At 71.5% G+C, this 115,343-nt stretch carries 74 protein-coding genes (2 of these 74 only partly in view); 28 read left to right on the top strand and 46 right to left on the bottom strand.

Translation table 11 applies throughout. The annotated features are described in order from the left end of the window. Positions 1-2,528 carry the 5' end (the start) of a VWD domain-containing protein gene (locus tag AB0B64_RS14255; RefSeq protein ID WP_357942122.1) on the bottom strand. Its footprint begins 2,866 nt before the window's first position, so only the first 2,528 of its 5,394 coding nucleotides appear in the window; the start codon lies at positions 2,526-2,528; its stop codon lies off the left edge, out of view. A 317-nt stretch (positions 2,529-2,845) separates the two neighbouring features. On the opposite strand from AB0B64_RS14255, the gene AB0B64_RS14250 reads away from it, so the two are divergent. Next, positions 2,846-3,748 (top strand): hypothetical protein, encoded by a 903-nt coding sequence (locus tag AB0B64_RS14250; RefSeq protein ID WP_357942120.1) that lies wholly within the window; start codon positions 2,846-2,848, stop codon positions 3,746-3,748. A gap of 11 nt (positions 3,749-3,759) precedes the next feature. Here AB0B64_RS14250 and AB0B64_RS14245 read toward each other — a convergent pair whose 3' ends face one another. The 3 genes from AB0B64_RS14245 to AB0B64_RS14235 form a co-directional block, all read right to left on the bottom strand. Then, positions 3,760-5,184 (bottom strand): lanthionine synthetase LanC family protein, encoded by a 1,425-nt coding sequence (locus AB0B64_RS14245; RefSeq protein WP_358177403.1) that lies wholly within the window; start codon positions 5,182-5,184, stop codon positions 3,760-3,762. A gap of 63 nt (positions 5,185-5,247) precedes the next feature. After that, the gene (locus tag AB0B64_RS14240) at positions 5,248-5,727 is read right to left on the bottom strand and encodes a DUF1707 domain-containing protein (RefSeq protein WP_357942116.1); all 480 of its coding nucleotides are present in this window, start codon (positions 5,725-5,727) and stop codon (positions 5,248-5,250) included. Beyond that, entirely contained in the window at positions 5,724-6,440 is a 717-nt protein-coding gene (locus AB0B64_RS14235; protein ID WP_357942114.1) for a phosphotransferase, read from the bottom strand. The genes AB0B64_RS14240 and AB0B64_RS14235 overlap by 4 nt, the downstream gene beginning before the upstream one ends. A 294-nt stretch (positions 6,441-6,734) precedes the next feature. Here AB0B64_RS14235 and AB0B64_RS14230 point away from each other — a divergent pair, with 294 nt between their 5' ends. From AB0B64_RS14230 to AB0B64_RS14210, 5 genes are all read left to right on the top strand, one after another. Further along, positions 6,735-7,571: an ABC transporter ATP-binding protein gene (locus tag AB0B64_RS14230; RefSeq protein WP_357942113.1), complete on the top strand. Its 837-nt coding sequence runs from the start codon at positions 6,735-6,737 to the stop codon at positions 7,569-7,571. Continuing rightward, on the top strand, positions 7,561-8,382 hold the full coding sequence (locus AB0B64_RS14225) for an ABC transporter permease (protein WP_357942111.1): 822 nt from the start codon (positions 7,561-7,563) through the stop codon (positions 8,380-8,382). The genes AB0B64_RS14230 and AB0B64_RS14225 overlap by 11 nt, the downstream gene beginning before the upstream one ends. A gap of 84 nt (positions 8,383-8,466) precedes the next feature. Continuing rightward, complete coding sequence (locus AB0B64_RS14220; RefSeq protein ID WP_357942109.1) at positions 8,467-13,179, top strand: SDR family NAD(P)-dependent oxidoreductase; 4,713 nt, start codon at positions 8,467-8,469, stop codon at positions 13,177-13,179. Next, complete coding sequence (locus tag AB0B64_RS14215) at positions 13,176-17,009, top strand: SDR family NAD(P)-dependent oxidoreductase (protein ID WP_358177400.1); 3,834 nt, start codon at positions 13,176-13,178, stop codon at positions 17,007-17,009. The genes AB0B64_RS14220 and AB0B64_RS14215 overlap by 4 nt, the downstream gene beginning before the upstream one ends. Beyond that, a complete protein-coding gene (locus AB0B64_RS14210) occupies positions 17,006-18,166 on the top strand; it encodes an acyl-CoA dehydrogenase family protein (RefSeq protein ID WP_357942105.1) in 1,161 nt (386 codons plus the stop codon). Before AB0B64_RS14215 ends, AB0B64_RS14210 begins: the two co-directional genes overlap by 4 nt. On the opposite strand, the gene AB0B64_RS14205 is transcribed toward AB0B64_RS14210, so the two are convergent. From AB0B64_RS14205 to AB0B64_RS14155, 11 genes are read right to left on the bottom strand one after another with little or no spacing between them, the layout of a single operon-like run. Beyond that, positions 18,161-18,817 (bottom strand): 4'-phosphopantetheinyl transferase superfamily protein, encoded by a 657-nt coding sequence (locus tag AB0B64_RS14205; RefSeq protein WP_358177397.1) that lies wholly within the window; start codon positions 18,815-18,817, stop codon positions 18,161-18,163. The two genes, AB0B64_RS14210 and AB0B64_RS14205, sit on opposite strands and share 6 nt — an antisense overlap. Next, positions 18,814-19,599 carry a thioesterase domain-containing protein gene (locus AB0B64_RS14200; protein ID WP_358177395.1) on the bottom strand — a complete coding sequence of 262 codons (786 nt, stop codon included), beginning with the start codon at positions 19,597-19,599 and terminating at the stop codon, positions 18,814-18,816. Before AB0B64_RS14200 ends, AB0B64_RS14205 begins: the two co-directional genes overlap by 4 nt. Beyond that, the gene (locus AB0B64_RS14195; RefSeq protein ID WP_358177392.1) at positions 19,596-20,663 is read right to left on the bottom strand and encodes an HAD-IIIC family phosphatase; all 1,068 of its coding nucleotides are present in this window, start codon (positions 20,661-20,663) and stop codon (positions 19,596-19,598) included. Before AB0B64_RS14195 ends, AB0B64_RS14200 begins: the two co-directional genes overlap by 4 nt. Further along, positions 20,660-21,817: an acyl-CoA dehydrogenase family protein gene (locus tag AB0B64_RS14190; protein WP_357942097.1), complete on the bottom strand. Its 1,158-nt coding sequence runs from the start codon at positions 21,815-21,817 to the stop codon at positions 20,660-20,662. The genes AB0B64_RS14195 and AB0B64_RS14190 overlap by 4 nt, the downstream gene beginning before the upstream one ends. Further along, positions 21,814-22,065 carry an acyl carrier protein gene (locus AB0B64_RS14185; protein ID WP_357942095.1) on the bottom strand — a complete coding sequence of 84 codons (252 nt, stop codon included), beginning with the start codon at positions 22,063-22,065 and terminating at the stop codon, positions 21,814-21,816. The genes AB0B64_RS14190 and AB0B64_RS14185 overlap by 4 nt, the downstream gene beginning before the upstream one ends. 26 nt (positions 22,066-22,091) lie before the next feature. Continuing rightward, entirely contained in the window at positions 22,092-22,937 is an 846-nt protein-coding gene (locus AB0B64_RS14180) for a 3-hydroxyacyl-CoA dehydrogenase NAD-binding domain-containing protein (protein WP_357942093.1), read from the bottom strand. A gap of 28 nt (positions 22,938-22,965) precedes the next feature. Continuing rightward, positions 22,966-32,523, bottom strand: coding sequence for an SDR family NAD(P)-dependent oxidoreductase (locus AB0B64_RS14175; protein ID WP_358177389.1), 9,558 nt, complete (start codon positions 32,521-32,523; stop codon positions 22,966-22,968). A 41-nt stretch (positions 32,524-32,564) separates the two neighbouring features. After that, positions 32,565-37,628 (bottom strand): beta-ketoacyl synthase N-terminal-like domain-containing protein, encoded by a 5,064-nt coding sequence (locus tag AB0B64_RS14170; protein ID WP_357942089.1) that lies wholly within the window; start codon positions 37,626-37,628, stop codon positions 32,565-32,567. 32 nt (positions 37,629-37,660) lie between these two features. Next, positions 37,661-43,162 carry an SDR family NAD(P)-dependent oxidoreductase gene (locus AB0B64_RS14165; RefSeq protein ID WP_358177386.1) on the bottom strand — a complete coding sequence of 1,834 codons (5,502 nt, stop codon included), beginning with the start codon at positions 43,160-43,162 and terminating at the stop codon, positions 37,661-37,663. A gap of 27 nt (positions 43,163-43,189) precedes the next feature. Next, on the bottom strand, positions 43,190-48,715 hold the full coding sequence (locus AB0B64_RS14160) for a type I polyketide synthase (protein WP_358177383.1): 5,526 nt from the start codon (positions 48,713-48,715) through the stop codon (positions 43,190-43,192). Beyond that, entirely contained in the window at positions 48,705-57,446 is an 8,742-nt protein-coding gene (locus AB0B64_RS14155) for an SDR family NAD(P)-dependent oxidoreductase (RefSeq protein WP_358177381.1), read from the bottom strand. Before AB0B64_RS14155 ends, AB0B64_RS14160 begins: the two co-directional genes overlap by 11 nt. A gap of 379 nt (positions 57,447-57,825) precedes the next feature. Here AB0B64_RS14155 and AB0B64_RS14150 point away from each other — a divergent pair, with 379 nt between their 5' ends. Next, a complete protein-coding gene (locus tag AB0B64_RS14150; protein WP_358177378.1) occupies positions 57,826-59,199 on the top strand; it encodes a condensation domain-containing protein in 1,374 nt (457 codons plus the stop codon). Between the two features lie 117 nt (positions 59,200-59,316). On the opposite strand, the gene AB0B64_RS14145 is transcribed toward AB0B64_RS14150, so the two are convergent. The 3 genes from AB0B64_RS14145 to AB0B64_RS14135 are packed head-to-tail and all read right to left on the bottom strand — an operon-like array spanning position 59,317 to position 62,339. Continuing rightward, positions 59,317-60,540, bottom strand: coding sequence for a pyridoxal-dependent decarboxylase, exosortase A system-associated (locus AB0B64_RS14145; RefSeq protein ID WP_358177375.1), 1,224 nt, complete (start codon positions 60,538-60,540; stop codon positions 59,317-59,319). Then, complete coding sequence (locus AB0B64_RS14140) at positions 60,537-62,090, bottom strand: acyl-CoA ligase (AMP-forming), exosortase A system-associated (protein ID WP_358177372.1); 1,554 nt, start codon at positions 62,088-62,090, stop codon at positions 60,537-60,539. The genes AB0B64_RS14145 and AB0B64_RS14140 overlap by 4 nt, the downstream gene beginning before the upstream one ends. 9 nt (positions 62,091-62,099) lie before the next feature. Continuing rightward, positions 62,100-62,339 carry a phosphopantetheine-binding protein gene (locus AB0B64_RS14135; protein ID WP_357647193.1) on the bottom strand — a complete coding sequence of 80 codons (240 nt, stop codon included), beginning with the start codon at positions 62,337-62,339 and terminating at the stop codon, positions 62,100-62,102. A 273-nt stretch (positions 62,340-62,612) separates the two neighbouring features. Between AB0B64_RS14135 and AB0B64_RS14130 the strand changes: the two genes are divergently transcribed. The 3 genes from AB0B64_RS14130 to AB0B64_RS14120 are packed head-to-tail and all read left to right on the top strand — an operon-like array spanning position 62,613 to position 66,419. Further along, the gene (locus AB0B64_RS14130; protein ID WP_358177369.1) at positions 62,613-64,319 is read left to right on the top strand and encodes a condensation domain-containing protein; all 1,707 of its coding nucleotides are present in this window, start codon (positions 62,613-62,615) and stop codon (positions 64,317-64,319) included. Positions 64,320-64,340: 21 nt separating this feature from the next. Beyond that, positions 64,341-65,225: a hypothetical protein gene (locus AB0B64_RS14125; RefSeq protein WP_358177366.1), complete on the top strand. Its 885-nt coding sequence runs from the start codon at positions 64,341-64,343 to the stop codon at positions 65,223-65,225. 39 nt (positions 65,226-65,264) lie between these two features. After that, positions 65,265-66,419 carry a cysteine desulfurase family protein gene (locus AB0B64_RS14120; RefSeq protein WP_358177363.1) on the top strand — a complete coding sequence of 385 codons (1,155 nt, stop codon included), beginning with the start codon at positions 65,265-65,267 and terminating at the stop codon, positions 66,417-66,419. Positions 66,420-66,472: 53 nt separating this feature from the next. Here AB0B64_RS14120 and AB0B64_RS14115 read toward each other — a convergent pair whose 3' ends face one another. The 19 genes from AB0B64_RS14115 to AB0B64_RS14025 all read right to left on the bottom strand — a co-directional run bounded on the left by AB0B64_RS14115 (position 66,473) and on the right by AB0B64_RS14025 (position 83,528). Continuing rightward, complete coding sequence (locus AB0B64_RS14115; protein ID WP_358177361.1) at positions 66,473-67,471, bottom strand: hypothetical protein; 999 nt, start codon at positions 67,469-67,471, stop codon at positions 66,473-66,475. A gap of 26 nt (positions 67,472-67,497) precedes the next feature. Continuing rightward, positions 67,498-68,676: an ABC transporter permease gene (locus AB0B64_RS14110; RefSeq protein ID WP_358177358.1), complete on the bottom strand. Its 1,179-nt coding sequence runs from the start codon at positions 68,674-68,676 to the stop codon at positions 67,498-67,500. After that, on the bottom strand, positions 68,673-69,851 hold the full coding sequence (locus AB0B64_RS14105; RefSeq protein WP_358177356.1) for an ABC transporter permease: 1,179 nt from the start codon (positions 69,849-69,851) through the stop codon (positions 68,673-68,675). Before AB0B64_RS14105 ends, AB0B64_RS14110 begins: the two co-directional genes overlap by 4 nt. A 2-nt stretch (positions 69,852-69,853) precedes the next feature. Continuing rightward, positions 69,854-70,792 (bottom strand): ABC transporter ATP-binding protein, encoded by a 939-nt coding sequence (locus tag AB0B64_RS14100; RefSeq protein WP_357942061.1) that lies wholly within the window; start codon positions 70,790-70,792, stop codon positions 69,854-69,856. Next, the gene (locus AB0B64_RS14095) at positions 70,789-71,784 is read right to left on the bottom strand and encodes a right-handed parallel beta-helix repeat-containing protein (protein ID WP_358177353.1); all 996 of its coding nucleotides are present in this window, start codon (positions 71,782-71,784) and stop codon (positions 70,789-70,791) included. The genes AB0B64_RS14100 and AB0B64_RS14095 overlap by 4 nt, the downstream gene beginning before the upstream one ends. Next, the gene (locus tag AB0B64_RS14090) at positions 71,772-72,386 is read right to left on the bottom strand and encodes a hypothetical protein (RefSeq protein ID WP_358177350.1); all 615 of its coding nucleotides are present in this window, start codon (positions 72,384-72,386) and stop codon (positions 71,772-71,774) included. Before AB0B64_RS14090 ends, AB0B64_RS14095 begins: the two co-directional genes overlap by 13 nt. Beyond that, a complete protein-coding gene (locus AB0B64_RS14085; RefSeq protein WP_357942055.1) occupies positions 72,383-73,171 on the bottom strand; it encodes an alpha/beta hydrolase in 789 nt (262 codons plus the stop codon). The genes AB0B64_RS14090 and AB0B64_RS14085 overlap by 4 nt, the downstream gene beginning before the upstream one ends. A gap of 11 nt (positions 73,172-73,182) precedes the next feature. After that, on the bottom strand, positions 73,183-74,043 hold the full coding sequence (locus AB0B64_RS14080) for an ester cyclase (RefSeq protein ID WP_358177347.1): 861 nt from the start codon (positions 74,041-74,043) through the stop codon (positions 73,183-73,185). Position 74,044: 1 nt separating this feature from the next. Continuing rightward, a complete protein-coding gene (locus AB0B64_RS14075) occupies positions 74,045-74,470 on the bottom strand; it encodes a phosphopantetheinyl transferase (protein ID WP_358177345.1) in 426 nt (141 codons plus the stop codon). Further along, complete coding sequence (locus AB0B64_RS14070) at positions 74,467-75,372, bottom strand: ACP S-malonyltransferase (RefSeq protein WP_358177342.1); 906 nt, start codon at positions 75,370-75,372, stop codon at positions 74,467-74,469. Before AB0B64_RS14070 ends, AB0B64_RS14075 begins: the two co-directional genes overlap by 4 nt. 52 nt (positions 75,373-75,424) lie before the next feature. Further along, positions 75,425-76,291, bottom strand: a complete 867-nt coding sequence (locus AB0B64_RS14065; RefSeq protein ID WP_357942047.1) for an alpha/beta fold hydrolase — start codon at positions 76,289-76,291, stop codon at positions 75,425-75,427. Beyond that, positions 76,288-77,529 (bottom strand): FAD-dependent oxidoreductase, encoded by a 1,242-nt coding sequence (locus AB0B64_RS14060; RefSeq protein WP_357942045.1) that lies wholly within the window; start codon positions 77,527-77,529, stop codon positions 76,288-76,290. The genes AB0B64_RS14065 and AB0B64_RS14060 overlap by 4 nt, the downstream gene beginning before the upstream one ends. Beyond that, entirely contained in the window at positions 77,526-78,290 is a 765-nt protein-coding gene (locus AB0B64_RS14055) for a nitroreductase family protein (protein ID WP_358177336.1), read from the bottom strand. The genes AB0B64_RS14060 and AB0B64_RS14055 overlap by 4 nt, the downstream gene beginning before the upstream one ends. Beyond that, positions 78,287-80,533 (bottom strand): beta-ketoacyl-[acyl-carrier-protein] synthase family protein, encoded by a 2,247-nt coding sequence (locus tag AB0B64_RS14050; RefSeq protein WP_358177333.1) that lies wholly within the window; start codon positions 80,531-80,533, stop codon positions 78,287-78,289. The genes AB0B64_RS14055 and AB0B64_RS14050 overlap by 4 nt, the downstream gene beginning before the upstream one ends. Positions 80,534-80,558: 25 nt before the next feature. Further along, complete coding sequence (locus tag AB0B64_RS14045) at positions 80,559-81,623, bottom strand: glycine cleavage T C-terminal barrel domain-containing protein (protein ID WP_357942039.1); 1,065 nt, start codon at positions 81,621-81,623, stop codon at positions 80,559-80,561. Between the two features lie 3 nt (positions 81,624-81,626). Further along, entirely contained in the window at positions 81,627-82,112 is a 486-nt protein-coding gene (gene fabZ, locus AB0B64_RS14040; RefSeq protein WP_357942037.1) for a 3-hydroxyacyl-ACP dehydratase FabZ, read from the bottom strand. Next, the gene (locus tag AB0B64_RS14035) at positions 82,109-82,399 is read right to left on the bottom strand and encodes a phosphopantetheine-binding protein (RefSeq protein ID WP_225290089.1); all 291 of its coding nucleotides are present in this window, start codon (positions 82,397-82,399) and stop codon (positions 82,109-82,111) included. Before AB0B64_RS14035 ends, fabZ begins: the two co-directional genes overlap by 4 nt. Positions 82,400-82,556: 157 nt before the next feature. Then, positions 82,557-83,336, bottom strand: coding sequence for a 3-oxoacyl-ACP reductase family protein (locus tag AB0B64_RS14030; protein WP_357942035.1), 780 nt, complete (start codon positions 83,334-83,336; stop codon positions 82,557-82,559). A gap of 57 nt (positions 83,337-83,393) precedes the next feature. Beyond that, entirely contained in the window at positions 83,394-83,528 is a 135-nt protein-coding gene (locus AB0B64_RS14025) for a hypothetical protein (RefSeq protein ID WP_358178036.1), read from the bottom strand. Between AB0B64_RS14025 and AB0B64_RS14020 the strand changes: the two genes are divergently transcribed. Next, positions 83,475-85,085, top strand: a complete 1,611-nt coding sequence (locus AB0B64_RS14020; protein ID WP_358178021.1) for an FAD-dependent monooxygenase — start codon at positions 83,475-83,477, stop codon at positions 85,083-85,085. The two genes, AB0B64_RS14025 and AB0B64_RS14020, sit on opposite strands and share 54 nt — an antisense overlap. On the opposite strand, the gene AB0B64_RS14015 is transcribed toward AB0B64_RS14020, so the two are convergent. From AB0B64_RS14015 to AB0B64_RS14005, 3 genes are all read right to left on the bottom strand, one after another. Further along, entirely contained in the window at positions 85,001-86,512 is a 1,512-nt protein-coding gene (locus AB0B64_RS14015) for a BTAD domain-containing putative transcriptional regulator (protein WP_358177330.1), read from the bottom strand. The genes AB0B64_RS14020 and AB0B64_RS14015 overlap by 85 nt on opposite strands. Before the next feature lie 389 nt (positions 86,513-86,901). Continuing rightward, complete coding sequence (locus tag AB0B64_RS14010; RefSeq protein ID WP_357942028.1) at positions 86,902-87,588, bottom strand: 4'-phosphopantetheinyl transferase superfamily protein; 687 nt, start codon at positions 87,586-87,588, stop codon at positions 86,902-86,904. Positions 87,589-87,590: 2 nt separating this feature from the next. Beyond that, complete coding sequence (locus AB0B64_RS14005) at positions 87,591-88,439, bottom strand: metallophosphoesterase (RefSeq protein ID WP_357942026.1); 849 nt, start codon at positions 88,437-88,439, stop codon at positions 87,591-87,593. 335 nt (positions 88,440-88,774) lie between these two features. On the opposite strand from AB0B64_RS14005, the gene AB0B64_RS14000 reads away from it, so the two are divergent. After that, positions 88,775-89,740, top strand: coding sequence for an aldo/keto reductase (locus AB0B64_RS14000; RefSeq protein WP_358177327.1), 966 nt, complete (start codon positions 88,775-88,777; stop codon positions 89,738-89,740). A gap of 72 nt (positions 89,741-89,812) precedes the next feature. On the opposite strand, the gene AB0B64_RS13995 is transcribed toward AB0B64_RS14000, so the two are convergent. The 3 genes from AB0B64_RS13995 to AB0B64_RS13985 all read right to left on the bottom strand — a co-directional run bounded on the left by AB0B64_RS13995 (position 89,813) and on the right by AB0B64_RS13985 (position 92,564). Continuing rightward, entirely contained in the window at positions 89,813-90,481 is a 669-nt protein-coding gene (locus AB0B64_RS13995; RefSeq protein ID WP_357942022.1) for a response regulator transcription factor, read from the bottom strand. Beyond that, on the bottom strand, positions 90,462-91,184 hold the full coding sequence (locus tag AB0B64_RS13990; RefSeq protein WP_357942021.1) for a sensor histidine kinase: 723 nt from the start codon (positions 91,182-91,184) through the stop codon (positions 90,462-90,464). The genes AB0B64_RS13995 and AB0B64_RS13990 overlap by 20 nt, the downstream gene beginning before the upstream one ends. Before the next feature lie 450 nt (positions 91,185-91,634). Next, on the bottom strand, positions 91,635-92,564 hold the full coding sequence (locus tag AB0B64_RS13985; RefSeq protein WP_358177324.1) for a UbiA family prenyltransferase: 930 nt from the start codon (positions 92,562-92,564) through the stop codon (positions 91,635-91,637). A gap of 227 nt (positions 92,565-92,791) precedes the next feature. Here AB0B64_RS13985 and AB0B64_RS13980 point away from each other — a divergent pair, with 227 nt between their 5' ends. Genes AB0B64_RS13980 through AB0B64_RS13970 form a run of 3 tightly spaced genes read left to right on the top strand, consistent with a single transcriptional unit; the run spans position 92,792 to position 98,289 of the window. Beyond that, a complete protein-coding gene (locus AB0B64_RS13980; protein ID WP_358177321.1) occupies positions 92,792-93,562 on the top strand; it encodes an AfsR/SARP family transcriptional regulator in 771 nt (256 codons plus the stop codon). 2 nt (positions 93,563-93,564) lie between these two features. Beyond that, on the top strand, positions 93,565-95,388 hold the full coding sequence (locus AB0B64_RS13975) for a 2-isopropylmalate synthase (protein ID WP_358177318.1): 1,824 nt from the start codon (positions 93,565-93,567) through the stop codon (positions 95,386-95,388). A gap of 48 nt (positions 95,389-95,436) precedes the next feature. After that, entirely contained in the window at positions 95,437-98,289 is a 2,853-nt protein-coding gene (locus tag AB0B64_RS13970; protein WP_358177315.1) for an AAA family ATPase, read from the top strand. 111 nt (positions 98,290-98,400) lie between these two features. Here the strand turns inward: AB0B64_RS13970 and AB0B64_RS13965 are convergent, their stop codons facing one another. Continuing rightward, positions 98,401-99,822, bottom strand: coding sequence for a carboxyl transferase domain-containing protein (locus AB0B64_RS13965; RefSeq protein WP_358177312.1), 1,422 nt, complete (start codon positions 99,820-99,822; stop codon positions 98,401-98,403). Positions 99,823-100,054: 232 nt separating this feature from the next. Between AB0B64_RS13965 and AB0B64_RS13960 the strand changes: the two genes are divergently transcribed. From AB0B64_RS13960 to AB0B64_RS13930, 7 genes are all read left to right on the top strand, one after another. Then, positions 100,055-103,279 (top strand): GH92 family glycosyl hydrolase, encoded by a 3,225-nt coding sequence (locus AB0B64_RS13960; protein WP_358177309.1) that lies wholly within the window; start codon positions 100,055-100,057, stop codon positions 103,277-103,279. Between the two features lie 122 nt (positions 103,280-103,401). Continuing rightward, positions 103,402-104,259 carry an iron uptake transporter permease EfeU gene (gene efeU, locus AB0B64_RS13955; protein ID WP_358177306.1) on the top strand — a complete coding sequence of 286 codons (858 nt, stop codon included), beginning with the start codon at positions 103,402-103,404 and terminating at the stop codon, positions 104,257-104,259. Then, a complete protein-coding gene (gene efeO, locus AB0B64_RS13950; protein WP_358177303.1) occupies positions 104,252-105,391 on the top strand; it encodes an iron uptake system protein EfeO in 1,140 nt (379 codons plus the stop codon). Before efeU ends, efeO begins: the two co-directional genes overlap by 8 nt. A 13-nt stretch (positions 105,392-105,404) precedes the next feature. Continuing rightward, positions 105,405-106,658 (top strand): iron uptake transporter deferrochelatase/peroxidase subunit, encoded by a 1,254-nt coding sequence (efeB, locus tag AB0B64_RS13945; RefSeq protein ID WP_358177300.1) that lies wholly within the window; start codon positions 105,405-105,407, stop codon positions 106,656-106,658. Between the two features lie 117 nt (positions 106,659-106,775). Further along, entirely contained in the window at positions 106,776-107,339 is a 564-nt protein-coding gene (locus tag AB0B64_RS13940; RefSeq protein ID WP_357942005.1) for a LemA family protein, read from the top strand. Continuing rightward, positions 107,339-108,766: a hypothetical protein gene (locus AB0B64_RS13935; RefSeq protein ID WP_358177297.1), complete on the top strand. Its 1,428-nt coding sequence runs from the start codon at positions 107,339-107,341 to the stop codon at positions 108,764-108,766. The genes AB0B64_RS13940 and AB0B64_RS13935 overlap by 1 nt, the downstream gene beginning before the upstream one ends. Positions 108,767-108,928: 162 nt before the next feature. After that, complete coding sequence (locus AB0B64_RS13930; RefSeq protein WP_357942001.1) at positions 108,929-109,486, top strand: hypothetical protein; 558 nt, start codon at positions 108,929-108,931, stop codon at positions 109,484-109,486. A 129-nt stretch (positions 109,487-109,615) separates the two neighbouring features. Here the strand turns inward: AB0B64_RS13930 and AB0B64_RS13925 are convergent, their stop codons facing one another. Next, the gene (locus tag AB0B64_RS13925) at positions 109,616-110,122 is read right to left on the bottom strand and encodes a helix-turn-helix domain-containing protein (RefSeq protein ID WP_357941999.1); all 507 of its coding nucleotides are present in this window, start codon (positions 110,120-110,122) and stop codon (positions 109,616-109,618) included. 102 nt (positions 110,123-110,224) lie between these two features. Here AB0B64_RS13925 and AB0B64_RS13920 point away from each other — a divergent pair, with 102 nt between their 5' ends. Next, positions 110,225-111,010, top strand: coding sequence for an SDR family oxidoreductase (locus AB0B64_RS13920; protein WP_357941997.1), 786 nt, complete (start codon positions 110,225-110,227; stop codon positions 111,008-111,010). Between the two features lie 25 nt (positions 111,011-111,035). Continuing rightward, a complete protein-coding gene (locus AB0B64_RS13915) occupies positions 111,036-111,395 on the top strand; it encodes a nuclear transport factor 2 family protein (protein WP_357941994.1) in 360 nt (119 codons plus the stop codon). A 115-nt stretch (positions 111,396-111,510) separates the two neighbouring features. Here AB0B64_RS13915 and AB0B64_RS13910 read toward each other — a convergent pair whose 3' ends face one another. Further along, positions 111,511-112,059 carry a CGNR zinc finger domain-containing protein gene (locus tag AB0B64_RS13910; RefSeq protein ID WP_358177294.1) on the bottom strand — a complete coding sequence of 183 codons (549 nt, stop codon included), beginning with the start codon at positions 112,057-112,059 and terminating at the stop codon, positions 111,511-111,513. 29 nt (positions 112,060-112,088) lie between these two features. Here AB0B64_RS13910 and AB0B64_RS13905 point away from each other — a divergent pair, with 29 nt between their 5' ends. The 4 genes from AB0B64_RS13905 to AB0B64_RS13890 form a co-directional block, all read left to right on the top strand. Continuing rightward, complete coding sequence (locus tag AB0B64_RS13905; protein ID WP_357941990.1) at positions 112,089-112,988, top strand: arginase family protein; 900 nt, start codon at positions 112,089-112,091, stop codon at positions 112,986-112,988. Positions 112,989-113,137: 149 nt separating this feature from the next. After that, on the top strand, positions 113,138-113,881 hold the full coding sequence (locus AB0B64_RS13900) for a sugar phosphate isomerase/epimerase (RefSeq protein ID WP_357941988.1): 744 nt from the start codon (positions 113,138-113,140) through the stop codon (positions 113,879-113,881). Continuing rightward, positions 113,878-114,981, top strand: coding sequence for a Gfo/Idh/MocA family oxidoreductase (locus AB0B64_RS13895; RefSeq protein WP_358177291.1), 1,104 nt, complete (start codon positions 113,878-113,880; stop codon positions 114,979-114,981). Before AB0B64_RS13900 ends, AB0B64_RS13895 begins: the two co-directional genes overlap by 4 nt. Positions 114,982-115,168: 187 nt before the next feature. Beyond that, positions 115,169-115,343: the beginning of an ABC transporter substrate-binding protein gene (locus AB0B64_RS13890; RefSeq protein ID WP_358177288.1), read on the top strand. Its footprint extends 836 nt past the window's final position; only the first 175 of its 1,011 coding nucleotides appear in the window; the start codon lies at positions 115,169-115,171; its stop codon lies off the right edge, out of view.

Genomic DNA, 115,343 nt, shown 5'->3' with positions numbered 1-115,343 from the left:
ATCGCCGCGGTCTTGACGACATCGGGCGCGATCGTGCTCACGCTGAGCTTGTAGGCGCCGAACTCGTCCTCGTGCGGTGAAACGCGTAGCCGGTACGCGCCCGCCGCGAGGCTGTCGAGGCGCTTGTCACCGCACAGAGAGTTGGCGGCAACGCTCGCGCCCGCGGCGTTGAACAGCTCCCAGTTGAGCCAGAGCCCCGGGCACTCCTGCGCGTCAACGAAGATCGAACCCTGCTGGCCCAGCGTGAACTGGTACTCGTCGCGCGCGACCTCGCTCTCCAGGTTGCCCGCTCCCGCGGCCGGGACGCCGTCCGAGGCCGCGAACGGCAGCGACACCGTGAACGTCTGTGGCGGCGTGACGTCCAGATCGAGGTTGACGTTGTCGATGCCGAACGCCTGGTTCGAGATGCCCGCCACCCCGGTGGCCGTGGTCTTGAACTCGATCTGGCTCTTGTTGTGGGTGACCGGCATCGTGATCCGGTACTTGGCCCACGGCAGGCCGGTCGCCAGTTTCCCGGTCGCGACGGGCGTCAGCGTACTCGGCGTGATCGTGTACGGGGTGCCGCGGTCGGTCTCGACCTGGACCGTCTCGGTGTCGGTGTCGGACGCCCAGTCGCCGACGGCCAGCAGGTCGAAGCTCAGCGTCCCGCTCTTGTGAGACGGTAGCGACTGCGCGTAGAACCGGTACGAGTCCGTCCCGCTGAACGGCCCGGCGAACGTGCTCACCGTCGGATCGGTCGACACCCGCGACGGCCGCACGTTCGAGCTGAGCGCCCCCTGGAAGTCGATCGCCAGGTCCCCGTTCTCGTTGGCTACCTGCGCCGTCGGGTCGAGGATGGCCTTCGTCTGCTCGGCGGCGGCCTTCGCGAACGAAGTGTCCGCCGTGAGCGCGATGTCCAGGATGCAGTCGTTGAACTGGAGGCCCGCCGGGACGCCGTTCGCCTCGCACTGAGTGGTCGCCAACTGGACCTGCTCGGGCGTCAGGTCGGCGACCGAGACGATCTTGGATGGGAACTGCTTGTTCGTGAAGGTCGCGGTGCTCTGGCCCGGACCGTAGGTGAACAGCGACTCGTTGTCGTCGATCCGCCAAGAGTCGGCGAAGCTGCTGTGCAGCACGGTCGGCGAGGCGTTGGCGGGCAGCTGGGTGCCGTCCCGCAGACGCAGGTCGTTCTTCGGGTCGCCGTCGGCGTTGCCGAGCAGGCCCACGAGGTCGCTGTCGGGGGTCGGCGGCACGTAGAGGCTGGCGGCGCCTCTCCTCCAGGACAGAGCAGGACCGGCCACGCCGTCGAACATGACGGCCCACTTGTCGTCCTTGCGCAGGATGAACGCGTTCTTGCCCAGGTGGAGGAGCTTGCCGGTGTCGAGCGTGCGCTTCTGGTTGTCGATGTACAGGTCGTCCTCGTGGAACTCGACCAGGTGGTCGCCGGCCTCCATCGCGGCGTCGAACATCACCGAAACGTCCCTGCCACCGCTGGCGGGGCTGAGCCGGCCCTGGATCTCCAGGTTCCACTTGTCCGACTGGGCGAGGATGAACTCGCCGACGGACTGCAGGTCGTAGCCCAGTCTGTCCGGGGTGGTGAAGTGCGGTTCGCCCTTCACCAGACTGCCGTGGTGGCTGAAATACCACCACAGGATGAGGCCGACCAGCCCCACAATGCCGAACGCCAGCGCCGCCTCGGCCGTGATGAAGCCGGCGTCGATCAGGAACGCCCTGCCCGCCTGGCTTGCGAGGAACAGCTCGATCTCAGCGGTCAGCTCGGCCGCGGCGAGTTCGACGCTGCCATAGGCGCCGATGTCCTGGGCGAGCGTGGTCGGACCGACGGTCCGGATGCCCCTGATCAGCGGCAGAAGGTAGTCCGGGGGGTCCCACTTGAAGTCGTCGTCGTCCTCGTCCACGTTGGGGATCTTGGCGGGCGGGCTGTTGGGATCCGCCGGGTCCTTCTGCCTCTCGCACTTGCGCTCCTTCTTCACCTCCCGGATGTCCAGGAGGCCGGAGGCCGGCGAGGTGGCCCGGTAGGTGGACAGCTGGTATCCCTTGTCGCCGCCACTGAGCGGGCACGTCTTTCCCTTGCCGTAGACCTGGAACCAGTCCTCGTACCCGCCCCAGCGGTCGAGGACCGACCCGGCGCGGACGCCGTTGACGCCGTTGGCGGCGATCGCCGCGACGTACCGGCCGACCTGGCGTCCCCAGCCCTCATAGTCCGGGTTGCCCTTGACCTTGGCCTCGACCACCTCGGCGAAACTGGTGCCGATCCGGTCGTAGTAGACGATGTCGGGCCGATCGCGGCCGTTGTTGAGGTACGTCTCCCACTGGACGTTCGGGTTGATGACCGCGCCGGGCTGTGCGGGCGGCCGGACGCCGAGGTGGTCGTTCACGTACTTGATGGCGCGCGCCTGCCCGATGGCCTCGATGCCGCCGCCGCTGCTGCACTCGTTGGGCTGCTGGTAGATGTAGGTGCCGAGCGCGGGACGGGCGGTCAAGCAGCTGCTGTTGATGCGGCGGCGGGTGGCGTACATGGCGTTGAACACGCAGCGTTTGTCACCTCTGCCGGCGTTCGACCAGTCGTCGCTGTTCGGGGGGCAGGGGGCGGCGGCTGCGTTCACCGCCGCTGCCGCTGCCGCCATTCTGGCGGTTAATGTCTCGTGGACGGGTCCTAATAAGGACGCCACGAGCACGCCCACCATGATTACGCAGAGACGCCGCATGCACTCACCTCGGATAAATGGGGCATAAATATCGCAGCGGGGAACGTACACCATGAAGATCGGCTTGCGGCAGATCTGGAATCACCACGTTCCGTGATCATTGACTAGGCTGCGGTTCGGATCCGCTCTTGGGAGGTACCGTGGTCGTCCACCGGTCGTGGGAGATCGCATTCGACGCGCCGGCTTCACGGCCGGTGCGGGCGGCTCGGATGGTCGTCGCGGCTCATGGCCTCGATCGGGACGCCGTGCTCGTGCTGGACGCCGACAGCGACGAGTTCGTGACCGTCCCGGGGCTCCCGGGCCACCTCTCCCGCAATACGGTGTCGCTGTCGTCCGACGGGACCCGGCTGGTGTTCCTGTCGCGGCAGGACGACGGCGCCGAACCCACGCGGGTGGTGCTGCACGCGCTCGCCACCGGAGCGCGGCAGGAGTTCGTCTCGGACGGTTTCGTGCGGGCGGCGCTCTCACCGGACGGCAGCCGGATCGCCGTCCTGGCCGACCTGTCGAACGGACCCGGAATCCCCGGCGTGGGCGACGAGATCGTCGGCATCGTGCTGATCGAGACCGCCACCGGCGCCCGGCAACCGCTCTGGTCGGCCGAGGGCTACTGGCAGGAAGACGCCATCAGCTGGTCCCCGGACGGGCGACTCCTCGCCGCCACCTATCTGACACTGGACGACGTCATCACCACCGTCGTCCTCGACCTTTCCGGCAAGGTGATCGGCGTCCACGAGGACCGGGTCGCCCTACCCGGGGCGCACTCCGTCTGGACATCCGACCGCGAACTCATCGTCTACCCGGAGCCCGACGACGAGAGCCCCCTCATCGCGATCGACGTCCCGACCGGAACCGAGCGCCGCTTCACCAGGCGGAACTTCAGCGGCTACCTCGCCATCACCGGTGGCCGGGTCGTGCGTCCGGGATCTTCGCCCGAGCGGTTCGTCACGACCGACCTGAACGACAGCGACGAGCGTCCCTTCCTGACCTTCCGCCCCGCCGTGTCGATCGAGGCCATCGACATCGTCCCATCCGCCGTCAGATGACCCTGGCGCCGTCAGCTGCCTTGATTCTTGCCCAGACGGTGCGCGGGCACGGGGATCGAGGGGAACGGGTTGTCCGGCAGCAGGATCACCCGGCGGGCCTGGTCGCCCTGGAGGGCGGCGTCCAGGTGCAGGAGCGCGGCGCCGATGCCCGCCGCGCCGACCATGTAGCCCGTGTCCGCCGACACCTCGCCGGGGCGCAGCCGCCGATACGCCTGGTACCAGCGCAGTCCCCGCCCGTCGTGGTCGACCGCGCGGCCGATCAGGTGCTCGGCGAGCACGCTCGCGAAGTCCAGGTACGACTTGCGCCCCGTCGCCGCCCACAGCCCCACGAACAGCTCCAGTAGTCCGGCCGTCCCGCAGCACTGGCAGGAGACGTTCCAGAAGCCCGGGGTACGGCGGTGCGGGACGCCGCTCTCGACGATGCCGTGGGCCAGCCGCTCGCACCAGGCCAGGTCGTCGGCCTCGCCCGTGACCCGGTACAGCTCGTAGAACAGCCGCGCCACCCCGGCCGAACCCGAGCAGAAGCCCAGATAGTGCAGCCCGCGGCCCTGTGGGACGTGGTGCGGCACGGCGGCGCACCTCCCGGCCACGACGCTGACCATCTGGACGAAGCCGGCGCCTCTGCGGGCCGCGTTGAGGAAGAGCGGGTCGCCGGTGACGCCGTACAGGCGGGCGAGCAGGAACGCCGTGCCCGCCGTACCGGACAGGAAGCCCGGGGTGACGGCGTCCACCGGCAGATCGGCCCGGCCACCGGCCGCGTCACCGGGCTTCCCCGGCAGGTCGGAGCAGTCGCCGGGCCAGGCCTGCGCGTCAGGCAGGCCGGTGGAGTCACCGAATCGGTGGCCGGGGACGGCCAGGCGGGCGATGCGGGCGCCCGCCTCGACGGCCAGGTCCTGGTAGGCGGGCATGCCGAGCATCGAGGACGCGTGCAGCAGGCCGAGCACCACGCCACCGTCACCACTCTGCGCGGGATCGCGCGACCAGCCGGGGCCGCCGTCGAGCGGGCGGGCGGAGCGGACGATCCGGTCGGCGGCGGCCACGGCGGCCGCCTCGAACTCCCCGTCCCCGAGCACCCAACCGGCCTCGGCGAGCGCGACCACCGTGCCGGACAGACCGTGATAGAGCGACAGGCTGGTCTGGTTCGCCCAGGTCGCGGAGAGGTAGCGGGCGCCCGCACGGGCCTCTTCGAGGTACGCCTCGTGGCCCGTCGCGGCGGCCAGCTCCAAGAAGAACAGCATGATGCCCGCCGCCCCCGCGTAGAGCGAGGCCGGTTCGGCGGCGAGGGCCGACCTGCCCCGGGGGTCGGGGTTGGCCCGCCAGTGCCGGCCGCGCTCGTCGTCAACGGCCGCCGAGCGAATCCAGCGGCCGGCCATGATGGCGGCGTTCAGCGGTGTCTCAGCACGCTCGCTCGATGAGCGCGTCCGATCCAAGCTCATGCCGACCATTATCCCACACATTTGGTAGGAAATTAAGGGTTGCCGACACCGCTTTCCGGGCAGTCAGCCGCCGTCGAGGGGTGAGGGCGTCGCGGCGGCTTCCATAGGGGCACGGCCACGGCGCATCATGGTGGTCGCGGCCGACAACCCGAACAGCGCGGCGCCCGGCGGACCGATGATCCACATGGGCCAGAAGTACACCAGGGACGCGTCGGACACGCTGAGCATGACCCAGACCACGACGTTGATCGACACCTTCACGGCCCAGATCGCCCAGAGGATCCTGAGCCATCTCGGCAGCGTCGCCAGTAGTCCGGCCGGGACCGCCGCCCCCCGCGGCGCGGGCTGCGGTTTCGCCTTCGCGCGGGGCAGGTCGCCCAGGAGATCCGCCAGTTCGCCGTACGTCACCGCCTGGAAGGCCCGGCCCAGCCGGTCGTCGTACTCCTGCATGCTCAGGCGGCCCTCGGCCAGCGCGGAGCTGAGCCGCTCGGCGACCACCTCGCGATCGCCGTCCGACGCCCGGATCTTTCGCCGCTCGTTCATCGGTTCTCCTTGAGCGTGGAGTCTTTCGGCGTGAGCCGTGGGGAGGATGTCGCGGTCTCGCGGGCGAGCAGGCGGTCGATGGCGGCCCGCTCGGCGTCGTGGGTGTTGTCGTCGTCGCGGCGGCGCTCGGCCATCGCGGTCAGGTACGGCAGCACGGCCGGCCGGTCGACGGCGTCCGCGAACGCCTTCGCCATGAGAAGGCGCCCGGCTCGCCGGACCGGCCCGGACACGGGGGCGGCGGCGATGATGAGCCAGGTGCACGCCACGTCGGCGGCCGGCGCGCCACGGCCGGCGTTCGCCCAGTCGATGACCCGGGGGCCGTCGCCGGTGACGAGCACGTTGCCGGGGTGCAGGTCCAGGTGGAGCAGGTTGTTGCCGGGCGCCCCCTCGGCGGCTGGCAGCCAGCCGGGCGCGCGTACGGTGGCCAGCCGCTGGAGCAGTTCCACCAGGAGGCGCCCGTACGCGGGCGCCCGCCACGGCCGCCGGGTGGCGTCGCGCGACACGCTGACGCCCACGACCCGCTCCATGAGGATGTCGGCCCCGTCGGCGTCGAAGACCTCGGGCGCCGGAAAGCCCTGCCTGCGGGCGTGCCGCATGACCGACGCCTCGCGTTCGAGGCTGCGGCCGTCGCGGGCCCGCCGGATCACCTTGCCGGTCCCGGCCTCGTACACGTCGCAGTCCTGCCCTGCCGCGAGCAACGTTCCCACACGCATGGTGGTCAGATTATGCGGTAAAGGTGAGTCATTCTAGTTGTGCGATAACTGGCGCACTGGCAGCAAATTACCGTCATTTGATGACAGTGGACCTGTAGTGCGGATTTACCAGTTGTGGCGACAAAATCCCGCAGAAGGTCAGTGGCCTACTGTTTCCGGAACTTCTTGCCATCGGCCACCCAGGTCAGCTACCGCTATCGTAGCCACCAACACCAGTTAATCGTATTCAACCGATTAATTTCCGACAAAGAGCAGACGTCGCATTCGGTGTGAATACCTGGAGGAGGTGACACATTGCTGGAGGCAATCGATCTTGTCAAGTGTTATGGCCCGGTCAGAGCCCTCGACGAGTTCAGCCTGAGCGTGGCCGCGGGCGAGATCGTCGGGCTCGTGGGGCACAACGGCGCGGGCAAGACGACCTTCGTGGAGATCGTGTCGTACCTGACCCGACCGGACGGCGGCCACGTCACCATCGACGGTAAGCCACCGTCCGCCGTCAAAGGCCAGGTCGGAGTCGCACCGCAGCACATCGCGCTCTACCCGTCCGTCAGCGTCAGGGAGCACCTGGAGCTGTTCGGCAAGCTGGCCGGGCTGCGTGGCCAGGCGCTCACCACCGCCATCGACGACATCGTGGTCGCCCTGCGGCTGACCGACTTCATCGACCGGCACGCGGCGGTCCTGTCCGGCGGCCAGCAGCGCAGGACCCAGGCGGCCACCGCGCTCATCCACCGGCCGGCGCTGCTGCTGCTCGACGAGCCCACGGCCGGCGCCGACCTGGAGACCAGGCAGGCGATGCTCGACGTGGTCAAGCAGCGCGCGGGCGAGGGCGCCGCCGTCGTCTACACCACCCACTACCTGCCCGAGCTCACCGAGCTCCAGGCCACGATCGCGGTCGTCAGGGACGGCCGGGTCATCGCCAGGGGCACCCACGAGGAGCTGGTCGACGGCCTGCCCGGCGAGGTGCAGCTCACCTTCGACAACGAAGAGGAGATCACGGTCTCGACGACCCACCCGGCCAACACCCTGATCGACCTGCTCAGCCGTGCCGACCGCCCGATCAGCACCGTCGACGTGCGCAACCCCTCCCTCGACGACCTCTACCGATCCCTGGCGGTCAGCAATGCTCCTTGACACCCCCCACACCCAACAGCGGATCGAACCCCCGCCGCCCGCGGGCCTGGTCGAGAACCTGCGCGGCGCCGCGTACCGCATCGGCGCGCTGGCCAAGCACAACACGCTCATCCGGCTGCGCGACCCGGGCCAGATGATCAGCTACGTCGCCATGCCGATGGTGCTCATGCTGGTGCTCAAGCCGCTGTACGTCCGGGCCGTCGAAGGCGGCGCCACGCAGGTGGCGACCGGGCTGATGGTGATGTTCTCGGTGTTCGCGATCTCCATCGCGGGCAACGCGATCCTCGTCGAGCGCACCTGGCGTACCTGGGACCGCCTGCGCGCCAGCCGCGCCCCGGCGACCGAGCTGCTGCTCGGCAAGACCATCCCGATCTTCGTGGTGATGGTCGTGCAGCAGTCGATCCTGCTGGTGTACGGCTGCCTCGTCATCGGGCTGCCGATCCCGAGGGCCCCGCAGTACGTGGTCTTCGCGATCGCGATCTGGGCCTTCGCGCTGCTGTCGATCGGCGCGGCACTCGCCACGATCGTCCGCAGCCACGGGGAGCTCAGCGTGATCTCCGACGTCGGCGCCCTGACGCTCAGCTCGCTGGGCGGCGCCCTGGTGCCCTTGAGCATCATGCCCGAGTGGGCCCAGGTAGCCGCGCACATCTCGCCCGGCTACTGGGCCCTGACGATGATGCAGGCCGCGGTCCGCGGAGACGCGGCGGGCACTCTGGCACCGGCCGGGGTGCTGCTGGCGATCGGCCTCGTCGCCGGCACGTTCGCCGTCCGCAGGCTCACGCGCGGATGGGGGCGCGGACACCTGCTCTGAAGTGCCGACCCGCGGTCAGGGGGCCGCGGGTCGCTCGCCTTTCTATCGGTAATTCAGTGACATGTACGGAATTGAGGCATGTTGATGGATCAGCAGCATTCACCCGGCGACTCGAAACACTCGGCGGACGAGTCGAATATCGCGATCATCGGCATGGCCGGCCGATTCCCCGGGGCGGACAACGTCGAGACGTTCTGGCGCAACATCAGCACCGGCGTGGAATCGTTCACCCGATTCTCCGACGAGGAGCTGATCGACGCGGGGGTCAGTCCGGCGACCTTCCAGCAGCCGAACTATGTCAGGAGCCGGCCGATCCTCGAGGACATCCGGGGATTCGACGCCGGATTCTTTGGTTACAACCCGCGTGAGGCGACCTTGGCCGATCCGCAGCAGCGGATCTTCCTGGAGGTCGCTTGGGAGGTCCTCGAAGCCGCCGGTTACGGCTCGCCCGACGCGCGGGGCAGCGTGGGCGTGTTCGCGGGCACCAACATCAGCGGTTACCTGCTCACCCGGCTGAGGGCGTTCGAGATGGGCATCGACCCGTCCGCCCTGATGATCGGCAACGACAAGGACGCGCTCACCACGAACGTCTCCTTCCGCCTGAACCTCTCGGGCCCGAGCGTGGCCGTGCAGACGTTCTGCTCGACCTCCCTCGTCGCCGTGCACCTGGCGAGCGACGCGCTGCGCCGGGGCGACTGCGAGATCGCGCTGGCCGGCGGCGTGTCCGTACGCATCCCCGACCGGGTCGGGTACCTGTGGGAGGAGGGCGGCCAGGAGTCGCCCGACGGCCACGTGCGCACGTTCGACGCCGAGGGCAAGGGCAGCATGTTCGGCGACGGGGCCGCCGTGGTCGCGCTCAAGCGCCTCGACCGCGCGATCGCCGACCGCGACACCGTGCTCGCCGTCATCCGCGCCTCCGCGATCAACAACGACGGCGCGCTCAAGTTCAGCTACCTCGCGCCCAGCATCGACGGGCAGCGCAGGTGCGTCAGCAAGGCGATCGAGCGGGCCGGGGTCGACCCGTCCGAGATCTCGTACGTCGAGGCGCACGGCACCGCGACCGAGGTGGGCGACCCGATGGAGGTCGCCGCCCTGACCAGCGCCTTCGGCCCCACCAAGGACAAGCAGTACTGCCTGCTCGGCTCGATCAAGCCGAACGTCGGCCACCTCGACCGGGCCTCGGGCGTCACCGGGCTCATCAAGGTCGTCCAGTCCCTGCGCAACGAACTCATCCCGGGCACCCTGCACTACACCTCCCCGAACCGGGAGATCGACTTCGACAGCAGCCCCTTCCGCGTCACCTCCGAGGTCACGCCGTGGCCGCGTGACGACGACCGGCCCCGGATCGCGGGCATCAGCTCGCTCGGCATGGGCGGCACGAACGCGCACGCCATCGTCACCGAGGCCCCGCGGCCCGAGCGCCGCCCCGAGCGGTCCCGCCGCTGGCAAGTGCTGCCGCTGTCGGCCCGCTCCGAGTCGGCCGCCGAGAACGCCTGCGTCAGGCTCGCCGACCGGCTGGAGATCGACTCCGACCTCGAACTGGGCGACGTCGCCTACACGCTGCAGGTCGGCCGCAAGGTCTTCAACCACCGCAGGGTCGTCGTGGCCGACTCGACCGGCAAGGCCGCTACCCTGCTGGCCGACCCGGCCGGGCGGCTGGGCCGTAACGACGCGACCGTGGGCCGCCGGGTCGGCTTCCTGATCGCCGGAGTCGGCGAGCAGTACCCCGGCATGGTGGCCGCGCTCTACGCCGACGAGCCCGCCTTCCGCGACGACGTCGACGAGTGCCTGACCGTCCTCGGCCTCACCGAGGCCGCGCAGCTGTCCGACGTCTTCGTGGCCGCCGAGCGCCAGGACACGGGCGGCGACCTGGCCCGGCTCCTGGGCCGGACCGGCGAGGCGGCGACTCCCTCCACGGTTGAGGCGCACCTGATCCAGCCCGCCGTCTTCGTGGCGGAGTACGCGCTGGCCCGCCAGCTCATCCGCTGGGGCATCGCCCCCGAGGTCATGGTCGGCTACAGCCTCGGCGAGTACGTGGCCGCCTGCCTGTCCGGCGTGCTCTCGCTCCCCGACGCGCTGCGGCTGGTCGCCTACCGGGCCAAGCTGATCACCTCGCAGCCCGAGGGCGCCATGCTCGCGGTGGCCACCGACGAGCGGCGGCTGCGCGCGGTGCTCGGCGACCTGCTGACCCGCGACCTGGACGTGGCGGTCCGCACCGGCTCGCAGCTGGTCCTGGCCGGGCCCGTCGCGGCGGTCGAGGCGGCCGGCGCGCTGCTGCTGGAGGCGAAGATCGGCTGCCGCCGCCTGGACACCACGCACGCCTTCCACTCCCGGATGCTGGAGCCGGTGGCCGCCGAGCTGACCGCCTGGATCAGCGACAACGTCACCCTGCATCCCCCGGTGATCCCGTACGTCAGCAACGTCACCGGCCGCCTGGCCACCGCGGACGTCGTCACCGACCCCGGCTACTGGTCGCGGCACATGTGCGAGACCGTGGAGTTCGGCGCCGGGCTCGCGCACGTGCTCGGCTCCGGCGACCTCGCCCTGGTGGAGATCGGCCCCGGCCAGTCGCTCGGCGCGCTCACCCGCGGCCACCCGGAGTGCGACCGCGCCCAGTGGCCGCTGATCGTCACCACACTGCCCGCCGCGAACGACCGCGTCGACACCCACGCCGCCACCGCCACGGCCATCGGCAAGCTCTGGCTGGCCGGCGTCTCCGTCGACTGGGCGGCGCTGCACGCCGGCTGGGCGCCCGGCCGGATCCCGCTGCCGACGTACCCCTTCGAGCACCAGGACTACTGGCTGGAGATCGACCAGACCGCGGCGAGCACCGGCGCGCCCGCGATCGACGACAGCGACCCCACCAGCATCCTGAACGCCCTCCCCCGGCTGCCCGACGAGCGCTGGATCAACGTGCCGACCTGGCGGCAGACCGCGCCGCGCCCGGCACGCGAGGAGGAGGCGGCCCGCTGGCTGGTCTACACCGACGCGGGCCGGGCCGACACGCTGGCCAACGCGCTGCGCGCGCACCTGGAGGCGGCGGGGCACGAGGTGGTGCTGGTCCGTCCCGGTGAGCGGTTCGCCGCCGGGCCCGACGGCCTGGTTGTCCGGCCCGGCTCACCGGAGGACGCCGTCAGCGCGCTGCGGACCCTGGCCGAGCGGGACTTCGAGCCCGAGCGTGTGGTGCACCTGTGGACCGCCGAGGAGAACCCCGACTCGACCGACGAGTGCCTGCGGCGCGGCCTGCACACCCTGGTCGCGCTCGCGCGGGCCGCGGGCGACATGGGCATCACGCGGTGGTCGCTCGACATCGTCACCATCGGCGGCCAGCGGGTGCTCCCCGGCGACCGGGTCATCCCGGAACGCGGCACCCTGCTCGGCCCGACCCGCCTGATCCCGGTCGAGTACCCGCGCGTGCGCACCCGCCTGATCGACATCGACACGGCGTCGTCGCCGCGCGACCTCCTGACCGAGCTGCGCGCCGAACCCGCCGACCAGGTCGTGGGGCTGCGCAGTGGCCGGCGCTGGGTTCCGGAGTACGAGGTGCTCGACGCGTCGTGCATCGACCAGGACGCCCCCAAGGCCCAGGTACGCCGGGGCGGCACGTACCTCGTGACCGGCGGCCTCGGCGGCATCGGCCTGGCCATGGCCGAACGGCTCGCCGAGCACTACCAGGCCCGCCTCGTCCTGATGGGCCGCACCCCCGTGCCGCCCAAGGACCAGTGGGGCCCCATCCTGGCCTCGGAGCGCACCGCCGACGAGGTGCGCCGGCGGATCGAGGGGCTGCGGCGGCTGGAGGCCGCGGGTATCGAGGTCGTCACGGTCGCCGGCGACGTCTCCCAGCCCGCCGACGTGCGCCGGGCGGTCGGCGCGGCGATCGAGACGTTCGGCGAGCTGAACGGCGTGCTGCACTGCGCCGGGGTGCCGGCCGTCGGCCTGATGCAGTTCAAGACGGTCGCCGACATCCAGCGGACGCTGGCGCCGAAGGTGGCGGGCACGCTGGCCATCGGTGAGGCGCTGAAGGACATACCGGTTGATTTCGTCGCGCTGTTCTCCTCCACCACGTCGGCGACCGGCGGCGGCGCCGGCCAGGTCGACTACTGCGCGGCCAACGCCTTCCTCGACGCGTACGCGCTGAGCGACCCGCTGCCCGGCGTGACCGTGACGGCGATCGACTGGTGCGAGTGGACCTGGAACGGCTGGACCGACGGCCTGGAGAACTACGACGAGGGCTCCAAGCACTACTTCACCTGGTACCGGGAGAACTTCGGCATCACCTTCGACCAGGGCTACGAGACGCTGCTGCGGGTGCTGGCCAGCGGCGAGGCCCACGTCATCACCTCGACGCAGGACTTCGCCCCGCTGGTCGCGATGAGCCGCCGCTCGTCGATCGAGAGCCACCAGGCCACGGTGAAGAAGATCCGCGACGCCTTCGGCCGCCACCCGCGGCCCGAGCTGTCGACCGCCTACGTAGAGCCGCAGTCACCGGCCGAGGAGGCCATCACCGCGGTCTGGGCCGAGGCGCTCGGCCTGGAGCAGGTCGGCATCCACGACAACTTCTTCGAGCTCGGCGGCAACTCGCTGCTCGGCATGGAGATCATCGCCGAGGTCCGCAAGGCCCTCGAACTGTCCTACCTGCCGCCGCACATCCTCTACCAGTCGCCCACGGTCGCCTCGCTCGCCGAAGCCGCGACCTCGGGAGGCGAGCAGGACCAGCAGACCCTCGGGGCCCTTGACCAGCGGCGGTCCCGCATCGAACAGCGACGCAACATGCTCCGCGGGAAGGCGGCATCATGACGGACACTGAGACGGACTACGACTCGGCGGTCGCCCTGATCGGGATGTCCGGTCGCTTTCCGGGGGCGAGCAGCGTCGGCGAGCTGTGGCGCAACGTGCTCGCCGGGATCAAGGGGCTGCGCGAGATCACCGACGAGGAGCTGGCCGAGTCCGGCGTCGAGCCGGGCAAGGTGGCCGACCCGCGCTACGTCCGCGTCGGCGGCCCGATCGACGGCCTCGACCAGTTCGACGCCACGGTCTTCGGGATCAACCCCCGCGAGGCCGAGACGATGGATCCCCAGCACAAGCTGTTCCTCGAATGCTCGTGGGAGGCGCTGGAGAGCGCCGGCTACTGCCCGACCGACACGCCGGGGCAGGTCGCCGTCTTCGCCGGCTGCGGCTTCCCCGACTACATCGTCCAGAACATCCAGCACCTCGCCGGCCAGCCGGGCGGCGCACTGCTCATGGCCACCGGCAACGAGCGCGACTCGCTGGCCTCGACCGTCTCCTACAAGCTCGGGCTGCGCGGCCCGGCCGTCACCGTGCAGACCTTCTGCTCCACCTCGCTGGTGTCGGTGCACCTGGCCTGCCAGAGCCTGCTGACGTACGAGTGCGACATCGCGCTGGCCGGCGGCGCGTTCACGCCGCTCCCCCAGCCCGCCGGTTACCTGTACGAGCAGGGCGGGATCATGTCGCCCGACGGCCGGGTGCGCAGCTTCGACGCCGAGGCGGGCGGCACGGTCATGGGCAGCGGCGTCGGCACGGTCGCGCTCAAGCGCATGTCCGACGCGCTCAAGGACGGCGACGTCATCCACGCGGTCATCCTCGGCTCCGCGGCCAACAACGACGGCCGGACCCGCGCCGGATACACCGCGCCCGGCGTCGACGGGCAGGCAGAGGTCATCGAGTCCGCGCTGGGCGTGGCCGGGGTCAAGCCCGACACCGTCGGCTACGTCGAGTGCCACGCGACCGGCACCATGCTGGGCGACTCGATCGAGCTGGCCGCGATGAACCGGGTGTTCGCCCAGCCCCGCGAGACGCCGTGCGTGCTGGGCTCGCTCAAGCCCAGCATCGGTCACCTCGACCGCGCCTCCGGTGTCACCGGGCTGATGCGCGCCGCGCTCACCCTCAAGCACGAACTGCTGCCGGGCACCCCGCACTACGAGACGCCCAACCCGGCGCTGGCGACGGCGCGGGACCGGTTCACGGTGCTCACCGAGCACCGGGCCTGGCCCGCCGGTCCGCATCCGCGGCGGGCCGGGGTCAGCTCGTTCGGGCTCGGCGGCACCAACGCGCACGTGGTGCTGGAGCAGGCGCCGGTACGTCCGGCGCGGGCGGCCCGGCCAGGACCGCACCTGCTGACGTTCTCGGCCGCCGACGGGCAGGCGCTGTCCGACCTCACCGGGCTGCTGCGGGAGCACCTCTCCGGTGACCTGGCCGACGACCTGGCGGACGTGGCGTACACGCTCCAGGTGTCGCGCGGCGGCTTCGCGACGCGGCGGGCGGTCGTGGTCCGGGACCGGGAGGACGCGGTCGCGGCGCTGGGCGACCCGGCGCGCTGGATCGACGCCAAGACGCAGCGCCGCAACCCCAAGGTCCGGCTGGTCACGCCGGGCGGCGACGTACCGGCCGCCTGGTGGGCGGACCTGCGCGCGACGGCCGACCGGCTGACCCGCCCCGGCACCGCCGGCGCTGCCGCCTCCATCGGCGCCACCGCCTCCCCCGAGGACGCGGTCGCGGCGCTCGCCGAGGCGCTCACCGCGCTCAGCGTTCGCCTGCTCCACGACGGGACGGACACGTCCGGCGTCGAGGAGATCGCCGTGGCCCCCGCCGGCGGCGAGAGCGCCGCCGAGTGGCTCCTGGCCACTCTGGGCAAGCTGTGGCAGGCCGGTAGCGCCATCGACTGGGCGGTCCTGCACCAGGGCGCGGGCCTGCGGGTCGAGCTGCCCACCTACCCCTGGCAGAAGCGCCGGTTCTGGGTCAAGGCCAACCCGAGCATGCTGGCCGCGCCGCCGAGCACCGGCAAGACGTTCGACCGCTCGAAGTGGACGCATCTGCCGACGTGGCGGCAGCGGCCCCTTACCCTCAACGGCCTGGACGAGCAGCTCCGCCTGGCCGGTCCCTGGCTGGTCTTCACCGACGATGCCCGGGGCGAGGCCCTGGTCGAGCGGCTGACCGAGGCGGGCGCCGAGGTGACCGCGGTGCGCCGGGGCGACCGGTTCGACGAAGACGACGCCGGACATTTCACGATCCGCCCCGACAAGGCGGACGACATGGCCGAAGTGCTCTACTCGCTCGTGGTCAATCCGCGCTCGATCATTCACGCCTTCAGCCTGTCCGCCGCCGAGGCGGGACCGGACCCGGTCGCCCACTTCGACGCCGAGCAGAGCCGCGGCTTCTACTCCGCCCTCGCGCTGGCCCGCGAGCTCGTCGACAACACCGGCTCCGCGCCGCGCGCCGAGCTGGTCCTGCTGACGTCGGGAGCGGTGGGTGTGGTCGGCTCGGACCTGCGCCACCCCGAGCACGCGACGCTCGCGGCGCTGGCGCCGAGCCTGCAGCAGGAGAACCCACGCCTGCGCTGCCGCCACATCGACGTCGGGTCCGACATCGATCCTGAGCAACTGGCCACACAGATCCTGGCCGCCTCCGTAGCTCCGCACGAAGGGCCGGTCGCGGTGCGCTCGGGCGAGACGTGGCTGCGGCAGTACGAGCAGTACCCCATCGACGAGCCCGGCCCGGAGGAGCGGCCGTTCCGCGACGGCGACACCGTGCTGATCACCGGCGGTCTCGGCGACGTCGGCCTCGTGCTCTCCCGCCACCTGGCCGGCCGGTACGGCTGCCGCCTGGTGCTCACCGCCCGCGCCCCGCTGCCGCCCCGCGAGGAGTGGGACGCCTTCCTGGCCGCGGTGCCGCAGGGCGGGGAGCGTACGGCCCGGCACATCCGCAACATCCGCGACCTGGAGGAGCGCGGCGCGACCGTGCTCGCCCTGTCGGCCGACGTGGCCGACGAGGCCGGGATGCGGGCGGTCGTCGAGGCGGCGGTCGAGCGCTTCGGCGGCATCGACGTGGCCGTGCACGGCGCGGGCGTCCAGGACGGCGGCTACTTCAACTTCGCCCACCTCATGGACCGCGACCAGTGCGACGCCCACCTGGCCGCCAAGGTCAAGGGCTTCCACGTGCTGGAGGCCGTACTGGGAGAGCAGGCCCGCGACCGGCGCGTCACGCTGTCGTCGATCGCGGCGGTGCTCGGCGGGATGACGCTGGCGCCGTACGCGTCGGCGAACGCGGCGCTGGACGCCTACATCCGCGTGGCCCGGCTGCGCGGCGGCCGATGGGTCACCGTCGACTGGGACACCTGGAACATCGACCCCGACCGGCTCGAAGGCCACAGCGGCGCGGTGATCGACTACGCGATGACGCCCGCGGAGGGCGTGGACGTGTTCGAGCGGGCGCTGTCGGCCGCCGACCGCGTCGGGCACCTGGTCATCTCGACCGGCTCGCTGGAGGCGCGCATCGCGCAGTGGGTCACCGGTGACATCCATGACGCCGGCGACGACGATCTCGACGACGACCGCGAGCGCCACCCGCGCCCGGACCTGAGCACCCCGTACGTCGAGCCGAACGAGGGCACCGAGACCACGCTGTCCGGCATCTGGTCGAGGGTGCTGGGCATCGACCCGATCGGCGCCACGGACAACTTCTTCGAGCTCGGCGGCCACTCACTGCTCGCGATCGAGCTGACCACCCGGATCCGCAAGGCCCTGAACGCCTCGGTGCCGGTCACCGGGCTGCTGGAGTGCCCGACGATCCGCCAGCTGGCCGCCCTGCTGGACTCAAGGGAGGACGCGTGAAGCAGCCAGAGTATCTGCGCAAGATCCAGAGCTTCGCCCGGCGCGAGCTGCTCGACAAGGACGCCTACCTGGACTCGCTGGCCGAGGCGCCGATGCCGCTCTACAAGCGCTTCGCCGACACCGGCCTGGCGAACTGGTGGCTGCCCAAGGAGGCGGGCGGGCTCGGGCTGGGCCTGGAGGAGAGCGTCCGCATCGTCTCCGAGCTGGCCTATGCCGACGCGGGCGTGGCGTTCACGCTGTTCATCCCGGTGCTCACGACGAGCATGGTCCAGTGGTACGGCTCCGCCGAGCTCCGGGAGCGCCACCTGGGCCGTATGGCGGCGGAGAACGGGTTCTGCGCCACCCTCGGCAGCGAGCACGCGGCGGGCAGCGAGCTGGCCCGGATCTCCACCACGGCGACCCGCGACGGCGACGAGATCGTGCTCAACGGCCAGAAGGCGTTCTCCACCAACACCGACTTCGCGCAGTTCATCGTGGTGATCGCGCGGGCCCAGGACGACCCGGCGGGCTACCTCGCGGTCCTGGTGCCGCGCGACACGCCCGGCATCCGCGTGGACAAGCGGTGGGACGTCATCGGGCTGCGCTCGTCGGCGACTTACCAGGTCTCGCTCACCGACTGCCGGGTGCCCGCGGCGAACGTGCTGCGCGGCAACGGCCTGCGGCTGCTGGAGGTCGGCCTGAACGCCAGCCGCATCCTCATCGCCACGACCGCGCTCGGCATCGCCCGCCGGGTGCGCGACGTGTGCATGGAGTACGGCAAGTCCAAGTCGGTGAAGGGCTCGCCGCTGGCCAACAACGCGGTCTTCGCCAGCCGGCTGGGCCAGTTCGAGATGCAGATCGACGTGATGGTGAACCAGTGCCTGGCGGCGGCGCGCGCGTACGACGCGGTCGCGGCCCGGCCGGACGCCGGCGAGGAGTTCCTGCGGGTCGGGACGCTCAAGTCGGCGCTCACGGCGAAGATGTTCTGCGGGCAGACGGGGTGGCAGATCGCGTCCACGGCCTCGGAGATGTTCGGCGGGCTCGGTTACACGCACGACTCGGTCATCGGCAAGCTGCTGCGGGACGTGCGCTATGTGTCGATCGTCGAGGGTGGTGACGACGTACTGCGTGACCTGGTGTTCAGCCGGTACGTGGTGCCGGTGTCGAAGCGCTCATGAGGCGGCCGTGGCGGTGACGACCGCCGCGGCGTAGCCCGGCGCGACGCCGAGCCAGCGGACAGGCAGGGCGGCGCCGGGCGGCGAGGGAAGGGAGAGCACGGCCCCATGGGTCGTGCTCTCCTCGCGTACCAGGACATTGCGGAGTCCGGCCAGGCCCACGCCGACGGCTTTGACGTACGCCTCCTTGGCCGTCCAGAGCCGGAAATATCCGGCACGGAGGCCGGAAGGCCCGGCCTCGCGCAGCCGGTCGACCTCCTCCGGCTGGTACATGCTGCCGGCCATCGCCAGGCAGTCGAGGTCGTCGCGGATCCGCTCGACGTCGACGCCGACCCTGGAGCCCGGCGGCGCCACCGCCACCAGCGCCCACTCCTCGGAGTGGGACAGGTTGAAGTCGGGCGCTCCCCGGCCGCGGAGCAGAGCTACGTACGGCCGACCACTCTCCTCCGCGCCGAAGGCCAGACGCGCGGCGCGCACGCCGCAGACCTCGCCGAGTATGGCGCGGAGCGCGGCGTGCGCGACCATGAACCGGTGCCGCTCCCGGGCCGAGCCGAGCCGTCGGGCCCGCTCGCGCTCGGCGTCGGAGAGCGACCGCCACCCGCCCGGCGCCAGCGGCCGGTCGAGGTGGATCTTCCACACTCTGGGCTGCGTCATACCCACGCGCGCAGCGCCTCCGAGACGTGCTTGTACGTCAGCTTCGCCTGCTCGAAGACGGCGAAGTGCCCGCCGACGTACGTGTGCAGGTCGAACCGCCCGGTCGTCTGCTCCCGCCACGCGGCCACCAGCTCCCGGCCGGCCCGCGGGTCGTCGGTGCTCGGCAGCGCGGTGATCGGGACGTCCAGCGGGGGCTCGGGGTAATACGTGTAGGTCTCCTTGACGCTGAAGTCGGCCTGCATGGCGGGCAGGATCATCTCCAGCACGGACGGGTCGTTCAGCAGCCAGTCGGGGGTTCCGCCGAGCTTGCGCAGCAGCTCCACCAGCTCGGAGCTGCTCATGCCGCGCACCGGCGGCCCGTCGTCGAACGACCGGTGCGGGGCGACGCAGCCGGAGACGAACAGGTGCACCGGCGCGGGGCCGCCTCGGCGGCGGATCTCCCTCAGCAGTTCAAAGGAGACCAGCGCGCCCAGGCTGTGCCCATAGACGGCGTACCGGCGACCTCCGCTCACCTCGGCCAGGATGACGTCGGCCAGGTCGGCCACCAACGGCGCCATCCGTTCGTATGGAGGTTCGCGCAGCCGGTTCTCCCGGCCGGCCGGCTGGACCGGCAGCACCGCCACACCCGGCAACCGGTGCTGCCACGCCCGGTAGGCGGAGGCCCCGCCCCCGGCGTGCGGCAGGCAGAACAGCGCGAGCGCGTCGGCCGCCGCGCCGGTCTGGGCCCGGAACGGCAGCCACCGCTGGATCGCGTCTTCGCTGGTCACATCATTGACGGTCATCGTGCCTCATCCACGATCTCTAGCTTCACGTACGGCGGAGGCGGCTGCACGTTCGTCAGATCGGCCTCCAGCACCACGTGGGCGCCGTTCCGCTCCACCTCCCTGAAACCCGCGAACGCGTAGGTGACCTGCATCATCCGGTTTCGTCCCGTCTCCACGAAGTCGGCCCGCACCGAGACGCCGGCCTCCTTCGCCAGCCGCATGACGTGGTTGAGCATGACCATTCCGACCCCGCGCGACATCACCCGGCACGACATCAGCATCATGCAGAGCCGCCAGACCGACTCCTCCTTCTCCACCAGCGCGAGCCCGATCTTGCCGTAGCTGCCGAACCGGTCGGTCAGCGAGGCCACCAGCAGCAGGTGGTCCGGCGACTCGCGCAGCTCGTCGAGCTCCTCGTAGGAGTAGGTACGCCCGGTCGAGTTGAGCTGGTTGGTGCGTACCGTCAGCTCCTCGGCCCGCTGAAGGTCCTCCCGGCGGGCCGGCGCGATGGTGAACGCCATCTTCAGCCCGGCCAGGAACTCCTCGTTGGTGCCGACGAACTCGCTCTCCAGCTCGTCCCTGGCGATCTGCCCCTGGTACATGCCGCGCCGCTGCGCCGACTCGTCGGTGACGAAGCGAGGGGTGAACTCCGGTCGTACCAGCGCCTCGTCCACGTCGGCGACGTCGACGCAGGTCACCTCCGGCACCTCGTGCGCCACCTCGGCGCGCTCGAACTCCTGGTCGTCGACGAACGCGAACGCGTCGAGCCCGAGGTTGAGCGCCTTGGAGATCTGGCGGATGGAGTCGGACTTGGCGTTCCAGTTGATCCGCGGGTAGAGGAACAGGTCGTCGAGGCCGAGCTCGCGCAGCTTGCCGAACGCCGCCTCGTGGTCGTTCTTGCTGGCCACCGAGTGCAGCACGCCCATGCGGTCCAGCCGCCTGATGTGCTCGACGACCGCCGGGCGTACCTTGACGTTCTCGTCCTCCAGCAGCACGCCGTCCCACAGCGTGTTGTCGAGGTCCCACACGACGCACTTGATGCGGCCCTGCTTGGGCTTCTCGTGGAGTACGGCCACACTCATGACGTCACCTCCCGGTCCGCCTGGCCGGCGATCGTGATCCGCTGGATCTCGTTGCTGCCCTCGATGATCTCCATGACCTTGGCGTCCCGGTAGAAGCGGGCCACGGGGTAGTCGGGGCTGCAGCCGTTGGCGCCGTGGATCTGGACCGCCTCCGACGCGTGCCTGGCGGCCGCGGTGGACGCGAAGTACTTCGCCACCCAGGTCGCCATGATCGTGGACGCCTCGCCGGCGTCCTTGAGCCGCCCCGCCTCGGCCAGCAGCAGCCGGGCTGCCCGCGCGTCGGTGACCATGTCGGACAGCTTGGCCTGGATCAGCGGCAGGTCCCGCAGCACCGAGCCGCCGACCTCGCGAGCCGAGGTGTACGTCGCCGACGCCTCCAGGCACGCCTGGATGATGCCGACCGACCCGGCCGCCACGCTGTAGCGACCGAGGTCGAGCGTGCCGGTGAGCACCATGCCCGCGGTGAACCCGCTGGGCCCGAGCAGCGCGTCGGCCTCGAGGTGTACGTCGTCGAACGTCACCTCCGCGAGCATCGACGCGCGGGTGCCCAGCATGTCGTCGATCGGGCGCACCTCGACCCCGGGGCTCTCCCTGGGCACCAGGAACGCGCCGATGCTCGACGCGGTGCGGGCGAACACCAGGTACAGGTCCGCCCGCTGGCCACCGGTGATCCACTTCTTGCCGCCGTTGAGCACCCAGCCCGTACCGGACTGGACGGCGGTCGTGGTGATGCCCGAGGTGTCGCTGCCCGCGCCGGGCTCCGACAGGCAGAACGCGCCCAGGACCGTACCCTTGGCCAGGGCCGGAGCCCACTTCTGCCGCTGCGCCGCGCTGCCCCACCGCTGCACCGCCCACGACACCATGGTGTGGACCGTGAGCAGGCTGCGGACCGACGAGCAGCCGCGGCCCACCTCCTCGTGGACCTCCCCGAGGGTGACCAGGTCCATTCCGGCGCCGCCCACCTCCTCGGGCAGGAAGGGGGCCCACAGACCCGCCTCGGCCATCCGGTCCAGCAGTTCCTCGGGGATATAGCCGGCCTGGTCGTACGCCTCGGCGTACGGAACGATGAAGGTGTCCACGAACGCGCGGGCGCTGGCCCGGTCGGTGACCGGGAGCGTCTTTTGCGCGACCGGCGCCTGGGTGACGATCGTCACGCGGCCAGCTCCTCCGACAGGCGGCCCACCAGCTCGGCCATCGAGCCGGCGGTCCGGAAGTTGTCGATGCGCAGCTCCTCGTTCGGGATGGTGACCTCGAAGGTCTTCTCCACGAACATCACCAGCTCCATCGCGAACAGCGAGTTGACGAAGCCCAGGGAGAAGATGTCCTGGTCCCCGGTGATCTCGGCCTGCGGGTAGCGGCTGCGGACGAAGGCGAGGATCTGCGCCTCAGCGGTGTTCGACATGGCTGAGCTCCTTTTCGGTGTTTTGGTTAGTTGGCGTAGGTGAAGAAGCCGCGGCCGGACTTGCGTCCGTGCAGGCCGGCGTCGGTCATCTGCTTGAGCAGCGGGCACGGCCGGTACTTGCTGTCGGCGTAGTGCTCGTACAGCACCTCGACGCTGTAGAGGATGGTGTCGACGCCGATCAGGTCGGCGGTCTCCAGCGGCCCCATGGGGTGGCCGAAGCAGCTGCGGAACACCTCGTCGACAGACTCGGCCGTGGCCACGCCCTCGTGGACGAGGTAGGCGGCCTCGTTGACGGTGAGCATGAGCACCCGGTTGGAGATGAAGCCGCACGAGTCCTTGACGTCGACGGCCCGCTTGCCCATCGCGGCCAGCAGGTTCCTGGTCCGCTCGATGGTGTCGGGAGTGGTGTGGAAGCCAGGGATCAGCTCGACGGCCGGCTTGGCGGGCACCGGGTTCATGAAATGTACGCCGATGACCTTGTCCGGACGGCCCGTCACGGCGCCGACCTTGGTGATCGGAATGGCCGAGGTGTTGACGACGAACACGGTGTCGGGTCCGCAGGCCGCGTCGAGCGCCTCGTAGACCTCCCGCTTGACGTCCCAGTTCTCGGTCACGTTCTCGATGACGATCTCCGCCTTGGCCAGGGCGTCGGCGCCGACGGCCGTGGTGATCCTGGCGAGGATCGCGTCCGCGTCCAGGGCCGGGCCGCCCATCAGGCGGCTCATCCGGCTGTTGCGCTCGATGTTGGCGAGCGCCTGCTTGAGGATCTGCTCGTCCTTGTCGACCAGGACCACGTCGTGGCCGGTCTGGGCCAGGTTCTGGGCCACTCCTACGCCCATCACACCGGCGCCCACTACGCCGATCACTGTCATGACTCTGCTCCATTCACTGGGTTGTGTCTCACCGGCCGCGTCTGCGGGCGGCGGAGGCTTCGAGTCCCGATCGGCGCAGCTGGGCACGTACGTGGCTGCCGCCGTCGGCGCCGGTCCCGAGCACGTGGCCCGCGCCCGAGGACATGGCCTCGATGGTCTGGCCGAGTGCCGACACGGTCGGCGCCTCGTAGAGGATGTGCGGCGGCAACTCGTCCAGCTCGAACGCCCGGCGCATCGCGGCCACGATGCTGACGCCGAGCAGCGAGTTGCCGCCGAGCTCGAAGAAGTTGTCCAGGACGCCGACCCGGTCGAGCTTGAGCGAGTCGCACCAGATGCCGGCGATCTGCTCCTCGGCCGACCCCGACGGCTCCTGGTAGGGGGTGACCAGCTCGGGACGGGGGTGCCGCTCACCGCTCACGCCACCCACGGCGGGCGAGGTGACCGCCTCCAGGTTGAAGCGCGAACTGCCGAGCACCACCGTCGGGAAGTCCTGCGTGGACACCACGACCCGGGGCTCACCGCTGGCCAGGGCGCGCAGCAGCGCCCGCCAGCCGTCCTCGAAGTCGATGCCGACACGGGCCCGGTTGTCGCGGAAGAACTGCTGCAACGCGCCGTCGTACCCGGCCAGGCCCTCCTCCCACGCGTTCCAGGTCCACTCGCCCCAGTCGATGGCCAGGACCCGCCTGCCGGTGTCGGCGAGCTGATGGGCGTACCCGTCGAGGAAGGCGTTGGCGGCGCAGTAGTCCACCTGCCCCGGCCCGCCGCCGGTCGCCGAGGTGATGGAGGCGAACAGCACCAGGAAGTCCAGCTCGACCTCATCGGGCCGACCGATGCGCAGCGCCTCGGCGATGGCCAGGGTGCCGCCGATCTTCGGGGCGAGTACTTGGTCCAGCTCGTCGGACCGCTTGAACTGCATCAACCCCATGCCGGGGACGCCCGCTGCGTGGAGGACACCGTGGAGGGCACCGAACCGCTCGACCGCCGTGTCCACGGCCCGGCGAACGTCCTCGGGCTTGCTGACGTCGCCGGTGACGATCTCGACCCGGCCGCCGAGCTTCTCGATCTCGAGAACCTGGGCGATCCGCCGCCGGGTCGCCTCCTCGGCCGTCCCCACACCGTTGGGCCCGGCGCTCGCCAGGATGCGGGACCACTCCGCTCGGGGTGGCAGGCCGCGGCGGGCGAGCAGGACGAGGTTGGCGTGGCAGTCGCGGGCCAGTCGTTCGGCCAGGCCGAGGGCGATGCCGCCGAGCCCGCCCGTGATCAGGTAGACACCGCCTTCGCGGAGCGTCTCCAGGTCCGGATCGGCCGCCATGGTCTCGTAACCAGGCACCCAGCGTCGACCGTTGCGCAGCGCCACGATCCGGTCGGCCTGCGGCCTCCGCAACTCGGCCGCCAACCCACCGACCACCGAACCGCCCCTGCCGCTGGTTGCCAGGTCGATGAGGCGGGTGGCGACCTTCGGGTACTCCAGAGGGATCACCAGGCAAGGACCGATCAGCGTCGCGCCGTCCGGGTTGGACACGTCGTCGCCCAGCACCTGCTGCGTGCCGGTGACGGCGACGTCCAGGGACCAGTCGTCGGTGCCGGACTCCGCCGCCGCCCTGGCCAGTGCGACGAGCGTGTGCAGGCCGTACCGGATGGTGGTGTCGCCGGTGGCGGCGTCCAGCGTCCAGAGGTGGACCACCCGCTCCAGGGGCCGACCGGCGGCGCGCAGATCGCGCAGCAGCGAGAGCGTGTCGCCCACGCTGCCCGGCCGCACCGTGTAGCCGTCGGGGGTGGCGGTGTACGCGTCGCCGGGGCGTACCAGCGTGACCGTGGCGCCCGCCGTCCGCCGCAGCTCGGCGGCGACCTGGTCGGCGAGCCCGTCGCGGGTGTAGACCAGCCACGAGCCCGGCTGCTCACCCGGCGCTGGCGCGGCGGTCTGCCGCCACACGGGCAGGTACATCCACTGGTCTTCCGGCAGCCTGGGCAGGTTCGTGATCGCCTCGAACAGGTTGTCCGGGTCGAGCGCCGGCAACGCGCCGACCGGCTGCCGCCGCGCACCGGTCGCGGGCGGGTCGATCCAGTAGCGCTGACGCTGGAAGGGGTACGTCGGCAACGGAATCCGCCCCGGCAACCCGGCGCTGGACACATCAGCCGCCCCGGCGGCGAGCCCGGCATCGGACCCTGTGGTGTGCCCGGTGTTCTGGTGTCTGCCGTGGTGGGCGGCCCAGTCGAGGTCGGCGCCGAGCAGCCACAGCCGGGCCAGGCAGCCCGCGAGCACCTCGTCGTCCGGGCGGCTGTCGCTGCCGCCGGGCAGCGCGTTGAGGATGAGCGGCCACCGCTGCGGCGGGCATCCGGCGGCGCGCACCAGGGCGCCGAGCGACTGCCCCGGGCCGATCTCGACCACGGCCAGCTCCGGGTCGGCGAGCAGCGCGTCGACCCCGTCCGCGAACCGTACGGTCCCGCACATGTGCCGGGCCCAGTAGCCCGGCTCGCACACCAGGTCCGCGTCGGCGATCCCGCCGGTCACGTTCGAGATGTACGGCAGGGCGGGCGGGCTGAGCTGGACGTTCGCCTCGACCCAGGCGGTCAGCTCGTCACTCAGCCGGGCCAGCATCCTGGAGTGGAAGGCGTGGGTGGTCTGCAGCGGCCGGCACGGGATCTCGGCCCGCCGCAGGTCGGCGAGGAGCCCGTCCATCGCCTCGACCGGACCGGCGACGACCGTCACCTGCGGGCCGTTGACGGCGGCCAGGTCCAGCCCCCGCTCATCCAGCCTGAACCGGCGGCGCAGCTCGCTCGCGGGCAGCGACACGGCGGCCATCGAGCCGGGCGGCACACCGTCGATCAGCTTCGCCCGGTACGCCACCAGCGCGATGGCGTCCGGCAGCGACAGGACTCCGGCCAGGCAGGCGGCGACGTACTCGCCGAGGCTGTAGCCCAGCATGATCCGTGGCTGTACGCCCCAGGTCATCAGCGTGCGGGCCAGGGCGTACTCGACGGCGAACAGGGCCGGCTGGACGACCTCCGTACGCTCCAACACGCCGACCCGCTCGTCCCCACCCGAGCCAACGGAACCGCCCGAGCCCGTGCGGCCCAGCAGGGCGGCGAGGTCCGGTGCGCTGCCGCGGCCGCCCGCGAGCAGGTCCGCGAGGTCCACCTCGCCCAGCGGCCCGCGCAGGAGCTCCAGGCATTCGTCGAGCGCCGCGCGGAACTCCGGCTCGCGCCGGTACAGCTCGGTGACCAGCCCGGGATACTGCTCCCCCGCCCCCGCGAACAGGAACGCCACCGGACGCCCCTGAACCGTGTCGACCCGGCTCAGCACGCCAGGGTTCGCCGACCGCACACCGAGGTTCGGCGATCCCCCACTCAACACGCCGGGCGTCGGCGACTCCCCGCCCAGCACGGCGGCGGCCGACTCAACGCTGTCGACGACGGCGACGCGCCGATGCTCGAACGTCTTGCGCCCCACCTGGAGGGTGAACGCCACATCCGCCAACCGGATATCGGGCGACGCGGCCAGGTGCCGCCCGAGGCGCTCGCCCGCCTGGTCGGCCGCGGTGGCGTTGCGCGCGGACACGGGCAGCACCTGGTATCTGCGGGAGGACTCGGGCGAAACGGGCGGCGCCGGGGGCCGGACAGGCGCCTCTTCGACGACCATGTGCACGTTGGTGCCGCCCATGCCGAGCGAGTTGATGCCCGCGATGCGCGGCCGCCCGTCGCGGGTCCGCCACGGGGAGAGCTCGGCGTTGACGTAGAAGGGGCTGTTCTCGAAGTCGATCTCCGGGTTGGGGCTGGTGTAGTGCAGGCTGGCCGGGATCACCTGTTCGCGCAGCGCGAGCGAGGTCTTGATCAGGCCGCTCGCGCCCGCGGCGCGGTCCAGGTGCCCGATGTTGGTCTTCACCGAGCCGATCGGGCAGTACTGCGTCTGCTCGGTGTCGCCGAACGCCCGCGTCAGCGCCGCCAGCTCGATCGGGTCGCCGAGCTCGGTGGCGGTGCCGTGCGCCTCGATGTAGCTGATGTCCTCGCCGGTCACCCCGGCGTCGGCCATCGCGTCGGCGATCACCCTGGCCTGGCCGACCACGCTCGGCGCGGTGAAGCCGACCTTGAGCGCGCCGTCGTTGTTCATCGCCGAACCGCGGATCACGGCCCAGATGTGGTCGCCGTCGCGTACCGCGTCCGACAGCCGCTTGAGCAGCACCACCGCGGCCCCGTCACCGAACATGCTGCCCCGCGCCCGCGCGTCGAACGTCCGCACGTGACCGTCGGGCGACTCCTGCCCGCCTGGCCCGAACTTGTGCCCGACCCGGTCGGGCACCCGGATCGACACGCCGCCAGCCAGCGCCAGCTCGCACTCGCCGTTGCGCAGGCTCTGCACCGCCAGGTGCGCCGCGACCAGCGAGGTGGAGCAGAACGTCTGCACCGCGACACTCGGCCCGTACAGGTCGAACAGGTAGGAGACCGTCGTGGTGAGCGCGTCCTTGTCGTTGCCCATGATGATCTCGTAGTGGCTGACCTCCTCCTCGTCGTTGAGGAGGTGCTCGCCCATGCGGAGCAGGTACGTGCTGATGTTGCTGCCGCCGAACACGCCGACCCGGCCCCTGCTCTCCGGCACCGCGTACCCGGCCTGCTCCAGCGCCTCCCAGCACACCTCGATGAACGCCCGCTGCTGCGGATCGGTGATCGCGGCCATCCGGGGGCTCAGGCCGAAGAACGCGGCGTCGAAGCCGCTGACGTCGTCGAGCACGGGGCGGGCGGGGACGTACGAGGGGTCGTGGATGAGGTCGGGGGCCACTCCGGCGGCCAGGAGCTCTTCCTCGGAGAAGAAGCTGATGGATTCGACGCCTTCGCGGAGGTTGTTCCAGAACGCACCCACGTCGGTGGCGCCCGGGAAGTGGCCGGCCATGCCGACGATGGCGATCCGCCGGTCGTCGTCCATGTCGCTGCCGGAGCCGGAGCCGATGCCGGAGCGGTCGACAGGTCCGGAGGCGCCTTCCACGGCCTTCCGGGCGACCCGCTTGGCCACCGTCGCGGTGCGGGCACTCGTCTTCCCGGTACGGCCGGCGCCGGCGCCCTTCTCGTCGAGGATTCCGGCGAGCGTGTGCACCGTCGGCGCCTCGAACAGCATCACCGTCGGCACCGCGATCCCGAACCGCTTCTTCACCAGGGCCAGCATCTGCAGCGCGACGAGCGAGTTGCCGCCGAGGTCGAAGAAGTTGTCCCTGGTCCCGACCGGCTCGATGCCGAGCACGTCCGACCACAGCTCGGCCAGCGCCCGCTCGGTCGCGGTCAATGGCGGGCTGTACGGCTGGGGCAGCTCGGGACGAGGAAACCTCGTGCCGTCCGCCCCTGGCTCCGGCCCGCTCACCGCCCGGGGCAGCCGGTCGTCGAGACCGCCAGCAGCCACCACAAGGCTCGGCCGGTCGTCGGCCACCAGCCGGTCGAACGCCGCCAGCCCCTCCTCGGTGCTCATGGCGTGCGCGGCCATGGCGGCGCCGATGCCGCCTTCCATGCCTTCGAGCGTCCGCGACCACGTGTCCCAGCTCGCGGCCACCCACCTGGTGGGCGAGGCGGCGGTGTCGTGGGCGACCGCCGTCAGCGCGGCGTTCGCCGCCGCGTAGCTACCGAACGTGATGCCGCCCAGCAGCGACGACGTCGAGGAGAACAGCAGGCAGAAACCGGGCGCTCGCTCGGCGGGGAGCTCGGCGAGCACCTCACGCAGGACCAGCGCGCCTGTCACCTTCGCACCGAAGTGTCTGGCGACGGCTTCCTGGTCGAGGTCGCGCATCGACAGGAACGTGTCCCGGCCGGTCTCGGCCGCGGCATGAATCACCCCGTCGAGCCGCCCGCCCTCCCGCAGCACCTCGGCCAGTAGGGCGCGCATCGCGTCGGTGTCTGTCACGTCAGCCTGCGGTGTCAGTACTTCGGCCCCGAGCGCCCGCAACCGCTGGACGCCCTCGTGGCGCGGGTCACCGGCCGTGGCGGGCACGCCGCCCCGGCTGGTGAGGATCAGCCGGGCGGCTCCGGCGCGCACCAGGTGCTCGGCCACCAGCAGCCCGACGTCCCCGAGACCACCGGTCATCAGGTACGTCCCACCGGGCCGCACCCCCAGACCGGTCTGTGCCTCGCCCCGGTCGGCGGGGACGTAGTCGCGGGTGTGGCGGCGTCCGTCGCGGTAGGCCACCAGAGCGTCGGTCGCCGGATCGCGGAGCTCGGCCACCAGGTCCCGGGCCGTCGCGGCGACGTCGGCTCCCACCTCGACGTCCACGCAGCGGCAGTCGAGGTTGAGGTACTCCTGGTTGGCGACCAGCGGCAGCGTGGCGGCGGCGGCGTGGCCGGGGTCCGGCACCTCGCCCGCGACGACCGCCTGGCCGCCTCGGGTCGCCACGATGATCCTGGTGCTGTCACCGCCCTCGCTGCCCCAGGCGTCCAGCATCCGGGAGAGCGGCAGCACCACCTGGCGCCCGTCGCCACCGGAGCCGGCGTGGTCGAGCAGCCGCAGGTCGAGCAGGACCGTCGGGGTCTCGCTCGCCAGGCTCCTGGCCAGGGTGGCGTGGTCGGCCGCCGACTCGGGGTCGATCGTGTAGCCGCCGGTCATCTCGGCGAACGCGCCGTCCGGCCGTACCAGCACGATCTCGGCGCCGTCGGAGCCCAGCGACTCGACGACCGCGTCGGCGACCCCGCCGGAGTCGGCGAGCACCACCCAGCGCCCGGCCGCACTCGAGGCGATGGGAGCAGCCGGTACGTCGGCCGCGATCCAGCGCGGGACCATGAGCTGGACGTGCGGAGCCGCCTCCTCAGGAGGGGGAGCCAGAGCGGCGGCGACCGGGGCGGGCCTGGCCTGGTGGCGGGGCGGGTCGATCCAGTAGCGCTCCCGCTGGAACGGGTAGCTGGGCAGCCCCACCTTGCGTACCGGACGATCCTGCCGGTATCCGGCCCAGTCGACCGGCACGCCCGCCAGCCACAACCGCCCCAGGCCCTCTGCCAGCACGGTGCCGGCCGGGCGGGGGTCGGCGGCGGCGGGGAGCGTGGAGACCACCAGCGGCCAGCGGTCCCGGGGGCAGTCGCGGTGACCACGGGCCATCGCCCCGAGCGACTGTCCGGGGCCGATCTCCAGCAGCGCGAGTTCCCCCTGTTCGAGCAGCGTGCCGAGCACGGCGTCGAACAGCACGGGCCCGCACATGTGCCGCGCCCAGTAGCCGGGGTCGGTCGCCTCGGAGGCGGTGATGAGGGCGCCGGTGACGTTCGAGACGTACGGGATGCGCGGCTCTTCGAGCGTGATGTGGGTGGCGATCCAGCGGGTCAGCTCGTCGCGTACCGGCTCCATCATGCGCGAGTGGAACGCGTGGCTGGTGGCCAGCGGCCGGCACGGCACCGACTCGCCCGCCAGGAACTCCCTGGCCGCCTCCATCGCGGCGGGCGGACCGGCGAGCACGGTGAGTTCAGGGCCGTTGACCGCGGCCACGTCCACGTCGGCGATGCCCGCCCGCTCCAGCCGGGTCCGCAGGTCGTCGGCGGCCAGCGGCACGGCGCTCATCGCGCCGGCCGGGAGCGCGTCGATCAGCCGCGCGCGGTAGGCGACCAGCGCCAGCGCCGAGTCCAGGGTGAGGACGCCCGCCAGGCAGGCGGCCACGTACTCGCCGAGGCTGTAGCCGGCCAGCAGTGCCGGTTCGATGCCCCAGGAGCGTACGAGCTGGGCCAGGGCGTATTCGACCGCGAACAGGGCGGGCTGCAACACCGCCGTGGGCATGGTGTCGACCGGCGCCGCCTCCCGCCCGAGCAGCCGGTCGAGCCCGGCGGCCTGGCCGGGCTGCCTGGGGAGCAGCAGCTCGGCGAGCGGGTCGACCCCACCGAGGTGGTCGCGGAGCGTGGCCCGGCACTCGTCGAGCGTCTGCCGGAAGACCGGCTCGGTCTCGTATAGCTCGGCGGCCAGGCCCGGGTACTGCTCGCCGGTGCCCGCGATGAGGAACGCGACGGGCCGGTCCGCGCGGCTGTCCGCGCGGGCCAGCGCCCCGGCGTCGCGCAGCCCGGCGACGGCCTCGTCCACGGTGGCGGCGACCAGCATCCGGCGATGCCCGAAGACCTGCCGCCCGGACTGCAGCGTGTGGGCGACGTCGGGCAGGTGAGGGGTGTCGGAGGCTCCCGCGAGATGGCCGGTCGTCGCGTCGGCCGCGGCGGACGTGAGGTGGTCGGCGAGGCGTTCGGTCATGGCGTCGGCCGCGGCGGCGGACCGCGCGGACCACACCAGCAGTTCCGGACGCGACGCCGCGGCCGAAACCGGAACGGAGGGCACCGGAACAGCGGGCGCCTCTTCCAGCACCACGTGCGCGTTGGTCCCGCCGATGCCGAACGCGCTCACCCCCGCCCGCCGGGTCCGGCCGGGCCTGCGCGGCCAGGCGATGAGCCTGGTGACCACCTCCAGCTCGGCCTCACCGGCGCTGAGCTGCGGGTTGGGCTCGGTGAGGTTGCGAGTGGGCGGGATCTCGTCGTGGCGCAGGGCGAGGGCGGTCTTGATGAGGCTGGTGACGCCGGCCGCCCGGTCGAGGTGGCCGAGGTTCGTCTTGACGGAGCCGATCAGGCACGACTCGTCGTGGAACACCTGCTGCAGCGCCGCCAGCTCGGCCGCGTCACCGAGCGCGGTGCCGGTGCCGTGCGCCTCGACGTAGTCGATGTCGGCGGGCATCAGCCCGGCACTGGCGAGCGCCTCGGCCATGACGGCGGCCTGGCCCTGTACGCCGGGAGCGGTGAAGCCCACCTTCCTACCAGCGTCGTTGTTGACGGCCCAGCCCCGGATGACGGCGTAGATCTGGTCACCGGCGGCCAGCGCGTCCTCCAGCCGGCGCAGCGCCACCACGCCGACGCCGCTGCCGAGCGGGCTGCCCAGGCCGCCCGCGTCGAAGGCCCGGCACTCGCCGTCGGGCGGCGCGATGCCGCCCTGCTGGTACAGGTAGCCGACCCGGTGCGGAACGTTGACCGCGACGCCGCCCGCCAGCGCCAGGTCGCACTCGAACCCGGCCAGGCTGGAGGCCGCCGCGCAGACCGCGACGAGCGACGTGGAGCAATAGCTCTGCACCGCGTAGCTCGGGCCCGACAGACCCAGGGTGTGGGCCACGCGCAGGGTCAGCGAGTCCTTGTCGTTGGCCAGGCCGAGGGCCAGCTCGCCCATGGTGGCGGCGATGTCGTTCGGCATGAGGTTGTGCTGCAGGTACGAGCTCCAGCCGGACCCGCCGAAGACGCCGATCGCGCCGTCGAAGCGGGTGGGGTCGCACCCGGCGTCCTCCAGTGCCTCCCAGCTGTGCTCCAGGAACAACCGGTGCTGCGGGTCGAGGATCTGCGCCTCCTTCGGGCTGAACCCGAAGAAGCCCGCGTCGAACAGCTCGACGCCGTCGATCACCGCCCCGGCCTTCACGTACCCGGGATCGGCCAACAGGTCCTCGGGCACTCCGGCGGCCCGCAACTCGTCATCGGTGAACCGGGTGATGCCGGAACGGCCATCACGGATGTTCGCCCACAATCCGGCCACATCGGCGGCGCCGGGGAACCGCCCCGACATCCCGACTATCGCAATGTCATTGCCGGAGACCTCGCCGGCCAGCTCATCAGTCACGTCAACGGTCCTTATCTCGGGACTCAAGCTCAAGTCGGGCTTCATTTCCGTCCGCCCCCGGAACGGGCCCGGCGCCGTCGCTGCCCCCGAGCCGAGCTGGTGGTGAGTGCCTGCCGTGCGGAGCCGTCGTCCGACCGCTCCAGCGCGGTCGCGAACTCCGCGACCGTCGGGTGCTCGAACAGCACCGCGGGCGCGATGGCCACGCCGAGCTCCTTCTCGATGGCGAGCACCATGGCCATGCCGACCAGGGAGTTGCCTCCGAGGTCGAAGAACGGGTCGTACACGCCGACCTGCTCGATGCCCAGATAGGCGCCCCACAGGTCGGCGATCTTGGTCTCGGTCTCGGTCCTGGGCGCCACGTACTCGGTCCGCAGCAGCGGCCGCGGGAACCGCTCCCCACGAGGCGCCGACGCCGCGCCGACCAGGGCGTCGAGGTCGATCATGGACGACCAGTCGCGCAGGACGTCCCGCAACGGCTGGCGCGCGGCCAGGACGCTGTCGTGGCCGCCGGTCACGATCCGGTCGAGGAACGCGCAGCCCGCCTCCTCGGCGAACCCGTACCTCTCCCGGTAGGCGGTCACCCGCTGGGCGAGGCTGGAGGCGCCCTTGAGGGAGTCGGCCTGCCAGTCGTCGTGCTGCCACGGGCCCCAGGCGACCGACACCACCCTGGTGGACGGCGCGGTGGCGGCCAGCGCCTCGCCGTACGCGTCGAGCACGGTGTTGGCGGCGCAGTAGTCGCCCTCGCCGATGCCGCCGAACGCGGTCACGGCGGAGGAGTACAGGACCAGCAGCTCGGGCCGCTCCTCGGCAGGGGTGTCCGGGCCGACCAGCTCGGCGAGGGGTCCCATCGCCAGGACCTTGGGCGCGAGCACCGCCCCCGCCTCGGCCACGGTCCGCCGCTGCACCATCCCACCCGCCGGTACGCCGGCCGCGTGGACCACACCGGTGAGCGTGCCGAAGTGCTCCCGGCACTGGCGTAGCGCCCGCCGCAGCTCGTCGGGGACACCGGCGTCGGCGGTCAGCAACAACACCTCGGCTCCGGCTGCCTCCAGCTCGGCAACGTCTGCCAGACTCCGCGCCACCTTCCCGCCCGGCTCGGGCACGTCCGGCGCACCGGCTCCCGCCCCAGCCTCAGGCGGGCCGCCGTGTGGTGCGGCGTCCGGGCTGCCGTGCGGAGCGGCTTGGGAGCCGCCGTGCGGGGTGGCGTTCAGGGGGGTACGGCCTACGAGGGCGAGCCGCCGTACTCCGGCTCGCACCAGGTGCTTGGCCAGCCCCATGCCGAGTCCCCGGGCACCACCGGTGATCAGGTAGACGCCGTCGGCCCGCCACGGGCTCCCGATCGGCTCACCCTGGTCCGGGACCTCGCCCCAGCTCTTCACCCAGCGACGGCCGCGCCGCCAGCCGGTCAGCCGGTCGTGCGCCTCGTCGGGCTCCCTGAGCAGCTCGTGGACGAGCTGCCCGGCCGCCTGCGCGTCGTCCTCCGGGTCGAGGTCGACACCGCTCCAGGTCAGTCCGGTGTACTCGTGGTGCGCCGCCCGCCCGAGCCCGTGTGCCACGGCCCGGTACGGCGCGAGGGCGTCGCCGCCCAGGATCTCGGCGGCCCCTTGGGTCACCGTCAGCAGTCGTACCCCCTGGCGCGCGGGCAGCTCACCCAGCGCCTGTACGGCCAGCAGCAGGCTGTCGAACCCGTACCCGATGGCCGCCCGCAGCTCCGCGTCGCTGGCGTACACCGGGGTGGTGGCCGTGGCGAGCCGGCTCCACAGATGGACCACATGCACCGGCCCCGGCTCGGTGACGGCGGCGAACACCTGGGCGTAGTGCTCGGGCACAGCGGGATCGATGACGATACGGCGACCGTCCTGCCGCAGCCCGGTCCCGGCGACGACCTCGATCACCTGGGTCCCTGCTGCTGCGACCGACTCGGCGAGCGCGGCACCGACCCCCGCTGAGTCGGCGAACACCACCAACGGCCCACTGAGCCGTACAGCAGGTGCGACGCCCCCAGGACGGCCGTCGCCAGAGGCGAGGTGCACCGGGCCAGGGCGGGAGGCGAGGTGCGTCGGGGTGGGGCGGGTGGTGTCCTGCTGCCAGATCGGGGCGAAGGCGAAGTCGGCCGGTTTGGCGGGCCGGTCGGTTCGGGGGACGTCCCGGCCCTGGTCCGGCCAGAAGCGGGTGCGCTGGAACGGGTAGGCGGGCAGGTCGACGAGGCGGGCGCCGGTGGGGCGGGTGGGCTCCCAGTTCAGCGTGACGCCCAGCTCCCACAGCCGCCCGCACGCCTCCAGCAGCTCGGACCGCGCGTCCCGCCGTTCCCCGGCCGTCCACAGCGGCGGCAGGGTGCCGAGTACGGTGGCCGGCCGGTCGGACAGGTTCTGCCGGACCAGCCCACCGAGGGTCTGACCGGGGCCGAGCTCGACGAATACGTCCACTCCCTGCGAGACGCAGTGCCGTACGGCGTCGGCGAACCGGACCGGGCTGACCAGCTGATCGGCCCAGTACTGGGAGCTGGTGGCCTGCTCGGCCGTCAGCGCGACGCCGGTGAGGTTGGACACGATGGTGGTGGCCGGTGCCTGGCGCGGCACGGAGTCGAGCAGCGCGGCCAGCTTCTCGCGGGCGGGCTGGAGCAGCGACGAGTGGAACGCGTGCGCGGACCGCAGCGGCCGACAGGCGATGCCCTCGGCGGTGAGGCGCCGGGTCAGGGCCTCGATGTCCTCGGGGCGCCCGCTGAGCACGGTCATCGAAGGCCCGTTGAGCGCCGCGACGTCCACCTCGGCCTCGGCGCCGACAAGCAGTTCCCGCACGCGGTCCTCGCCTGCGGCGACGGCGACCATGCGGCCCGGCGGGGCGGCGGCGATCAGGCGGGCTCGTTCGGCCACCACGTACAGGGCGTCCTCGAGGGTGAACACGCCGCCGAGGCAGGCCGCCACGTACTCGCCGAGGCTGTAGCCGATGAGCAGGTCCGGGGTGACGCCCCAGTGGGACAGGAGCCGGGCGAGCGCGTACTCGACGGTGAAGAGGAACGGGTGCGCGATCTCGGCGTGGCTGAGCGGGTCGTCGGCCCGGTCCTGCCCAGAACCGTCACGACCCAGCAGCGCCACGAGGTCCCCGTCCGAGGGCCGCGCCCGGTCCAGGCCCGCAGGCCGAGCCGGGTCCCCGCCCGATGGCCGTGACGGGTCCACTCCCGAGGGCCGTGCCTGGTCGGCGGCGGGCTTCGCATCGTCGCTCCGGTCGTCGGCGGGGCCGAACAGGGGGCGCAGGTCCACGCCGCACCGGTCGGCGGCCAGCTCGACGCAGCGGTCTACCGCCTCGGCGTAGACGGGCTCGGTGCGGTACAGCTCCCTGCCGAGGCCGACGTACTGGTCGCCGACGCCGGGCAGCAGGAACGCGACCCGGGGACGGCCCTTCACCCGGTGCACCCCGCCCTCGGTGGCGACGCGGCCCAGCAGGCGTACGGCGTCCGGGAGGTCGGCGCAGACCAGGGCGCGCCGGTGATCATGCTCGGCGCGACCGGCCTGCAGCGTGCGAGCCACGGCGGCCAGGGCCGCTGCCGACCGGGCCGTGTCCGGCCGGGCCGCCAACGCCGCGGACAGGCGCCCGGCGTGCTCTCGCAGGGCGGCGTCACTGGCCGCCGACACGGGCAGCACCAGTGCCCGAGCAACGCCGTGCCCGGCGACGGTGGCTTCCGGCAGGTGGTTGGACGACCTCTGGGAATCGCCGGGCTCGGGGGCGGATTCCAGGATGACGTGGGCGTTCGTGCCCGACCAGCCGAACGAGCTCACCCCCGCCAGCCGCGGCCCCGGCCCCGTGAACGCCTGTGGTGTCCCGGCCATCGGCACTACCGTCCCGTCCTCCGGGATCGCCGCCGCCGGTTGCGACAGGTGCAGGTTCGGTGGGATCAGTTCGTTCTCCAGCACCAGGACCGTCTTGATCAGTCCGGCCACCCCGGCCGCCGCCTGGGTGTGGCCGATGTTGGTCTTCACCGCGCCGACCCGCAGCGGTCGAGTGCCGGGGCGCCGGCCGAAGACGTCGTGCAGGGCCGACAGCTCGATGGCGTCCCCCAGGTGGGTGCCCGAGCCGTGCGCCTCCACGTACGAGATGTCCTCGGGGGTGACCCGCGCGGCGTCCAGGGCGCGGCCGATCACGTCGGCCTGGGCGCTCCGGCTCGGGGCGGTGAGACCGTTGCTGCGGCCATCCTGGTTGACGGCCGAGCCGCGGATCACCGCGCGGATGCGCCGGCCGTTCTGGATCGCCTTGGACAGCGGCTCCAGCACCACGACGCCCCCGCCCTCGCCCATGACGTAGCCGTCGGCGCTCGCGTCGAACGTCTTGCACTTCCCGTCCGCGCACAGCATCGACGCCGCGCACGCCTGGATGAAGGTGCTCGGGTGGAACGTCATAGACGCCCCGGCAGCGATCGCGAGGTCGCATTCGCCGCGCCGCAGCGCCTCCGCCGCGAGGTGGACCGCGATCAGCGAGGACGAGCACGCCGTGTCGATGGCCATGGTGGGGCCGCACAGGTTGAGCAGGTACGCGATGCGCCCGGCCGCGACGCTCATGGACGAGCCCTGGCCCAGGTACGGGTCCGCGAGCGCCTCCGCGCCGTGCCGTTCGAGCTGGAGCCTGCCGTACTGGAGGCTGTCCATGTAGCCGACCATCACGCCGGTACGGCTGCCCGACAGGCGCGACGGCGGCGCGCCCGCGTCCTCCAGGCCCTCCCAGGCCAGTTCGAGCAGGAGGCGCTGCGTCGGGTCCATCCGCAGGGCCTCGCGCGGCGAAAGACCGAAGAACTCGGCGTCCCAGCCGGCGATGTCCGGCAGGAAGGAGCCGTATCTGGTGTACATGCCGCCGGGGGTACGCGGGTCGGGGTCGTAGTAGTCGTCGATGTCCCACCGGGAGGACGGCACCTCGGTGACCGCGCTGCCGCCGTCGCACAGCAGGTTCCAGAAACCTTCGACCGTGTCGCCGCCGCCGGGGTAGCGGCACGCCATCCCGACGATCGCGATGGGCTCGTGCTGACGATCTTCGGCCTCGGCGAGGCGGCGGCGCGTCTGGGTCAGTTCGACGGTCACGCGCTTGAGATAGTCGCGAAGTTTGTCCTCGGTCGCCATCGGACGAGCCTTTCCGGTAACGAGAGTCATGGTCAGAAGTCGTTGTCGATGAGCGCGAAGATCTCTTCATCGGTCGCGGAGTCGATCTTCTCCGCCGCGCCGTTCATGCCGTCGGGATCGGCTCCGAGCCTGGCCAGGGCACTCTGCAGAATCGGGATGAGCTTGCCGCGGATGCGCTCGGCGTCGCCGTTGGCGCGGGCGAGTATCGAGTCGACGCGTTCCAGCGCGCCGCGCAGCGTGTCCTCCGCCGAGGGGGCGGCCGGGGCGAGCTTCCTGAACAGGTAGTCGGCCAGCGTCGTGACGGTCGGGTGGTCGAAGACCAGGGTCGCGGGCAGCCGCAGCCCCGTATCGGAGTTGAGCCGGTTGCGCAGCTCGACGGCGGTCAGCGAGTCGAAGCCGAGCGTGTTGAACGCGCTGCCGACGTCGACCGCGTCCACGCTGTCGTGCGCGAGTACGGCGGCGACGTGCGCGCGGATGACGTCGGTGATCAGCCGGCGGGCGTCGGTCTCGGACAGGCTGGGCAGCCGGGCCGCCAGCCCGGGATTGCCCGCGTGCTGCCCGGATCCGGTACGGCGCGGCGCGCGAACCAGTCCCCGCAGCAGGGGCGGCAGGTCACCCGCCGCGGCCCTGGCCCGCAGCCCGGGAGCGTCCCAGCCGGAGGCGACGACAAGGGCCTCCTCACCGCCGAGCGCCGCGTCGAACAGCTCCAGCCCCTCCGCCACGCTCAGCGGCGCGACGCCCGCGCGGGCCAGGCGGGCGGTGTCGGCCGCCGTCAGCGCACCGGTCATGTCCGAGCCGGTGTCCCACAGCCCCCAAGCCACCGACACCGCGGGCAGTCCGAGCCCGCGCCGGTGCGCGGCCAGCACGTCGAGGAACGCGTTCGCGGCGGCGTAGTTGCCCTGCCCGGCATTGCCCAGCACGCCCGCCAGCGACGAGAACACCACGAACGAGGTCAGCGGCAGGCCACGAGTCAGCTCGTGCAGGTGCCACGCCGCGTCCGCCTTCGGCGCGAACACCACCTCCAGCTTCCGCTCCGACAGCCCCTCCAGGGTGGCGTCGTCCAGGACTCCGGCGGTGTGCACCACGCTGGTGAGTGGCCGGTCCTCGGGGATCGAGGCCAGCAGTACGGCCAGAGCGTCGCGGTCGGACACGTCGCAGGCGGTCACCGTGACCCGCGCCCCGAGGTCCTCCAGGCTCGACGCCAGCTCGCCTGCCCCCGGCGCCTCGGGGCCGCGCCGCGAGACCAGCAGCAGGTCCCGGACCCCGTGCCGCTCCACTAGCCGCCGCGCGACAAGCGCGCCCAACCCACCGATCCCGCCGGTCACCAGCACTGTGCCCTGGGGAGAGGCCGTGGTCGCGCCTTGAGGAGAGGTCACGCCCGCGCCGTGGGTCGTGTCCGCGCCATGGGTCGTGTGCGCGCCGGTCGTGTCCGTGCCATGGGTCGTGTCCGTGCCATGGGCGGACGATGCGGCCGGGCGGCGGGTCAGGCGGGGCGCCAGTGGCACTCCGTCGCGTATCGCCAGCTGCGGCTCACCGGCGTCGATCGCCGCCGCCACCAGGTCCCAGTCCGTGGCACCCTCTTCCACGTCCACCAGCGCGAACCGCCCCGGCTGCTCGGCCTGCGCCGACCGGACGAGACCCCAGACGACCCCGGCGGCCACGGCCGCGGCGTCGACACGATCCGTGGCCAGGACACCCTGGGTGACGAACACCAGCCGGGCCCGCGCGTCGGCCGGCCAGCTCCGCAGCAGATCCAGCACCCGGCCGAACAACTCCCGCGCCCCGGCGGTCACGCTCGGGGCGGCAACCGAGCAGCGCACCGCGACGAAGTCCGCCTCCAACGCCGCACCCTCGTCGTCCAGCCAGGCCCAGCGCGAGCCACCGTCCTTCGATGAAGGGCCGCCGAGTTCCGCGGGCACCTTCACCCAGTCGAGCCCCTGCGGGACCGCGCCCATCGAGGCCGACGGCTCGACCGGTACCGCCCTGGCCCGCAGCGACTCGATCGACAGCACCGCCCGGCCGGAGACGTCGGCCGCCTCCACCACGGCGTCATCGCCCGCCCACGCCAGCCGTACCCGCAGCACCGAGGCCCCCGGCACACCCAGCCGCACTCCCCGGAACACGAACGGCAGCCGCAGCTCCCCGGAGCCGGAACCGGAGCCCGCGAGCAGCAACGGGTGGAACGCCGCGTCGAGCACCGCCGGGTGCATCCCGTACCCGTCGAGCTCCACCCCGTCGGGCGCCACGACCTCCGCGAACAGCTCCTCGCCGCGCCGCCACACCGCCCGCACGCCCTGGAACGCCGGACCGTACTCGTAACCGGAGTCCGCCAGCCGCTCGTACCCGCCGTCGACGTTCACCGGCGACCCGCCCGCGGGCGGCCAGGCCGTGGCCCAGCCGCACTCTCCAGCGGAAACGCACGTTTCGAGGAGCGTGCCCGACGCATGACGTACCCACTCGGAGTCCGGCAAGGCGGAGAAGACGGTCAGCGCACGCCGCCCGGCGGAGTCGGACGGACTCACCGTGATCTGCAGCCCGACCTCACCCGTCGCGGGCAGGACCAGCGGCGCCTCCAGCGTGAGCTCCTCCAGCAGGTCGCAGCCCGCGACCGCGGCACCCTCCAGCGCCAACTCGACGAACGCGGCCCCGGGCAGCAGCACGCTCCCGGAGACCGAGTGGTCGGCGAGCCACGGCAGTACAGCCGCCGACAGCCGGCCGGTGAGCAGGAACCCGTCGTCGGCCACCGGGACGACGGCGGTCAGCAGCGGATGCCGCGAGCCGCCGATCCCCGCGCCGCCCGCGTGCTGCGCGCGCCGCTCGGCGGTCTTGAGCCAGTACGTACGCCGGTCGAAGGCATAGGTCGGCACGTCCACCTGCCGGTACGGCACATCGGCCAGCACCGCCCGCCACTCGACCTCGGCCCCGAGCACCCATGCCTGCGCCAGCGCGGCCAGGAAGCGGCGCCAGTCACCGGCACCACGACGCAGCGACCCGCAGACCCCGGCGGTCATGCCCACTTCATGGCAGATGTCCTCGATGTCGCCGCCCAGCACGGGATGCGGACTGACCTCGACGAACAGCGGCGTACCGAACGACGCGAACGCCCCGATGGACTCGCGGAAGAGGACGGGGTTGCGCAGATTGTCGTACCAGTAGGAGGCGTCCAGCCCGGTCGGCTCGACGAAGGTGCCGGCCATGGACGAGCAGAAGGCCACGTCCGTCGCCTGCGGCGCGATCCCGGCCAGCGTGGCGAGCAAATCCTCACGCAGCACTTCCACGTGCGGGGTGTGCGAGGCGTAGTCGACGGCGATCCTGCGTACCCGGACCGTCTCACCCCACGCCGCCGCGAACTCGTCGAGCGCGTCCACGTCTCCCGCCACGACCGTGCCCGCGGGCCCGCTGTGCACGGCTGTCCACAGGCGGTCCGCCCACGGCTCCAGCCGTACCTCTTCGGCGGGCAGCGCCACCGCGAGCATCCCGCCCGTGGCGGCCAGCCCGCGCACCACGGCCTGGCTGCGCAGCGCCACGATCCTGGCCGCGTCGTCGAGCGTCAGCGCCCCGGCGACACAGGCCGCCGCGATCTCCCCCTGCGAGTGCCCCACCACCGCCGCCGGATCCACACCCAGCGACCGCCACACCTCCGCCAACGACACCATCACCGCGAACAACGCCGGCTGAATGACCTCAGAGCCCACCAACTCACCCGCACGCAGAGCCGCCACCACAGACCAGCCCGTGTACGGGGCGAGCGCGGCATCGCACCGGCTCATCCACTCCCGGAACACCTCACTGGACTCCAGGAGATCAACCGCCATGCCCGTCCACTGCGAACCCTGACCCGGGAACACGAACACCGGCCGCACATCAGCCAGCGCCGCACCACTGCTCACCGCCGCATGCGACTCACCCGCCGCCAACGCCGCCAAGCCCGCCACCAGCTCATCCCGGTCCGCGGCCACAACGACCGCGCGGTGCGCGAACCGCGCCCGCCGAGCGAGTACGGCTCCCGCGACGGCCAGATCCTCATCTGCCGCGGTGGCCGCGTACGTCCGCAAACGGCCCGCCTGCGCATGTAGCGACATTTCCGTCTTGGCGGACAACACCCACACCAGCGGGCCATCCACCGTCACGGGTTCGGGCACCACCTCCGGCGCCTGCTCCAAGATCACATGAGCGTTGGTCCCGCTGATGCCGAACCCCGAGACCGCGGCCCGCATCGGCCGGTCCGAGACCGGCCAGGCCACAGCCTCCGTCAGCAGTTCCACGGCCCCGGCCGACCAGTCCGCGTGTGGCGTCGGCTCGTCCACGTGCAGGGTGGCCGGCAGGGTCCGGTGTTCCAGCGCCTTCACCATCTTGATCACCCCGGCGACGCCGGCGGCTGCCTGGGTGTGGCCGATGTTCGACTTCACCGAGCCGAGCCGCAGCGGGCGGTCCGCCGGCCGGTCCTGCCCGTAGGCGGCGATGATCGACTCGGCCTCGATCGGGTCGCCGAGCCGGGTGCCGGTGCCGTGGGCCTCCACGGCGTCCACGTCGCGGGGTTCGAGCCGGGCGTCGGCCAGCGCCTGCCGGTACACCTCCCGCTGCGCCGGACCGCTCGGCGCCGTCAGGCCGTTGCTGGCGCCGTCCTGGTTGACGGCCGAGCCGCGGATCACCGCGAGGATCCGGCGGCCGTCGCGCTGCGCGTCCGACAGCCGTTCCAGCAGGATCACACCCGCGCCCTCGGCCCAGGCGGCGCCGTCGGCGGCGGCCGAGAACGCCTTGCACCGGCCGTCGGGCGACAGGGCCTGCTGCCGCGAGAACTCCACGAACGGGTCCGGCGCCGCCATCACCGTCACGCCACCGGCCAGCGCCAGGGCGCATTCGCCGCGCCTCAGGGCCTGAACCGCCAGGTGTACGGTGACCAGCGACGACGAGCACGCGGTGTCCAGGGTGACGGCCGGGCCCTCCAGCCCGAAGGTGTACGCCACCCGGCCCGACAGGACGCTCGGCGTGCTGGAGGTGAGCAGCGTACCCTCGACGGACTCGGGGATGGCCCCGAGGTAGCGGTCGGCGTAGTACTCGTACATGGTCCCCGCGTAGACCCCGGTCCTGCTGCCGCGCAGTGCGTCCGGGTCGAGGCCGGCCCGCTCGAACGCCTCCCAGCTCACCTCCAGGAACAGCCGGTGCTGCGGGTCGGTGGCCAGCGCGCCGCGCGGGCTCATCCCGAAGAAGGGCGCGTCGAAGTCGCCGGCGTCGTACAAGAAGCCGCCGTGCCGCGTGTACGACTTGCCGAACGCGTCGGGGGCCGGGTCGTACAGACCGTCGAGGTCCCAGCCACGGTCGGCGGGGAACTCGCCGATCGCGTCCACGCCCGAGGACACCACCTCCCACAGATCCTCGGGTCCGGCCACGCCGCCGGGGTAACGGCAGGCCATCCCGATGATCGCGATGGGCTCGTGGCGACGGTCTTCGATCTCGGCGAGGCGGCGGCGTGTCTGGGTCAGTTCGACGGTCACGCGCTTGAGGTAGTCGCGAAGCTTGTCCTCGGTCGACATCTGTCGCCTTTCGCAGGTACCGGTGATCTAGAGTGCGTTGTCGATCAGTGCGAAGATCTCTTCATCGGAGGCGGAGTCGATCTTCTCCACCACGCCGTCCCCGCCGTTCGGACCGGCGCCGAGCCTGGTCAGGGCGCTCTGCAGGATGGTGACGAGCTTGCCGCGGATGGCCTCGGCGTCGCCGTTGGCGCTCGTGAGCATGGTCTCGACCCGTTCGAGCGCGCCGCGCAGCGTGTCCTCGGGTGACGGCGCGGCGGGGGCGAGCGTCTTGTAGAGGTGTTCGGCCAGCGAGGTGACCGTGGGGTGGTCGAAGACCAGGGTCGCGGGCAGCCGCAGCCCGGTGTCGGCGTTGAGCCGGTTGCGCAGCTCGACGGCGGTCAGCGAGTCGAAGCCCAGCTCGTTGAAGGCCCGGTCCACGTCGACGGCGTCCGCGCTGCCGTGCGCCAGGACGGCGGCCACGTGCCCGCGTACCAGGTCGGCGACCTGCCGCCGGGCGTTGGCCTCGGTCAGACCGGCCAGCCGCTCCGTCAGCGCGCCCGCTCCGCCCGTCCCGCCCGGCGCCGCGCCGGCCGTCCTGCGTGGCGCGCGGACCAGGCCGCGCAGCATCGACGGCAGGTCACCCGCCTCGGCCCTGGCCCTGAGCCCGGCCGCCTCCCACCTGGTCGCGACGACCAGCGGCTCGGGCGCTTCGAGCGCGCCGTCGAACAGCTCCAAGCCCTGCTCGACGCTCAGCGGCGCGATGCCGGAGCGGGCCAGCCTGGCCGTGTCGGCCGCCGAGAGCGTGCCCCCCATGCCCGAGCCGGTGTCCCATAGGCCCCAGGCCACGGACACGGCGGGCAGTCCGAGGCCGCGCCGGTGCGCCGCCAGGGCGTCCAGGAACACGTTCGCCGACGCGTAGTTGGCCTGCCCGGCGTTGCCCAGCACGCCCGCCAGCGACGAGAACAGCACGAACGAGGTCAGCGGGACGTCCCTGGTCAGCTCGTGCAGGTGCCACGCCGCGTCCGCCTTGGGGGCGAACACCGTCTCCAACTTCCGCTCCGACAGCCCCTCGACCGTCGCGTCGTCCAGCACGCCCGCGGTGTGTACGACGCCGGTCAGCGGGCGGTCCTCGGGGATCGAGGCCAGCAGTACGGCCAGAGCGTCGCGATCGGACACGTCGCACGCGGCCACCGCGACCCGCGCCCCGAGGCCCGTCAGGGTCGACACCAACTCGCCTGCCCCTGGCGCCTCGGGTCCGCGCCGCGAGACCAGCAGCAGGTCCGTCACGCTGTGCCGCTCCACCAACCGCCGCGCGACCAGCGCACCGAGACCGCCCGTCCCCCCGGTGACCAGCACAGTGCCCTGGGAAAGGCCCATGTCCGGGGCGGCGGAGCCGATCTCCCTGCGCGCCAGGCGCGGGACGAGCAGCTTCCCCTCGCGTACGGCCAGCTGCGACTCACCCGCCGCGACGGCGGCGGCCACCAGCTTCCAGGCGGAGAAGCCCGCCTCCACGTCCGCCAGCACGAACCGGTCCGGATGCTCGGCCTGCGCCGACCGCACCAGCCCCCACGCCGCCGCGGCCACCACACTCCCGGCCCCGCCACCGGCGGGGTCGAAGACTCCATGGGTCGCGAACACCAGCCTGCTGCCGGCGAACCGCTCCTCGGTCACCCACTGCCGCACCAGCCCGAGCACCCGCCCGGTCAGCTCGCGCACCGCGACAGGCACCGGCGCTCCCGGAGCCGCCGCGAGGGAAACGACCACGACGTCCGGCACCGGCTCCCCGGCACCGGCCCCGTCCTGCCCGGCACCGAACGCGCCGAGATCCGGGTACGCGTCCAGCCCCGGCGCCGGTTCCCCGGCCGAGACCCACCGGGCGCCGTCGTTGACCGGCTCGACCGTGACCTCGGTCCAGTCGACGCCGTGCGGCACGGGGTCCGTGCGGCCGCCGGTCGTACCGGACAGCGCCGCCGCCGGGACCGTACGTACCCGCAGCGACTCCATCGAGAAGACCGGCCGGCCAGCGGCGTCGGCGGCCTCGATGGCGGGGCCGGACCGCGACAGGCGGAGCCGGAGCGCCCTGGCTCCGGCGGCCGGCAGCCGCACGCCGCGGAACTCGAACGGCAGCCGCAGCTCGTCACTCGGATCGGCGATCAGCATCGGGTGGAACATCGCGTCGAAGAGCGCGGGGTGCAGGCCGAACCCGGCCACGTCCACGTCATCGGCCAGCGCGACCTCGGCGAACAGCTCCTTGCCCTGGCGCCACACCGCCCGCACACCTTGGAAGGCGGGCCCGTAGTCGTAGCCCGCGTCGGCCAGCCGCTCATAGGCGCCCTCGACCGCGACCGGCGAGGCGCCCGCGGGCGGCCAGGCCGTCGCCCAGGCGAGCACGCTCGCGCCGGGGGCCGTGTCCGCGCCGATCATGCCCGAGGCGTGGCAGGTCCACGCGGCCTCCGGCTCTCCGGCCGGCCGCGAGTAGATCCGCACAGACCGGGATCCTCCACCCTGGAGGCCACCCTGCACATCGCCGCTCTCGGGCCGCCCCACGACGACCTGTACCGCCACGCCACCCCGCTCGGGCAGCACCAGCGGCGCCTCGAACATCAGCTCCTCGACCAGATCGAAGCCGAGCTGACCACCCGCCTCCAACACCAGGTCCACGAGCGCGGCACCAGGCAGCACGGCCGCCCCCAGCATCACGTGATCGGCCAGCCAGGGCGCGTCGGCCAGCGACAGCCGCCCAGTCAGCACCATCGCCCCGTCGTCGGCCACGTCGACCGCCGCCCCCAGCAGCGGGTGACCGACCTGGCGCAGCCCGGCCGACGACACGTCGGCGGCGCGCGCGGGCGGGGCGAGCCAGTACCGCTCCCGGTCGAACGCGTACGTCGGCAGGTCCACCCGCGCCCCGCCGCCGAACAGCGCGGACCAGCCGACCGCCACCCCCGCCACACACGCCCGAGCCAGGCAGCCGATCAGCGCCTCAGGCTCGGCGAGCCGCTTGCCGTGCAGGGCGAGGATCGGAGTGTCCGCCTCAGTGACGCATTCATGCGCCATGGCCGAGAGCACCGCGGCGGGGCCGACCTCCAGGTACGTGTCCACGCCGTCCGCTTCGAGCCGGCCGATCGTGGCGTGGAACATGACGGCCCGCCGGATCTGCTCCACCCAGTAGCCGGGCTCGGCCCAGGAGCCGTCGGGGAGGTTGGGGGCGTACGGGATGCGCGGCTCGTGGAACTCCACGCCCGCCAGCTCGGTGGCGAAGTCCGCCAGCATGGGCTCCATCAGCGGCGAGTGGAAGGCGTGGCTGACCGCCAGCCGCCTGGTCCGCCGGCCGAGCTCGCGCCAGTGTTCGGCGACCGCCAGGCACGGCTCCTCCGCGCCGGACACGACGACGCCGGCCGGTCCGTTGACGGCGGCGACGGACACCAGGTGTTCCTGTCCGGCCAGGGTCGGCGCCACCTCCTCGGCGGTCGCCTCGATCGCGACCATCGCGCCCGGCGTGTCCAGCTCCTGCATCAGGCGGGCGCGCGCGGTGATGAGCCGGGCGGCGTCGGCCAGCGACCAGACCCCGGCGACGTACGCGGCCGCGTATTCGCCCACCGAGTGCCCGGCGACGTGGTCGGGCGTCACGCCGAGCGCCGCGAGCAGCCGGAAGGCGGCCACCTCGAAGGCGAACAGCGCCGGCTGGGTGTAGCGGGTCTCGTTCAGCAGGTCGGCCTCGGGGGTGCCGGGCTCGGCCCACACGATCTCGCGCAGCGGCCGGTCGAGGTGTTCGTCGAGCTCCGCCCACACCTCGGCGAGCGCTTCGGCGAAGACCGGCGACGCGGCGGCCAGCTCGCGGCCCATGCCGATCCGCTGCCCGCCCTGGCCGGTGAACAGGTAGGCGAGCTTGGGCTTCTCCTGAGCGGCGCCCGCGACCACCTCGGCCACCGGGTGGCCGGCCAGGAAGTCGCCGAGCCGGGCGGCCAGGGCGTCCCGGTCCGCGCCGACCACGACGACGCGGTGCTCGAACAGCGACCTACCGGTGACCAGCGACCGAGCCACGTCCACTGCCTCGGGGGCGTCGGCTGAGGTTACAAGCTCGTGCAGGCGGGCGGCCTGCGCGCGCAGCGACCGGCCGCCGCGGGCGCTGATCACCCAGGCGAGCGGGCCGTTGACGACGGGCGGCTCCTGGTCCGTACGCGGGCTCTCCTCGGCCTCCTCGATGACGAGGTGCGCGTTCGTACCGCTGATGCCGAAGGACGAGACGCCGAACCGGCGCGGTTGCTCGCCGCGTACCCACTCCCTGGCCTCGGTCAGCAGCTCGACGCCGCCGGCCGACCAGTCGACGTGCGGGGTCGGCTCGTCCACGTGCAGGGTGGGCGGCAGCACGCCGTGCCGCATCGCCATCACCATCTTGATCACCCCGGCGACGCCGGCGGCGGCCTGGGTGTGGCCGATGTTCGACTTGACCGAGCCGAGCCAGAGGGGGCGGTCGGCCGCGCGGTTGCGGCCGTACGTGGACAGCAGCGCCTGGGCCTCGATGGGGTCGCCGAGCCGGGTGCCGGTGCCGTGCGCCTCGACGGCGTCGACGTCCCGCGTGTCGAGCCGGGCGTCGGCCAGTGCCTGCTGGACGACGCGTTCCTGGGAGGGGCCGTTCGGGGCGGTGAGGCCGTTGCTGGCGCCGTCCTGGTTGACGGCCGAGCCGCGGATCAGCGCGAGGATCCGGCGGCCGTTGCGCCGCGCGTCCGACAGCCGCTCCAGCACCAGTACGCCGGCGCCCTCCGACCATGCGGCGCCATCCGCCGAGGAGGAGAACGACTTGCACCGGCCGTCCGGCGACAGCGCGCGCTGCCGCGAGAACTCGATGAACGGGTCCGCCGTGGCCATCACGGTCACGCCGCCCGCCAGGGCCAGCGCGCACTCGCCGCGCCGCAGCGCCTGGACCGCCAGGTGCATCGCGACCAGCGACGACGAGCAGGCCGTGTCGACCGAGATCGCCGGCCCCTCCAGGCCGAAGGTGTACGAGACCCGGCCGGACAGCACGCTGGAGGCGCTGGAGACCATCAGGACGCCCTCGACCGACTCCGGCACGGCACCGCCGGTGTAGCGCAGGGAGTAGTCGTTGTACATGTTGCCCGCGTACACGCCGGTCTGGCTGCCGCGCAGCGTGGCCGGGTCGATCCCCGCCCGCTCGAACGCCTCCCAGCAGGTCTGCAGGAACAACCGATGCTGGGGGTCGGTGGCCAGCGCGCCGCGCGGGCTCATCCCGAAGAAGGGCGCGTCGAAGTCGCCGGCGTCGGGCAGGAAGCCGCCTTGCCGGGTGTACGACTTGCCGAGGGCCTCCGGGTCGGGGTCATAGAGGTTCTCGTCCCAGCCCCGGTCGGTGGGGAGGTCGCCTATCGCGTCCACACCGGAGGCCACCAGCTCCCACAGGTCCTCGGGCCCCGCAACCCCGCCGGGGAACCGGCATCCCATCCCGACGATCGCTATGGGCTCGTGGCGACGGTCTTCCACCCCGGTGAGGCGCTGCCGAGTCTCCGTGAGCTCGACGGTCACCCTCTTCAGGTAATTGCGCAGCTGTTCCTCAGTCGCCATGGTCGGGCCTTTCCAGAGAGGACCTCAGAGGAGACGTCATTGTTTGGTCGTCGATCAACGCGAAGATCTCCTCGTCCGAGGCGGAATCGATCTTCTCCGCGGCACCGTTGGACCCGGCGCCGAACCTGGTCATCAGCCCGGCACCGAACCTGGTGACGGCGCTCTGCGCGATGGCGACGAGCTTGCCGCGAATGGCCTCGGCGTCGCCGTGCGCGCTGGTCAGCATCGACTCGACCCGCTCGACCGCACCGCGCAGCGTGTCCTCGGGCGACGGCGCGGCGGGGGCGAGGGTACGGAAGAGGTACTCGGCCAGCGCCGTGACCGTGGGGTGGTCGAAGACCAGGGTCGCGGGCAGCCGGAGCCCGGTGTCGCTGTTCAGCCGGTTGCGCAGCTCCACCGCGGTCAGCGAGTCGAAGCCGAGCTCGTTGAAGGCCCGGTCCATGTCCACGTTGCCGGCGCTGCCATGCGCGAGGACGGCCGCGACGTGCGAGCGGACCATGTCCGCCAGGTGGACGCGGGCCTCGGCCTCCGCCATCTTCGCCAGGCGCTCGGCCATGCCGGCCGCTCCGGCCCGCGTGGGGGCACTTGTGGCGTTCGCGGCGGTGGCCGCCCGGCGGGGCGTACGGACCAGGCCGCGCAGTACGGGCGGCAGCTCGCCCGCCTCGGCCCTGGCGCGCAGCCCGGCGGTGTCCCACCTGGCGGCGACGACCAGCTCGGCCGGGGCGGTGATCGCGCTGTCGAAGAGCTCCAGCCCCTGCTCGGCGGTCAGCGGCGCGATGCCCGACCGGGCCAGCCTGGCCGTGTCGGCCGCCGACAGCGCTCCGGTCATACCGCTGTCCGCGGTCTCCCACAGGCCCCAGGCCACCGACACGGAGGGCAGGCCGAGGCCGCGCCGGTGTGCCGCGAGTACGTCGAGGAACACGTTGGCGGCGGCGTAGTTGGCCTGCCCGGAGTTGCCGATCACGCCCGCCACGGAGGAGAACGTCACCAGCGGGACCTCCGGGGCCAGCTCGTGCAGGTACCAGGCGGCGTCGGACTTCGGGGCGAACACCGAGTCGAGCCGCTGCGCCGACAGCCCTTCCACCGTGGCGTCGTCAAGTACGCCCGCCGCGTGCACCACGGCCACCAGCGGCCGCTCCGCCGGGACGCCGGACAGGAGCCCGGCGAGCGAGTCGCGGTCCGACACGTCGCACGCCGCCACGGTCACCCGCGCGCCGAGCGCCTCCAGCCGGGCCACCAGGTCGCCACCCGCCTTGGGGCCGCGGCGGGAGGCCAGCAGGAGGTCCTTTGCGCCGTGCCGCTCCACCAGGCGGTGCGCCACCAGGGCGCCGAGACTGCCGGTGCCACCCGTCACCAGTACGGTGCCCGTACCGGCGTCGAACAGCTCGGGGGCGTCGGCCGTACGACGGATCAGGCGCGGGACGAGGACCTTTCCATCCCGTGCGACCAGCTGTGTCTCGCCCGCCGCGACCGCCGCCGCCACCAGTCCCCAGTCGACGGTGGCCGCGTCGACGTCCACCAGCACGAACCGCCCGGGATGCTCGGCCTGCGCCGACCGCACCAGCCCCCACACCGGCCCGGCCACCACGCCCGCCACGTCCGCTCCCCCGGGCCGGAACACACCCTTGGTCACGAACACCATCCGGCACCCGGCGAACCGCTCGTCCCCCACCCAGCCCTGCACCAGGTCGAGCGCCTGGTAGATGCCGTCGCGCACGCCGTAGGGCACGTCGTCGGCGTCGGCCTCGGGCAGGTACGGCACCAGGACGGTGCTCGGCATCTCCCCGACGGTCATCTCGGTCAGGGACGCGAGGTCGTAGTAACGCGGGGCGTCCACCGCCGCGCCGATCTCGTCGGCGAACTCGTCGTAGCCCACCACGGCCCAGCGCTGCTCGGCCGGGTCCATCGCGGACACCGCCAGGTCGATCCAGTCGAGCGTGTACGAGGCGGCGTCGGACGGGCCGCGCGTGACGGCCCCGTGCCTCGGCACCGGGCGCAGGGTCAGCGCGTCCACCCCGGCGATGCGGTCGCCCGCACTGTCATGGATGTCGAGCGAGACCCGGTCGCCGTCCCCGGCCGCGATCCGTACCCGCAACACCTCGGCGCCGAGCGCGGACACCCGCACCCCGCTCCACGCGAACGGCAGCAGCAGCGCCCCGCTGTCCTCGGCCGACTCAAGCACCAGCAGGTGCAGCGCCGCGTCCAGCAGGGCTGGGTGGAGCGTGAACAGGCCCGCGTCCGTGCGGATCGGCTCCGGCAGCGCCACCTCGACGTACGCGTCGCCGTCCACGCGCCAGGCCGCGCGCAGCCCTTGGAAGGCGGGACCGTACTCGTAGCCGCGCTCCGCGAGCCGCTCGTAAGCGTCGTCCAGGTCGATCTCGACACCGTCCACGGGCGGCCAGACGGCAAGCCACTCACCGGCGCCAACCGCGCCTGCGGTCAGGGTGCCGCTGGCGTGGCGGGTCCATCGGGCCTCGTCGTCGTCCGCCGTCCTGCCGTAGACGGTGAGGTCGCGGCGGCCCTCGGCGTCGGCGCCGCCGACCGCGAGCTGTACCTGGACCGCGCCCGTCTCGGGCAGCGGCAGCGGCGCCTCCAGCGTCAGGTCCTCGATCTCGTCGCACCCGGCCGTCGCGGCGGCCTCCAGGGCCAGTTCGACGAACGCGGTGCCAGGCAGCAGTACGCCGCCGTCCACGGCGTGGTCGGCCAGCCATGGCAGCGCGCCGCGCGACAGCCGCCCGGTGAGCAGGAACCCGTCGTCGCCCGCCACGGGCACGACCGCGTCGAGCATCGGGTGCCGCGGCCCACCGGCCCGTGGGCTCTCGTTGATCCAGTACCTGGTGTGCTCGAAGGGATAGGTCGGCAGATCCACGTGATGGTGTGGGGCCGGATCGACGGCCGCCCAGTCCACGTCGGCGCCCGCCACGTACGCCTGGGCCGCCGCCAGCAGCAGGCGCCGCCGGCCGCCGTCGTCGCGGCGGAGCGTCCCGGTGGCGCCGCCGGGGGCGCCCGTGGCCGCCAGGGTGTCCTGGATGTGGCCGGTCAGCACCGGATGCGGGCTGGCCTCGATGAACAGCGGGGCGCCGTCTCCGGCGAACGCCTTGATCGCCTGCTCGAAACGTACGGGATTGCGAAGACTGCGGAACCAGTAGTCGGCGTCCAGCCCGGTCGGCTCGACGAAGTCGGCGGCCATGGACGAGCAGAAGGCCACGTCGGTCGGCCGCGGCGCGACCTCGGCCAGGCTGGCGAGCAGTTCGTCGCGGAGCACCTCGACGTGCGGGGTGTGCGAGGCGTAGTCGATGCCGATCTTCCGAACGCGGACCGTCTCGCCGCACGCCGCCGCGAACTCGTCGAGCGCGGCCAGTTCCCCGGCGACCACCGTGCTGGCCGGCCCGCTCCGCACGGCCACCCACAGGCGGTCCGCCCACGGCTCCAACCGGACCTCATCGGCGGGCAGCGCGACGGCGAGCATCCCGCCGGTGCCGCCCAGCTTGACGAGCGCCTGGCTGCGGAGCACGACCACCTTCGCCGCGTCGTCGAGCGTCAGCGCCCCGGCGACACAGGCCGCCGCGATCTCACCCTGCGAGTGGCCCACCACCGCCGCCGGGTCCACGCCCAGCGACCGCCACACCTCCGCCAGCGACACCATCACCGCGAACAGCACCGGCTGGATGACCTCCGAGCCCACCAGCTCGCCCGCGCGCAGGGCCGCCACGACGGACCAGCCGGTGTACGGGGCGAGCGCGGCGTCGCAGCGGGTCATCCACTCGCTGAACACCTCACTGGAGTCCAGCAGGTCTACCGCCATGCCTGTCCACTGCGAGCCCTGGCCGGGGAAGACGAACACCGGCCGAATGTCCGGCAGCGCCGTGCCGCTGGTCACCGCCGCGTGCGACTCGCCCGCGGCCAACGCCGCCAGGGCCGCCGCCAGCTCGTCCCGGTCCCCGGCCACCACCACCGCACGGTGCGCGAACCGGGCCCGGCGGGCCAGCAGGTGTCCGGCGGCGGGCAGGTCGTCTTGGGGGGCGTCGGTGGCGTAGTCGCGCAGGCGCGCGGCATGCGCTTCGAGCGCGGCGGCCGATTTCGCGGACAACGCCCAAACCAGCGGCGCCGCGGCCGTCTCGGCGTCCGCGCGCGCCGTCTCAGGGGCCGCGTACGCCGACTCGGGTGCCGCACGCCCGGTCTCGGGGACCGCGTACGCCGACTCGGGGACCGCACGCCCCGTCTCCGGGACCGCGTACCCCGTCTTGGGGGCCTGCTCCAGGATCAGGTGAGCGTTCGTGCCGCTGATTCCGAAGCTGGAGACCGCGGCCCGGGTCGGCCGGTCGTCGGGCAGTTCGACGGGCTCGGTGAGGAGTCGTACCGCGCCGCCGCTCCAGTCCACGTGCGGCGTGGGCTCGTCGGCGTGCAGTGTGCGCGGCAGCGTCCCGTGCCGCATCGCCATCACCATCTTGATGACGCCGCCGACTCCGGCCGCGGCCTGTGTGTGGCCGATGTTCGATTTGAGGGAGCCGAGCCAGACGGGCCGTCCGGGGTCGCGGTCCGCGCCGTACGCGGCGATGATCGACTCGGCCTCGATCGGGTCGCCGAGCCGGGTACCGGTGCCGTGCGCTTCCACCGCGTCCACCTCGGCGGCGGCGAGCCCGGCGTCGGCCAGTGCCTGCCGGATCACCTCCTGCTGGGCCTGGCCGTTCGGTGCGGTGAGGCCGTTGCTGGCGCCGTCCTGGTTCACCGCGCCGCCCCGGATCACGGCGAGCACCGGATGCCCCTGGCGGCGCGCGTCGGACAGGCGCTCCAGCAGCAGCATCCCGGCGCCCTCGCCCCAGCCCGTACCGTCCGCGCCCGCCGCGAACGCCTTGCACCGGCCGTCGGGAGCCAGCCCCGACTGGCGGCTGAACTCGACGAAGATCCCCGGGCTGGACATCACGGTCGCGCCGCCGGCCAGGGCCAGCGAACACTCACCGCGCCGCAGCGCCTGCATAGCCAGGAAGATCGCCACCAGCGACGAGGAGCAGGCCGTGTCGGCGGTGATGGCGGGCCCGCGCAGGCCCAGCGCGTACGCGATCCGCCCGGACGCGACGCTGAGCGCGGTGCCTGTCAGCAGGTGCCCGTCGACCGTCCCCGTGGCCTGGTGCAGGCGGGGACCGTAGTCGGAGGCCATGGCGCCCACGAACACACCGGTGGCCGACCCGCGCAGCCCCGCCGGGTCGAGCCCGGCCCGCTCGACGGCCTCCCAGCTGACCTCCATCAGCAGCCGCTGCTGGGGATCCATGGCGGTGGCCTCACGCGGGCTGATGCCGAAGAACGCGGCGTCGAACCGGTCGGCGTCGTGCAGGAAACCGCCGTACCTGGTGTCGCTGGTGCCCGACCGGTCGGACCCGGCCGCGAACAGCGCGTCCAGATCCCAGCCTCGGTTGACGGGGAACTCGGTGATCGCGTCGGTGCCGGTGTTGACCAGCCGCCACAGCTCCTCGGGCGAGTCGGCTCCACCGGGGTACCGGCATCCCATGGCCACGATGGCGATCGCGTCGGGATCGGCGGCGAGGTCACCGTTGAGGCCGCCGACGAGACCGCCACCGGGGTCCCCGACGAGATCGTCTGCGGGCGCGTCGTCGAGGGGCATGGGCGTGGCGGAGTCGCTCTGGTGGGCGGCGGCCGACGCTGCGGATCCGGCGTCGTCGAGGAGCGTCCGCAGATGGGCGATCAGCAGATCGGGGGTCGGGTGGTCGAACAGCAGGCTGGTCGGCAGCCGGAGCCCGGTCGCGCTCCGCAGCCGGTGCCTGAGGTCCTCCGCCGTGGCCGATTCGAGCCCGAGGTCCTTGAACGTCCTGCCCGGCTCCACACCGGCCGCGTCCTCGTACCCGAGCAACCCGGCCAGGACGGTCAGCACCAGCTCACGCACCTCACGCGGCGAAAGCCCGCCACCCACCGAACCGGGGCCATGGCCGCTGGCGCCGCCACCTGCGGGGCCTGTTTTTGTCGTCGAGCGCCGGGTGTCCCCCGGGAGCGTCTGTGCCGTGGGGCGCCGGGCGTCGGCGGGCAGCGACGGCCAGTGGCGTTCGCGCTGGAACGCGTACGTCGGCAGCTCCACCAGCTCTGCCCCCGCCACCGGATCGGGTCCGGTCCAGTCGACCTCGGCCCCTCGCGTGTACGCCTCGGCGAGGGAGCGCCGGAACCGCGTCAGCCCGCCCTCACCCCGCCGCAGCGTCCCGATGACCGCGGCCTCACGGTCCGCTTCCTCGGCCGTCTCCTCGATCCCGGCCCCCAGCACCGGATGCGGGCTGCACTCCACGAACAGGCCGCCCTGGTGGTCGAGCGCCCGCCGGGTCGCCTGCGCGAACCTGACCGGCTGCCGGAGACTGCGGTACCAGTAGTCGGCGTCGAGTTCGGCCGTGTCGATCGGCTCGCCGGTGAGCGTCGAGATGAACAGCGTCCCCGCACTTACAGGCCGTACGGGTGCCAGCGCCGCCAGCACCTCGTCACGGATCTCCTCGACCTCGGCCGAGTGCGAGGCGTAGTCGACCGGGATGATCCTGGTGCGGTACCCGTCGTCGGTGAGCCGCCGCCCCAGGTCGTCGAGCGCCTCAAGCCGCCCGGAGACGACCACGGACCTCGGCCCGTTGTAGGCGGCAATGGACACGTGCCCCGCCAGCGAGCGGATCGCAGACTCGACCACGTCCAAGGGGGCGGCGATCGACATCATCCCGCCGCGCCCGGCGATCCCGGCGATGGCGCGGCTGCGCAGGGCCACGACCCTGGCCGCGTCGGGCATGGACAGCGCGCCGACGACGGTGGCGGCCGCGATCTCGCCCTGCGAGTGGCCGATCACCATCTCGGGTTCGACGCCGTACGAGCGCCACAGGCCGGCGAGCGACACCATGACGGCCCACAGCGCGGGCTGCACCACGTCGACCCGGTCGAGACCGGGCGCGCCCGGCGCCCCACGCAGCACGTCGAGCAGCGCGTAGTCGACGAACGGTTCGAGCGCTCCCGCGCACGCCTCGGCATGCGCCGCGAACACCGGCGAACCGGCGAGCAGATCACGAGCCATCTCCGGCCACTGCGACCCCTGCCCCGGAAAAACGAACACCCGGCGCCCACCAGACACGGACCCGGTGACCACCGACCCCGTGACCACGGACTCGTCCAGTCGCCCGGCCGCCAGCGCCGCCAACCCCGCCTGCCGGTCGGCGCCCAGAAGCACCGCCCGGTGCTCGAACACGGCCCGGCTCCGCAACAACGCCAGCGCCACGGCACCGCCCTCGACACCGGTATGGGGCCCGACGTGTGAGCCAGCAGGCGAGCCGACCGGCGGGCCGACGTGGGCGAGCAGCCGCTCGGCCTGGGCGCTGAGGGCTCGGGCTGAGCGTGCCGACAGCACCCAAGGCGTGTCCTCGCTCGCCGACCGAACCCCGTACTCGCTCCGCGGCGCCTCCCCGAGCACCAGGTGGCAGTTCGTGCCGCCCATGCCGAACGAGCTGACGCCCGCGACGAGCGGCCGGTCGGCGCGCGGCCACGGGCGGGTGTCGCGTACGACCTCCAGCCTCAGCTCGTCCAGCGGGATGTCCGGGTTGGCCGTCTCGAAGTTCAGGCTGGGCGGCAGTTCGCGCTGCTCCAGGCTCAGTACGACCTTGACCAGGCCCGCGATCCCGGCGGCGCCTTCGAGGTGTCCGATGTTGGTCTTCACCGATCCGACCAGCAGCGGCGACTCGCCATCCGCATGGTCGGGGCCGTAGGCGGCGCCGAGGGCGGCGGCCTCGATCGGGTCGCCGACCTTCGTGCCGGTGCCGTGCAGCTCGACGTACTGGACGTCGCCCGGCTCCACGCCGGCGCGCTCGCAGGCCAGCCGGATGACCTCCTCCTGCGCCCGCCGGCTCGGCACCGTGAGTCCGTCGCCGCCGCCGTCGTTGTTGACGGCGCCGCCGAGGATCACGCACCGGATGGGGTCGCCGTCGGCGAGCGCCGCGGACAGCGGCTTGAGTACGACGAGCGCCCCGCCCTCTCCGCGCACGTAGCCGTTGGCCCGGCCGTCGAAGACGTAGCAGCGGCCGTCCGGGGACAGCGCGCCGAAGTTGCCGATGGCGGCGGTGGTCTCGGCCAGCAGGTTGAGGTTCACGCCGCCCGCGAGTGCCAGCCCGGTCTCGCCGCGCCGCAGGCTCTCGCAGGCCATCTGTACGGCCAGCAGCGACGAGGACTGCCCGGCGTCGAGCGTCAGGCTGGGCCCCCGCAGGCCGAGGAAGTAGGAGACGCGGTTGGCGATGATCGCCCGGTTCGCCCCGGTGTAGGCGTGTCGCCCGAGGCCATCGGCCCCCACCCGGTCCTGCAGCGCCGCGTAGTCGTTGGAGATCGCCCCCAGGAAGACCCCGGCGCCGCTCCCGCTCAGCCGGGAAGGCAGCACGCGCGCGCTCTCCAGCGCCTCCCAGGCCAGCTCCAGCACGAGCCGCTGCTGGGGGTCCATGGCGGCGGCCTCGTTCGGCGAGATCCCGAAGAAGGCGGCGTCGAAGCGGTCCACGTCCGACAGGAAGCCACCACGCCGGTACACGGCGTCCGACCCGTCCGGCCACCGGCCCTCGGGCACGGCCGTCACAGCGTCCACGCCATCGCGCAGCAATTGCCAGAACCGTCCGGGATCGGCGGCCTGAGGAAGCCGGCAGGAAACACCGACCACGGCGACGGGCTCCACGGCGGACGAAACGCGACCGGTCCGCGACCGGCCGGTTTCCCCGGCCGTCATGCCGTTTGGCTGAATCGACTCACCAACCATCAATGCGCCACCTCAAGCTTCGGGCATCACCAACAAGACAGTGCCGGTTTCCATAAAGACGATCGCTTTGAATAGTTGCTGTGACCCTAATCGCCGCGCCCTTTCCGGACCACGGCCGCGGGCTGGCACATTGTTTCCGGCAGAAGCTGTCAGCGCGGGCGCGTTGACATAGGTGTAGGCGGTTCGCATCCTGTGTGGGACAGGTAGCGACATTGGCCTGAGAGTTCTGCCGAGCCGAAATAGATAAAGCCTTTTACCGGGCGCTCGGTGCGATCCGCAGTACGTGCGCGGTGGAGAGCCGTCGGCGGGGCCACTGTCAGCGGTCCGCAACAGCTCACGAGGAGACCACATGCCCGTCGACGCCCCCCTGAGCAACGGCCAGCTATGGAGCTGGCGAGAAGTGGAGCGTTACCCCGAGGACTGGATGCGGGACGCCAACCTGCCCACGACCTGGGACCTGCGCGGCCTTCCCTTGGACCGGGTCACGACGGCGTTGCGGCGGCTCGTCGACCGGCACGAATGCCTGCGCACCACCTACCACGTACGAGACGGACAACCCGTGCAGCGCGTCCACCGGACGGTGACGCCGCCGGTCGAGCATGTGGACCGCGCGGTCACCGACCGCGGCGACCCGGAGCGTACGAAGGAGCAGCTGGCCACGATTCCGTTCCCGATGACCGACGCGCTGCCCTGGCGCGGCGTGCTCGTCACGACCGACGGGGCCCCGGTCTTCCTGGCGCTGTCGTTCTCCCACCTGATCGTGGACGTGTGGTCGATCCATCATCTGCAGGACCAGTTCCGCGCCCTGGTGGTCGATCCGGATGCCGACGCGCAGATGGGTCCCACCCTGCGCGAGCTGGCCCAGCAGCAACGCGACGAGTCGTGGCGCGGCCAGCAGGAGAGCTCAGAACGCTACTGGCGGCGCGTGCTCACCGACGGCCTGATGGACGAGCTGCCCACGCTCCCCGCCCGCGCCGAGCGGAACCGGATCGAGGCCACGCTGCACTCACGCCGCCTGGGCGGGCTCGCCGCCGAGGCCGCCAAGCGCCATGGCGTGACACCGCCCGCGGTGTTGATGGCGTTCATCGCCGCCGGCCTGGCCCGGCACACCGACACCGACCGGGTCACGATGAGCCTGATGGCCTCCAACCGGTTCGCCGAGGAGCACCAGCACGTCATCGGCACCATGAACCAGCTCATCCCGGTCAGCGCCACCGTCGATCCGGGCGCCACGCTGGCCGAGCACGTCAAGCGCTGGCACTGGGCGAGCGCGCGCACGTACCGCTACTCCTGCTACGACTTCGACCGCGTCGCCGCGCTGGCCGCCGACGCGGCCACGCACAGCGGGCAGGAGCCGGGGCACGACTGCTGGTTCAACCACCTGTTCCGCAGCTGGTTCAACTACATGCAGATCGACCGCGCCCCACTGAACCCCGCCGACCCGACCCCCGCCGAGCTGGTCTGGACGCCGCTGGCTCAGCAGTACGGCCAGGCGTTCCGGGTGCGGGTGGCGGTCCAGGGCGGTCTCACCAGCGTCATGCTGCTCGCGGATCCGACGATCATCCCGCCCGAGGCCGCGACCGACATCCTGCGGGCGATGGCGCTCGGCGTACAGCTCGCGGCGACCGACCCGGACACGTGCCTGAAGGACCTGTGGAGCGCCAGGAGCGAGGGCCTGCCGCCGTCGCTGTTCCCCTCCGAGGTACCGGCGCCGCCGCACTAGACGTCCGTGGGCCGGCGCGACAGCCCCCGCCGCGCCGGCCCACGGATCCCGCTCACAGCGACAAAGCACCCGCCAAAGGGCCCGCAGTGACACTGCGGGCCTGCTTTCATTCCGGGCTCAGACCAGCACCTCGACGGGCTCCGGGTGGCTCAGGAACGCGGTGGGGCTCGCTGTCAGCCCGTACGCACCGGCCTGGAACAGCACGATCAGATCCCCCACCCCCACCTTGGGCAGCGAGACGTCGTCCCCCAGCAGGTCGAGCGGCGTGCACAGGCAGCCGACCACGGTCACGGGCTCCTCGGGCGGGTCGTCCATCCGGTTCCCCACCGCGATCGGGTAGTTGCGCCTGATCACCTGACCGAAGTTGCCCGAGGCCGCGAGCTGGTGGTGCAGGCCGCCGTCCACGACGACGAACACCTTGCCGCGCGACTCCTTGCGATCCACCACGCGCGTGACGTACACGCCCGCCTCGCCGACCAGATAGCGCCCCAGCTCGACGACGAGCCGCGCCTCCGGCAGCCGGGGCCGGACCAGCCCGTCGACCAGCCGCGCCAGGTTGTCGCCGATCGGGCCGAGGTCGAGCGGCCGGTCGCGCAGCGCGTACGGGATGCCGAAGCCGCCGCCGATGTTGACGTAGCGCACGGGCCCGGGCGCCGCGTCCGCGAAGCCGAGAATCAGCTCGACGGTACGGCGCTGCGCCTCGCAGATGTTGTCGACCCGCAGGTTCTGCGACCCGGCGAACACGTGGAAGCCCTGGAAGTCGAGGTCATCGCCGGTCAGCCCGGCCAGGACGGCGGGGATCCGCTCCGCGTCGATGCCGAACTGCTGCGGCCCGCCGCCCAGCCGCAGGCCGGAGCCGCGGATCGCGAAGTCGGGATTGACACGCAGCGCGACCCGCGCGGGAACGCCCACGGCGGCACTCGCCGACCGGACCCGTTCCACCTCCAGCTCGGACTCCAGCTCGACGGTGACGCCGGCGGCGACCGCCTGCGTCAGCTCGGCCATGGACTTGCCGGGCCCGGCGAAACTGATCCGCGAGGCGGGCGCCGGGGTGTCGAGGGCGTGCCGCATCTCCTGCGCGGAGGCCACGTCGAAGCCGTCGACCAGGCCGCTCATGTGCTGGAGCAGGGCCGGCATCGGATTGGCCTTCACCGCGTAGCTGAGCTCGACGTCCTCGGGCAGGGCCGCGCGTACCGACGCCACCCGCCGGTTGACCAGCTCCCGGTCATAGGCGAAGAACGGCGTGCTCCCCACGCGGGCGGCCAGCCGCTCCACAGGGATACCGCCCACGGTGAGCTGGCTGTCGTACCTGCCGTACCAGCCGCTCGGGATGGCGGTCACCAGGTCACCGACCTGCGCAGCTCCGTACGGTCGAACTTGCCGTTGCCCGATCTCGGCAGCCGGTCGCGCGCCACCACCCGGCGCGGGACCATGTAGCGCGGCAGGTCGCGTTCGAGCGCCTTGACCAGCGTCTCTGTGTCGCACGACGCGCCGCCCGGCCCGCTGACGACGAGCACCACCTGCTGGCCGAGCGTGTCGTCGGCGACGCCGAACGCCACCGCCTCGCCCACCAGCCCGGTGGCGTAGGCCGCCTCCTCGATCTCGCTGGGGCTGACCCGGTATCCGGAAGTCTTGATCATCTCGTCGGTACGTCCCACGAAGTAGATGAATCCCTCGTCGTCGCGGTAGGCGACGTCGCCTGACCAGACCGCGAGCTCGCTCCCCCATGGGCTGCCGCCCGGCGGGTAGGGGCGGAACCGTTCGGCGGTGCGTTCGGGGTCGTTCCAGTAGCCGAGCGCCACGAGCGCGCCACGGTGCACGATCTCCCCCTTCTCGCCGGGCTCGCAGACGCCGCCGTCCGGGCGTACGACGAGGATCTCCGCGTTGGGAATCGCCTTCCCGATCGAGTCGGGCCGGCGGTCGACCTGCTCGGGGTCGAGGTAGGTGGAGCGGAAGGCCTCCGTCAGCCCGTACATGAGGTACGGCCTGGCCTGCGGGAACGTCGCCCGCAGCGAGTCCAGCGCGGGCTTGGGCAGGCGCCCGCCGGTGTTGGCGAAGTAGCGCAGGCGACGGGTGGCCGCCTCCGGCCAGGTCTGCGCGGCGAGCTGCAGCCACAGCGGCGGTACGCAGGTCAGCCCGGTGACACCGTGCCGCGCGCACAGGCGGACGACCGCGCCGGGCACCAGGTAGTTCACCAGGACGACGTGCGCGCCCGCGATGAAGGAGGTGGTGAGCTGGCTGAAGCCGGTGTCGAAGCTCAGGGGGAGCACGCCGAGCACCACGTCGTCGCGGGTGTGGCCGAGGTAGTGGGCGACGCTGCGGGCGCCGGCGAGCAGGTTGCGGTGCGACAGGACGACGCCCTTGGGGTTGCCGGTGCTGCCCGAGGTGTAGAGGATCGCCGCCACGTCGGCGTCGATCGCCCCCTCAGAAGCCGATACCTCGTCGTCGGAGGCGCACAGCTGGGACCAGGTCGTGATCGGCAACGGCTCTGGGACGCGCGGCCGGTCGCCGACGAGGATCAGGTCACGCAGCGACTCCACCTCCTGGAGCCGGGCGCCGACCAGGCGGTGCCGCTCGACCGAGGTGACCACCGCGACCGCCCCGCAGTCGGCGGCCACGTAGCCCACCTGCTGCGGCTTGAACAGCGGATTGACCGGGACGAACACCCCGCCGGCCGCGGACACGGCGAACATGGCGACGACGGTCTCGATCCGCTTCTCCAGGTAGACGACGACCCGCTCACCCCGGCGCAGCCCGAGGCGGCGCAGCCCGCTCGCGGCGCGGCCGACGCGGTGGGCCAGCTCGCCGTAACTGAGCGTTTCGTCCTGGTACGTCACGGCGGGGCGGTCAGGGTCGCCGCACCGCACCACGTCGTCGACTCGCGTCAGCATCGGCGATCCTCACACTCGTAACGGCGCTCGCTCGTCACCGACGGTTCCTTGGGGGTGAATGAGCGCGGACAGGGCCTGCCACAGCGAGCCGACGGTGTCGAACGTCTCCTCGTTGAGGAGGTCGTCGGGCAGCTCGATGTCGTAGCGGTCCTCGATGTCGGCCAGCAACCGCACGACGCCCATCGAGTCGAGCCCGAGGCCCGCCAGCTCGTCGGAGGCGGAGAAGTCGCCCGCGTCCGCGTACGGCAAATGCGAGCGCAGAATATTCTGAAACTCGGGTGGTATTTCCAACATAGTCACCGCGCCACCTCAGGCCGAAAGCCGAGCCGCTCCATGCTGTTCGCTCCGAGCTTGGCCGAATGCGCGACGACGCGTCAAGACCGCCATTCTGGAAAAGCCGCCGCAGCCATTGGCAGGTAATCGCCTTCCGGAGCCGGTCATCGGCGCCCGGTTGTCGCACCCCTGACCGGCGCAGATTATGAAACACATTAACCGGCGACCGGCGCACATGGGGAGGCTGAGTTGTCCGCCGCGAAGAACGCGAATCTGTGCTGGGGCCAGCGTTACATGTGGCTGAAATACCACCGGCTGCCGCCGGGCGAACGGCATGACACGCACATCGTGCTGCGGCTCGCCATCCCGCACGACGTCACGGTGGCGAACTGCCGCGCGGCGATCAACTATCTGACGCGCCGCCACGAGTCGCTGCGGACCACGTACCACCTCGACCCCGGGCCGGAGCCGCGCCGGCAGGTGCACCCGCCGGCCGCGCTGCCGATCCTCCTGGCGACCACCGAACGCGACGGCACCCCCGCTCCCGCCGAGATCGTCGAACGGCTCGGCACCACCGACTTCCGCCTCGACACCGACTGGCCGATCCGCGCCTGCGTCATCACCACGGGCGGCGTCCCCAAGCAGATCGTCCTGGTGCTCAACCATCTGGCCGTGGACGCGTGGACGGTCCGGGAGATCAAGCGCGAGCTCACCGTCCAATGCGCCGGCTTCAGCTCCCGGCGACCGGCCGCACTGGAACCCGTCCGCAACCAGCCGTCGGACCTGGCCCGGCACGAGTCGTCGGCCGAGGCCACCGCGGTGGCGGCCCGCTCCCTGGCGTACTGGGGCGAGGAGATAGCCCGCCTCCCGGCCGACCCGTTCGCCGCCCGACGCACCCCCGACGGCGACCCGACGCTCCCCGACCGCGAGCCGGTCGCGCTCGACGGCAGACCGCTGACGCCTGATCGTGAGCCGGTGGCGCGGAGTGCGACCCTGACGTCTCCTTCGCTGCTCGACGCCGTGCGGCGGATCGCCGCCGCGGACCAGGTGTGGCCGTCGCTGGTCCACGTGACCGCGTACACCGCCATGATGGCCGCCTACACCGGCCTCGGGACGGTCGCGCACCTGTCGTTCTCCGGCAACCGCGAGCCCGGCCCGTACGCGGGCGTGATGACGTGCATGTTCGCGCCGATGCTGGTGACCGTCGACTGCCACGACGACCCGACGTTCGCGGAGCTGCTGCGCCGGGTGGCCGAGCGTTTCGAGCTCGCCCGGACGCACTCGTCCGTGCCCTACGACCAGGTCGTGGAGCTGGTGTCGCGCGAGGGATCGCGGCGTGGCCGGCCGGTACGCCTCGGGTCGGAGGTCAACTTCATCAAGCAGCGCTCCAGCGAGGCCCGGGCCCGGCGCACCACGTTCGCCTGGAAGACGGTGCCGACGGCTTGGGCGTACGAGGAGATGGACACGTACTTCAGGATCGACGAGTGGCGTGACGCGGTCGTCGTCGGCTTCCACGCCCGGTCCTCGGTCATGGGAGCCGGTGACATGGAGCGCTTCCTGCGCGGCTACGAGACCGTCCTGCTCGCCGGTGCCGACATCCGGATCAGCGACGTCACGCGCCTCGCCGCCTTCAGCGCACCGGCGACCCGCAGCACACCCGCCCCCGACACAACACCCGAGAGCGCCCCCGAGGCCGAGCAGGCGCTCGCCGAGGTCGTCCGGCAGGTGAACGGGCTCGGCGAGGTGGACCTGTCCGACAGCTACACGCTCGCCGGCGGCCGGGCCCTGCGGATCCCCCGGGTCCTGGCCCTGCTGGCGGCCCACGGATGGGCGGGCGCCTCCGTCCACCACCTGACCGGCCCCCAGCCGCTGCGGGCACTGGCCCGCAAGCTGACCCCTGAGATCACTTCGGAAGTCGTCATCGAGTCTCCGAGGCACGTACTCACCCAGCCCTGACCCACCCTGGAGTGGTCCACCATGACAGACGCGCTCGCCGCCCGAGTATCCAAGAGCCACCAGCTCGTCGGCTCCGAAGAGGAGCTGCGCCGGCTGATAGACCGTGAGCTGACCGCCTCCGGCATAGAGAACCTGGTCGTCATGGGCGGCCATTTCATGCTTTTCGAGGACGAGGGGAAGCTCGTCCCCGGCGTCATCGGGGCGCAAGAGTCCGAGGTGATGCGGCGTCGGATAGCCGGCCGGGTGGGGATCTTCCCGGAGTACAGCTGGCAGTTGTCGGCCGACCTCCTCAAGTCGTACGCGCGGACCCGCACCGACGTGCGGCTGCTCCTGCTGGTCAACGACTGGCAGTACGTCCCCACGTCGGGCCGCCCGGCGAGCGAGCTGCGGGCGGAGTTCTTCGAGCGCTTCACCGGGCTGCCAGCGGAGTACGAGCGGATCCTGGGCGAGGCCGGATTCGGGACTGACCGCGTGCTGCCGAGCCGCAAGCACCCGCTGGCCTTCCCCGAGACCTGGCTCAAGTACCGCTTCCAGAAGGCCGCCGACCGGTTCGTCAAGCAGGGGCGGCTGGAGAAGCGGTTCCTCGACTCGGGTACGAAGGACACCGAGGTGGCCTTCCTCGACGACGAGGGCAACTACCGCACGCTGATCAGCTGCGGCATCACCGGATGCGCCGGCGAGATCACCGAGATGATCTCCGAGGTGCACAACGCCGGCTACCGGGCGATCGTCATCTTCGCGCCTGGCGAGTGTCTCGCACCCGTCCAGACGGGCGTCGACATCGCCCTGGAGCTCTACCGCCTGTCGGACATGCTGGTGATCATCGCCGACCCCGGCGGGAGCGGGGAGATGTCCACGGACGAGATCTACTCGAAGCTCGTGACGGTCAGCACGTTCAGGAGCTGACGCGGCGCGAGACGGACCACCGAAAGTGACGGGCCGCCCATGAAGATCATTTATCTGGACAACTGCGCCACCACCCGCGTGGACGACGAAGTGGTCGACGCGATGCTGCCGTACCTGAGAGAGGACTTCGGCAACCCGTCCTCGCCGCACGTCCTCGGCAAGCGGGCCCGCCGCGCGGTGGACCTCGCCGCCGTGTCCGTGGCCGAGCTCCTGGGCGCCGATCCGCGCGGCATCGTCTTCACCTCCGGCGCGACCGAGAGCAACAACATCGCGCTGCTGGGCATGTTCGCCCATGAGGAGCGCGCGCCCGTCAACGCGCTGTTCTGCCCGACCGATCACAAGTCCGCGCTGGCCATCGGCCGGGCGCTGGCCGGGCGGGGCATCGAGACCCGCACGATGGCGGTACGCCAGGACGGGCTGATCGACCTGACCCGGCTGGCCGACCAGCTCGACGTCCACTCCCGCGTCGCCACGGCCGCCCTGGTCAACAGCGAGATCGGCACCATACAGCCGATGTCGGAGCTGGCCGCGTTCTGCCACGAGGTCGGCTGCCTGCTGCACGTGGACGCCGCCCAGGCGGCCGGCCGGATCCCGATCGACGTGGTCGAGGCCGGCGTGGACACGCTGTCCATCTCCGGGCACAAGGTGCGCGGCCCGAAGGGCATCGGCGCCCTGTACGTGCGGCCCGGCGTACGCCTGCGGCCGATCACGTACGGCGGCGGCCAGTACGAGCTGCGCAGCGGGACCATCCCGACGCACCTCGTGGTCGGGCTGGGCAAGGCGTGCGAGCTGGCGCTGCGGCGGCTCGACGACGACTGGATGCGGGCCGTACGGCTGCGCGAGGCGGCCCTCGAACTGATCACCACCCGGCTCCCGGGAGTACGGATCAACGGCGATCCGCTCAACGGAGTGCCTCATGTGCTCAACCTGGTGCTGCCCGGGGTCCGGGGGGAGAGCCTGGTCTCCAGCCTGCGTACCGTGGCCGTGTCCACCGGGTCCGCGTGCAACTCCGACTCCCAGGAGCCGTCACACGTCCTGACGGCGATCGGGGTGAGCGCCGAGGACGCGAACAGCTCCATCCGGATGTGCCTCGACCCGCGCATGGCGTTCGACGAGCTGGTGCGGGGTGTGGAGCTGGTCTGCGAGCGGGCCCTGGACCTGGCCGAGGTGTCGGTCGCGATGCAGGCCACATGACGTACGGCAGCGGGCCCGCCGGGGGCGGGCCCGCACAGACGACCGAACACTTGTCATGCCCCGTTGGGCAGGAACTTCCTGGCCGCCTGCACCCCGGCCTGGAATCGGCTGGTCGCGTCGAGGTCGCGCATCAGGGTGGCGATGTGCCGGCGGCAGCTGCGTACCGACATGCCCAGCTTGCGTGCCACGACCTCGTCGGTGTAGCCCTTGGCCATCAGCGCCGCGATGGCCTGCTGCAGGTCGTCGGCCACGTCGGCGTACCCGGCCTCGACGCCCTCCAGCGGCGTGGCCGTCTCCCACAGGTGGTTGAACAGGTCCAGCAGGAACTGCGCGACCCCATGGTTGTGCACCCGCGCCACGTTGGTCTCCCCGTCCGACAGCCCGAACAGCACCACCAGCGACCGGTCGAACACCACGGCCGAGCGCGGGATGTGGCTGACGGTGCACACCGCGGCCCCCGCGTCGATCAGCTTCTTCATCCGCATCCGGGTGGCGAGATCGGCCCGGTTGCGGTGCTGGCAGATGATGCGCACGGTGATCCCCCGCCCGAGCAGCGGTGAGTACGCCTGCGACAGCTCGTCCGCGTCCGTCAAGCTCGACTGGAGCACCAGCACCTCGTCCCGGCACGAGTCGCCGGCCGTCTTGAGGAAGCCCCGGACCTCCATCGACCCCACCAGATACTCGATCGCGCTGGGCGCCGAGGTCCCGCCGGTGTAGTCCTGCCGGAACACGTTGATCCGCTCGCGGATCTGGTCGATCAGCTCCCGGCGCTGGTAGATCTCCCGTTCGACGGAAGACACCAGCGAAGCCGCGGCCACCTCGGGATCCACGGGGACGAACCGGCGGCCCGCCCTGTCCTCCATCATGAGCAGCCGGTTCTCCACCAGATGGGCCACCGCCTCGTGCATCTCATGCAGGCCAATGCCGAGATCGACGGCGGCAACCTCAAGCGCCTCGATCGCGCCCTTGCGGGCCGCGTAACGATAAACGTCGGTGGCGTGGTCGCCGCCCACTGGGGCCATTCCCGGAAAGAACGGAATAGTCGTCATCATGGTCTCCCATCAACTCAACGGAACTCTCAGGTGAAGGTTCGGGTGCGGCGGTTGAACAGGAACAGCGACAGGCCGAGCAGCGCCGCCGCCATCCCGGAGAGCACGGCCACCTCGGGGAGCACCGTGCCGATGCCCGTGCCCGGCTTGGTCAGCGCCAGCAGCGCGTCCATGCCCCAGGCGTGCGGGAACAGATAGCCGAGCGAGTTGAGGAAGTCGCCCGCCGACTCCCTGGGCCACAGGCAGCCGCCCAGCATGCCGAGCACGATGCCCAGCGGCGGGCCGATGGCGGGCGCCTGCGAGGGCGAGCGTACGAGGCTGCCGACCAGGATCGCGGCACCGGTGGCCACCAGCGAGAACGAGCCGACCACCGCGGCGACGCCCAGCGGGTCGCCCCACGACACGCCGAACACCAGCGAGCTGACCACCATGATCAACAGCGACTGCGCGACGGCCACGACGAACCTGCTCAGCGCCTCCCCCGCGAGCACCGACCGGCGCCTTACAGGGGCGGTGAGCGCGCGCTGGATCATCCCGAGCCGCCTGCTCTCGGCGAGCGCGGCGGCCACGGCCATGGAGTTGATGAAGGTGAACAGCAGCAGGTTGGCCGGGGCCGTGTAGGCGAAACCCCTGGGTGTGGCGCCGGGCGTACCGGAGCCGACGACCGCGACGCGGCCCGAGTCGGCCTGTGCCTCGCGCACGCGCGCGGCGGCCTGCGCGGGCGTGGCGCCCGCGGCCTCGACGGCCCTGGTGGCCTCGAGTACGGCGGCCACCCGGCCGACCGCGACGTCCACGGCGCTGCGGGCCGCCATGCCGCTGCCGTTCATCTGGGTCATGACGAGTTCGAGCTTGGTCGAGCCGGCCGGGATCACCAGCCCGGCGGCGAGGGACCCTTCGCGTACGCCCGACTGGAGGTCCTGCTTGGTCGCCACGGTCGTGATGGCGAGGTCGGGGTGCGCGCGCAGCTCCTTGAGCACGGCGGCCGAGAGGGGGTCGGAGCCATCGGCCACGACGCCGACGGGCAGCTTGGCCGCCCCCACGGCGCCCCCGCCGAGCGCCATGCCGACGAACACGATGTTGACGAACGGCATGATCACCATGAAGAACAGGCCGACCTTGTCGCGGGAGAGCCGGCGCAGGTTCGCCGCCACCAGCGCGAGGATGGGACGTGGCCTGATCCGAATCCGCACGGCCTCTTGTGGCCTCATCCGAGCAGCCCCTTCCTGAAGCCGGCCGCGGCCAGGCCGCCCGCCACCAGCGCGATCGCGCACAGCACGCCGATCGGGACGATCACCGTGGTCAGTCCCCCGCCGGAGCCCGCGAGCCGGATCAGCCCGGTCGACGTCCAGCCGTTCGGGGTGAGCAGCGCCACCTTCTGCAGAAAGCCGGGCAGGTTGTACAGCGGCACCAGGCTGCCGCCGAAGAACGCCATCACGAACGAGACGACCATGGTCACCCCGTCGGCCTGGGCGTCGGTCTTGGCCCGGCTGGCCACCAGCATGGTGATCGCGGCGGCGGCGAGCACATGCGCGACCAGCAGCGCGAAGACCGCCACCGGGTCACCCCAGCTGGTGCCGAAGATGAGCGAGGAGGACGCCCAGGTGGCGACGACGCTGACCACACCCAGCCCGAACCCCACCATGGCCTTGCCGGCGATCGGCGTCCACTGCGGGATCGGCCCGGCCCGCATCCGGTCGAGCGTGCCCTGCCGCCGCTCGGTGAGCAGGCTCCTGAACGAGGCGCCCACCACGAAGAAGGCGAACAGGGCGGCCATGCCGGAGCCGTAGTACACCGACAGGTCGATCTTGCCGCCCTCCATGGGGTCGTCGGCCAGGCTCAGCCCGGGCCCGGCGGCGCCGTTACGCTCCACCAGCTCCTTCACCCGGTCACCGGGCACGCCGTACGCCAGCGAGGCGCGGACCGCGAGCGTGCGGGCGTCCACCACCGAGGAGATGCGGTCGACGATGGCGTTCGCCACCACGCCGGCCAGCGGCGACTCGGCGGAGGTGAGCACCGCGACCTGACCGCCCGAGCCCGCGCCGACGCTCTTCGTGAACCCCTGCGGGAACACGATGGCCGACCCGATGTCACCGGCGTCGAGCGAGCGCTGCGCCTCCTGCCTGCTGGGCAGGTCGCGCAGCGTCAGCGTGCCCTTGAGCTGCTCGTTGGACATGACCTCCCGCCGCACACTGGCGGAGAACTCGCCGCGGTCGAGGTCGACGAAGCCGATCGTGGCCCGTAGCGGCGGGTCGTCCCCGCCCAGGGCGAGGCCGAACAGGGTGGCCAGCGCGATGGGCACGATCAGCGCGACCACCAGGGCCGTTCCATCGCGTAGGCGGGTACGGAGTTCCAGCGCGGCGACGGACAGAAGGGGTCTCAGCATGATCAGTCCCGCAGCTTGCTGCCGGTGAGGTGGAGGAAAGTGGCCTCCAGGTCGGGTTCGATGACCTCGACGGCGGTCACGGTGGCGCGGCCGTCCACGGCGGTGATGATCGCGGGCAGCACGTAGCGGCCGCCTTCCGCGAGCAGCCGCACCGAGCCGGTGCCGGTCCTGACCGCCTCGACGACGCCTTCCAGCGCCTGGAGCTTGTCGAACGCGCCGTCCACGTCGCCGTCCAGGATCAGCTCGATCTTGTCGGCGCTGCCGACCATGGCGACGAGCTCGTGGCGGGTGCCCTCGGCGACGATCCGGCCGTGGTCGATGATCCCGACCCGGTCGCAGACCCGCTCGACCTCCTCCATGTAGTGCGAGGTGTAGAGCAGGGCCATGCCGTCGGCGACCAGCCGTTCCACGCCGTCGAGGATGGCCTTGCGGCTCTGCGGGTCGACGCCGACGGTCGGCTCGTCGAGGATGAGCACCTCGGGCCGGTGCAGCAGGGCCGCGCCGATGTTGATCCGCCGCTTCATGCCGCCCGAGTACGTGCCGAGCTTGCCGTCGGCCCGATCGGAAAGCCCGACCAGGTCGAGCACTTCGCTGATGCGCGCCGCCAGCTCCCGTCGCGGCAGGCCGAACAGCCGGCCGAAGAAGCGCAGGTTCTCCCGCCCGGTCAGCTCCGGGTAGAGCGCGATCTCCTGCGGCACGTAGCCGATCTTCGCCTTGGCCGCCAGCGGCTCGGCGGCGAGGTCCGTGCCGCACACCGTCACGTTCCCGGTGCCGGGCTTGAGCAGGCCGACGAGCATGGAGATCGTGGTCGTCTTGCCCGCGCCGTTCGGCCCGAGCAACCCATACGCCTCGCCGGGGGCGATGGCGAACCCCACGTCCTGTACGGCGAGCACGTCGCCGAACCGCTTGCTCAGGCCGGTACACGCCAGGGTGGCGGTCATCGGCCCCACCCGTCCGGCTCGCCCTTGTCGCTGGTGTTGCCCGCGCAGACCTGGCGTTCCAGGTCGACGCCGAGCTGGTGGTCGAGCGGGCTGTTGCCGGTCACCCGGTTCCACAGGATGTGGTTGTCCACGGCGTCGTCGCCTCCCCAGTCCTTGGACGAGCCCATGACGAACGCGGCGCCCATGACCGACTCGCCGCTGGGATGGTTGTCGTGGATCCGGTTGTCCACGACGCTGACCCGGTGCGTCCCGATCAGCGCCAGGCCCACGCCGGAGATCGGCGGGCCCGCGGCCCCCAGCGCGTCGGGGGCGTCGCCGCCCGCGGCCAGGCCGTTGCCGTACAGGTCGTTGCCCGAGACGAGGCAGTCGCGCACGCCGCCGTCGGGCTCGCCCTCGTAGGTCTGGTTGAGCATCAGTAGCCCGGCGGCGTTGCCGTGGCAGGAGTTGCGCAGCACCCGGACGCGGGAGGAGTTGTCGACGAAGATCCCGAAGGCGTTGGCGAAGCTCTCGTTGTCCGCCACCAGGCCATCGGCCTCGGGGCAGAAGCTGAGCGCGATGCCGCCGTACTGGCTGCCTGACGTGGTGCAGCCGGTCACCTCGCATCGGCTCGACTCGCGCACGTAGACGCCCCAGACGGCGTTGCCGGCCGTCTCGACGTTCCGTACGGTCAGGCCGGTCACGGTGTGGGCGTAGATCCCCGCGCCGGTCGAGCCGCGCACGCTCAGCCCGGCTATCGTGACGTCGCGGACGCCGTGCAGGCTGATGCCGCTGACGACGTCCGCCGCCGCGTCGTGCAGCTTCGGGATCCCCGCCGGGACGGCGTCTCCCGGGACCAGCACCGTACGGCCCGCCCCGGCGCCGGTCAGCGTCACGCCGTCGTGCCTGATCCAGACGTTCTCCGCGTACGTGCCCGCCGCCAGCTCGATCGTCGCGCCGGCGCCCGCCTCGTCCAGCGCCCGCTGGATCGATTCACCGGGCTTCACCTGGGACATCCTGGGTCTCCCTCCCTGTCGCCGAAACCGCAGTAGACGTCGCCGTCACCGTCGGCGTATCCGTCGCCGATGCTGTCGGCATACACGTCGCCATCACCGTCGCCGGGACCGTCGGCGTACACGATCGCCAGGGAGACGAGCAGCCCCGCGCCCATCCCCCACCGGGCCGCCCCGGCCACCCGGCTCCGGCGCGGCGCCAGCCGTACCAGGGCCGCCTGCTGGCTCGCACCCCGGACGGCGAAGGACGAGCCGCCCGTCAGCGCGAGCCCGGTCGAGGCGGTCAGCTCCGCGGCCGCCTCGTCGAGCAGCCGCCGCGCCCAGGCGGCGGGCCGCCCGGCGCGGGCCTCGAAGTCGTGCCAGGTGAAGCCGGGCGGACGCCCGCCCACCGCCTTGATGAAGCTCTCCTTGACGGAGAAGGCCACCTCCTCAGCGCCCAGCTCACGCTCGGCGGGCGTGGTGAGGTGCTCGGTGAACACGGCACCACCGCGCCCGGCTGCCCTGGCGAGCCGATCCGCGTCCACAATGTCCACCCCGACCAGCACGGGAGGGAACATGGGAGGGGTGGCCGGCCGCATGAGCTGTTGCCCGGCTGACAGCGTCATGCCGCGACCTTCGCGCAGCGGGCCACGAATGGTTCGAGCACCGCGTTGTACTCGTCCGGCCGCTCGATCATCGGAATGTGCCCGCTCTCCTCGACCACCACCACGTCGTTCTCCGGATAGTCGGCCAGCAGCTCCAGCCAAGGGCCGACCGGCGTCATCCGGTCGTGCCGGCCCCAGACGTACAGGGACGGGCAGCGGACCTTGTCCAGCGCCGGCTTCACCTGGTAGCGGCGGGTGGCCTTGAGGCTGCGGGCCATGCTGACCATGGACTCCGGCTGCCGGAGCATGGTGCCGACCTCGTCCATCTGCGCCCGCGTGAAGTAGGGCTCCGTACCGTGGAAGAGCGCGGACACCATGCGGACGCCGAAGTCGTCGCCGAACGGCTGCACGCTGGCCCGCCGGTCGAAGCTCAGCCCGACGTCGGGGTCGGGGGTCAGTCCGGGGGCGCCGCTCACCACGATGCCCTTGATCCGCTCGGGGCGGCGGCCGGCCAGGTCGATGGCGACCAGGCCGCCGAGCGAGTTGGCGCAGAGGACCAGGTCCTCGACGCCGGCCTCGTCGCAGGCGGCCAGCAGCGCGTCGCCGAGCCGCTCGATCGAGCCGGCCACCCGGCGGTCGAGCGCGCAGATCGCCTCGTGCGTACGCAGCACCGGCACGCCGGCCTCCGCCAGGTAGCGGTAGGGGTGCTCCCAGATCCAGCCGCCGGCGAACAGCGCGGACATGAAGACCACGGCGGGCCCGCCCTCGCGGTCGCCGAGCCGGTGCTCGGTGGTGAAGTCGGACATGAAGGCTCCAGTCACAGTAGGGAGGCGTCGCCCGGGATCCACCCGCAGCCGCAGGCGGCGTCCGGTCCGACCCGGATGACGGTGTCGCAGTCGGGGCAGCGGGCGTACTCGCGGATGTCGGAGGGGATCCAGACGCTGGTGAGCACCCGGGTGCACAGGCCGCCCTTGAAGAAGCGGCGCATGCTCCGCTGGTGCGGCCGGGCGTGCACCGCGCGGACGGACTCGGGCCGGTCGAAGGCGGTCACGGTGAACTTGCGGTCGCCGACGTCGAACGTCGCCAGGCCGAGGAAGCCCTTGGAGGCCCGCAGCGACTTGACGACCTCCACGCTGAGCAGGTCCACGTCCGCCGCCTCCGCGTCGTCGCGGACCTCCAGCCAGGTCAGGGTCAGTACGCCCGGCGGCTCGGTACGCCCGCTGGGGACGCGCGCGCTGACGCCGAACTGCCTGACCCCGCCCGTCTCCGCGTCGGCCGCCGGCACGAACCGGGCCGAGTAGCCGAGCGCCTCCGCGACCGCCAGCCGGTCGAAGCGGCGCCGCACGCGCGGACCGTCCGGGCCGAGGGTCACCAGGTCGCTCCCCTGGACGCCGACGCTCCCGCCGACCGCCGGCATGCCCAGGTAGGGGGCCCGATGGTCGGCCTGGAGCGTCCACCAGAGCGTGACGGCCTCGCCGTCGCCGACGACCTCGTCCACCAGGAATCTCGGCCGCTGGAAGCGGGCCAGCGTGTCGGCGGCGTGGGCGGCCAGCGCGGCCCCGCTCAACTCACCGCCGGAATCGGGGTCACTGTAGGAGGCGGCGGTGGCGGCCACGGCCTCGGGGTCACCGGCCTGCCACGCCTCAAGGTGCCGCTCGGCGGCCTTCCTGGCGTCCATGTCATGCCTCGTCTTCGTCTTCGGGCAGGCGCGCGGAGGCGACGGCCACCGCGAGCACCTTGCCGTCGGTGTGGCTGAGCGAGAGCCGGATCTGCTGGCCGGACCCCGCCGCCGCGCGCAGCGCCCCGGCGAGCCGGACGGCCGGCGGGTGCCCGGTGTGGCAGACGGCGGTCTTCGCGCAGTTGGCGGTGGGCCTGGGCAGCACCTCCGCCTGGCCGAGGTGCTCGGCCGTGGCGGAGACGCCGAGGAGGCGGAGCACCGCGTACTTGCCCGCCAGACGCCCGGCCCAGTGCTGGAGCGTGCGGCCGTACCCGGACCTGAGGCGCTCGGCCGCCGTGTACACCTCTTCGAGGCGCATGTCGCCGACCAGCTCCTGAGGCCGGGAGAGCCCGGCGAAGCCGACCATCGCGCTGCCCCACCGGTTCATGCCGCGATCTCCCTGGACAATCGCCGGAGGGTGGCGGGCTCGGCCAGGCTCAGGCAGCGCGCGCCCGCCCGGCGCGACAGGCCCGCGAGTACCTTGCTGTCGCCCACCTCGACGCCAGGGGCGAATTCCTCCACCGCGTTCACCGTGTCCGTCCACCGGACCCGGCCGGTGAGCTGGGCGATCAGCGCGTCCCTGAGCGTGGCGAGGTCGGTGGTGGGCTCGCCGGTCACGTTCGGGACCACGGGTACGAGGGGCTCGCTCATCGGCGCGGCCCGCACCGCCTCGGCCCAGGCGGGAACGGCCGCCGCCATCAGCGGTGAGTGGAAGGCGTTGCCCACCCGCAGCGGCACGATCTTGCTGGCCCGGGTGGCGAGCTTGCCCAGCCGGTCCAGGGCCGGCAGCGCGCCGGAGACCACCACATGGCCGGGCGCGTTCTCCAGGCCCACGACCAGCGGCTCGTCCGCGGAGCCCGCCTCGGCGGCCAGCGCCTCGACCTCCTCGACCGGCAGCCCCATCACCGCGTGCATCCCGCCCGTGTCGCTGACCTCGGCCATCAGCCGGGATCTGAGCTCGACCAGCCGTACAGTGTCGGCGAGCGTGAGCACGCCCGCCGCGTGCAGCGCGCTCAGCTCGCCGACGCTGTGCCCGGCGACCACGAGCGGCTCGAATCCCTCCTCCAGCAGCACGGTCAGCGCCGCCAGGTTGCACGCGGTCACCGCGACCTGCGCGTGCTCGGTCGCCACCAGCCGCTCCAGCGGCCCGCGAGCGCACAGCGGGGTGATGGGCTGTGCGAGCAGCGCGTCAACCTCGTCGAGCCGCGCTCGCGCCACGGGTCTGCGACGCAGCCACGCACCCATACCGACACGGACCGTGCCTTGTCCTGGGAAGAGAAATCCAAGCATTGCGCAGCACTCCTTTCGCCCAAACTCCCTCTCGCCCAAACTCTCCTTTCGCCTACAGCCGCCTGCGCGGTCGCCTCTCCTCGTGCGCGGCCTGCTCGGTGCCGAGGAAGCCGAGGAGCAGCTTGTTCACCTCATCGGGGGCGTCTAGCGGGAGCCAGTGGCCCGCGTCCTCGACGCGCTCGTAGCGCCAGGGCCCCTTCACGTACTTGCCGGAGGCCGACATGCCCTCCTCCAGCAGCGCCTTGTCCCCCGCTCCCCAGATGCCGAGCGTGGGCGCCAGCACGGGCGGGAAGGGGCGGGCCGGCCGCAGCTCGGCCTCGGGCGAGCGGTTGGCGCGGTACCAGTTCAGGCCCGCCGTCAGGGCGCCGGGCCGGGCCAGGTCGCGCAGGTAACGGTCGTAGTCGCCGTCGCGGCCCATGATCTCCTTGAACAGCCGCCAACCGTTGCGCCGCAGCAGCTCCTCGCTCACGCCGGGGAACTGGTAGAAGAGCATGTACCAGGAGGCCGCCCGCTGCTCCAGCGAAGGAGTGGCGAAGACGCCCGGGTGCCCGACCGACAACACCGCGAGGTGGTCGAGCCTGCGGGGCATCAGGAAGGCGTACATCCAGGCGATGGCCGCGCCCCAGTCGTGGCCGACGATGTGCGGCCGGCGGATGCCGAGCTTCATGGTCAGGGCGACGACGTCGTTGACGATCGTCTGCATCCCGTACGCCTCGATCTCCTGCGGCTTGCCGGAGTCGCCGAACCCGCGCAGGTCCGGCGCGATCACCCGGAAGCCGCCCTCGACCAGGGCCGGGATCTGGTGCCGCCACAGGTAGGAGGAGTCGGGGAAGCCGTGCAGCAGGATGACGGGATCGCCTTCGCCCTCGTCCACGTAGGCGAGTTCGACGTCGTTGACCTGGACTCTCTTCTTGTTCATGCCGTCTCCCTGAACAACCGCTCGGCGAAGAACTCGCTGAAACCGAACTCCGGCACGTCCTCGGGGGCGACCATGTTGAGCAGCCCGGTCACCTGCGCGGCGAAGTTCTTGGCCATGAGCTTGCGGACCCGGCGCCGCCGCTCGGTGGCCGCGGGCCCGAACTCCACGTGCAGCCTGCTGATGATCGACGCGCCGAAGTCGAGGCGCTCCAGGCGGAAGTCCCGCTCCTCCAGGTACGGCGCGAACGCCGCGGGCGACCAGTCGTCGCCGCCGAGCAGGATGTCGCAGACGGTACGGGAGTCGCGCAGGGCGCAGGAGAGCCCGGTGCCGAGCACGGTGTCGGCGTTGCCGGCCTCGTCGCCGATCAGCACCACGCCCTCGGTCAGCGGCGGCCCCTCGGGAACGCTGGACACCGACGGCCACACCGACAGCGGGCCCGCCGGGACCGCCTCGGTCACCGCCTTGCCCCTGTCGGGCAGGCAGTCGAGCTCGAAGGCGGCCAGGAAACGCTCGACGCCGCCGGGGCCGCGGTAGCGGAGCTTGTTGACCGTGGGGAAGTTCAGGTAGAGGCGGGCCCGGCCGTAGCCCTGGGGGAAGACCATGAACATGACGTCGCCCTCGGTGCCCATGGCCTGGACGTCGGCGGGCCAGCCGTCCATGCCCTCGACCATCATGCCGCCGCCCCAGTGGTGCATGGAGTTGCGCATCCGGACGCCGATCTGACGGCCGACGGTGTTGCCCCGGCCCGTGGCGCCGAGCACCATCCTGGCCCGGATCTCCTGCGGGCCCTCTTCGGTCTGGTAGGTCACCACCGGCTCGCGACCCGGCGTGACGGTGACCCTGGCCGCGTCCAGCACCAGCCGGGCGCCGCTGTCCACGGCCTGCGCCGCCATCAGCTCGCACACCTGGTGGTGCGGGAACGACATCGGCCCGCCGATGCCGGGGATGAAGCGGGTCATGTCCACCGCTTCGACCTCGTCCTCGGTGACGGCCTCGTCCCAGGTCATCCACTCCCGGATCTCCCAGCCGCCGCCCGCCCCGAAGCAGTCGTAGACGCCCAGCCGCTGCGCCTCCCTGATCCCCCAGGGGGCCAGCCACTCGCCGCGGACCAGGTCCCGGTACTCCTCCTGCTTCTCCAGCAGCACGACGGACAGCCCGCCGGCGGCCAGCTTGCAGGCCGCCGAGGCGCCCGCGATGCCGCCTCCGGCAATGACGACGTCGGCGTAGTCGACGGTCATGCCTCCCACCTCTCCCAGTACGTACGTTCGTGGGCCCCGTACCGATCCGCCGGCCGGAACTCGGTGCCGAGCGTGTAGGCGACCGGGATCAGGCACACCTGGGTGACCCCGGTCGGGATGCCGAGCAGCTCGCCCACCTGACGCTCGTGGGGGACGTGCATGCAGGTGATCGTGCTGCCGAGCCCCCGGCTGCGCAGTGCCAGCTGGAACGACCAGATCGCCGGGAAGATGGAGCCGTAGAAGATGCTCGCCCGCATCGGGCCGTGCTGGACCAGGTGTCCCGGGTCCTCGGGGACCTTGTCGGCCATCCGCCGGTCCCAGGCCGTGTTGATGGCCTCGATGTCCGGCGGGCGGCCCAGGACACAGGGCATGACCAGGACGGGCACCCGCCCGATGGTCTCGACCAGCGCCTCGGCCGAGTCGTAGTTCTTGCGGGCCTGCCGGTTGTTGCGGCGTCTGCCCGCGTTCGTCCACATGTCGTTGCGGTGGAACGTCCAGGACGTCGAGATCATCTCGGCGATCCGCTCCTTGACCGCCGGATCGGTGATGACCAGCCAGCGCCAGTTCTGGTGGTTGTTGGCTGTCGGGGCCTGGACGGCGACCTCTAGAGCCTCCTGTACGACCTCGCGGGGCACGGGCCGGTCCAGGTCGAGCCGCCGCCGCACCGACCGGGTGGTGGTCAGCAGCCGGTCCGTCTCGGCCACGTCGAAGGGCGGTGCCTGCGCGGGGCCGAGGACCTCCGACTTCAGGATCACAGTCATGGCGCCCCCAGCAGTACGGCCCCGCGCACCGAGCCGGGCGCGGCGGTCAGCACCAGCGCCTGGCCGATCGGGTCGGGCAGGTCCGGCTTGGTCACGTACGAAGTCGGCTCGCCCGCATGCGGCTCGACGAGCCCGGTGAGGGCGGGCGCGATCCCGTCGCGAATCGCCAGGGCGGCCATGGCGATGTTCATGGCGCCGGTCGCGGCCTGGCAGTCGCCGGTGAGTCCCGCCGACGTGGTGAGCACGGCGTCGGGCAGAGCCGTCAGCACGGCGGCCGACTCCTCGGCGTCGCCAGGGACCCCGGTGCCCGCGCCGACCACCAGCTCGGGCCGGGCTTCGGGCAGCCGGGCGAGCACCCGCGCCACCAGATCCCCACCGCTCGCGTGGCCGGTTCCCATGACCCGTGCGTACGGCCGACCGCCGCGTCTCGTGCAGTGCTCGGCCGACTCCACCAGGAAGGCCACCGCCGCCGACCCGGGAACCGTGCCGGAGTGCCGCCGGTCGTACGGCGACACCACAGCGTCCCCGACGGTCGTGGTGACCGTCTCGTCGGCCGCGACCACCAGCACCACGTCCGCCTTGCCCGCCCTGATCATCTCCAGCGCGCAGTCGAGGGCGATCGAGGCCGAGGCGCCGCCGTTGCAGATCGTGGTGGTGGGCCCGCGCAGGCCGAGCGTCTGGCAGACCGCGCCGCCGGTGGCGTTCAGCACGACGTTGGAGAAGCTCAGCACGGCCGGCTTGTTCGGGTTGGCGGCGATGCTCTCGTCGAACCCGCCGGTGCTCTCCGCCGACCCGGCGCCCGTGGCGAACACCAGCCCGACGTCGTCGAGCTCCTTCCTGGGCAGCTGCAGCCCGGCGTCCTCCCAGGCCAGCCGGGAGGCGGCGATAGCCATCCTGGACAGGTGGTTCATGTGCCGCCACAGCGAGCGCGGCGCGAACGTCCGCCCGTCGAGCGACGGCGCCTGCCCGGCCGCCTGGCGCCCGGTGACGATCGCCTCGGCCACCTCGCCGATGCCGGTGCCCAGCCCGGTGACGGGTCCAAGCCCGGTGATCACGGCCGCCGCCTCCGGCAGCTCGTCGTACTCCCGCGCGGCCCGTGGCGTCGTCAGCACGAGCGAGACGTTGTTGCCGCCGAACGCGTAGTTGTTCGACACCACGGTGTCGATCGGCAGCTCCCGTGCCACGTTGGGCACGAAGTCCAGGTCGCCCGGTACGGCGTCGGCGTCGAAGCCGATGGTGGGCGGCGCGGTGCCGTGCCGCAGGGCCAGCACGCTCGCGACGGCCTCCACCGCGCCCGCGGCGCCCAGTGTGTGGCCGACGAACGACTTGATGCTGCTGGTGGGCACCCGTCCGGCCCGCTCGCCGAACACCACCCGCATGACCTTGGCCTCCATGGCGTCGTTGGCCGGGGTGCCGGTGCCGTGGCCGCTCACGTAGCCCACGTCGTCCGTGGTCAGGCCCGCGTCCGCGAGCGCCCGCCGTACCGCGCTCGCCCCTCCCCGCCCGGTGGGGTCGGGCGCGGTGGCGTGGTAGGCGTCGGCCGACAGGCCGTAGCCAGCGACCTCCGCCAGCGGCGTGGCGCCTCTCGCGAGCGCCCGGTCCAGCGGCTCCAGCAGCAGGAACGCCGCTCCCTCGCCTAGGTTGAGCCCGTCGGAGTGGCTGTACGGGCGGCACGGCCCGGTGCTGAGCGCTTTGAGCCCGGCGAAGCCCGCGTACGTGCCGAACAGCAACGGGTCCACTCCTCCGGCCAGGACGACGTCGGCCTCGCCGGTGAGGATCTTGTCCTTGGCGAGCCCGACGGCGTTGCCGCCCGCCGCGCAGGCGGTGGACACCAGGATGCGCGGGCCGCGCATGCCGAGCCGGTCCGCGACCACGTCCTCGGTGCGGTGCATGGGCTGGTAGCGGCCCACGGCGTCGGGGGTCGCCTGGCACTTGCCGAGGATGATGCCGAACCGGTCGGGGTCCGCACCGGTCAGGCCCGCCTGCTCGATCGCCTGGCGGGCGGCGATCAGCGCGAGCCGGGCGGTACGGTCCAGGCCGGCGTCGGACTCCGGTAGCCCCCCGTCGATCCACTCGTCGGGTACCTGGCCCGCGTGCCGCGCCTCGAACACCGCGAAGTTCTCGTCCATGACCGGCGTGAGACCGCCCGTGCCCGACACGAGCCGCTGCCAGAACTCCGCGGGATCGCGGCCGATCGCACAGATGATGCCCAGGCCGGTGACGACGACAGGCCGCAGCGCCATGCTTGTCTCCTTCTCAGAAGGCCGATCAGATGATCGGGATGCTCCAGCTCTTGGGCACGATGTACGGGCTGGTCAGCGTGGTCACCTCAACGCCGTCCACGGTGAAGTCCAGACCGGCGGCGGCCAGCTCGGCGTCGACCCTGGCCAGCCCGAGCGTGGCGCCCAGACCGGCGCTGTGCACCGCGTGCACCACCTCGCCGATGTCCTGGCCGCCCGCCAGCACCCTGGCGCCCGCCTCGGGGATGGCGTCGCCGCCGGTGAAGCCGACCGTGCGGCGGCCCTGGCCCGACTCGAACGCCGCCAGCACCGCCTCCCTGCCGACGAACTCGTCCTTGGTGACGTCGACCAGCCAGTTGGCGCCGATCTCGATCACGCTCGCACCCGCCGTCGCCTCGTGGCGCGGGATCGGCTGGCGTACCTCCAGCATGGCCAGCTCCAGGGCCTCCTGGCCGGCCGCTCCCGCGTGCTCAAGCGCCTGGCACCACAGCTCGGCCGCGGACTCGATGGGCACGATCATCTGGTAGCCGTACTCGCCGGTAAAGCCGGTCCGGGCGAAGATGATCTCGGTACCGTTCCACTCGGTCTCCACCACCGACTCGAACGGCAGCGAGGCCAGCTCGCCGTCGATCAGCCGCCCGACCACGCCCCAGGCGTACGGCCCCTCCAGGGCCAGGACCGTGAGGTCGGCCGACCGGTCGGTGATCACCACGCCCTCGTCGTTGTGCTCCTCCAGGTGCTCCAGCAGGCGCGTACCGGCGCCGCAGGAGCTCTCCAGCAGGATCCCGTTCTCCCGGCCGAAGGCCAGCACCTGGTCGACGACCTGCCCGGACTCGTCCAGGACCAGGCTCATCATGCAGCGCTCCGAGGTGAGGTACTCCACGTCGCGGGCGAGCAGCCGCTGCGCGAAGTCCACGGCCGCGGGCCCGGTGATCTCGATGAGGCGGTTCCCGCCCAGGTCGAGGACGGCGGCGCGCTCCCTGAGCACCCGGTACTCGTCGGCCGACTCGGAGAAGCGCAGCGGGACCGAGCTGTCACCCACCTCGCCGTAGACGGTGCCCTCCGGATGCAGGTTCGCGAGGACGGTAGCCATGCTTCACACCTTTCGTACGGAACGTTGACCCGCCGGATCGGCGATCGTGAGGTTTCCTTCGGCGGCGACCTGGCCGTCCACCCGCGCCGACACCCGGTACTCGGCGAACCCGGCGCCGCCCCCGGTCCGCTCGGCCGACAGGGTCAGCTGGTCGCCGGGGACGACGGGACGGCGGAACCGCATCGACCTGACCCCGGCCAGGTAGCTGATCTCGCTCGCGCCCGCCAGGGCGAAGACCACCCCGGCGAGCTGGGCCAGCGCTTCGATGATCACGATGCCGGGCAGCACGGCCGCGGTCGGGAAGTGGCCCTGGAACCAGAGTTCGGTCCCGGCGACGTTCTTGGTCGCGGTGCCCTTGACGCCCGGCTCCACCCTGCTGACCCGGTCGAGCAGCAGCATCGGCCAGCGGTGCGGGAGCACCTGCCTGATCTGGTCATGGTTCAGCCCGGTCGCCGTGGCCGAGGCGAGCTGGGTGGCGCCGATCGTCATGGCGTCGCCCGCAGAGCGGGATTGACCTCGTCCGCCAGCCGCGACACCGAGCCGAAGACGGCCATCTCGCTGTCGTACAGCGCCACGCCGAACTCGGCCTCGATGGCGACGTACAACTCCAGGACGTCGAGGCTGTCGAGTTCGAGGCCGCGTCCGAAGAGCGGCTGGTCGTCGGTGATCCAGTCCGGCTCGATCTCCAGGTCGAGCCGGGACACGATCATCTTCTTGATCTGGGTGCACGTCTGCCGGCGCTCGGCGGCCTTCGCGCGGAGCTGGTCGAGGGTCATCCATCCTCCATGTGCCTCGTGACAGGGGCTTGCGGTCGGGGACTGGTTCACGGTTCGTGCCGGGATCGGCTCACAGCGGGTGGGCTCAGCAAGCGGGGACTCAGCGAGTGGGGCTCAGCGGGTGGTTTCGCGGCGGGTGGACTCGCGACGCGCCGGGTCAGCCGAGGCCGCCGCCGTGGGCGACCACCACCGCGCCGGACATGTACGACGCCTTGTCGGAAGCGAGGAAGCTTACGATCGTCGCGATCTCCTCCGGCCGGCCCATGCGGCCCAGCCGGATGCGCGTCTCGTAGTCCTTCCTGATCTTGGCGGGCACCTTCCGTGTCATGTCGGTGGTCACGAACCCGGGCGCCACCACGTTGGCCCGGATCCCGTGCGGGGCCGCCTCGTTCGACAGCGCCTGGGTGAAGGCGATGATCGCGCCCTTGGAGGCCACGTAGTTCGTCTGACCGGGGAAGCCGCCGTCCAGCCCGCTGGTCGAGGACACGGTCACGATCGCGCCCCGCCGCTGGTGCTGCATGATGCGCAGCGCCTCCCGGCAGGTCAGGAAGGTGCCGGTGACGTTGGTGTCGATGGGCCCGCGGAACTGCTCCAGGCTCATGGCGACGAGATAGCGGTCCAGCGTGATGCCGGCGCTGGTCACCAGCACGTCCAGGCGGCCGTGTTCGGCTCGTACGCCCTGGAACATCCGCCGTACCTCGGCCTCGTCCGTGACGTCGGCGCGCACGGCCGTCGCGCTGCCGCCCTCTTTCCCGATCAGGGCGACGACCTCCTCGGCGTCCGCCTCCGAACGGGCGTAGTTGACCACGACGTGGGCACCCTCCCGGGCTAGGTCGAGCGCGACCGCCCGGCCGATGCCGCGCGACCCGCCCGTAACCAGGGCCACGGAGCCTTCGGCAAAGAGCATCATCGTCTCCAGGGGTTTGACAATGCGCATACCAAACAATTGGTACCTGCACCGATAAAGCTACTAAAGGCGGATATCACGCCTGTATCATCCGGTTATCCGCGCATTGACGGCGATAAGCAGATATACGACGCTAACAACATGCACGAGGTCGATGTTGAGGTTCTTATCGTCGGTGGCGGGCCCGTCGGCCTGGCGGCATCCATCGAGCTCTCCCGGCACGGAATATCCTCCCTTCTCGTGGAGAGGCATCCGGGGACCGCGATTTTCCCGAAAGCGCGCCTCATTTCCACCAGAACCATGGAAATCTTCCGGTCCTGGGGAATCGCCGAGGAGGTGGAGGGCGCGGGAATGCCCCGCGAGGACGTGCTGGCGGTCGGCGTCGGCACCTCGCTGGCGTCCGACGACTTCGTCCGGGCCGCGGCGGCGATCGACCGCGACGCGCCGCAGAGCCCCACGTACACCTACCTCTGCTCGCAGGACATCCTCGAAGTGATCCTCCGCAGGGTCGCCGAGTCCCACCCACGGTCCGACGTCCGCTTCGCGACCGCCATGACGGACCTCCGCGTCACCGCCGACGGCGTGGAGGCGACCATCGAGCCCACGGCCGCGTCGGATAGCGGGCCTGTGCTCGTGCGGGCGCGTTATCTCGTGGCGGCCGACGGGAGTCGCAGCGGGATCCGAGAACGGCTCGGGATCGAGGTCGTGGGGCCGCCGCCGCTGGGGCACATGGTCAGTGTCATGTTCGACGCCGACCTCGGCGAGCTGCCCGCCGACCGCCGGGTGGCGCTGTCGTTCCTGCGCAGCGACCCGCCGTGCGCGGTGGAGGCGGTCGACAACAAGCGGCGCTGGATGATCCAGACCGGCTACGACCCGAGCACCGGCGGCAGCGCGGCCGACTTCACCGAGGAGGCGTGCGTGGCGGCGGTACGCTCGGCCGTCGGCCTGCCCGACCTGCCCGTCACCATCGTCGGGGTCATGCCGTGGCTGCAGCAGGCGGTGGTGGCGACCGGGTTCGGCGGCGGGCCGGTCTTCCTGGCCGGCGACGCCGCGCACGCGACCACTCCGCAGGGCGGGTTCGGGATGAACTGCGGCATCCAGGACGCGCACAATCTCGCCTGGAAGCTGGCCGCCGTCCTTAACGGGTCGGCCGGTGCGGAGCTGCTGGCCACGTACGACGCCGAGCGCCGCCCCATAGCCGCCAGGACGGTGGACGAGAGCCTGACCAACGCCCTGATCACGCTGCGCATGATGCAGGGACAGCTGTCGATGGGCCAGGCGATCGAGCAGCAGGCCGAGCGCCGCAGCTCCGAGGGCCTGATCCTGGGCTTCCGCTACGAGTCGGCCGCCGTGGTGCCCGACGGCACACCGGACCCGGCACCGGCGGATCCCTACCGGACCTACGTCCCGACCGCCCGCCCCGGCCACCGCGCCCCCCACGTCTGGCTGACCTCCCGGGAGGGCAGGGTGTCGACGCTCGATCTGCTGGGCCCGGCCTTCACGCTCATGACCCCGACCGGCAGCGGGTGGGTCCAGCCCGCCAAGGAGGCGGCGCACCGGCTCGGCGTCACGCTGTCCGTCGTCGAGATCTCCCGCGCGGGCGAGAGCGAGCCCGACGCGCCGCTCACCTCCCCGACCTGGGCGGAGGAGTACGGCGTCGGCGACACCGGGGCCGTGCTGGTCCGCCCTGACGGTCATGTCGGCTGGCGTTCGCCCGGCGGCGCGGCGTCGCAGGACGCGCTGGCCGGCGCGTTGGGCGCCATCCTGGCCAGGTCGTGATGGTGGCGGGCCCGCGAACGCATCTGCGCGGCCCCGAGGCGTACGGACAAGGGGTTGCCTGACGACGTGGCGACCAGGTCAGTGACGGCCTGGGCCACGGTCGGCGTGTAGGGCGCGCCGACGAGCATGTCGGCGAGCTCCCGCGCCGCCTCGGCCGGGAGCGGGCGGACGAACTCGCGGTGCGCGCCCTGCCTGGCCACAAGCTCGTCGAGCGGGTCGGCGCTGGTGACGATGACCCGGCAGTTCGCGCCGCCGGGGAGCAGCGGCAGCACCTGAGCGCTGTCCTTGACATCGTCGAGCACCACGAGCAGCCGCCTGCGCGCCGTACAGCTGCGGTAGAGCGCCAGCTTCTCGGCGGGGTCGAGGGGGATGTCCTGGGCGGGCACGCCGAGCGCCCGCAGGAACCGGTCGACCACCGCGCCGGCGGACACGCCGCGCATGTCGGCGTACAGCTGTCCGTCCGGGAACCAGTCGATCCTGGCGTGCGCCCAGCGCAGCGCCAGCGCCGACTTGCCCACCCCGCGCGGCCCGCTCAGGACCATCGTCCCCGGCACCGCCACCTCGGGCTCGGGCCGCAGCGCCGCGTCCAGCGCGGCGAGCTCACCCGTGCGGCCGACGTACGGCAGCACCTGCGGGGGCAGCTGCGACGGTACGACCGGCCCCGCGCCGGACGGGCGGTGGGCGGCGGGCCGCATGAGCCCGGACTCGTCGCGGAGGACCTGGTCGTGCAGCCGCCGCAGCGCCGGGCCCGGTTCGAGGCCGATCTGCTCCAGCAGGTAGCGGCGCGTCTCCTGGTAGGTGCGCAGCGCCTCGGCCCGCCGGCCGGCCCGGTACTGCGCGAGCATGAGCTGGGCCCGGACCCGCTCCCGGAACGGGCATTCCGCCACGAGGGCCAGCAGTTCGGGGATCACCCGGTGGTGGTGCCCCAGGTCGATCTCCAGCTCAAGGCACGCCTCCAGCGCCTCAAGGCGGGACTCCTCCATCCGCGCGACGTCGTACCGCAGGCCGCGAATGTCCTCGAACGGGTTGCCCCGCCACAGCGCGAGCGCCTCGCGCAGCAGCAGGACGGCATCCTCGCGGGCCCCGCCCGCCGCCTGGCCGCGCGCCCGCGCCACCAGCGCCCCGAACCGCAGCCAGTCGATGTCCTCGGCCGAGACCCGCAGCAGGTAGCCGGGGCTGGAGGTCTCGATCGCCGCGGCCCCGAGGGTCCTGCGCAGCCGCGACACGCAGATGGCGATCTGCCGCCCCGCGCTCTGCGGCGCCGAGCCGGCCCAGACGGTCTCGATCAGCCGGTCGACGCTGACGACCCGGTTGGCGTTCAGGACCAGGCTGGCCAGGATCGCCAGCTCCCTGTTCGCGCAGATCTGTAGCTCTTCGCCGTCGTCGACCACCCGGAGCGGGCCGAGGACGTGAAATTCGAGTGCCATCAGCGTTCCGTCCCGGCCAGATAAAGATAATGTCGCGCCATGTGGGAATCTCTCCCGCCGATAACTCGGGATACGCACTACTCACAAAGCTAGTAACGGCTCCCGGGCCGAGTCACCCCTAAGCGGCCCCTGACGGAAGGCCGAACCCACTCGATAGGGGTGTCGCCGAATCCGCACCCTATGGCCGTCTCCAGGGGTCACCTAGGGGTCGGAAACCTATTCCGGCAGTCCTAGGATTCAACTCAGACGGATTGACCGGCACTTTGTCCGCTCGGGAGGCGATGCACAGTTCTCCGCCGTTGCACCCCCGGAACGCGAGAGGCCATCACACCATTCGGTGTGATGGCCTTCCGCATTGTGCTCGGCGCAAGAAGCTCACCGGGGGAAGTTCACCGGGCCGGGCCGCTGCTCTGGACGGCCGGCTGCGGGGCCAGGACGGCGATGGCGGTCACGATCAGGCCGTTGCCGGTCATCCACCGGCCGGTGAAACCGCCCAGCCGTTGCCCCTGCCAGCGGGGCCCGAGAACCAGGAGGCGCGCGGTGAACGTCCGCCGCACCGGGTCCACCGTGATCGCCGCGTCCTGGAAGTCGAGCCACCGCTTCGCCAGCGGGAACCACGCCTTGTACACCGACTCCTTGGCGCAGAACAGCAGCCGGTCCCAGCAGACGGCCGGATGCTCGGCGGCCAGAGCGCGGAGCATCTCGCGCTCCTGCGGCAGCGAGATGGCTTCCACCACGCCTGCGGCCAGCGGCTTGTCGGGCTCGGCGTCGATGCCGATCGTCCCCGCCGCCTGGGCGAGCGCGGCGGCCCGGTAGCCGGCGCAGTGGGTGATGCTCCCGATGACGCCCAGCGGCCACAGCGGCTCGCCGCGCAGCCCCGACAGCACGGGCACCGGCGCCACGCCGAGCCGTTCCATCGCCTTGCGCGCGCACAGCCGCGCCGTCGTGAACTCCTTGCGCCGCTTGTCCACGGCCCGCTGGATCAGCCGTTCCTCCTCCGGGAAGAGCATCGTCCCGGGCGGGTCGTCGAAGGTGTCGTACGCCTTGACCGTCGCGGGCAGGATGTGCTCGATCATCTTCACTCCGGAGCTGGAAGTACGGTCCTGAGCGGGCCGCCGGTGCGCCCGCGCGGAACCCACTCGCGCGGATAGCCCAGAGAGACCTCTTCGAAGCGCACCCCGTCGTGGAACGTCGTGCGAGGGATGTGCAGGTGCCCATAGACGACCGCGACCGCGTCATAGTGCAGGGGCCAGGTGGCGGTCCGCTCGGTCCCGCACCACAGGGCGAACTCCGGGTGCCGCAGGATCCGGGTCGGCTCGCGGACGAGCGGATAGTGGTTGACCAGGACGGTGGGCAGGCGCGGATCCCGCTCGCCGAGGCGGCGCCGGGTCTCCGCGAGCCGCGCCCGGCACCAGGCGTCGCGGGTCGGGTAGGGGTCCGGATGCAGCAGATACTCGTCGGTGCAGACGACGCCCGCCTCGTGCGCGCGTTCCAGTGCCAGGCGCTTGCCCGCGCCGTTCGCGCCGAAGGTGTAGTCGTAGAGCAGGAACAGCGGGGCGACGGTCACCGGACCGCCGAGTCCCGTCCAGACCGGATAGGGATCCTCCGGCGTCAGCACGCCGAGGCCCCGGCACATCTCCACCAGGGCGAGGTAGCGGTGCTCGCCCCGTAACTGGATCGGATCGTCGCGCGGTGTCCACAGCTCGTGGTTTCCGGGCGTCCAGACGACCGTGGAGAAACGGCTCTTGAGAAGGGTCAGCGCCCATTCGATGTCGGCGAACCGCTCGGCGACATCTCCGGCGATCAGCAGCCAGTCGTCGGCCGAATACGGAAAGACGTTCTGGACGACGGTCCTGTTCTCGGAGAAGGCCACATGGAGGTCGCTGACCGCCAGCAACCTCCCGCCACCCGACCCTCCAACGACCACCAGCACAGCTTATACAGCAGCATATCTCTGCGAAAGCCGACATAACTACTTTATGGGGCGCCATCCCCGGAAGTAGGGGGGACGCCTAGGGGTTGTCGCAGGTCAGGGAGTTCCCTCAAGGAGTTCCCAGGTCAGCGGGTACGGGCAGAACTCGTGTCATCCAGGGGGCCCCGCAAAACGTATATATAAGAGGATAAATACCTAGCTTCCACCTCAGCGCAAAGCCGATCCGTAACGCTGGATCCGACTTTGACCGGTCTTTGACCGCGCTTTGAGTGATGCTAGGTATCAATAGAAATGCAGCAGTCTGCGATTGGCACACTAAGGCGGCCCAATTGCGTTACACGAGGCTGGGACGAGATGGACCGGACATCTCGAACATCGGACTCGGCTCGCTGGCGCTCAGCGGCGCCTATGGCCCCATCGACCGCGATGAGGCGCTCGGGCTTATTCGCCGGGCCTTGGACGGCGGCGTGACGCTCCTGGACACCGCCGACTTCTACGCCGCCGGAGAGGTGGAGCGCCTCGTGGGCCGCGCCATCGCCGGGCGGCGCGACGAGGTGGTGGTCTCGACGCGCGGCGGCGTGCGCCGCGGCGCCCCCGGCGAGCCGATCGAGTTCGACGCGAACCCCGACCATCTGGCGCGGGCCTGCGAGGCGTCGCTGCAACGCCTCGGCGTCGACTGCGTCGACCTGTACTACCTGCACTGCCAGGACGACCGCGCTCCGGTGGAGGAGGCCGTGTCCCGGCTGTCGGAGCTCGTGCGGTCGGGCAAGATCCGCCATCTCGGGCTGACCAACGCCACGGTCGACCAGGTACGGCGGGCGCATGCCGTACATCCCGTCACCGCGCTCGCCCTGGAGTACTCGCTCTGGGGCCCGCACGCCCCGCCGGAGCTCCTCGACGAGGCGCGGCGGCTCGGCCTCGGCGTGGTCGCCGCCCGCCCGCTCGGCCGCGGCTTCCTCACCGGCCGGATCAGGTCGTCGCTCCAGCTCGGCGCCGCCGATTGGCGGCACGAGGACCCGCGCTTCCAGCAGGAACACCTGCGACTGAGCACGCGTCCGCTGCGGCAGATCGAGGCCGCGGCGGCCCAGCTCGACCTGGGCGCCGGCCGGCTGGCGCTGGCCTGGCTGCTCTCCCACGGCGATCACGTGGTGCCGGTGCCGAGCACCCGCGACCAGGTGCACCTGGAGATGAACCTGGCCGCCTCCGGTGTACGCCTGACGCCAGAAACCCGCGACCGGCTGGCCGGCATCCTCCCGGCCGGCGGCGCGAACCAGTCGGGCTCACTCCTGCTCTGACCCAGGCGCCCAGCCGAGTTCAGCGCCCAGACCTCGGGGCCCGATTGGCTCGGGGCACGGGGTCAAGGCGGCTCAGTCGGGATCGTTCCGGCTTTGGGGCGAGATCAGGGACGCGGCGAGCGCCTTGTTGACGGCGTCGATCCTGGACACGGCGTTGAGCTTGACGAAGATGTTGCGCATGTGCCGCTTCACGGTCGCCTCGGCGAGCCCGAGCCGGCGGGCGATCTGCCCGTTGCTGAGCGCCTGCGCGGCCAGTTGCAGCACCTCCTGCTCCTTCTGCGACAGCACGCCGGGCGCCGGCCCCTCCACGTGCGCGAGGCTGTGGCGCGACACCGCGAGCACCACCCGCGCCGGGTCCTCGTACACGCTCCTGATCGCCGCGATCAGCTCGTGCCGATGGACGCTCTTGAGCAGGTAGCCGCGGATGCCCGCGGCCAGCAGCCTGGTGAGGAGCTGCGGCCCGTCGTACATGCTCAGGATGATGATCTGCGTCTCCGGGGACAGGCACCGGATCCGGGTGACCGTCTCGGTCACCTCGTCACCGGGGATCTCCACGTCGAGCAGGACCACGTCGGGCCGGGTCTCGACGACGACGGCCAGCGCGGTCGCGGAGTCGCCGGCCTCGCCGACGATGCTCATCTCTCCGGAAGCCTCAAGGATCTCGCGCAGGCCCTCCCGGAAGAGCGCATGGTCGTCCACGATGGCGACGCTGATCTTGGTGTTACGGTCGGTCCGGTTCATGGGACTGTCTCTTGAGAGGGATGAGGAGCTCGACGAGACAGCCGTTGCCCGGGACGCTGGAGATGGCCACAGTGCCCCCGAGTAACTCGGCGCGCTCCCGCATGGACGTCAGACCCACGCCGCCACGCTCGCGGGCGCACGACGGGTCGAAGCCCTGCCCGTTGTCCTGGACGGTCGCGCTGAGCTCGTGCGGCGCGATGTCCACCCGCATGAGGATCACCGAGGGCCCGGCGTGGCTGAGCGCGTTGCGGGCGGCCTCCCGGATGATGAGGAACGCCTCGTCGAGGACCCTCGGCTCCGCCCATGACTCGTCACCGTTCACATCGAGGCCGACGGACACGACATCGTCCTCGACCGCCTCCAGGAAACCGAGCAGCGCCTTCTCCAGACTCCTCACGGGGACCTGGGGATGCAGCTCGGAGGTTATCTGCCGCAGGTTCTCCATCGTCTCCTGGATGGCCTGCTGAGCGACCCCGACCTTGACCTCCGCCCGCGCCGGGTCGCTGGCCCGGTGCACCTCCGACAGAGCGAGCTGCTGGTGCGCGACGCTGATCCCATGGCCGATGCGATCGTGCAGCTCACGGGCGATGCGACGGCGCTCCTCCCCCTGGGCCTCCTGCACCTGGTTGAGCAGGAAGCGGTGATAGCTCTCGGCGGACTCGCGGATTCGCCGGGAGAGGCTCTCCTCCATTCCGGTGGCCACGAGTGTGAATGCTTCGGCCGGCGAGTCCGCCTCGACGGCGATAAGCCGCGCGAGGTGACTCAGAGCTACTCGGAAAAAAAGCGAGCCCGCCTCAAGTGAGGCCTTCGGATGAACTCCGGTCGAGGCGCGAGTAGTGCCGACTTCCCATGCGTGGAACTTATAGAGCTCGTTGACCTGCACTTTTCCAGCACGGAGCGTGGCCGCCACATCGTCGAGGACGAACTCGGCGGTCATTACGGCTTGGTGCGTGGCGCGCGGATCTGCGGAGAGCGCGTTGCCGGTGGCCTGGAGCTGCGACTCGAATTCCCTGAGGATTTCTTCTCGACAAGCATCAACGAATCTCGCAGGGTCGTTCTCAGCATCGTATGCCGCATCCAAGGAGCCCCCTTGGCCATGGGACGCGCGTGCCCCAACTATCTCGCAGGTGCCTCACCAAAGCAACATATAAGGTCAGATATTAGAGATCAGCGCGGTAATGTGAACTAGGTGCTGCGTCACCATGAACGCCCTGTAAGGCCGGCGTTGTTGATCACTTCCGCCCTTGGCGGCTGATTGGCCCGCCGCGATCACCGCGACCGTCCCCGCCGCCATGGCGAGGCATACACCGGCGAGCGGCACGCGGAAGAACACGACGGCCACGCCGAGCGCGGCGGCCAGCGTGAGCGCGGCGACGTACATGCAATGACGTGACTTCCGCTCTCCGCAGGTCACCGCGATGGTCCGCCGGCCCGCCGCGGCGTCTCCCTCGATGTCGGACAGATCCTTGGCGGGTACGCCCACGAAGGCCATCCAGCAGGTGGCGGCGACCGCGAACACGATCAGGCCCTTCGGCGTGGACAGGCTCTCGCCGCCGGTAACGGCGGTCAGCCCGCCCCAGTACGACAGCAGCCCCGATGTGCACAGCACCACGACCGTGCCGGTCGAGCCGCTCTTGAGGTGGAACGGCGGCGCCGAGTAGACGTAGCCGAGCACCAGGTTGAGCCCGACGATCCAGGTCAGCGCCGGGGGCAGTCCGGCGGTCGCGGCGATCGAGAGAGCGGCCGCGACGGCGGCGACGACGGCCGCGGTCCGCGGAGCGAGGTCACCGCGGGCGATCGGACGACCGGACCCGTTGACCCGGTCCTCCGTGACGTCGGTGACGCCGTTGAGCAGGTAGATGGCGAAGATCGACAGAACCCAGGCCGCGGCCCCCTGCAGCACTTTCGCCGGTTCCGGCACCGGCGAGACCGGGAGGGCGAGCACGGCTCCGGCCATGAATCGAAGGGTCGACACGGCGAGTACGGCAGGACGGGCCTCGACGAAGCACAGCCGGAGCACCCGCGCACTGGATCGCAGGGCGGTGACACCTGGCGCTTGATTGGACACCGATAAGCTGACCATGACCGGATTGTCGCCTTCGGTAAGGGATCCGGTAAGGGCGGTATCCGAAAGTTGTAGTCGGCATTGGTACTTTAGATACCCCCCGTACTACTCTCGGCGCGCCACCCCGAACTCCTGGGGATCCGCCTTGTCCGGTCACGACCGCCCCTATAGCTTGAGGTCGCCGGTCGGGGCACGGAATCCAATCCCACCTCACCGGACTGAGAATCCTCACGTTAGGGAATCTGATGCCGGATTTCAAGTTACTGGGACCGATGGAGATGGTCGACGACCGCGGCCAGCCCCATATCCCGGTGGGGCCGAAGGTCCGGCAGGTTCTCGCGCTACTCGCGCTCAACGCTGGAAAGGTCGTCGAGGTCGATCTCCTTATCCATGAATTGTGGAGCGAGAACGAGCCGAAAGACGTCGTCAAGACCCTTCAGACGCACATTTATCACCTCCGCCGAATTCTGCTGAGAATGGGGCCGGCCGTGGCCCAGCTGGTCGTCACCCGAGCGCCCGGCTACCTGCTGCGCGCAGACCCGGGACGGGTGGACGCGCTCGTCTTCCCCCGGCTGGTCGAGCGGGCCGCCGGGCACCACCGCGCGGGCGACCACGAGGCCGCCGACCTGGTCCTTCGGAAAGCGCTGTCCATGTGGTCCGGCCCGCCGCTGGCCGACGTGCCGAGGGGCGCGGTGCTCGGCCCGCGCGCCACCGCGCTCGACGAACAGCGGCTGCGGGCGGTGGAGATGCACCTGGAGACCAGGATCCGGCTGGGCCTGCACGGCGAACTCATCGACGAACTCCGCGTGCTCGTGGCCGCCTATCCCTTGAACGAGAACTTCCATACCCAGCTCATCACGGCACTCGGCCGCGCGGGCCGACGCGCCGATGCCTGGCGCGCCTATGAAGGGCTGCGCGCGCTGCTGGAAGCCGAGCTGGGTGTGGAGCCCGCCTTCGACATCCAAAACCTCCATTTGACCGCTCCAGCAGGAAGTCATTCAGGAAAGGACGTCTGACGATGAAAGGCTTTGAGCGTTACGCCGGATTCACGCCCGTAGACCTGACCGACCGCACTTGGCCGAGCAATCGGATAGTGGCGGCGCCCCGCTGGTTATCGACCGATCTACGTGACGGCAACCAGTCGCTGGCCAACCCGATGACGCCTGAGCGCAAGCTCAAGATGTTCGACCTCCTGGTGGAAATCGGCTACAAGGAGATCGAGGTCGGCTTTCCCGTCGCCAGCCAGAACGACTACGACTTCGTCCGCCTGCTGATCGAGCGGGACCGGATCCCCGACGACGTGCGGATCACCGTGCTCACGCAGGCCCGCGACGAGCTGATCGAGCGGACCGTGGAGTGCCTCGAAGGGGCGCCGCGCGCCATGATCCACGTGTACAACGCCACGTCGCCGCTCTTCAGGCGGGTGGTCTTCGACATGAGCCGCGCCGAGTGCAAGGACCTGGCCGTCCAGGGCACGCGCCTGATGATGAAGTACGCCGAGCGGACGCTGCGCGACTGCGACCTGGGCTACCAGTACTCCCCCGAGCTCTTCAACGAGACCGAGCTCGACTTCTCCCTTGAGGTGTGCGAGGCCGTCATGGACGTCTGGCAGCCGGAGCGGGGGCGCGGCATCATCCTCAACTTCCCGACGACGGTCGAGCGGTCGCTGCCCAACGTGTTCGCCGACCAGATCGAGTGGCTCGACCGCAACCTGTCGCGCCGCGAGCACGTCTGCCTGTCCATCCACCCGCACAACGACCGCGGCACCGGGGTGGCCGCCGCCGAGCTGGCCCTGCTGGCGGGCGCCGAGCGGATCGAGGGCTGCCTGTTCGGCAATGGCGAGCGCGCCGGCAACGTCTGCCTGGTGACGCTGGGCATGAACATGTACGCCCACGGGATCGACCCGGGCATCGACTTCTCCGACATCAACGCGATCCGGCGCACGGTCGAGCTCTGCAACGAGCTGCCCGTGCATCCCCGGCACCCCTACGGCGGCGACCTCGTCTACACCGCCTTCTCCGGCTCGCACCAGGACGCCATCAAGAAGGGCTTCGACGACCTGGAGCGGACGGCCGACGAGAGCGGCGCCGACGTCGCCGAGCTGCCGTGGCGCATGCCGTACCTGCCCGTCGACCCCAAGGACGTGGGCCGTACGTACGAGGCGGTCGTGCGGGTGAACAGCCAGTCCGGCAAGGGCGGCGTCGCCTACGTGATGAGCGCCTGGCACGGGCTCAACCTGCCACGCGGGATGCAGGCCGACCTGTCGGCCAAGGTGCAGGCGCAGGCCGACGCGGTGGGCGGCGAGCTGTCGCCGAGCCGGATCGGGGCCATCTTCCGCGCCGAGTACCTCTTCCACGGCGACCCGTCGGAGCCCCTGCCCGTGGGGCGGGAGCCGGTGACGGCGGCGCTGTACATCGACGGGCGGTTCGACGTCGGCGGCGACCGGGCGGACGCCTGCCGCGCGCTCGGCTCGGTGCTGGCGCCCTGGGGCATCCAGGTCCGTGTCGTGCACCGCACCGGCCGCCCGCTCGACCACGAGCGGCCGAGCGGGCTCGGCGACCGCTCGGGCGACGAGACCGTGATCTACGCCGAGTGCCGGATGGGCGGCGCCGTCACCTGGGGCGCCGGCATCGACGCCGACATCGCCACGGCCGCCTACTCGGCCGTCCGCGCCGCCCGCGCCCGCCTCACCCCCGACGCACGACCCACCGAGGAGAAGGAGACCCGTGATGCTGAAGAGAATCCACCGGCAGCGCCCGCGCGGCCCCCGTACCCGAGGCCGTCTGGACCTGCGCACCCCGTCCGGCCGCAGGCTGCCCTTCTGACACCCAGCCGACTCTGACATCCAGCCGACTCTGACAGCCGACGAACGAAAAAGGGGAGGCCGATCATGGCCATGGACGAACGGCGGGAGGGCCTGACCTCCCTGGAGGAACTGCTGCGCGAGACGGTGGCCGGCAAGGGCAGGATCGCCATGGTGACCGGCGCCATCGCGACCGGCAAGAGCGAGCTCCTGTACGCGTTCGCGGAACAGGCCTTCGAGCACGGCGCGTTACCGCTCACCGCCACGGGATCCCTGGCGGAGAGCGGCCTGCCGCTCGGCGTACTGGCCCAGCTGCTGCACAACGCGCCCCTGACGGAGGAGCAGCGGGCCGCGACCATGGACCTGCTGCACGAGGGCATGAGCTCGCAGCTGTCGAGCGACCCGCAGGCCGAGGCCATCGACCACGTAGACGTGCAGATCGTCGACGCGCTCTGCGCGGCCCTGCTCGAACTGTCCGAGCGCTGCCCGCTGGTGATCGTCGTGGACGACGTCCACCAGGCCGACCGGGCCTCGCAGCTCTGCCTGGCCTATCTGGCGCGGCGGGTCAAGTTCGCCCAGGTCATGCTGGTCTTCAGCGCGCCGGACCACAGCGCGCACGTCCAGACGCTCTTCCACACCGAGGTGCTGCGGCAGCCGCACTGCCGGCCCATCCGGCTCACCCACCTGTCCGCCGAGGAGGTGGCGCACTGGGTGACCGTCCGGGCGGGCGCCGCGGCCGCCGACGGGTTCGCGGCCGACTGCTACGCGCTGAGCGGCGGCAACCGGCTGCTGGTGACCGCGCTCGTGGAGGACTTCCAGGCCACCGGCGCCCCTGGCGCGAGGTACGGCGAGGGCACGGTGGCCTGCTTGCGCCGCGCCGATCGCCGGATGACGGTCGTCGCCAGGGCGCTGGCCGTACTGGGCGAACCCGCCTCGATCGGCCCGCTGCTCGGCGGTGGCGAGAGCGCCGTCATCAAGCTGCTGAGCAGCGGCGACCTGCCGGGCGGCCGGTCTCCGGGCGGCGAGACGGCGGCCGACCGGCTGCTGGACGAGGGCGAGGCGGCGGTCGCCAAGGCGATCCAGGCGCTGACCGGCGCGGGCGTGCTGGAGCACGGTCACTTCCGCCACCCGGCGGCCAGGGCGGCCGTGCTCGCCGACCTCGACGCCGCCGAGCGCATCGACCTGCACCGCCGGGCCGCCGAGCTGACGTACGAGAGCGGTGCCCCGGCGGCCGTCGTCGCCGAGCACCTGCTGCAGGCCAGCCACGCCGGCGACCCCTGGGCCATCTCGGTCCTTGAGGAGGCGGCGCGGCAGGCGCTCCGCGACGACGGCGTGGAGTCGGCCATCGAGTACCTCAAGCTCGCCTGGCGGGCCTGCGTGGACGAGCGGCGGCGGGCCAGGATCACCACCACGCTCGTACGGGCGGAATGGCGGATCAACCCGAGTGCCCCCGCCACGCACCTGGCCGAGCTGACCGACGCCCTGCACAAGGGCTACCTGGGTGGCGGCGACACGGTGGTGCTGGCCAAGGCCCTGCTGTGGCACGGGCACGTGGCGGACGCGAAGGACGTCCTGGCCCACCTCAACGAGCTGGCCGAGCTGGACCAGGAGACCGTGGCCGAGCTGGCCGCGGCCCGCCCCTGGTTCCGCAGCCTGTACCCCTCGTTCCTGCCGCACCTGCCGGAGGTCAGCGGCGAGCAGGCGAGCAACGCCGCCTCGTCCGTCGTCGTCGGCCGCCGGATGGAGTCGGCCGGCGTGCTGGCCAGCGTCCTGACCCAAGGTCCCCGTGAGGAGACCGTGGCGACGGCCGAGCGCATCCTGCGCGGCTCCCGGCTGGACGAGATGACGATGGACACGGTGGAGACCGCGCTGCTGGCGCTGACGTACACGGACCGGCCGGGCAAGGCGGCGCCCTGGTGCGACGCGTTCATCGACGAGGCGGCCTCGCGGCGCGCGCCGAGCAGGCAGGCCCGGCTGTCCGCCATCCGGGCGGAGATCGGCCTGCGCAGGGGCGATCTGGCCGCGGCGGCCTACGACGCGCAGCGGGCCCTGGAGATCATCCCGGCCACCAGCTGGGGTGTGGCCGTCGGCGGGCCGCTGGGTAGCCTGCTGCAGGCGGGCGCGGCGATGGGCCGGCTGGACGACCATGTGCGGCAGTTCAACCAGCCGGTGCCCGAGGCGATGCTGGAGACCCGGTTCGGCCTGCAGTACCTGCACGGCAAGGGCCGCTTCAACCTCATGGCCGGCCAGCCGCACCAGGCGCTGCGCGACTTCCAGCTCTGCGGCGAGCTCATGCGCAGGTGGGAGCTGGACGTGCCGGGATTCATCGCGTGGCGTACGGACGCGGCCGAGGCGCTGATCCGCCTGGGCGACCACGAGGAGGCGCGCCGCCTGATCGACGAGCAGCTCGCCCGGTGCGGGCAGCAGTCCAGGCGGGTCCAGGGCATCGCGATGCGCCTGCTGGCCGCGGTGAGCGAGACACGGCACCGCCCGATGCTGCTGCGCAAGTCGGCCGACCTGCTGCAATCGGGCGGCGACCGGTACGAGCTGGCCAGGACCTTGTTCGACCTGACGGCGGCCTACCACGCCAACGGCGAGTACCGGCGGGCGGGCATGTTCGGCAGGCGCGCCCGGCTGCTCGCGGTGGAATGCCAGGCCGAGCCGCTGACCCTGGCGCTCAGCCGGGGCGGCAAGGGCGACCGGAGCGCCGCGAACTCCGCCGGCGTGACGGGAATCCTCAGCGACGCCGAGCGGCGGGTGGCGGCGCTGGCGGCCGAGGGCTACACCAACAGGGAGATCTCCGCCAAGCTGTTCATCACGGTGAGCACGGTGGAGCAGCATCTGACGCGGATCTACCGCAAGCTCAATGTCACCCGGCGCACCGAGCTGCCGGCCAGCCTCACGGGCGAGGAGTCCATGCGGGCGCAGGTGCTCAGCTGACGCGAAAGCCCCGAGAAGCGCGTATAAGCCCCCGAAAAGCGCATGGCACGCCTTTCGGGGGCTTCTCGTGTGCCGGTTTGCGGGCTTTCACAGGGGATGTTCTGGTGGGCTTCACAGGGGGATGTTCGAATGCCGTCCTCTCGTGTGTGGTGCGCGGGCAAGGGCCTCGGCGAGCCGGAAGCGCGTGGTCGCGGGCGCGATGACCTCGTCGACCACGCCGAGCGACATCGCCCGCTCGACCCCGCCGGAGATCCGCTGGTGCTCCTCGACCAGCCGGGCCAGCAGCTCGGGCCGCTCAACCTCGGAGGCCGCGGCGAGTGCCTTCCTGTGCAGGACGCCGACCGCCGCCTCGGCGCCCATCACCGCCACCTCGGCGTCGGGCCAGGCGAAGACCGTGGTGGCGCCGAGGGAGCGGGAGTTCATGGCGATGTACGCGCCGCCGTACGACTTGCGGGTGATCAGCGTGACCCTGGGCACGACCGACTCGGCGAAGGCGTGCAGGAGTTTGGCGCCCCGCCGGACGACCCCGCCCCATTCCTGCCCGACTCCCGGCAGGTAGCCGGGCACGTCCACCAGGACGACGAGCGGGACGCCCAGCGCGTCGCACATCCGGACGAAGCGCGAGCTCTTCTCTGCCGACAGCGAGTCGAGGCAGCCGCCCTTGCGCAGGGGGTTGTTCGCGAGCAGGCCGACGGTCCGGCCGCCGAGACGACCGAGGCCGACCAGCATGTTCGGCGCCCAGCGGGGCTGCAGCTCCTCGAACACCGGCCCGCGCTCGTCACGGTCCATGACGCCGCGCACCAGGGGCCGCACGTCGTAGGCGCGGCGCGGCGATTCGGGGAGCAGCGCGCCCAGGTCCTCCCAGTCGTCCTGCAGCAGATCGAGGTCGAAGCTGCCGGGGCGGGCGAAGAATCCGGCGAGGCGGCGGGCCCGCTCATATGCCTCGTCCTCGTTTCCGACGACGATGTGGGCGACCCCGGATTTACCGCCGTGCGCTTCCGGACCGCCGAGCCCGGCCATGTCGATTTTCTCGCCGGTGACGCTCCGCACGATATCGGGACCGGTCACGAAGACGCGCCCCGCGTCGGCCATGATGACGATATCGGTGAGCGCCGGGCCATAAGCCGCGGCGCCCGCGGCGGGCCCGAGAATGACCGAGATCTGCGGAACAACACCGGACGCCTTCGTCATGGCGGCGAACATCCGGCCCACGCCGTCCATGGATTCAACGCCGTCCGCGAGCCGGGCCCCGCCCGAATGCCATAACCCGATCACCGGGCAGTCGAGCCGTACGGCGGTCTCGATGGCGGCCACGATGTGACGGGCGCCATGCGCGCCCAGCGCGCCGCCCATCCGCGTGGCGTCGGTGCAGTAGGCGACGATGGGCGAGCCGCCGACCAGGCCGGACACGGCCTGGACACCGCTGTCGTCGGCGGCGTGGAGCGGCATGAGAGAGCCGGGATCCGCCAGCCGCGCGAGGCGGACGGACGGCGATCGGGTGTCTGCGGATTGCTCGACCAGAACAGTGGACATGGGCCATTTCCCTGCTGCCGTGAATCGATCAGAAGTCGTGAATCGACCAGGAGTAACGCCGAATTTGTCAAGGGCGCCGTTATCAGCCAACCCCTAGCAACTCCGCCGGTGGTCGTCAGGCCGGTGGCAACTTGTGGCCGGAACTTCTGCGCGTTGACGCGCGAGGGCGATTCACGCTGCCATGAAATGATCTCAATCCTGGAGGACGACCTTGTCTCTGTGGTCTTTACCGATGGTCGCCGCCCTTGTGGCCGCGACGGCGATCCCGGCAGGCGCCGCTGTTACCGCCGCTCCGGGGACCGCCCCAGAACCGTATCCGGTCGCGTTGGTCAACACTTTCCTCGGCACTCAGGAGGCGGGTCCCGACTTCGGTCACGGCGGTGGCGCCGGGATGAACTTCCCCGGCGCCGTCCTGCCGTTCGGGATGATGCAGTGGAGCCCCGACACGGTGGCGAACGCCGGAGGTGGCTACAAGTGGGAGGACAACCGCTTACGTGGCTTCTCCATGACCCACATCAACGGCCCTGGCTGCACCGGGGCGCAGGACTTCCCCGTGATGCCGATCTCCGGAAAAATCGATAAGTCGCCTGCTACGCATGGCATGGACTACGTCCAGACGTACAAGCATGACAATGAGAAGTCCACGCCGGGCTCCTACACCACCACCCTCGACACCGGGGTGAAGGCGGAGCTGGCCGCGACCCAGCGGGCCGGCGTCGGGCGGTTCACCTTCCCCGCCGGCAAGCCGGGCACGCTGCTGCTCAACACCAGCGGCTCGATCAACGGCGTGGACGACGGCGAGACCAAGATCAGTGGCAACACCGTCCAGGGCTGGGTGCAGACCGGCGGCTTCTGCGGCACGCCGATGCGCTACAAGGTCTACTTCCACGCCACCTTCGACCAGCCGATCACGTCCTACGGCACCTGGAAGGACGACCTCGTCCAGCCGAGCGCCCTGTCCGTCAAGAACGCCTCGGCCGCCAAGGTCGCCGAGGCGGAGGCCGTGACGGCGGGCGACGTCGTCGTGAACGGGCCCGGCTCGGGCGCCTACCTGGAGTTCGACGGCACCAAGCCGGTGCAGATGCGGGTCGGCCTGTCGTACGTGAGCGTGGACGGCGCGAAGAAGAACCTCGACGCGGAGGTCGGCACCACCGGGTACGACTCGGTCGCCCTGAACGGGGCCTCCATCTGGAACGACCGGCTCAGCCAGGTGCTGGTCTCCGGCGGCACCACCGACCAGCGGCGCACCTTCTACAGCAACCTCTACCACGCGCTGCTGCAGCCGCACGTCGCCGAGGACGCCGACGGCACCTACACCGGCTCGGACGGCAAGCTCCACACCGTCGCCGCCGGCCGCCACCACTACGCGACGTTCTCCGGCTGGGACGTCTACCGCAGCGAGGTGCAGCTCCTGGCCCTGCTCGACCCGGCCGTGGGCAGCGACATCGCCCAGACCATGTACGAGAACGCGCACCTGCTCGGCGACGTCTGGGACCGCTGGTCGCTGCAGAACGAGATCACCGGCGTCATGGTCGGCGACCCGTACCACTCGATCGTCTCCAGCCTGTACGCCTTCGGCGCCCGGAACTTCCCGGCGGCCGACGCGATGAAGTCGATGGTCACGGCGGCCCAGCGGGTCGGCGGGATGGACATCGGCCACCCGCAGATCAAGTACGACGAGCGGCCGGGCAACGCCGCCTTCATGAACAAGGGCTACGTCGTCTCGGACCCGTCCATGACGCTGGAGTACGGCATCGCCGACTTCGGCATCGCCCAGCTGGCCTCCCGGCTCGGCTACCGCGACGTCTCCGCCACCTTCATGAAGCGCTCGCAGTCCTGGCAGAACACCTACAACCCGGCCAACTCCTGGATCCAGCCCAAGATGGCGGACGGGTCGTTCACCTCGCCCTTCGACCCCGCCAGCCCCGACTCCTACATCGAGGGCAACGGCGCCCAGTACCACTGGATGGTCCAGCACAACCCGCGCGGGCTGTTCGACGCGATGGGCGGCAACGCCAAGGCCATCCCCCGGCTGGACGCCTACTTCAAGGCGCTCAACGCCGGGCCGAACGAGCCCTACGCCTACCTCGGCAACGAGCCCGCGCTGCCGTCGCCGTGGCTGTACGCATGGGCCGGGCAGCCGTACAAGACCCAGGACCTGGTCCGGCGGGTGCAGCAGGAGCTCTTCAAGCCAGGACCTGACGGGCTGGTCGGCAACGACGACCTGGGCGCGATGGCGTCCTGGTACGTCTGGTCGGCGATGGGCCTGTTCCCCGCGATCCCCGGCCGGGCCGAGCTGCTGGTCAACACCCCGCTGTTCGACAGGATCAGCATCAAGCGGCCCCAGGGCAACATCGACATCTACTCCCCCGGCTCCACCAACCGCTACATCCAGTCGCTCAAGGTCAACGGGACGACGTCCGGCAAGGCGTGGCTGCCCGAGTCGTTCGCCCTGCAGGGCGGCCGGCTCGACTTCACGCTCGGCGCCTCGCCGAACACCACGTTCGGCACCGGCACGTCGAACGCGCCGCCGAGCTTCAACGAGGGCGCCAAGACCTACCTGGCCGGGTTCAACCCCGGCAGCGGGCCCGTCGAGCCGGGCGGGACCTTCGCGGCCACGCTCGCGGTGCAGTCCACGGGCGCCGCCGGCACCGTCAAGTGGCAGGCCAAGCCGCCGGCCGGGATCACCGTGACCCCGGCGAGCGGCACACTGACCGTCCCGGCGCTGGGCAAGGCCACTCAGGCGGTCCAGGTCTCGGTGGCCTCGGGCACCGCGCTCGGCTTCGTCACCGTGCCGATCTCCGTCACCGCGCCGACCTACTCCGGCGGCGCCACGATCGTCAGCGACCTCACGGCCAGCGTGCGGCTGAACGTGGCCACCCGCGGCACGCCCGAGTGGTCGCACAACCTCGCGGGCATCGGGGACGACGCCGAGTCGGGCCTGGCCAACCTCGACGCGGCGGCCTTCAGCTACTCGGGGCAGGCCCTGGCCGCCGCCGGGCTCAAGCCGGGCGGCAAGGTTTCCTGGAACGGCTTCGAGTTCACCTGGCCGAACCGCAAGCCCGGCGAATGGGACAACGTCAAGGTGGGGACCCAGCCGATCGAGGTGGCCGCGCCCGCCGGGGCCACGAAGATCGCCTTCCTGGGCTCGACCACCAACGGCTGGTCGGAGGTGACCGCGACGATCACCTACACCGACGGCTCCACCGGCACCGGCAAGCTCGGGCTCAGTGACTGGATGCTGGACTTCGGGGGCGGCCAGCCCCGATACGGCAACCAGGTCGTGGCCTCGACGCCGTATCAGCTCTACAACGGTTCGTGGATGATGCGGCCCCTCGGCTCGTACGTCTTCGCGGCGCAGCCGATCGCGCTCGACCCGGCCAAGAGGGTGAAGAGCATCACCTTCTCGCCGGTCCAGGAGGGGGCGATGCACATCTTCACCTGGGCATTTGCCTGATTTTTAGCCGCGGCTCCCCCCTGCCTGGCAGGGGGGAGCCGCGCTTTTGTGCGACAGCGCGCTTGCATTATGTAGGCTCCACCTGCCCTAATTTAGGTAAGCCTTTCCTACAGCGTGCGGGAGTGTCGGTGTTCGCCAGCTACCTCATAGGACTGCGTGAAGGACTGGAGGCGACACTCGTCGTCTCAGTCCTGATCGCCTTCCTGGTCAAAAGTGACCGAAAGGACAAGCTGCCTCACGTCTGGATCGGCGTCGTGGCCGCCCTCGCGCTGGCCGTCGGGTTCGGCGCGCTGCTGACCTTCACGGCGGCCAACCTCGGTCACACGGGGCAGGAACTCTTCGACGCGATCACCTCGCTGCTGGCCGTGGTGTTCGTCACCTGGATGATCTTCTGGATGCGCCGGATGGCCCGCGCGCTCTCCAAGGAGCTGCGCGGCAAGCTCACGGAGGCGCTCGAGATGGGCTCGCTCGCCGTGGTCGTGATGGCCTTCCTGGCCGTGGCCCGTGAAGGGCTGGAGACGGCACTGCTGTTCTTCGCCTCCGTCCAAGGCGCCACCACCACCGCGTCGCCGCTCATCGGCATCAGCCTGGGCCTGCTCACCTCGGTGGCGATCGGGTGGGGCATCTATCGCAGCGCCCTGAAGATCAACCTCACCAAGTTCTTCACCTGGACGGGCCTGCTGCTGATCCTGGTGGCCGCCGGCATCTTCAAGTACGGCGTGCACGACCTGCAGGAGGCCAACATCCTTCCGGGCCTGACCACCTACGCCTTCGACATCAGCGCGATCCTGCCCGCCGACTCCTGGTATGGCGCGCTGCTGGCCGGAATGCTCAACATCACTCCTCAGCCGAGCGTGCTGGAGGCCCTGGCCTGGGTCCTCTATCTCGTCCCGACCCTCATCCTCTTCCTGCGCCGCCCCCAGTCGACCTCAGCCCCGGCGAAGTCCACCGCCGCGCCCGAACAGGAGCGTCATGCTTAACTCCACCGCCCGCGGCCTCGCCTTGGTGTTCGGGGCGTTCACCCTGGCCGCCTGCGGCTCCGGTACGCCGGCCACGCCCGGCTCCGCCGCATCCGCCAAGCCGGGGAAGATCAGCGTCGCCGCCTCCGACACCGAGTGCAAGGTCGCCACCGCTGAGGTGCCCGCGGGCACCAGCACGTTCACGATCACCAACGGCGGCAGCAAGGTCACCGAGTTTTACGTGTACGCGCCGGGCGACCGCGTCATGGCCGAGGTGGAGAACATCGTGCCGGGCCTGACCCGCGAGGTCATCGCCGAGCTGCCCGCCGGGTCGTACGAGACGGCCTGCAAGCCCGGCATGGTGGGCAAGGGCCTGCGCAACGCGCTCAAGGTGACCGGTGAGCACAAGCCGCTCACCGACAACGCCAAGCTGGCCGAGGCCACCGCCAGCTACAAGCGCTACATCAAGACGCAGAGCGACACGCTGCTGGTCAAGACGCAGGAGTTCGTCGACGCGGTCAAGGCGGGCGACATCGCCAAGGGCAAGGAGCTCTTCCCGGTCGCGCGTACGTACTGGGAGCGCATCGAGCCGGTCGCGGAGATCTTCGGCGACCTGGACCCGGCGATCGACGCCCGCGAGGCCGACCTGGCGGCCGGCGAGAAGTGGACCGGCTTCCACAAGATCGAGAAGGATCTCTGGATCACCAAGGACATCAGCAAGGACGGCCCGGTGGCCGACAAGCTGATCGCCGACGTCAAGACCATCGTGGCGAAGTCCAACTCCGCCGAGCTGACCCCGCTCAACCTGGCCAACGGCGCCAAGGAGCTGCTCGACGAGGTCGCCACCGGCAAGATCACCGGCGAGGAGGACACCTGGTCGCACACCGACCTGTGGGACTTCGACGCCAACCTGCAGGGGTCCAAGGCCGCCGTGCAGGCGCTCCGCCCGGTGCTGGACGAGCGCGCGCCCGACCTGGTCAAGACGCTGGACGAGAAGTTCGCCGCGGCCGAGGCCGCCTTGGGCAAGCACCAGAAGGGCGATGGCTGGCAGCTGCACAACGAGCTGTCCAAGGCCGAGCTGAAGGCGCTGTCGGACGCGATCAACGCGCTGGCCGAGCCGATCAGCAAGATCGCCCCGATCGTGACGAAGTAGGAGAGGCAGGACCATGAGCGAGCGCATGAGCCGCAGGAAGCTGTTCGGCATGGGCGCGGCGGGGGCGGCGGCCGTCGGCGTCGGCGCCGTGGCCACGCGCTCGCTGCTCGAAGAGCCGCCGGTCGCGCACGCGGCCTCGATCTCCGACCCCGTCTCCTTCTACGGCGAGCACCAGGCGGGCATCGTCACGCCCGCCCAGGACCGGCTGCACTTCGTCTCCTTCGACGTGACCACCGACAAGCGGGCCGAGCTGGTCGAGCTGCTGCAGGAGTGGACGGCCGCGGCCGCCCGGATGGTGCAGGGCAAGGAGGCGGGCACGTTCGGCACGCTCGGCGGGGTTCCCGAGGCGGCGCCCGACGACACGGGCGAGGCGCTCGGCCTGCCCGCCTCCGGCTTGACGCTGACGATCGGCTTCGGGCCGTCGCTCTTCGACAAGCGGTTCGGCCTGGCGGGCAAGCGCCCCGCCGCCCTCGCCGATCTCCCGAAATTTCCTGGCGAGGCGCTCATTCCGGAAATATCCGGTGGCGACATCTGCGTGCAGGCGTGCGCGCACGACCCCCAGGTCGCCGTGCACGCCATCCGCAACCTGGCCAGGATCGGCTTCGGCAAGGTGTCGGTCCGCTGGTCCCAGCTCGGCTTCGGCCGTACGTCCTCCACCTCGCGCGCCCAGGCGACGCCGCGCAACCTGATGGGCTTCAAGGACGGCACGAACAACCTCAAACTGGAGGACGCCGAACTGCTGCGCCGGCAGCTGTGGGTGGACGCCCAGGACGGCCCCGCCTGGATGACCGGCGGCAGCTACATGGTCACCCGGAAGATCCGCATGATGGTCGAGACCTGGGACCGTACCTCGCTGGCCGAGCAGGAGGCCATCTTCGGCCGGGACAAGGGCGCCGGCGCGCCGCTGGGCAAGAAGGCGGAGTTCGACCCGCTGGACTTCGCGGCCAAGGGCGCCGACGGCGGGCCGCTCATCAAGGCCGACGCCCACGTCCGGCTGGCCCACCCCAGCACCAACGGCGACGCCCACCTGCTGCGCAGGGGCTACAACTTCGTGGACGGCTCCGACGGGCTCGGCCGCCTGGACGCCGGGCTGTTCTTCATCGCCTACCAGCGGGATCCGCGCAAGCAGTTCGTGCCGGTGCAGATGCGGCTGGCCAAGAGCGACGCACTCAACGAGTACATCAAGCACATCTCCAGCGGGCTGTGGGCCTGCCCGCCGGGGATGCGGGACGCGGGTGACTACTGGGGACGCGCGCTCTTCGCCTGACTGGGCGCGCGCCCAACGCCTGTCGTACAGCCGCTTGCAAGCGTCTTCGGTTCCCTGTGTTTACCTAAGTAAAACGGACATCGGCGTAGCCTCGTCGCACCCGACCGAGGCCGGGCAGTGATCCGGTGGAAGCCGAAGCCGCGTCCGTCCGGCAAGCCGGGCGGACCGTGGTTGAGAACCGCGTTGTCAGGGCCTGACTGCGCACTGCTGGAGGGAGTGCACCTCTTGGGCCACCGCCCCGCCGGACACTGTCCCGTTGATGCGAACACCAACGAGGGCGGGGACCGAGCGCCAGTCAGACACCCGGCTGTGACAGAAAATTACCGCACGACTACCATCCGTCGCAACCAAGCCAGCCGAAGGAATCCAACAACAGTTCTACCGGTAACCTCCGACTTGCATAGCGAGCGCCAGCAACAGCTCGTGCCCCCTACAGCGGTCGCCGATTCCTACCCCGACCTCAAGGCCAGCCAGAACTTCGCCGAACTCCAGGAAGAACTGGCCACCACCGAGAACCGGATCGCCTACTCCCGCCAGTACTACAACGACGCCGTCCTCACCTACAGCAACGCGATCCAGACCGTCCCGGCCAACATCGTCGCGGGCATGGGCGGGTTCACCGCCCGCGAATACTTCCAGGCGCCCGGCGAGGAGCGCGGGCCCGTACAGGTGCGGTTCTGATGGCCGTCTGGTTCGCCGCGGCGGCCGTCGCCACCGCCTTGTGGGCGCTGCTCCTGCTGGCCCTGGCGGTCGCGACCCGCACCCCGGACATCACCCCCGGCCCGCCCAGCGGGGCACTCGCGGACGAATCGCTCGCCGTGGTCGACCTCATCACCGGTGGCTGGCGCCTGTGCGACGAGGCCGCCTCGGCCACCCTGCTCGACCTCGCCGCGCGGGGCGCCGTCCAGATCGAGGAGGTCGGACCGGAGCTGTCGCTGGTACGGCTGCGCAAGGCCGAGGGGCTGAACCCGTACGAGCAGCTTGTCTATGAGCACGTGCGCTCACTCGCGCGCGACGGCGTCGTGGCGACCGGCGCGCTGGCCGAGGGCTCGCGCAACCTGGGCCGCTGGTGGAAGAGCTTCCGCAAGAAGGTCATCGCCGACGCCCGGCGGCGGGGACTGTCGCGGGCGCGCTGGAGCCGGGCACACGCGACGCTGCTGTTCGCGGCGGCGCTGGTGCCCGCCACGCTGGTGGCCGTCGCGGTGACCGTGGCCGACACCGGCTCCGACCGCGACGGCGGCATCGGCGCGGGCGTCCTCGCCTACGCCGCGCTGGTCTACCTGGCGGGCCGGCTGAACGGCGAACGCGGCACCGACCTGGGCGTCCAGGCGGCGGGGCACTGGCTGGCCGTACGCGAGAGCCTGTCGAACTCCCGCTTCGCCGACAAGCCCGCGGCGAGCGTGACCATCTGGGGCCGCCCCCTGGCGTACGCGGCCGCCCTCGGGCTCGCGCCGCGCGCGGTGCGCAGCCTGCCGGTGAGCGTGCCCGCCGACGACCGCCGGGCCTGGTCCGACTATGGCGGCATGTGGCACGCGGTGGACGTACGCTACCCGTCACGGCTCATCTGGGGCAGGCCGCCGCTGCACGCCATCGGCCGCGGCCTGGCGGCGGGGTTCTTCGCCGGCTTCTGGACGTGGATCGTGCTGATCGCCCTGTCCGCGTTCGAGCTGTGGCCGCAGGCCCTGGCCCAGCCCGGCGGCTTCGCCGTCGGCCTCGCGATCGCCGCCGTGCCCGCCGGCCGCGCCCTCCTGGACCTCACCGGCCAGACCTGGATCGAAGGCCAGATCGTCCGCCTGCGCAGACGCCGGTCGGGAGGCAACGAGAACCGGCCGAAGTACGTCTACTGGTGCGCCGTCGACGAGGGCCGGGGCCGCGAGCTCAAGGCGTACGGCGTGGCCGAGGACCAGTGGAGCCGCCTGTCGGAGGGCGATGTGGTCCGCGCCAGGGCCGGGCGGCGGGTCGGCTGGATCGGCGAGATCGAGGTGCTACGGAACACCGCCCACCGAGGCCACTACGCCGACACCCGGGACCACCTGATCGACGCCCCACGCAACCTCGGCGAGGTCCGTCCGGGGTGGCGAGGGCAGGACGGCGGTATGGGTTACTGATCGTGCCGCCGGCCTTACGGCCCTCGATCGGCTCCAAAAGGGGCATGCGCTTACGGATATTCACCTCGGCGGAGCAGCGACACCCCCAAATCTGGGGATCTTCCTGCGGCGCTACGCACGGGATTCTGGAGGGGCAGCTCAGGAGAGAGGAACGAGGGTCACATGGGCATTTGCACCATTCGAGGATTCCGCAAGGCGGCCACGGTACTTCTGGGGGCGACGCTGATCGCCGCCCCGTTCAACGCGGCACCCGCGTCAGCCGCCGGTGACGAGGACTTCAAGGCATTCAGCATGTGGTTCGACGTTGGCGAACTCTCCAACACCAACGAATGCATTCCCGTGTGGGTGACCGCACGCTACCGGGATGCGTCCGGTAGCGACACCTGGACCCGGCTCATCAGGACGAACACCAACGGCTGCGACCCCGACCAGGAACATCTGCAGAAATTTGGTGATTTTCAAAACACCCACAGCACGGTCCACCTGCTGGCCGGTCCGAAGCCGACCCATCACTTCCGCTGGAAAGACCTCACGAGCCTGACACTTACGGTGACCACTCCGAACACGCCGCCGGGGCGCCAGAAGAACGTGAAGATAACCAAGGAGGTCATCGCCGCGCAGGACCTCGACAACAACTGGCATGAGCTGTTCAACGAACAGTATGTGCACGTATTCGCCGACGGCTTCAACGACTTCGAAATGTTCGTCAAACACCCCTGATCGTGATCTTGCCGATCACCGGTTGGTGCTGTGACCGGGAAGGTTCACCGGGTTGGGCCGCGCCGATGACTCCCTCCAGCTCAGATGGGCTCCGGGGGCCCAACCCATGATGGCGATGCTTGGGCGGCCCTACGCCTGCGCGGGGGTGGTCGGTCGTGTCGCGTATCGGTGGCGCATGGCGTCGCTGGCCGCAGGACCTGCGGTGAAGACGTAGGTGTCGCTGTCGTCGAGTCGACGGCCGGTCTTGGCGTCAACGACGATGGGCTCGACTTCCTCGCCGCTGTGCGCGTCGATGAGGATCATGCTGCGGTCGGCCGGTGTGAGACGGGAGTTGCCCCACGCGGCCAGGGCGACGACCACCGGTCGGAGGGAGCGCCCGAGCTCGGTGAGGACGTACTCGTGACGCACGGGGTTGGTCTGGTAGGGCCGGCGCTCCAGCAGTCCGTCGGCGACGAGGGTTTTCAGCCGGGTGGTGAGCATGCTGGAGGAGATGCCCAGGCTCTCCTGGAACTGGTCGAAGCGGGTGTAGCCGTCGAAGGCGTCGTGGAGGATCAGCAGCGTCCACCACTCGCCGACGTGTTCCACCGTCGTGGACAGCGGGCACTCCCTGTCCTCCAGCCTGATCCGGCTTGCCATGGCAGCCATCCTCTCAGTTGCTGCTAAAGTCGAAGTTAGTAGCTTCTATTTTAGCAGCAACGACGGGAGCGGCGCCTTCCGCGCCCGGGAGCGGAGCACACCGTGACCACATCCATCAGCGAATCCCTCGAAGGCCGACACGCTCTGGTCACCGGCGGCACCAAGGGCACCGGGGCCGCCATCGCCCGACGTCTCGCCCAAGCCGGCGCGACCGTGCTGGTCACGGCCCGCAGCCGCCCCGACGGCGTCGAGGAGAAGACGTTCATCCCCGCCGACCTGTCCAGCGCCCAGGGCGCCTCTCACGTGGCCGCCGAGGTGGACGCCCGCGTGGGAGGCATCGACATCCTGGTCAACACCCTCGGCGGGTCCGAGGCACCGGCTGGAGGGTTCGCGGCGCTCGGCGAGGACGACTGGGCCAGGGAGCTGAATACGAACCTACTGGCCGCCGTCCGCCTGGACCGCGCGCTCCTGCCGCACATGATCGCCACAGGTAAGGGCGTAATCGTGCATGTCACCTCGATCCAGCGCCGCATGCCGCTGTGGAACGGAACCCTGGCCTACGCCGCCGCCAAGGCCGCCCTGACCACCTACAGCAAGGGCCTGGCCAACGAGGTCGCCCCGCATGGCGTCCGCGTCAACACCGTCTCGCCCGGCTTCGTGCAGACCTCGGCCGCCGACAACCTCGTCGCCCGGATCGCCCACGACGCAGGCATCACGCAGGAAGCGGCGCTGGGCCGGCTCATGGACTCCCTGGGCGGCATCCCGCTGGGCCGTCCAAACCGGCCCGAGGAAGTCGCCGAGCTCGTCGCCTTCCTAGTCTCCGACCGCGCCTCGGCCATCGTCGGCGCCGAACACGTCATCGACGGCGGCACCACCCCCACCGTCTGAACCCGCCACCACCCCAAGGAGCGTCATGCACGACAACCAGCCCCGAACCAGCCCCCCGGGCCCCCTGCCCGAGGTGATCACCCGCTACCTGGCAGCGCACCACGCCCACGACACCGTCACCGCGATCACGGCGTTCACCCGCGAAGCCACAGTGATCGACGACGGCAACTCCTATGAGGGCACGGAGGCCATCGGAGAGTGGCTCGACCGATCGGCCACCGAATTCACCTACACCATCCACCTCACCGGCGCCCAGCAGACCGACGCAACCCGCTACATCGCCACCCACCACCTCGAGGGCGACTTCCCCGGCGGGACCGTCGATCTGCGTTACCAGTTCACACTCCGCGATGGCCTCATCGAACGCCTCGTCATCGAACCCTGAATCCCTTCCAGCACCACCCGTTGCCGTCTCATACGAGAAGCCCCGCTCGCCCCGCAATCTCGGTGTCTCGATTCCCGGCGCGTGGAGTCCTCCGATGTCGGGCAGGGAGGGCCGGTCAGGTGTGGTGGCGGGCGCGAGAGGCGGCGGCGTGGGCGCGGTTGGCGCAGCGGGTCGAGCAGAACTGCCGCCGCCCCGGCCGGCTCCGGTCGATGAAGGCGTCACGGCACGGCGAGGCCGCGCACAACCGCAGCCGTGTCCAATCCCCTGCGGCAGCCACGTCGAGCAGCTCGCGCACCGCGCGCACCGCCAGCCGGTCCGCCGTCCCCGCGCCGTCGGGTGCCGCGAGCCGTAGCACCGGCACCCCGTCCACGTCCTCCACGGCCACGCGTGTCGGCAGCCCGGCCGCGAACCTGGCCAGCGCGCGCGTCCGCTCCGGCGGCTCGCAGGCCAACACGGCCCGCAGCCGCCCGCGCATCTCCCGGACAGCGGCCAGCTCAGGCTGCTCACCAGGCGACTCGGGCTCTTCACCAGGCGATTCGCCGAACTCCGCGCAGAACTGCCGCAGGGCCGCAGGGTCCGGCAGCCGCTCCGGCTCGTCCAGATACTCATCCCACGTGTTGGCGAGGTCCAACGCCACCAACCCCGTATCGACGTACTGGCGCATCTCGATTTCCTCCTGCTACCGTCAGGACTATGAGCACTATAACCCCTGACACAAGATTCGCCATTCTCGACGCTCCCTCAAACCTCGGCCTGCGCCCGCCCGCCCCTGACGCGGTTCCCGGCTGCTACAAGGCCCCATGGGCGCTGCGCGACGCCGGGCTGCGGGAGCGGATCGGCGCGGACGACGCGGGCGCGGTGGTTCCGCCGCGCTATGTGGCCACCTGGCAGCCGGGCGACGGGGTCCGCAACGGCCCGGCCATCGCCGCGTACGCCAGGAAGCTGGCCGACCGCGTCACCGCCGTACGCGAGTCGGGGGCCTTCCCGATCGTGCTCGGTGGCGACTGCTCGATCCTGCTCGGCCCGGCCCTCGCGCTGCGCGAGAGGGGACGCTACGGCCTGGCGTACCTGGACGCCCATGCCGACTTCCGCAACCTGGGCAATTCCCCGTACGTGAGCTCGGCAGGCGGAGAGAGCCTCGCCCTGGTGACCGGACGTGGCGACGACTACCTGACGGACATCGGCGGTCTGCGCCCGTACGTGGCCGACGAGGACGTGATCGTGCTCGGCGTCCGCGATGAGGAGGACCTGCGGGACGTCAAGGAGTCCGGTCTCGCGTACGTACCCGCCGCCGACCTCGGCCCCGGCACCCTCGACCTCGCCAGGAAGGTGCTGGTCCGCGACGACCTCGACGGCTTCTGGATCCACGTCGACGCCGACGTGCTCGACTCCGCGGTACTGCCCGCGGTCGACTCCCCCACGCCCGGCGGACCCGACGCGGACGGACTGGCCGGGCTGCTCCGTGGCCTGCTCAGCCTCCCGGGAGTCGCCGGACTGGAGCTCACCATCTTCGACCCCGACCTTGACCAGGACGGCAGCCAGGCCGCCCTCCTCGTGGAGGTCCTAGCGACGGCGCTCGCCACGGATCGGTGAGGCTTACCCGTCCATCGAGAACGACGATGACCCGTCCGGTGCGGGTGTCCCGACTGGTGGGACGACGGGCCGTACTCCCTTGACGATGCCTGATCCACCTCGGAGGATTATGTACAGATTGTGGACTAAAAGCAGTCAGGGGAGCCGAAGTGACCAAGCCGCTCAGCGTGCAGCTCTACTCCGTAAGGGATCAACTGGCCGCCGACCGTAACGACGTGCTGCGCCGAATAGCCGGAATCGGTTACGGGGCCGTCGAGCCCTTCGATCCGACCGGCGATCCCAAAGGCTTCCGGCAGGTGGCCGACGATCTGGGACTGACCGTTTCGAGCACGCACGCCTACGCGCTGCTCAGCAAGGAGCCGGCCGAGGTCTTCGACGCCATCGCCACCGTGGGCACCGACCTCGTGATCATCCCGGGCGGCATCAAGGAGGAGGAGTTCACCACGCGCGACGGCCTGTCCAGGACCGCCGACCTGCTGAACGGCCTGGCCGAGCAGGCGGCCGCGTACGACATGCGGATCGGCTACCACAACCACTGGTGGGAGATCGAGCCGCGGATCGACGGCCGCCACGCCCTGGAGGCCCTCGCCGACCTGCTGGCTCCGGAGGTGTTCCTGGAGATCGACACCTACTGGGCCGCCGTGGGCGGCGCCGACGTGCCCGCCCTGCTGCGCGGTCTTTCCTCCCGGATCCTGGCGCTGCACGTCAAGGACGGCCCGGGCGTCAAGGAGGAGCCGCACGTGGCCGTGGGACAGGGCGTCATGCCGGTGCCGGAGATCCTCGCGGCCAGCCCGGACACCTGGCGGATCGTGGAGCTCGACAGCTGCGCGGGCGACATCTTCGAGGCGCTCGCCGGCAGCCACGACTACCTCACCGAGCTGAGCGCTTCATGAGCTCCGGACCCGTAGGCGTCGCCATCGTCGGCGCCGGTGTGATCAGCGGCACCTATCTCCGTCAGCTGACCTCCTTCCCCGACGTCCGCGTGCTCGGGATCGCCGACCTCGACACGGCCAGGGCCGCGACCGCCGCGCGCGAGCACGGGGTGCCGGTCTCCGGCACCGTCGAGACCGTACTGGCGGTGCCGGAGGTGGAGATCGTCGTCAACCTGACGATCCCGGCCGCGCACGCCGCCGTGGCGCTCGCGGCGCTGCGCGCGGGCAAGCACGTGTACAGCGAGAAGCCGCTGGCCCTGGACATGGACGAGGCGGCCAAGGTCACCGCGGAGGCGGCGAACCTCAACCTGCTCGTCGGCAACGCCCCCGACACCTTCCTCGGCGCGGGGCTCCAGTCGGCGGCCAGGGCGCTCGCTTCCGGTGTCATCGGCACCCCGGTGAGCGCCGCGGCCGCCTTCCAGAGTCTTGGTCCCGAGTCGTGGCACCCCAATCCCGAGTTCCTCTACCAGCGTGGCGCCGGTCCCCTGTTCGACCTGGGCCCCTACTACCTGACCGCCCTCGTCGCCCTGCTCGGCCCGGCGGCCCGCGTCACGGCCAGCACCCGGCGGGCCCGCGACCACCGGGTGATCGGCTCGGGGCCGAAGGCGGGTACGGCGTTCGCGGTGGAGGTTCCCACGCACGTCAACGCGCTGATCGACTTCGCGGGCAGCGCCAGCGCGACCGCGACGTTCAGCTTCGACTCGCCCATCCGCCGGCAGACGATCGAGATCATCGGCACCGAGGGGGCGCTGTCGCTGCCCGACCCCAACAACTTCGACGGGCAACTGCTGGCCCGCGGTCCGCATGACGCCGAGTGGCGGGAACTGCCCGTCACGGGTACGACGGCCGGACGCGGCCTGGGCGTCCTGGACATGGCCAGGTCGTTGCGTACCGGGACCCCGCACCGGGCCTCGGGCGCGCTCGCCCAGCACGTACTGGAGATCATGACCGCCATCGGCGACGCCGGAGATGACGGCGAGGCCCGCCGCCTGCACACCACATCACCCACCCCGCCACCCCTCCCCGACGGCTGGGACCCGCACGCCGCCACGCTGACGTAGACATGGCAGACCGGCCCGTTCACGCTTGGTCAGCCAAGCATGAGCGGGTCGGCCTCAATCGCGAGCAGGCCTGCCTCGATCGTGAGCGGGGCGGCTTCAAGTGGAGATCGGTTGCGTGACCTCGTGACGGAGTGTCGAATGGGATCGGCACGTGGGCGCGACGTCGGCGAACCGCTTGGAGTGGCAGATGAGGCCGTTGGTCATCGCATTGATCGCGATCCTGCTGGCCGCGGGCTGTTCGACGCCGAGGCGGGACAAGATCACGGTCGCGTGCGGCGCGAGCGAGCGGTGGTGCGCGATGATGGTCAAGAGGTTCTCCGACTCCACCGGCGTGGAGGCCGAATTCGTCCGGCTGTCGAGTG

It is taken from the genome of Nonomuraea sp. NPDC049129 (assembly GCF_040648495.1).
Lineage (GTDB): Bacteria > Actinomycetota > Actinomycetes > Streptosporangiales > Streptosporangiaceae > Nonomuraea.
This window is presented reverse-complemented; position numbering and strand designations above follow the sequence as displayed.

Bases quoted from the DNA above. Each gene is read 5' to 3' on its own strand.
- AB0B64_RS14245 (WP_358177403.1), bottom strand. From the start codon at position 5,184: ATGAGCTTGGATCGGACGCGCTCATCGAGCGAGCGTGCTGAGACACCG.
- AB0B64_RS14240 (WP_357942116.1), bottom strand. From the start codon at position 5,727: ATGAACGAGCGGCGAAAGATCCGGGCGTCGGACGGCGATCGCGAGGTG.
- AB0B64_RS14235 (WP_357942114.1), bottom strand. From the start codon at position 6,440: ATGCGTGTGGGAACGTTGCTCGCGGCAGGGCAGGACTGCGACGTGTAC.
- AB0B64_RS14225 (WP_357942111.1), top strand. From the start codon at position 7,561: ATGCTCCTTGACACCCCCCACACCCAACAGCGGATCGAACCCCCGCCG.
- AB0B64_RS14220 (WP_357942109.1), top strand. From the start codon at position 8,467: ATGGATCAGCAGCATTCACCCGGCGACTCGAAACACTCGGCGGACGAG.
- AB0B64_RS14215 (WP_358177400.1), top strand. From the start codon at position 13,176: ATGACGGACACTGAGACGGACTACGACTCGGCGGTCGCCCTGATCGGG.
- AB0B64_RS14205 (WP_358177397.1), bottom strand. From the start codon at position 18,817: ATGACGCAGCCCAGAGTGTGGAAGATCCACCTCGACCGGCCGCTGGCG.
- AB0B64_RS14200 (WP_358177395.1), bottom strand. From the start codon at position 19,599: ATGACCGTCAATGATGTGACCAGCGAAGACGCGATCCAGCGGTGGCTG.
- AB0B64_RS14195 (WP_358177392.1), bottom strand. From the start codon at position 20,663: ATGAGTGTGGCCGTACTCCACGAGAAGCCCAAGCAGGGCCGCATCAAG.
- AB0B64_RS14185 (WP_357942095.1), bottom strand. From the start codon at position 22,065: ATGTCGAACACCGCTGAGGCGCAGATCCTCGCCTTCGTCCGCAGCCGC.
- AB0B64_RS14180 (WP_357942093.1), bottom strand. From the start codon at position 22,937: ATGACAGTGATCGGCGTAGTGGGCGCCGGTGTGATGGGCGTAGGAGTG.
- AB0B64_RS14170 (WP_357942089.1), bottom strand. From the start codon at position 37,628: ATGGCGACCGAGGACAAACTTCGCGACTATCTCAAGCGCGTGACCGTC.
- AB0B64_RS14165 (WP_358177386.1), bottom strand. From the start codon at position 43,162: ATGTCGACCGAGGACAAGCTTCGCGACTACCTCAAGCGCGTGACCGTC.
- AB0B64_RS14160 (WP_358177383.1), bottom strand. From the start codon at position 48,715: ATGGCGACTGAGGAACAGCTGCGCAATTACCTGAAGAGGGTGACCGTC.
- AB0B64_RS14155 (WP_358177381.1), bottom strand. From the start codon at position 57,446: ATGACGGCCGGGGAAACCGGCCGGTCGCGGACCGGTCGCGTTTCGTCC.
- AB0B64_RS14150 (WP_358177378.1), top strand. From the start codon at position 57,826: ATGCCCGTCGACGCCCCCCTGAGCAACGGCCAGCTATGGAGCTGGCGA.
- AB0B64_RS14140 (WP_358177372.1), bottom strand. From the start codon at position 62,090: ATGCTGACGCGAGTCGACGACGTGGTGCGGTGCGGCGACCCTGACCGC.
- AB0B64_RS14125 (WP_358177366.1), top strand. From the start codon at position 64,341: ATGACAGACGCGCTCGCCGCCCGAGTATCCAAGAGCCACCAGCTCGTC.
- AB0B64_RS14120 (WP_358177363.1), top strand. From the start codon at position 65,265: ATGAAGATCATTTATCTGGACAACTGCGCCACCACCCGCGTGGACGAC.
- AB0B64_RS14115 (WP_358177361.1), bottom strand. From the start codon at position 67,471: ATGATGACGACTATTCCGTTCTTTCCGGGAATGGCCCCAGTGGGCGGC.
- AB0B64_RS14110 (WP_358177358.1), bottom strand. From the start codon at position 68,676: ATGAGGCCACAAGAGGCCGTGCGGATTCGGATCAGGCCACGTCCCATC.
- AB0B64_RS14105 (WP_358177356.1), bottom strand. From the start codon at position 69,851: ATGCTGAGACCCCTTCTGTCCGTCGCCGCGCTGGAACTCCGTACCCGC.
- AB0B64_RS14100 (WP_357942061.1), bottom strand. From the start codon at position 70,792: ATGACCGCCACCCTGGCGTGTACCGGCCTGAGCAAGCGGTTCGGCGAC.
- AB0B64_RS14095 (WP_358177353.1), bottom strand. From the start codon at position 71,784: ATGTCCCAGGTGAAGCCCGGTGAATCGATCCAGCGGGCGCTGGACGAG.
- AB0B64_RS14090 (WP_358177350.1), bottom strand. From the start codon at position 72,386: ATGACGCTGTCAGCCGGGCAACAGCTCATGCGGCCGGCCACCCCTCCC.
- AB0B64_RS14085 (WP_357942055.1), bottom strand. From the start codon at position 73,171: ATGTCCGACTTCACCACCGAGCACCGGCTCGGCGACCGCGAGGGCGGG.
- AB0B64_RS14080 (WP_358177347.1), bottom strand. From the start codon at position 74,043: ATGGACGCCAGGAAGGCCGCCGAGCGGCACCTTGAGGCGTGGCAGGCC.
- AB0B64_RS14075 (WP_358177345.1), bottom strand. From the start codon at position 74,470: ATGAACCGGTGGGGCAGCGCGATGGTCGGCTTCGCCGGGCTCTCCCGG.
- AB0B64_RS14070 (WP_358177342.1), bottom strand. From the start codon at position 75,372: ATGCTTGGATTTCTCTTCCCAGGACAAGGCACGGTCCGTGTCGGTATG.
- AB0B64_RS14065 (WP_357942047.1), bottom strand. From the start codon at position 76,291: ATGAACAAGAAGAGAGTCCAGGTCAACGACGTCGAACTCGCCTACGTG.
- AB0B64_RS14060 (WP_357942045.1), bottom strand. From the start codon at position 77,529: ATGACCGTCGACTACGCCGACGTCGTCATTGCCGGAGGCGGCATCGCG.
- AB0B64_RS14055 (WP_358177336.1), bottom strand. From the start codon at position 78,290: ATGACTGTGATCCTGAAGTCGGAGGTCCTCGGCCCCGCGCAGGCACCG.
- AB0B64_RS14050 (WP_358177333.1), bottom strand. From the start codon at position 80,533: ATGGCGCTGCGGCCTGTCGTCGTCACCGGCCTGGGCATCATCTGTGCG.
- AB0B64_RS14045 (WP_357942039.1), bottom strand. From the start codon at position 81,623: ATGGCTACCGTCCTCGCGAACCTGCATCCGGAGGGCACCGTCTACGGC.
- fabZ (WP_357942037.1), bottom strand. From the start codon at position 82,112: ATGACGATCGGCGCCACCCAGCTCGCCTCGGCCACGGCGACCGGGCTG.
- AB0B64_RS14035 (WP_225290089.1), bottom strand. From the start codon at position 82,399: ATGACCCTCGACCAGCTCCGCGCGAAGGCCGCCGAGCGCCGGCAGACG.
- AB0B64_RS14030 (WP_357942035.1), bottom strand. From the start codon at position 83,336: ATGCGCATTGTCAAACCCCTGGAGACGATGATGCTCTTTGCCGAAGGC.
- AB0B64_RS14015 (WP_358177330.1), bottom strand. From the start codon at position 86,512: ATGGCACTCGAATTTCACGTCCTCGGCCCGCTCCGGGTGGTCGACGAC.
- AB0B64_RS14010 (WP_357942028.1), bottom strand. From the start codon at position 87,588: ATGATCGAGCACATCCTGCCCGCGACGGTCAAGGCGTACGACACCTTC.
- AB0B64_RS13995 (WP_357942022.1), bottom strand. From the start codon at position 90,481: ATGAACCGGACCGACCGTAACACCAAGATCAGCGTCGCCATCGTGGAC.
- AB0B64_RS13985 (WP_358177324.1), bottom strand. From the start codon at position 92,564: ATGGTCAGCTTATCGGTGTCCAATCAAGCGCCAGGTGTCACCGCCCTG.
- AB0B64_RS13980 (WP_358177321.1), top strand. From the start codon at position 92,792: ATGCCGGATTTCAAGTTACTGGGACCGATGGAGATGGTCGACGACCGC.
- AB0B64_RS13975 (WP_358177318.1), top strand. From the start codon at position 93,565: ATGAAAGGCTTTGAGCGTTACGCCGGATTCACGCCCGTAGACCTGACC.
- AB0B64_RS13970 (WP_358177315.1), top strand. From the start codon at position 95,437: ATGGCCATGGACGAACGGCGGGAGGGCCTGACCTCCCTGGAGGAACTG.
- AB0B64_RS13965 (WP_358177312.1), bottom strand. From the start codon at position 99,822: ATGTCCACTGTTCTGGTCGAGCAATCCGCAGACACCCGATCGCCGTCC.
- AB0B64_RS13960 (WP_358177309.1), top strand. From the start codon at position 100,055: ATGGTCGCCGCCCTTGTGGCCGCGACGGCGATCCCGGCAGGCGCCGCT.
- efeO (WP_358177303.1), top strand. From the start codon at position 104,252: ATGCTTAACTCCACCGCCCGCGGCCTCGCCTTGGTGTTCGGGGCGTTC.
- efeB (WP_358177300.1), top strand. From the start codon at position 105,405: ATGAGCGAGCGCATGAGCCGCAGGAAGCTGTTCGGCATGGGCGCGGCG.
- AB0B64_RS13935 (WP_358177297.1), top strand. From the start codon at position 107,339: ATGGCCGTCTGGTTCGCCGCGGCGGCCGTCGCCACCGCCTTGTGGGCG.
- AB0B64_RS13930 (WP_357942001.1), top strand. From the start codon at position 108,929: ATGGGCATTTGCACCATTCGAGGATTCCGCAAGGCGGCCACGGTACTT.
- AB0B64_RS13925 (WP_357941999.1), bottom strand. From the start codon at position 110,122: ATGGCAAGCCGGATCAGGCTGGAGGACAGGGAGTGCCCGCTGTCCACG.
- AB0B64_RS13915 (WP_357941994.1), top strand. From the start codon at position 111,036: ATGCACGACAACCAGCCCCGAACCAGCCCCCCGGGCCCCCTGCCCGAG.
- AB0B64_RS13910 (WP_358177294.1), bottom strand. From the start codon at position 112,059: ATGCGCCAGTACGTCGATACGGGGTTGGTGGCGTTGGACCTCGCCAAC.
- AB0B64_RS13905 (WP_357941990.1), top strand. From the start codon at position 112,089: ATGAGCACTATAACCCCTGACACAAGATTCGCCATTCTCGACGCTCCC.
- AB0B64_RS13895 (WP_358177291.1), top strand. From the start codon at position 113,878: ATGAGCTCCGGACCCGTAGGCGTCGCCATCGTCGGCGCCGGTGTGATC.